Genomic DNA, 115343 nt, shown 5'->3' with positions numbered 1-115343 from the left:
ATCATTGTTGCGATCAACAAAGATGAAGAAGCGCCAATCTTCCAGGTTGCAGATTACGGCATCGTTGCGGATCTGTTTGATATCCTGCCAGAGCTTGAAAAAGCTTTGTAAGCTTTGAACAAACTTAATAAAATAGCCGGAAGATTAATTATCTTACGGCTATTTTTTTGTTCCATTGATTTATCTTGCAGCGCAGCATAAATATATATCCAGCAATTCACAGGATGGGAAAACTATGACAATCGAGATCAAAACAGTTGGCATTGTTGGTGCAGGGCAAATGGGCGGAGGCATAGCACATGTCTGCGCTACGTCAGGTTATGATGTACTAATTCATGATGTGGCAGCCGATCAGATTGATAAAGCACTCTCTAAAATCGCAAAAAATATGGATCGCCAAGTCTCATCCGGGAAATTAAGCGAAGCCGATAAAGCCAGTGCACTTGCACGTATCGGCCCTGCACCCATTGTCGAGAACTTAAAAGATTGCGACATGGTGATCGAGGCTGCCACTGAAAATGAGGATGTCAAACGTAAGATTTTTGAAGGGCTCTGTGCTATTTTAAAACCAGAGGCTATTCTGGCAAGCAACACATCCTCGCTACCCATCACACGTCTCGCTGCAACGACCGATCGCCCGGGACAATTTGTTGGTATTCATTTCATGAATCCTGTTCCGGTTATGGAACTTGTTGAGCTTATCCGTGGGATTGCAACTGAAGAAGACATATTCGAAACAGCAAAAGAATTTGCTATTTCACTCGGCAAAACCGTGACTCTATCGGAAGATTTTCCCGGCTTCATAGTCAATCGCATCCTACTTCCGATGATCAACGAAGCAATCTACACACTTTATGAAGGTGTAGGCTCTGTTGAGGCTATCGACACTGGCATGAAACTTGGTACACGCCACCCTATGGGACCACTCGAGCTAGCTGACTTTATTGGCCTTGATACTTGCCTGTATATCATGCAAGTTCTTTATCATGGTTTGTCAGATTCCAAATATCGCCCCTGCCCACTACTCGTCAAATATGTTGAAGCTGGATGGCTAGGCCGAAAAACAGGTCGTGGCTTTTATGATTATTCCGGAGAAACACCTGTCCCTACACGTTAAGACAACAGGCTATCACGGATCTTTTGAAGCAATAGCCGCATCAATATAATTCAGCGCATCATCGCCAGACCAATGCGCTGGACCATTCATAGAAGCGAGTATAAATCCATCTTCATCAAGAAGCATTGTGACGGGAAGTCCAAATGCAATTCCTTCTTTTTTTAGATTATTGAAAATACCCATGCTAGCATCTTGGTAGAGTGGCAAATTATCAACGCCAATTTCGTTCAAGAAACCTTCGGGTTTTTCACGTCCACCGCGATCAATATTGATTGTTAAAACGTCAAAATCTTCGCCTGATTTTTGTGCCTGCAAATCGGATATAGCTGGCATTTCTTCCCGGCACGGCGCACACCACGTAGCCCAAAGATTAACCAGCAGCACCTTTCCCTTAAAGTCCCCAATTGTCTTTATAGACCCGTCCGGCGCGATAAATTGATGGTCTGGAACCTGGCGGGGTTCGTCAACTGCAAGCATTGCAGCAACATCACCTTGTGCAGATGCCTCGATGATAATTGCCCGCTTTTTGGTAGTTTCTGAGGCAACAGGCCGATTAGTTTCAATTGTTTGATTGCCATACACCCCATTCATCACGTATATCCCTGCCGCGACGACACAAATTCCAAGCCCGATAAAAATTCGCGTAATTGGTTTCGTTCTTGTCGTCGAATTATTTTGCTCTGTCATCTTTTACTCCGGGGTCTTCTGATATGTCCGAAAATGAAAATAACAAATCTTCGAACAAAATGTGGGGTGGCCGTTTTGGCTCCGGTCCTGACGCTATCATGGAAGAAATTAATGCATCTATTGATTTCGACAAAAAACTTTATGCGCAAGACATTGAAGGCTCAATGGCTCACGCACAAATGCTTGCCGATAATGGCATAATTTCGGCAGAAGATCGCGAAAAAATTGCTCACGGTCTGAACACAATATTGTCAGAAATTGAAGATGACACTTTTCAATATTCCCGCGCTTTGGAAGATATCCACATGAATGTGGAAGCTCGATTGCGTGATCTTATTGGTCCTGCAGCTGGCAGATTACACACGGCTCGTTCGCGCAATGACCAAGTTGCGCTTGATTTTCGCATGTGGGTTCGTGCCGAGCTTACCAAAAACGTCACCCATCTGGAGAAGTTAATTTCTGCATTTGTCGGGCTCGCGGAAGAACATGTCGATACGGTTATGCCAGGTTTCACGCACTTACAGACCGCACAACCAGTCACATTTGGTCATCACTGTATGGCATATGTAGAAATGTTTGCACGTGACCGAACACGCATGCTCGATTGTATTGACCGACTTAATGAATGCCCGCTTGGTGCGGCGGCTCTTGCAGGCACAGGATTTGACACAAACCGCCATCAAGTTGCGGAAACGCTAGGTTTTAGAGAGCCAACACGCAATTCGTTAGATAGTGTATCAGATCGAGATTTCGCATTGGAATTTTTGTCGAACGCTTCGATCTGCGCCACACACATGTCGCGGTTTGCCGAGGAATTGGTTATCTGGTCAACACCACAATTTAACTTTGTTCGCATGTCTGACAGCTTCTCAACCGGTTCATCCATCATGCCGCAAAAGAAAAACCCGGATGCGGCAGAACTTGTTCGTGCAAAAACAGGTCGCATTAATGGTGCTAATATTTCGTTGCTGACGGTTATGAAAGGGCTACCCCTTGCCTACTCCAAAGATATGCAAGAAGATAAAGAACCCGTCTTTGATGCAGCTGAAAGTTTAGAACTCGCGATTTTAGCTTTAACAGGCATGGTATCCGATATGCATATAAATAAAGATGCTATGCGTGCCGCCGCGGGTTCTGGTTTTTCGACAGCTACCGATCTTGCCGATTGGCTTGTACGTGAGGCAGGCCTTCCCTTCCGCGACGCACACCATGTCACAGGCGCAGCCGTTGCAATGGCTGAAGAGCGAAATATCGAGCTTCATGAATTGTCTCTTGAAGACTTGCAGGGCCTGAATGCCTCTATCACCAAAGAAATATTCTCGGTACTCACTGTCGATGCTTCCGTAAACTCACGCAAAAGCTATGGCGGCACAGCACCAGAGCAAGTTCGTAAACAGATTGCTCACTGGCAAAAACATAATTGGGTTTAAATTAATTTTCATAAACAGGGTGCACGGACAGAACTTTTTTCGCTAGAAGAGATGTTCATACATCGTTTAAAGGAACTGACGCATGTCGCGTATAACTTTATTTGTCATTGCATTGACTTCTCTCATGGCTCTTTCTGCATGCGGACAAAAAAGCCCTTTGGTTGCACCAGGTGATCTGGATGCGAAAAAGACCACGCCAGTTCCTGTAGAGACAAAAACCAAAAGTTCCGGTTTTTTACTTGATTAATAACCGCTACACCAACGACTGAGTGAATGCATAAATGAACCATTTTGATTATAAAGATGGCATCTTGCATGCCGAAAATGTTGCTATTCCTGAAATCGCAGCAAAAGTTGGCACGCCATTTTACTGCTATTCAACAGCAACATTTGAACGCCATTACAAAATCTACGCTGAAGCTTTTTCCGACCTAGATTCTCTCGTTTGCTACGCCATGAAAGCGAACTCAAATCAGGCTGTTCTCGCGACACTGGCAAAACTTGGCTCTGGCGTTGACATTGTATCAGGTGGAGAGTTAGCACGCGCGCTAGCAGCAGGTATCGATGCTCAAAAAATAGTTTTCTCAGGCGTTGGTAAAACAGCGCATGAAATGGACGCAGCATTAGAAGCAGGTATTTTGTGTTTCAATGTAGAATCCGAGCCAGAACTTGAACTGCTAAACAACCGTGCGCTTAAAATGGGTAAAAAAGCGCCTGTCTCTTTTCGTATAAATCCGGATGTTGATGCAAAAACACACGCAAAAATCTCGACTGGTAAGGCTGAAAACAAATTCGGCATTTCTTATAAAAGAGCCAAAGAAGTCTATGCACGCGCCTGTGACTTAGAAGGTATCAATGCGCATGGCATTGACATGCATATTGGCAGCCAGATCACAGATCTTCAACCATTCGATGACGCCTTTGCGTTGCTTGTAGAACTTGTCGAGGAATTACGCAGTGAAGGTCATACCGTTAGCCATGTCGACATTGGCGGGGGCCTTGGCATTCCCTATAAAAACGACAATTCTCCTCCGCCGGACCCGAGTGCCTATGCCCGAGTTGCAGAAGATCGCTTAAAAGGATTGGATTGTAAAGTTTTGATGGAACCGGGCCGTTTGATTGCAGGAAATGCTGGCATTCTTGTCACAGAAGTAATCTATGTAAAAGATGGCGGCGAGAAAAATTTCGTAATCGTTGATGGCGCGATGAACGATCTTATCCGACCCACGCTTTATGATGCTTGGCATGAAATTATGCCTGTTGAAATATCTGCAGCAAATGCCCCTGCAATCACCGCCGACATTGTTGGTCCGGTTTGTGAAACGGGTGATTACTTGGCGCAAGATCGCCAGATGTCAGAACCTGAACCTGGCGATCTATTGGCCGTCTCAAGTGCAGGCGCTTATGGCGCTGTCCAGTCAGGGACATATAATTCGCGACCTTTAATCCCAGAAGTTCTAGTAAATGACGATAAGTTTCATGTCGTCCGCGAACGCATTGGTATTGACCAACTCATAGAGATGGACTCCCTCCCAGACTGGTTAAAATAGTCGGACACCAAATGGAAGTTCAAACAAATATTGTTGCATTTCTAGCTCTAACATTTGCTATCTCAATCTGCGGCTTCATTTGTATTGCAAAAATTCCCGGTGCCCATTCGCCAGACAACCCTAAAGCCATTCCATTTTGGCTTATAACCGTTTGGGGGCCATCGCTCGCAGCCATTCTCCTATCCTATCAAGATGGGAGGTTGGTAGAATTATTGGCACGTATCTTCCAAATTTCAACTATACCAGATCAAGTTTGGCTACTCGTCATAGCGCCTATTTTATTGTTGCTCATTCTTTCCCGATTTACAAAAGGTGACAGGGAGCCTCTCAGAATAAAAGTAGTATTTATATCAATAGCGTTCAATCTTATTCTCGGCCCCCTAGGGGAGGAATTGGGCTGGCGCGGCTTTATGCAGGAAGATCTAAACACGCAACTCGGATGGTTAGAAACAAGCATTTTTATCGGTTTCATCTGGTACATCTGGCATCTTCCATTATGGACAATTCAATCACCGCAATCAGAAATATCCATTTACCTGTTTGGCTTTCACTGCTTGGCTTACTCCATTATCATCGGAGCGGCCTATACCCTTTCTGGCGGATCAATATTACCAGCAATATTGATCCATTTAACACTAAATCTTGCTTCAAACTGGGCCCTCTTTGTGGGGCTTCCAAAGCCGAATGATTGGTTTCGGGTCAGCATAATTCCCTATTTTGTTCTTGCAGTTATATCAAGTTGGCTTGTTTATTCTAAAACAGGGGAAATTGGCCTCAGCCTGCTAGAGTAAATTGTGACATCAACACAGATTGTTGAAAATAATCCGTCTCGTTTTTGCTATATTGACGTGTTAAGCTCCTGCCAACACAAAGATTCTTGAAGGCTGGTTATGGATAAGGACCAAGGGCGCGCTAAACAATCTATATTGAAACACCGCTCTCTAAGCCGTGTAACTATATTTGCCGAGCGCTTGTGGTCCGTTTTGCTATTCCCATTGTGTATAATGGGATTGTTCATTGCCATTTCCTGGTTCGGCTTTTTTCGATCAATACCATTCTGGGCAAACATCGCCATTCTTGTGGTTTTCGCAATAAGTCTAATCTATGCACTTCTCCCCTTTACAAAGCTTAGACTGCCAACAATCGCAGAAGCAGATCAGCGTCTGGAAGAGGACAACCAAATTCCTCATCAAGGGCTAGCTGTTCATAACCAAGAGCTTAGCCAAGATGATCACGGCTCCTTGGTACTTTGGAAAGAGCATCAAAGACGGATGCTAAAGAAACTTGAAAATCTGCGTCAGGGATCACTACGAACAAACACCGATAGTCGTGATCCTTATGGATTTCGTGCACTTGTCTTGCTGCTTCTCGCAACGGGTTTTTCCTATTCATTTTCTGGTCAATCCGGTACCGTTTTAGATGCATTTTCAAAACCGAAAAATCTTGTAAACCAAGCCGATCTCGTTCGTGTTGATGCATGGATAAAACCGCCGTCTTACGTTAATCAAGCGCCTATATTTTTAAAAAACCTTCCCAGCGATCAGCCCATTGCCATTCCTGAGAATAGTCAAATTGTTGTTCGATTGGCTGGTGCTATTGAAGATATAAAAACACCAGAATTTATTCTTAAAGGTGGTTCAAAACTAGCATTCAACGAAAGTTTGGATAGGCAAAACCCAAATGCACGTTCTTATATATTTACCCCGGTAAATGATGGAGAATTAAGAATATCCAATGCTCAAAAATGGCAGCTAAATCTAGTCCGAGATACGCCCCCAAATATCGCATTTTCCAGATTTCCAGAAAAAGCTCTCAATGGAGCTCTCGAACTGTCATATTTTGCAACCGATGATCATGGTGTTGCATCTGCAAAAGCCATTATTGAGCCACTTTATCCAGCGGACGATCATGCATTACCGCTCTATGATTCACCTGAATTTGATCTACAATTACCTCGCCGCAACAGTGATGATGGTCTGGCTTCAACAAGCTATGACCTCACCGACCACCCGCTTGCAGGCGAGGAAGCAATCATTACACTTATTGTAACCGACCATACGGGGCAGGAAAGTCGAGCAGAGGGTGTAGAGGTTATATTGCCAGAACGGCAATTTGTAAGCCCGCTTGCAAAATCAATGCTCGAACAACGCAAAGTCCTTGCATTTGATGCTTATGAACTACCGCGAGCAATCGTATTAAATGACGCTCTAACTGCACTACCCGAGGAAACAATCCCGAATATACGCGATTATCTACTCATAAAATCAGCTCGAGAAGGCATGAGTCTTGCTTATAGTGATGAAGACTTACTCCGCTGGGTTGATGATTTATGGAGCATTGCGCTTCTGTTGGAGGATGGAGATTTATCACTGGCCGAACAAAGACTTAAAAATGCTCAAAAGGCGCTGTCAGAAGCACTTGAACAAGGTGCAAGTGAAGAAGAAATAGCACAATTGATGGATGAACTTCGTGAAGCAATGGATGACTATCTACAGCAACTGGCGCAAAGTGATAACGTAAACCCACCGCAGCAAAACCAACAACAAAATGCACTCGAGTTAGAAGCGCAGGATTTGACCGACATGCTGGACCAGATTGAAGAAATGGCAAAATCTGGAAATCGTGAGCAAGCACAACGTATGCTTAATGACCTGCAAAACATGATGAATAATATGCAAGCAAACCGCCAACAACAGCCGCAATCTGGCGAACAAAGCCAAACAGAACAGCAGTTAAACGAACTGGGAGAGATTTTACGCGAGCAACAACGTTTGCTCGACCAAACATACCAGCAACAGCAACAGACCGAAAACCAGCAAGGACAGGAAAACACAACCCCATCTCCGGAAGGAGGTGAACGACAAGAACTTTCAGAACAAGAGTTGGCAGATGCATTGCAAAAGTTGGAAGAACAACAGCAAGCTTTACAAGAGCGGCTCCAACAACTGCAAAAACAGATGGAAGAACAAGGTCTTGACCCAGCAGAAGGATTAGGTGAAGCGGCAGATGCAATGGGTAATGCAGCTGGCGAATTAAATAACGGACAAACCGGGCAAGCTGGCGAAGAGCAAGGACGGGCTATCCAAGCACTGCGCGAAGGGGCACAGCAAATGCTTGACCAGTTACAACAACAGATGCAAGCTCAACAAGGCCAAGGTCAGGGCCAGCAGGGCAATCAACCACAGGGCAGACAAGGAAACGGCCAAGGTCGTGATCCATTAGGGCGCAGAAGTGGTGGAGACCGAGAAGGAATTTACGGTCGAAATCCAAACGGTAACTTTGATGATGCTGCCAACGTGCAACGCGCACGAGAAATCCTAGAGATCATACGCAAAAGGCTGGGTGAGAACTTCAGATTAGAATTTGAGAAAAACTATCTGGAGCGTCTTTTAAAAACGCCCCAATAATCTCACGCAGCCAGAGCTTGTGCTACAGCCTGACGAATATCAGGCAATGAAAAAGGTTTAGGCACAACATCGACAATAATCTGCGCAAGATTATCAGCACGTTCACGTTGTTCTGCAAATCCCGTCATCAACAAAATTTTTGTATCAGGATACTTTTCAGCTGTCGCTTCTGCGAGAGCAATTCCATCCATCGCTGGCATTCTGATATCAGACAAAAGAAGATCAAACTTATCCTGAGCTAGCTTTTCCAATCCATCACAACCATCTTCTGCTTCTGTCGTCTCATGCCCATCCATGCGCAAGGCACGTGCAACGAACGAGCGAAGTGCAGTTTCATCTTCTGTGATCAATATCTTAGCCATGTACTCATCCCTATTGTTGCATCTTGATAATGCCAAATCGATTTTATTCGATTTTTTCAATTGAGATTATTTAAGCATGAAATTCTTTGCAGGCTGTAAATGGGCTTGGTAAACAAGATGTCAATTTTGATTTTATTGATCTTCAGCATCACCCTTGACGATACCGACATATGGTAACTCTCTAAATGCATAGGCCACATCCATACCATACCCAACGACAAAATAATCGGGGCAGATAAAACCAACATAATCAGCAGTCAGTTCGCCTTTTCGCTTTGATTCTTTATCCAGCAAAACTGCAAGACCCACATCTTTTGCGCCACGTTCGAACATTAGATCACGAGCAAAACGCAATGTATTACCTGATTCCAAAATATCATCAATGATCAGAACATCTCGTCCGGTTACATCACTATCAATGTCTTTAATAATCTTAACTTGCTTACCTTCGGTTCCCGTTCCATAGCTTGAAAGTGTTATAAACTCTACTTCAGGGGCTAAACCAGCGCGATAAAGTGCGCGTACAAGATCAGCTGCAAAAATGAAAGATCCTTTTAAAATAGCAACGACCAGGAGGTCATTTTTAGGGTTTTTTGCAATAGCTGCCGCTATCAGATCGATTTTCTCTTGGATTTCTGTATCAGAGAACAATACGTCTATATTTTTACCGCGAACAACTTCCATAACACCAATAAATCTCTCAAATGACACCGCAAAATAGCGGTTTAAATTCAATTTGGATTAACATAGATGATGGAGCCTGCGCTCAAGCCTCGGTCAATCCGTACAACATGACCTTCATTAGCAGCTTTATTTGGTTTTGGCTTGTCAAAAATACCGGATTCAATTGGATTTTCAGTCAATTTCTTTGTTTTAGAAAAGACCCCTTCTGAACCAATACTGCCGGTAAGAACAGTATTATCAATCGTTGATGTCAAATTATCAACCTGACTGGAAACAAACCAAAGCATCGGAAATAATAATGCTGTAATAATGGAACAAATTGCGAGTGTTAAAATTATCTGACTTAGAACTGGCTTTCCAACTTTTTTATCATGTATTTTAGAGAAAACAGATAAACGCTGACCCGGATTATTTTGGCTTGGATCATTTTGGTTTGAAATCAACTGTTCACGAATTTTAGATATATGAACTGCCCTGGGTTGATTTCCAGCAGAAGGTGTGCCCGGCGCGCGCTCACCCATCTCTATCGTTTCAAAAATGGCATCTTCAATATCGCGCTCAAAAGAATTCAATTTTTTACTTTCTACGTCGCGACAAGAAGCGTTGATTAAAGAGATATCTTGTCTTGCAACCAAAGGCATTTGCTGCTCACTTACCATCAAGGTGTTTGCTTGGGCTTATTCTTTACGAAAAGTAAACAAAAATGGTTAACAGACTGGTAATTCTTTACATGGTGCACGAATATGCTTATCTGCAAACTATTGGCGGAATTTATGTTTAGCCCTATATAAATAAAGATAGCGAGTATTAATCTTTAAATGCTCAGTCTTTGAGGAATTGTCTGAATTGATCAAACTCGAAAATGTAGGTGTGAGGTATGGAATGGGACCTGAGATCTTACGAGATCTGACTTTCGATATTCCAAAAAAATCTTTTCACTTTTTAACTGGACCTTCGGGAGCTGGCAAAACAACATTGCTCCGACTTTTATTCATGTCACTTCATCCCACTCGCGGCAATATATCCATGTTTGGGCGCAGCATTTCAGATATCCCACGCGATGAGTTACCTCTGCTTCGGCGAAGAATTGGCATTGTATTTCAAGATTTTCGTCTCCTCAATCACTTAACCACTTATGAAAATGTTGCACTTCCATTGCGTGTTCGCGGCAAAGAAGAAGCAACATACCGAGCCGATGTTGTTGAACTACTTGAATGGGTAGGTCTTGGCGAGCGAATGCATGCTAGCCCACAGATTTTGTCTGGTGGTGAAAAACAACGCGTTGCTATTGCACGGGCACTTATCGATAGGCCGGAAATTTTGCTTGCGGATGAACCAACAGGCAATGTGGATCCACCAATGGCGCTAAGGTTACTTTCACTTTTTAAAGAGTTGAACCGTTTAGGAACAGCGGTAATGATCGCGACCCATGATTTTTCTCTTATGGATCAGATCAATGCGCGGCGAATGATTCTATCTGAGGGGCAAATCGACATTTATGATAGATAAGGCCAAGAAAAAAGTTGTAAAAGTCGGGCAAGCCGCAAAGCTAAAATTCGGCGCTCCGGCTCCTATTGTTCCACCCGCCAATCTGTCCAGCAAAGCATTGATGGTCGTCGTTGTCATAATGTCCTTCCTTGCCTGTCTCACTCTTGGTTTTGTAACGCTTATTCAAGATGCTTCTAAAACATGGCAAACCCAAATATCTGGAGAAATCACCATTCAGATAAAACCCATTGACGGACAAAATATGGAAAGTGCATTGTCCAATGCGAGAGAGATTGCGCTTACTTACGATGGTACCATAGATGCATCAATCATCGATAAAGAAACAACATCTAGATTGTTGGAACCATGGCTTGGCGAAGGTTTTAATCTAGAAGAATTACCGGTCCCGCGCCTTGTTGTCATTACAATTGAAAAAGATGCGCCACCGGATTTTCAAGCGATGAGCAGAGAACTTTCAGATAAAATCTCAGGCGCATATCTCGATGATCATCGCACATGGGCTGGCCGCTTGGTCAGCATGGCACAAAATACTGTGTTCATTGGCATGGGGCTTCTCAGCCTTGTTTTAATCGCAACGACTTTAACCGTCGTTTTTGCAACGCGTGGAGCCATGTCGGTTAATCATGAAATCATTGAAGTTTTGCATTTCGTGGGTGCTGAATCCTCGTTTATCGCTGGTGAATTTCAACGCCACTTCCTGCTCACGGGCCTTTATGGCGGTACAATCGGCGGGGCACTTGCCGCATTTGCATTCTTTATCACCGATTACTTGCAAGAACGAACAATGGCTACCGCTCTTGGTGACCAGGCAAATGCTCTCTTTGGCAGTTTTCAAATGGGGCCATCGGGCTATCTTGGCATCGTAATAATTGTCATCACAGTTGCTGCCCTTACAGCACTCACCACGCGTCTAACGGTTATCCGGACGATTCGTGAAATTGATCTTGTTCGCTCAGATCCTTCTCAATCCAATCAAGTTTAAATCCCGCGAGAAGTTTGACGATTGTCAATACCTAAAAAATGCCCTGCTTACTTCATAAAAAGGACTGGTCTTAGCCATATTTCAGTAGTAAAAGCGATGCATGACTGCGGAAGAAAAACCTAGCGCAACAGAAAATGCTGAACTTGATCACGACCCGATTCCTGAGAAGGAAAATTCGGAAGAATATCCGTTGCGGAAGAAGAACAAATTAAACTGGTTTTTCACTCCATTGGCGCTTATTGGCATTTTGTTCATTGCGATAACCATTAGTGCTTTTGTTCGCTTCGCAGAAGATGTTTCTTCATTAAGGCCAGCTGAAGATTTGGATCAAGCCGATGCAATTGTTGTTCTAACGGGTGGAACCAAACGCATTACTCAGGCTGTTAAACTCTTAGAACAAGGCGTTGGTAAAATGTTGTTTATTTCGGGCGTGAACCCGGACATTTCTGACCAAACGTTACAACGCGTATCTGGCGCATCTCAGGAAACATTTGATTGTTGCATCATGCTTGGCCGAAATGCCAAAAACACCATCGGTAACGGCAAAGAAATCACCAAATGGGCAAATAAAAACGACTACAAAAAACTCGTTGTCGTTACGAGCAATTATCATATGATCCGCAGCCTTTACGAGCTGAAGGCGGTTGATAAAAACACGACCTTCCTCCCCTACCCTGTCGCTACAACCGATCTGAAAGATACCAGCTGGATCAGCGATTCTGATGTCATCAGAGCACTCATCAATGAGTTTGCGAAGTTGAACTACGCCTACTTTCGGGATTTTTTGAATATGAAGATAGCTAACAACTCGCCATCCTAGCTTTCATGTTTCAAGCATTCACCTGAAACACCCAAAATTTCGAACATATTCCATTTCTCTTTTACGCCGATGGTTAATGAGGCATTAACCCGCGCACGCTAAAATTGGATCTAATTATATCGAATTCACGCTTTATTTTGAAGCAAACACATATTTGGATCTGCTTAAGCTCATGCGAACAACTGCACATTCCCCTCAACACCGGAACTATGAACAAAGATTGATGCCTGCCCTTTTAATGCGTCAGCTTCAAATTATCTGTGCCTGTTTAATCTTTCTAGGGTTGATCTTTGCAACGTTCTCATTGGCGACGTGGAATGTAGCTGACCCCAGCTTTTCTCATAAAACATCCGCAATCATTACAAACGCTCTTGGTTTTTCTGGTGCAGCATTTTCTGATCTTATGTTGCAGTTTTTCGGGCTGGCATCAGTGATCGCACTGACCCCTGCTCTGGCGTGGGGCATTTCTCTTCTTCGCGGCAAATTGTTTGACCGCCGAAATTCAAGGCTAAGCGCTTGGTTCTTTGGCTCACTTCTTATGTCTGCAGTAATGGGCCTTGTGCCCAGCCCTGAAACATGGCCATTACCCACTGGTCTTGGTGGTGTCATCGGAGATATGCTTTTAAAACTGCCAGCGACAATCATTGGCGATTATCCAACTGGTATATTGGCTTTCGCGCTTGGTGCATTAATTTTTCCACCTGCTTTGTGGCTATTACTCAAAGGTTCTGGTCTTGTTCAACGACCAGCAACAGTTTTAGATGATATCGAAGAAGAAACCGCACCTTGGCATGACGATGAAATTGAAGAAGAAGAGGGAAGAAGTTCTCTTATCCTCGGCATTCTCACGCATATGTTCTTAACATTTAAGGCAAGGGCACGTCGCCTTTTCAACTTTAACATTCAAAGAGATGCAGATGAATGGGAATATGACGCACCGTCGGACATGCAAGATGTTCATGATGGGTCTGCTTCATTTCGCCAAGAACCTGATTTTACAACCCATACAGCACAAGAACCAAATTTTGATGATCAATATTTCCAATGCGAGATGGACTCTCAGGATAATGCTCATTACCCCTATGAAGAGGAAACTGACTTTGTTCAGGCTCCACAACCAACAGCTCGCGTAGCACAACCAGCACCACGCCCGAAACAGGGCAAGCGGATCGTGCAAGAAGCCCAAGCATCGTTGCTTTCATCATCAGATTTTGAACTCCCTTCTATTCATCTTCTGGCAGAACCAAAGAATGTGGTTCGCGATGCAACGCTATCAGCAGAAGCACTGGAACAAAACGCACGAATGCTTGAAGGTGTTTTAGAAGATTTCGGCGTTAAAGGTGAAATCATCCATGTTCGCCCCGGTCCCGTTGTTACGCTTTATGAATTGGAACCTGCACCTGGAATTAAATCTTCGCGTGTCATTGGTCTTGCCGATGACATTGCCCGGTCTATGAGTGCCATTGCAGCCCGTGTTGCAGTTGTTCCTGGTCGCAATGCAATCGGCATTGAGTTACCAAATCAATCACGCGAAACTGTCTATTTTCGCGAAATGATTGCAAGCAGAGATTTTGAAGCCAATAAAGGCAAACTACCTTTATCATTGGGTAAAACTATTGGTGGTGAACCTGTTTTCTCTGATTTGGCCAAGATGCCTCACGTCCTTGTGGCAGGGACAACAGGTTCTGGTAAATCCGTTGCAATCAACACAATGATTCTGTCGATCCTTTACCGCTTTAATCCATCGCAATGCCGCTTGATCATGATCGATCCGAAGATGCTTGAACTATCCGTCTATGACGGCATACCACATCTTCTTACACCTGTTGTCACCGATCCTAAAAAGGCAGTTGTTGCGCTTAAATGGACCGTTCGGGAAATGGAAGATCGCTATAAGAAAATGTCAAAACTTGGCGTGCGAAATATCGATGGCTTTAATCAGCGTGCTGAAGAAGCAAGACGCAAAGGTGAAGCGATAACGCGCACTGTTCAAACCGGTTTCGACAAAGAAACAGGTGAAGCTATCTACGAGACGGAAGAATTTGATCTAGAACCATTACCATATATCGTTGTGATCATTGATGAGATGGCCGACCTCATGATGGTGGCTGGCAAGGATATTGAAGGTGCTGTTCAACGTCTTGCGCAAATGGCGCGTGCTGCAGGTATTCATGTAATCATGGCAACCCAAAGACCGTCAGTTGATGTTATCACTGGCACAATTAAAGCCAACTTCCCAACACGTATATCATTTCAGGTCACGTCAAAAATTGATTCGCGCACAATTTTAGGTGAACAAGGTGCTGAACAACTTCTTGGTATGGGCGACATGCTCTTCATGGCAGGTGGTGGCCGTATACAACGGGTCCACGGCCCGTTCGTCTCTGATAATGAGGTCGAGGCCGTCGTTGATCATTTGAAACGACAAGGTGTCCCGCAATATCTTGATGCCATTACTGTTGACGAAGAAGAAGAAAGTGGAAGCGATGCTGGGGGCGGATCAGGAAATAGCAATCTGGCAAACTCTGATGATCCTTATGATCAGGCCGTTGCTGTTGTGCTTCGAGATGGTAAAGCCTCAACTTCTTATATCCAACGCCGTCTAGGTATTGGATATAACAGAGCAGCATCGTTGATTGAACGCATGGAAGAAGAAGGCGTTATTGGCCCAGCAAACCATGCAGGTAAACGCGAAATTCTTGTACCGACCGAGAAAGACATTCTCGCAGAATAACATAGCGGTTGATTCCATATCAGCCGTAATCATGCCGCAGTTTTCTAGTAGTTCGTATATCTGATGGGTAATTTAAAAAATTGGAATAAATGATGAAAATGACACAAATGAACTACAAAGCACTTTTTCCAAGAATAGCTGATCCCATCAAATTGGTAGCATACCTATTACTGGCCATTTCGCTCTCCAGCATAACTGCAAAGGCTGACGGAAAAATTGCACAAAATATCGCCAGTCACTTTGCATCGGTAAAGACGATGATGGGTGAATTTGTTCAGCTGAACCCAGATGGCAATCAAATAGCGGGTAAATTCTTTATATCAAGACCGGGGAAACTCCGTTTTAATTATGAAAAACCATCACCTGTGCGCGTAATATCGGACGGTCGAAATCTTGTTGTTGGCAACCAGAAGCTCAAAACATGGAGCCTATATCCGCTGCGCACAACACCACTAAAACTATTGCTTGCTAATAAGATTAATTTGAAATCCAAAGACATAAAGTCGGTAACTGAAACTGACAGTCTGGTCACAATCGTGATGGGCAATAAGACTATCTTTGGCAAATCAACAATTACAATGATGTTTGATCCTGCGTCTTATGAGTTACGTCAATGGACAATCAAAGATGTTCAAGGCAAAGAGACAACTGTCCTGATTTTTAATGTTGAAACCGGTGTTGATTTCGCAAAAAGCGTATTTCGTATCCCATATCACGAGATGAATAAGGATAATGAAGGTTAAACTTCATACTTCCACTTCAATAACGCTTTAAAATGATCTAAACCTGAAAACTAATAGAAATTTTCAGGAGTAGGTCATTGGCATTTTCGGTTGTAACATGGAATATTAATTCAGTTCGTCTTAGAATGCCAATCGTCGAGAAGTTTTTAGAAGAACATCAACCAGACGTTTTATGCCTACAAGAAATCAAATGTGAGAATGGCTCCTTCCCTTCAGCCGGATTTCGAAAACTTGGCTATCAACATTTCGCAATTCATGGTCAGAAGAGCTATCACGGAGTTGCGACAGTTTCTAAAACGCCGATCGCCGATATAACAAGATTAGATTTCGCCCAAAAAGGGGATGCTCGTCATGTCTCTGGTGTCGTTGATGCTGGCGATAAGAAAATTCGCATTCACAACTTCTATGTACCTGCTGGTGGCGACGAAGCTAATCGTAATACAAATCCAAAATTTGCACATAAATTGGACTTTCTTGCAGAAATGAAAGAAATGCATTCTGAGTCTGAAATGGACCAGGGTGTTTCATCAATTTTAGTTGGAGACCTTAACATAGCACCAGCTGAGACCGATGTTTGGTCGCACAAGCAACTATTGAAGGTTGTTAGTCACACACCAATCGAAGTTGAAACTCTCAATGACGTGCAGGAAAAAGGTGGGTGGCACGATCTCGTTCGCCAACATGTACCAATTGAAGAAAAGCTTTTCACCTGGTGGAGTTATCGCTCCAAAGATTGGGAGAAAGCAGATAAAGGTCGCCGTTTAGACCACATTTGGTCGTCTGCCGATCTAAAAGAGTCACTTTCTAAAATCGAAGTATTACGCCACGCGCGCGGTTGGGAAAAACCATCAGATCATGTACCAATGATTGCTCATTTAAAACTATAAGTCTCAGGCGAACTTATATTTAATTTTCTGAAGATTTGATGTCAGCTCTGTTATGTTTTGCTCAATACGTTTGCGCAAAACATCTGCCACCTCAGGGTATTCAGTCAAGAGTCGGTGGAATAGCACTCTGTCAAATCGCATTAAATGCGCATTTTCAGTCGCGGTAACAGTAAACTGGCGTTTTGAGGGGGAAATCAATGCTAACTCGCCAAGCAAGGCAGCACGTTCTGCAGTACCTACAATAGCCATTTCGCCATTCTTATTTGGCGCAGACAACTCAAGGTTACCCGACAGCACAACATATGCGCCGCTGGCTGAATCTCCAAATTTATAAAGGGATTGACCTTCATAAATGTTTCGGTGAGTAGCACCAAAAGCAAGTAGCCGAAGCGCTTCACCAGGTATTTCTGAAAATAGAGGTGTTTGGTGCAATACCTCAAGATCATCTGTCAGTGCCATAATAAACCCTCAGCGAAACCTATCCTTTATTTACGGAACAAGTTTATAACCACCGCTTTCGGTCACAAGAATTTCAGCGCTAGACGGATCTTTTTCAATTTTCTGTCTCAAGCGATAAACATGAGTCTCCAGTGTATGCGTTGTTACACCGGAATTATATCCCCAAACCTTTTCCAAGATATCATTGCGCGGCACAACTTTTTGCTCTGCACGATAAAGAAAACGAATGATTGAAGCCTCTTTCTCTGTCAGGCGAATTTTGTTCTCTTCCTCATCAATCAATAACTTCTGACTTGGCTTGAACGTGTAAGGACCAACGACAAATGTGGCATCTTCACTTTGTTCATGTTGGCGCAGTTGCGCACGGATACGCGCAAGCAGCACAGCAAAACGAAAAGGTTTTGGTACATAATCATTCGCACCAGCTTCAAGCCCAAGAATGGTATCAGAATCTGTATCATGGCCAGTCAGCATAATGATTGGTGATTTAAAGCCGCCCTTGCGAAGAAGTTTCACAGCCTCACGGCCATCCATATCAGGAAGCCCGACATCCATAATCAAAAGGTCGAGATGATTATCCCGAGCCGTTTTTACACCTTTTGTTGCTGTGCTTTCCTGCAATATGAAAAACTCTTCATAAAGAGAAAGTTGCTCGATGAGCGTCTCACGCAAATCATCATCATCGTCAACAAGCAAAATAGTACGGGCTGTCATTTGTCGTTCCTTTTAAAGTCACCATGAGTAAACTTAGTTTAGTTCTTCAAGATTCGCAAAGATATTACACAGGTCTTCAACTGTAATTTCTAAAACATAACAATGACGTGGTCACTATGGTTGAAAAATGGCTTTTTAATTGCGAAATTCAATATTCCAAACATTTATTAGAAAAATATGAAGCCAACATCCAATAAACTAAGATCAAATAATAGTGTAGATCATGTCATCATTCGAGCAAAACCGGGTGATCCGACTAGGTGTTTGATTAGATTTGGACATACAACAATACAAGGTTGCTTGGGTCGCAATGGGCGAACAATCTTCAAGCGCGAGGGTGACGGCAAAACCCCTATTGCTAATATGCGAGTGCTGTATGGGTACCTAAAACCGAGCATTAAAAACTCAACACGACACCAAATAATCATGTCGCAAACCAACCAAAGCCTAGGCTGGTGCGATGAGCCCACACATCCAAGTTACAACAGGTCTGTGAAGCGGCCATTCTCGCACAGCTATGAAAAGATGCTTCGCGATGATATTCTTTATGATTTTATCATTGTGCTAGATTGGAACATCACGTGCCGCAAACGATATTGTGGCAGTGCGATTTTCTTCCATGTCGCCAAACAGGGATACCCTCCCACACAAGGTTGCATCGCAGTATCAAAGAGAGACATGAAGAAGATCATACCATTTATAACGAAGAAAACGCGTTTCAAAGTTCTCTAAACACCAAACCATCCGATAATACCGCCCATAACGACGACGACTACCAACCAGTGTATGCCATCAATAATGGTCAAATCCCAACCAAAATCCTGGTATCGGTTATTAATCGTCATGGTCGGCATGATAATTCCTAACCAGAGGAAAAAGCCAGATACGATGCCGTTATATAAAGTGACCTGCCCGTCGCCTAGATGTCCGATCACGCCAGCCATCATAATAGCTAAAACAATCTCGCAGACAAATGTAATAACCAAAAGACTGGGCTCCATTTTTGGTTCAGTACCTTCTGGTATCTTCACCGCCTTCATCCAGCGTTTTGCATTAACGCCATAATAGACTGAACCGACAGCAAATGCTGCAATGACAGCCACAATGACAGCAATGTAATTGATCCCACCAAATTGCATAGCAAATCTCCTCTCATCACATAACTAGAAGATCACTATAACAAATATGCCTAATTAAAATAAAGTACAGCTTGTATGAATCACTAATATTCGCAAAACCAAGTGAAAGCCTCCAACCTAGGTTGGAGGATTCTCAAGATTACCCATGCGACAAACCTCAAAATACTCTTCGTCTGTCATTGGTTGAACGGACAAGCGCATGGATGTTACCAGCGGCATATTCGCCAGTTTTGGATTAGCTTTCACATCTTTAAGGGTCACATGTGTTGGCATATCGCAGACTGCCTTTATGTCCACACATTCCCACCGCTCATCATCAGTTGTCGAATCCGGATGACAAAGCGCGCATACTTCAATCACACCAACGACGGCCAAACCTTCATTTGAGTGATAGAAGAAACCTTTATCACCCAATTTCATAGCTCGCATATTATTACGAGCCTGATAATTGCGGATACCATCCCATTCTTCCCCAGCATCGCCCTTGGCTTTTTGCTGATCCCAAGACCATTTAAATGGTTCCGATTTAAATAACCAATATGCCAAATTAAGCCCCAATCTCAGATGAAGGTTCATGAAACACCCAAGTATAAGGTTTTATATCAACCTCTGCAAAAAGACCAACTTTTGCATACGGATCTTCTTTTGCAATTTGTTCTGCCTCAGTCTTATCTTCGACATTTAGAATAATGAGACTGCCACAAGGTTTGTCATTTTCATCCAATAAAGGGCCGGCGATTTTCAATATACCTTTTGCATCCAAATCTTTCAGAAAGGCAAGGTGATCCTCTCGTGTGTCCAAACGCGTTTGTAAGGCGCCGGCGTTATCTTTACACATTAAAGCAACATACATTTACAACATCTCCATCAATGTTCATTTTCACTACGTAACGGCCTTTCTAAGAGTTGCGAGATCGCATCCCGCACCTCCAACTTACCATTAATAATATCAGCAACTGATTTTGTGAGTGGCAACGCTATATTGTTGCTTTGTGCAATATCAGCCGCGGCAAGAGCTGCATTTGCACCCTCTACAAGCGGCTTACCCTCACCCACCAAATCGCTTGGTTTTGCGCCCTGACCAATGGCAATGCCAAAACGATAATTTCGGGATTGCTCACTGCTGGCAGTTAAAACCAGATCACCCAGCGCCGCAAGGCCGGAAGACGTTTCAGGATTTCCACCCATAAAAACGATGTAGCGCGATAGCTCCACCAATCCTCTGGCGATCACAGAGGCTCGAGCGCTATCACCAAGGTTTGCACCAACAACGATGCCAGCCGCTATTGCAAGAACATTTTTAAGCGCACCACCTGTTTGCACACCGATCGGATCGCTACTGGCATATAGACGGAAATTTTTACGTGAGATGCTTTGCGATAAATCTTCTGCAAATTTAATCTCATCAGCTGCAAGCGTCATTGCTGTCGGCAAGCCTTTTGCAATATCTGCAGCAAAACCAGGACCTGAAAGAATTGCAAGTCGTTGGCTTTTCAAAACTTTACTCACACTTTCACTCACCAACCCACCGTTCTTCGGATCAAACCCTTTGGAGCAAATGATAAAACTCGCACCTTTCTTCAGATAGGGTTGCGTAAGAATGGCAAATTCTTGCTGAGCCTTGCTTGGCACAACGGATAAAACAATATCAGCAGTCTTCAAAACGTCATAATCTGCGGTTATCTCAAGCAAGGGAGGCAACATAATACCAGGCAACCGCGCTGCATTCACACGCTTTTTTTGAATATCTGTAGCCTGCGTTTCGCCGCGCACAAGCAAACTGATATTTGCTTGATCATCTGATGCGAGGACAGACGCCAGAGCTGTACCGAAAGCGCCACCGCCGGCGACCACTATGTTTGTCTTTTTGCTCATGCTTTTGCGCCACGCCGACCAGAACCAATTTTCGTTACCGCATTTTCGTCCAACGGCCAACGTGAACGAGGGGCAACATGCATAGGATCACCCTCCAATCCAAGTGCCATTCGCTCCGCTCCGGCCCACGCAATCATACTTGCATTATCAGTACATAAATGATGCGGAGGCGCAACAAAACCCAATTTATACTCAGCACAAAGCCCATTTAATAACATTCGAATTTTCTTATTCGCCGCAACACCGCCTGCGACCACAAAGGATGGGTTCATTGGCAAATCTTCAAGTGCGTTAAACCGCTCAAGACCGCGCGACAATCGTTCCTTTAGCGTTTTCACAACAGCCTTTTCAAAACTCGCACATAAATCGCTCACGGTTTGATCAGATAGTGGTTGCTCGGCAATGGCTGTCTGGCGAATAGCTGTTTTGAGGCCAGAGAATGAAAAATCACAATTCTTCTGTCCACGCAAAGGCATGGGTAGTGCGAAACGGTCCTCATCACCCTGCATTGCAGCTTTCTCCACCGCCGGACCGCCCGGATATGACAATCCTAGCAATTTGGCTGTTTTATCAAAACACTCACCCAATGCATCATCAATAGTTGTTCCCCACCGCTCATATGAACCAACACCTTTGACCAAGATCAGCTGGGTATGTCCACCGGACACCAGAAGCATTAGATAAGGGAATTGCAGACCATCGGTTAACCGCGCTGTAAGTGCATGACCTTCTAGGTGGTTAATTGCATAAAGCGGCTTACCGGTCACCATGGCCAATGCTTTACCACTCATCAAACCAACCATAAGGCCACCAATAAGCCCCGGGCCTGATGTAGCTGCAATGGCATCAATATCTTCTAGTGTACAATCAGCATCGCTCAACGCTTTTTCAATCAATGTATCGAGCTTCTCAACATGCGCGCGTGCTGCAAGCTCCGGCACAACACCACCATAAGCTTCATGCACATCAAACTGAGAATAGACGATATCGCTATTAATCACACCCGAGCCATCACCACGGCGCGTTACCACAGCAGCAGCGGTTTCATCGCAACTGGTCTCAATTCCCAAAACTTTTATGACTTGCGTCACCATAGACGGTTTCCAAAAAAATAAGTTTGGCGTAAAGCATTAATAGAGCCCAGTTAGCAACGGACACCAAATGATGCAAACAAAACCTTACAAAATTGGCACACGTGGCGGAGCTTTGGCACTTATTCAAGCTGAAGATGTTCGAAAAAAGCTTATGTTGGCACATGATCTACCAGAAAGCGCATTTGAGATAGTTATCCTGTCTACCAAAGCTGACCGTATGACAAATCAACCACTTTCCGAAATTGGTGGCAAAGGTTTATTCACATTAGAACTTGAGGAAAAGCTTATTGATGGCTCTCTGGATTTTGCAGTTCATTGCGTAAAAGATATGGCCACCAAACTACCAGAAGGGCTTTATCTATCTGCATATCTAGAGCGCGAAGATCCCAGAGATGTGCTCATTGGTGGCGCTGCAAATACAATTTCAGAACTACCCGAAAATGCGCTGATCGGAACTTCGTCGCTTAGAAGGCAAGCACTTATTCGCCGGATACGTCCCGACCTCAGAGTTACACTTTTTCGCGGGCTTGTTGGAACCCGATTACAAAAGCTTGCCGATGGTGAAGTCGATGCCACATTACTCGCTCTTGCAGGGTTAAAACGCCTTAAAATAGAAGATAAAGCCACAGAGATCTTGGAAATCGATACGTTCCTTCCAGCACCCGGCCAAGGCGCAATATGCATAGAAAGCAAAATAGGCAATTCCCATATCGACGAATTGATTGCTCCTTTAAACGATCCAACAACAGAAACCTGTATACTTTGTGAGCGCGCATTCTTACGCGCCTTGGACGGATCATGCCGCACACCAATTGCTGGTCACGCACAACTCATAGATCAAAAGATCCATTTTTCAGGTAAGATTTTAAACGACGATGGAAGCCTGGTTTATGAAACTCAAGTAACAGGTAACGCCAATGATGCTGATACAATCGGCAAAGATGCAGGCGAAACACTTCGCGCGCAGGCTGGCGACGACTTTTTTAAAGATTGGACATGAGGGAATAATGAGGGTTCTTATCACACGACCAGAACCATCTGCATCGGTAACAGCCAGTAAGCTACTCAAGATTGGCCACACACCTATAACATTCCCTATGTCGAGACGAGAATGTGTGGAAATTTCCACACAAACCAACTTGCATTCTGCAAGTGCTTTTATCTTTACAAGTGCAAACGCGGTACATTGCTTTAAAAACACTCCAATTTCAAATCCTGAACTTCTTAGTAAACTCACCTATGTCGTAGGTGACAAAACCAAAGGTGAAGCATTAAAGCTTGGGTTTAACAACATTCAAACAGGCACAGGAAATGGTCAGGCTTTAGCAGAACTCATCGTCCGAGATTTCAATGATAGACAGATTGCACCAGCTGCGGATACGCCTCTCATATATCTAACAGCGGAAAATCGTACATCAGACCTTGAAGAAACACTTGCAAAAAACAAGTTGCCAGTTACACCAATTATTATCTACGAAATGATAACTCATTTCTCGCAAGCACAGTTCATTAGTGTTCTTAAAAACAACGCGATCGACATCGTATTATTCTACTCTCAAAGCGCAGTGCGTCGATTCTTCGCAGCAATCAATAATAATGATCCGAATTTGTTTACATCCTTGCGTTATGGGTGTTTAAGCAAGGAAATCGCATCTGCAATACCTGATGAGTTTTCTAACCAGATTGACATTGCAATTGAACCTAAAGAACATCATCTTTTAGCCTGTATTGGCAATTAGTTTAAAATTAAATATCCTTTCTGCACCACAGCAACCCGGGATAGAAAAGAGACACCGCATATGGCACGCACACCTCGACATTCTAAACCAAAATCAGAATCGATTACGATTGATCTTGATGAAAAGGACGTCAAACCCATTGCCGATAATATTGAAAATGAAGGGGAAGACCAAGAGGATGCAATAACTCCCGATGAAAACGCCGCAGAGGACAACTCGAAAGAGGCTGCCGGTGAAGAACAAGAACAACCTTCAACACCGGAACAAAGTAAGACTTCAGGCTCGACATTTTCTGCCGGTATTTTAGGCGCTGTTCTTGCTCTTGTTGGTGCTGCTGGCTTGCAATGGAGTGGATTTTTGCCGGGAGCCGACAATGGTCAACAAAATACAGTTGCAACACTTGAACAAAAAGTAGCTACTCTTGAAGAAAACCTTGGGCAGGCTAACAATCAAATTGCCGAACGTTTAACGATTCAGCCAACAGGTGATTTCAGCAGCTTAACAGCACGTGTAGATGCGCTTGAAAAACTTCTTCAAAACGACAATGCAAGTTCTCTTGAAGCTCTAAATGAAATCAAAATTCAAATTGATCAACTTACATCGAAGATCATTAATGTTGAAACGTCTGTGGCAAATGCAGGTACTGAAATTGGAGATCTTTCGCTGCCAGATAATCTAACTGCAGAGATCAACAAACTAACAACCTCGAACGTTGAACAAGCCGAGAAAATTGCAGACCTTCAAGCACAGATCGTCTCGCTGGCTCAATCGACATCACAAGACAGCCAAACATCACAAATCATCACTGACTTGCAAAAACGGCTCGCAGAAGCAGAAACTGCCATTGCTGAACCTCGCAACGATATTTCAATAGCACGTTCATTAGCGGCCACAGCTGTGAAAAGCGCCATTAATCGTGGTGGGTCTTTTGTTGCTGAGCTAGAAGCTTTTAGTCAAATAGACCCTGAACATTCTGCAATCGCAGAATTAAAACCACTTTCGGAACAAGGTGTTTTAAAACGTGTCGACCTTGTTGCAAGTTTTAGTGCTATTGCCAATCAAATTATTGCAGCAGATAGCGATGTTGAAGCTGATACAGGTATCATGTCACGTCTAATGAACAGCGCAGCATCAATGGTCAAAATTCGTAAAGTTGGCGAGATTGAGGGCGACACAGCTGAAGCCATTGTTGCACGTATTGAAACCCGCTTGAACGACGGTAAACTAACCGATGCAGCGCGCGAGTGGGATAAACTTTCAGACAAAGCAAAGATTGCTTCTGAAGGGTTTCAAACTCAATTAAACGCTCGAATATTGGCAGAAAATTTATCAGATAAGCTAATGCAGGCCGACCCTGCAAATGCAGGTTAATGCAAGCGCAAGTATGAGTATTTAGAATGATCAAAGGCCTAATTTTTATCGCACTTATTTTGGTTCTCGGCACCGGGTTTGCTTGGTTAGCCGACCGCCCCGGTGAGTTACTTATCAACTGGCAAGGTCAGCAAATTGAGTTATCGCTTATGACAGCCGTCAGCGCAATTGCCGCACTTGTCGTCACAATTATGTTCATCTGGTGGATCATTCGTCTTGTTCTGTCATCACCACAAATTATGTCTCGATATTTCAAATCTCGTCGCAAAGATCGCGGTTATAAAGCGCTGTCGCAAGGCTTAATTGCCGCAGGCGCGGGGGATGCAACATTAGCTAAAAAACTGACCAATCAAAGCAAAGGTTTGCTCGATGCGGGCGATGAACCGCTCATCAAATTACTTGCAGTACAAACAGCGATGATCGATGGTCGTGATGAAGATGCACGCAAAACACTACAAGAAATGTCTGAAACGCCTGAAACTGCTGTTCTGGGCCTGAGAGGACTTTATCTTGAAGCTAAACGCCTTGGCGCAAATGAAGCTGCCAGCCAATATGCAACAAAAGCTGCGGATCAAGCACCTCATCTTGAATGGGCTGGTAATGCTGCTATCGAGGTAAATGCCCAAGAAGGTAATTGGGATGATGCGATCCGCCGTTTAGAAAAACAACGGACAGCGAACGCAGTTTCTCCAGACCTTTTCAAGCGAAAAAAAGCTGTACTGCTTGCAGGTCGCGCAATGGACCGAGCGGATGGGGAACTATCTGACATTGCTAAAGATGCACAAAACGCCCTCACCTTAGCCCCAGACCTAATTCCGGCGGCGGTTATTGCAGCGAAGGCCTATTTCCAGATGGGTCAACTGCGAAAAGGCTCCAAAATTTTGGAGAAAATATGGAAGCAGCAACCCCATCCGCAAGTATCTGAAGCTTACGTGTCTGCCCGAGTTGGAGACACGTCCGGAGATCGCTTAAAACGAGCGTTGAAGCTTGAGTCTATTCGCAGTCATCATGCCGAATCACTCCTTGTCGTTGCTAAGATGGCGATGGAAGCGCATGATCTGAAGCTCGCACGTGAAAGGGCTGAATCTGCTGCAAAAATGGAACCGCGAAAAAGTATGTATTTGCTACTTGCTGATATCGAAGAAGCTGATACAGGCGACCAAGGCCGTGTTCGTCACTGGCTTGCAAATGCAGTCCGCGCATCACGAGATCCGCAATGGACCGCTGATGGCTATGTCAGCGAAGAATGGGCACCTTTCTCACCTGTTACCGGCAAACTTGATGCATTTGAGTGGAAAGTACCACTAACAGCACTCGCGGGCGCTGTTGAAGAAGGAGAAATAGCAGAAGATAATTTCGCTCAAGCTATGGCAGATCTCCCTGCAATATCCGCTCCTGTATTTGCTGCAGCGAGTGTGATCAATGAAGCAGAACCAGAAGCGGAAATTAATATCAAAGCAGAAACAATAGAACCCGAGATAAAAACAGAGACATCGCAGGATGAGGAAGTTGCACACGAAAACGCCTCAAAAGAAGTAGAAACTACTGATATTAATGATGAGAATCAGCAAGCGAATGTTGATGAAGTTCTCGAGAAAAATACAGAAGACGCTCCCGAAGAAGAGGTATTAAGGAAGGCTGTTGACGACCCTGGTGTGGTCGAAAATACTGAAAACAATAATAAATCTGGCGGCTTCCGGTTGTTTTAATGATGCATCCCACCCTATATCTAATGAGAATAGGGTCGGAGTATTGAATGCTGATTGATAAATTACGAGACTTTATAAGCTCGTTGACTGATGACAGTGAACAGTTTCAAGGTGCGAATAAAGATGATCCACAAGTTGCAGCAGCAGCCCTCTTTTATCGCGTTATTGAAGCCGACGGTGTTATCAGTGAAAGCGAACAAGTAAAACTTAAAGAGCTGTTAGCAATCGAATTTGATATCAGTATGGACGAAGCCATTTTGCTTTACCATGCGGGTGAAGCAGCCGACCAAGCATCTGTTGACTTTTATACGTTTACCCGCGTTTTGAAAAAACACCTAACAACAGAGCAAAAAATCTGCCTCGTCGAAATTCTCTGGGAGCTTGCTTATGCGGATGGCGAGCGGCATGAACTTGAAGATCATGTGATATGGCGGATTTCCGATCTGATGGGCATATCGGGTCGTGAACGTGTTTTAGCCCGTCAACGTGTTGAGGAAGAATTACGCCGTTCATGATAGATAGAGTAAGCTCGAATTCAAATAAAATTCTCATAGTGCTTCATCAAGAAAATTCGACGCCTGGCCGCGTTGGGAAATTACTGGAGGCAATGGGCTATGAACTTGATATGAGGCGTCCTCGCTTTGACGATCCTCTGCCTAAGAGCCTGGATGACCACGCAGGCGCGGTCGTTTTTGGTGGCCCCATGAGCGCAAATGATAATGATGATTTCGTTACGCGCGAAATTAACTGGCTCAATGTCCCACTTAAGGAAAACAAACCATTTCTCGGCATATGTCTCGGTGCACAGATGCTTGTAAAACACTTGGGCAAGCAAGTTTACAGTCATCCAGAAGGCCTGATTGAGGCAGGTTGGTATCCACTACAATCCACCTCAGAGGGCGACAAGCTACTAAAATGGCCAAAGATGGCCTATCAATTTCACCGTGAGGGGTTTGAGCTACCTGATGGAGCCACCCTGCTTGCAAAATCCCCAAGTTACCCAAATCAGGCATTTCGCTATGGCGAGAAAGCGTGGGCAGTTCAATTTCATGCGGAGCTTACGCAAGTCATGATGCAGCGCTGGATAGTCGGCGGTGCAGAACGCTTCACGATGCCTGGTGCGCAGGTAGGTTCACAACACCTAAAAGGAAGGCTTCTTTACGATACAGCTCTTCTTGCTTGGCTCAAAGATTTTTTGAACCTGGTATTTGGCCCAGCACCAAGAAATCTTAATGCCGAACCATATCAACGATAATTTTCTTCAATATAAGACTTTACGAGTGATTGAAAATCTTCGGCGATGTTAGCCCCACGCAAAGTTGCAGATTTTTGACCATCAATAAACACGGGCGCTGCAGGAGTCTCACCAGTACCGGGAAGAGAAATTCCAATATTGGCGTGTTTTGATTCGCCTGGCCCATTTACAATGCAACCCATAACCGCAACTTTGAGATTTTCAACACCTGGATATTGTTCACGCCAAACAGGCATATTTTCACGTAAATCAGATTCAATTTTTTGTGCCAGTTCCTGAAAAACTGTTGATGTTGTACGCCCACACCCCGGACATGCAGCAACAACAGGAATGAATTGGCGAAAGCCCATGACTTGCAAAAGCTCTTGCGCAACCTGCACTTCTTTTGTGCGATCACCATTCGGTTCTGGCGTTAAGGAAATACGCACAGTATCACCAATACCCTGCTGCAAAACAATGGCAAGTGCGGCTGATGAGGCAACGATGCCCTTAGACCCCATTCCCGCTTCTGTAAGACCCAAATGAAGTGCATAATCACCACGTTCCGCCAATTGAGTGTATACGGAAATCAAATCTTGCACTTGAGATACTTTCGCAGATAAAATAATCTTATCTCTCCCAAGCCCAATACTTTCGGCAAGTTCGGCAGATAGTAATGCCGACTGAATAATTGCCTCGTGCATGACTTGGGTTGCACTCATTGGTGAACCATTCTCGGCGTTCTGATCCATCAAATTTGTTAAGAGAGTTTGATCAAGCGAACCCCAGTTTACACCGATCCGAACAGGTTTATTATGCGTAATCGCTGTTTCAATGATCTGACCGAACTGCTTATCTTTCTTATTCTTAAATCCGACATTGCCCGGATTAATTCGATATTTGGCAAGTGCTTCTGCACAGGCGGGGTGATCCGCCAAAAGCTTATGACCAATATAATGAAAATCTCCGACAAGCGGCACATCTAAGCCAAGGCGTTCAAGACGTTCACGAATCTTGGGAACAGCTGCGGCACTTTCATCACGATCAACTGTGATCCGTACAATTTCAGACCCTGCTTTTGACAATGCAGCGACTTGAGCTACCGTAGCATCAATATCCGCAGTATCCGTATTTGTCATAGATTGCACGACAATCGGCGCCTGCCCACCAACGATAACTCCACCAACATTTACTCCTTGAGTTAAACGTCGTGATTTTGGGGCATACATATTTAAATTGCTCATAGAAAAGATCTTACTGCTATTTTTAAAAACCTAATGGCAGAAACCATATTTAAGTTGGGTAATCAATGCGTCATTGTCAACCAGCAGAATTCTAACACGCCACTTAAAATATTTTGCTACTTTGTACCCTCATCAGCATAGCGCACAGGATACATAGCAAAGAAAATGATAAAGAGACATAGCGGCATTAGGGCGAAGATGAAGGTATAGCTATAAGCCTGTGCGACAAAGCCAAACAAAGGCGGGGCAAGCAGAAATCCTGAATATCCGACAGATGTAACCATCGAAACAGAAACGCCGCTAGGAATTCCAGGCAAATTGCCAGCCGCGGAAACAGCGATTGGAAACAAGTTTGAAATTCCGATACCTGTTATGAAAAACCCCAAAATCGTTAGGGTTGGTTGAGATGACAATGTCACGATGGTGAAGCCGGTTATTGAAAACACAAGACACACGCGAAGTGTATTCACTGCACCATATTTCTGTCGGAAGTAATCACCTGTGAAGCGCACAAATGCCATAGATAATGAGAAAGCGGCAAAACCGTAACCGGCAGTTGTTAATTCAAATCCGCGCTCTTCGTGCAACAAAAGCCCACTCCAATCGATAACAACGCCTTCCGGCACAATGGCAAGCAAACAAATAATTCCAAGCATGTAGGGTAATATTGATCGTGGGAATCGTATTTTCAAACCAGCACTCACCTGCTCTTCCGATGGCGGCTCATTCTCCATTTTACGAAGTGCATAGCTCATCAAAAGAAGAAATATCACCATCCAAAATAGCGCATGGCCGGTTTCACCAAGTAGAAACAATGTTTTCCCACCGAACAGCGCACCGACAAGTCCTCCAACACTCCAAAACCCATGACAAGAAGACATGATGGCACGTTTTGTCTGCCGCTCGACTTCGATCACATTTGAATTCATAGCAACATCCATGCCGGCCCAAAACATGCCGAAAAAAGTCAAAACAATGACAGCGCCAACCATATCTGGTGCCAACGTGACTAAAACCAAACCAGGCGCACAAAGCAGGCTGTTAAAAATAATTGGCAACCTTGTTCCGTATCGCGCAATCAAAGCTCCGCCAATAGGCATTGCGACCAACGCCCCTAACCCCAAAGCCAGGATCACCAGCCCGAGTTCGCTTTCGCTTAGTAAAAGACGCGCCTTAAAAACTGGAATCATTGGTGTCCAAACACCAATGAACAAACCGTTCCCGAAGAACAACATAGAAACGGCGATGCGGGCGATTGGAAACTTAGAAGAAATAAATGCCATATTGACAGTTCCGGTTCATGGGGAACACCAGATCTAGGTCATTTAGGCGGAACTAGCAATCCTTTTTAAATCGTTTGAATCTATCCAATTATCTAGCATTTCAAATAAAGTTTCAGATGAAAGTGGCTTGGTCAAAACATCATTCATACCTGCTTCAAGGCATTCTTCTTTATCCTTGATCTGTGCATGTGCGGTCACCCCAATTATCGGGGTTCGACCGATCTTGTGCTCGATTTCCAGAGCACGAATACGTCTCGTGGCTTCACGACCATTCATCTCAGGCATAGAAACATCCATAAGGATTATGCGCGGATGACATGCCTCCCATTCAGACACACCCAATTTTCCATTCGCAACTATCTTAAAACTATAGTCTGTCATCTCCAGATATTGCGAAATAACAAGTTGATTGACCTCATTATCTTCACAAACAAGAATATCCAACTCCTGCGTTTCTTCTACCGCAAGCAATTGAGAAGCCGCTGGGGTTTGTTCAGTTGAAACACGACTATTTGCAACGGAAGATGCTTCATATTGAGCAACCGGTTCGGCAAGTGCATGTGCAGCTGACCTCAGATTCTTCACCTGAGAACCAGTCAAAATTTGATCGATAACAACTCTTAAATCTACCCCGCGTACTGGCTTGGATAAATGCCCATCAAGTTGATATTGCTTCAATGAATTAATTAACTCTGAATGATCCACGGAAGATAGAAGGAGAACTTTTGTATTTGCAATAGCCTCGGTTTCCCTGATCGCTTTTAGAACTTCAGCACCAGTCATATCGGGCATCTGAAAATCAAGAACGACAATGTCGACTTTGATACCATGATGGTTTTGGGCAGCATTCAGAAATTCCAGCGCGACAGGCCCACTTTCAACCGCAACACATTCGTAGCCCCAAGCACTTAGTTGCTCCACCAGGATCGCTCTATTAACTTCATTATCATCCACAACAAGTGCACGTATTCGCGTGTTAGGATCAACTTCAACAAGCTCTTCAAAAGATTCACCATTCTCGATTGGCAGATCAAGTGTGAAATTGAATTTTGAACCGACACCCAATTCACTACTTACCGCAATTTTTCCACCCATCATTTCAACAAGTCGAGCGGAAATAGCTAACCCCAATCCGGTTCCTTCAAAACGCCGGGTGTTAGAGCTATCAACTTGACTAAATTTATCAAATATCTTCCCAATTTTGCCCTCCGAAATGCCTATTCCTGTATCTTCGATTTCAAATTGTAATCGTGCGTGGTCCAGCTTATCACATTCAAGGCTCGAGACATTAATAAGAACATGGCCTCTTTCTGTAAACTTGATGGCATTTCCCAAAATGTTGATAATGATTTGACGAAGCCTCACCCCATCGACAGACACACTTTTTGGCATATCCGGCTGAATACGCATGACAAGTTCAACATCTTTTTCATTGGCTTTTATTGCCAATAACGTCGAGATCTCACCAACCAATTCGCCCACATCGCACACTTCATCTTGAAGTTGCAGTTGTTGAGCATCTATCTTTGAAAAATCGAGAATGTCATTGATAATACCTAAAAGTGCATTGCTCGATTTCATTATCACATTTGAAAAAGTTCTTTGTCGATCATCGAGATCAGTTTTATTAAGTAATTCCGCCATCCCCAACACGCCATTCATGGGTGTACGGATCTCGTGGCTCATTGTAGCTAAAAATTCAGACTTAGCGCGGTCAGCTTCTTTTGCATTTTCCAATGCAACATCAGCTTCATGTCTTTTGATCTCAAAGCCTTGTAGCAATCGACGAAAAATAACATCAACTGGTAGAAAGATCAGAACAGCAATGCACAATAGCACGGCTAAGGTCATTATGATAAAATCTAAATGCTTTTTAGTGGTCCAATCACCTAGAAACTCATGTCTCTTCAAAATCACGCTACGGATTAGTGATCGTGATTTCAGAGCCATAACTTTATAGTTAAATACAAGACTCTTAACTTGTTTGGGCAAAGCGTCGCCCATTAAATCTCCGGTTAACTGATCCGGTCTAAAAAACTGAGAATAGCGATAGATAGAGTGTTTAACCTGCTGAAGCGATTTATCGTCAAATCGCAGTGAACCGGTTACGGCCGCCTGATGATTATAGATATTTTCAAATATTTTTGTCTGCTCGAAACCCTGAGAAACCTTTGCAATCAGTGTATTTACACTGACGCTGATATGCTTTTCATGGGCGATTTTTTCATCATCAGTTGGTTTATCTTTACTCAGCAGTTCTTGCAATCGTATTGCTGAATTATTGACCGCTTCTGCGATCAATTCCAGCTTCTGAAACTCTTCTGTAAATTCGACCAGTTCATGTGCTTTCATGTCGTGTAACGAGTTGGCCTGATAGTTTTGAAAACAAATAATTGCTATACCAACGAGGCTGACAGTGTAAGCTAAACGCAAAAACCAAATAGTTTTACGACTCGTAAGAGACATGTTTGCACGCATTCGCATAATACCCACTCTTCTAATTCAGATTAATATGAACAGAATTGGTTAATAAACGAATGAAAAAATACCCATAAAGCAATAGTAATGAATTAGTGCCTTGTGGGCGGTTTTGACAAAGTAAAACTGTAGTTATTCAATAACAGAAAGAATAATGAAGATTTATACTTTAAAATCCATCAAAAGATCTTTCGCATCGATTTGATCACCAACTTTGATAAGAACTTCGTTAAGAACACCATCTTTTTCAGCATGAATAGCCGTTTCCATTTTCATTGCCTCAATGGATAAAAGCACATCACCGGCTTTGATTTTCTGGCCCGAAGAAACAGCAACTGTGGATACAACACCTGGCATAGGCGCACCAACATGGTTGTCGTTGCCAAGTTCTGCTTTTGGTCGAACAGCAGATCCAGCTGCACCATGTGCTCTATCTGGAACCTTAATTCGGCGCGGTTGACCATTAAACTCGAAAAATACTGTGACCATACCCTTTTCATCGGTATCGCTCATAGCAAGATTTTGGACAACAAGTGTCTTACCTTTTTCGATCTCAATAAATGCTTCTTCTCCGACCGGAAGACCATAGAAATAACTCGGTGTAGACAATGAACTCACCGGACCATAAGTTTCGCTAATCTGTGCAAAATCAGTGAACACTTTTGGATACATTAAGTAAGATGAGAACTCGTTCTCAGAAACTTCACGTTCAAGCGTAGTTTCAATATCATTACGTTCTTGAGCAAGATCAGCATGGTCCAACAAGGAACCAGGACGAACCGTATAAGCCTCTTCACCTTTTAGCACTTTGTCCTGCAACGCCTTTGGCCAGCCCTTAGGCGGCTGCCCCAAATCACCACGCATCATTGAAACAACACTCTCGGGGAAGGCAACATCTTTCTCTGGGTCTTCAACATCTGCGACGCTCAAATCTTGGCTCACCATCATCAAAGCCATATCCCCAACAACCTTCGAAGACGGCGTTACTTTCACGATATCACCAAACATCTGATTGGCGTCCGAGTAGGTTTGTGCAACTTCGTGCCAACGTGTTTCTAAACCTAGCGAACGAGCTTGTTCCTTCAAGTTCGTGAATTGACCACCTGGCATTTCGTGAAGATAAACTTCGGATGCTGGGCTTTGGCTAATGGATTCAAAAGCTGCATACTGGTCACGCACAGATTCCCAATAGAATGAAATCCGACGTATCCATTCTGTGTCCAATTCAGGGTCACGCTCTGAACCTTTAAGCGCTTCAACAATAGACCCTAAGCATGGTTGAGATGTATTACCAGAAAACGCGTCCATTGCCGCGTCCACCGCATCAACACCTGCATCAACAGCTGCCAAAACCGTCGCCGCAGTAATACCTGACGTATCGTGCGTATGAAAATGAATAGGCAGATCCGTCACATCACGGATTGCGCCAAACAACTGCGTTGCTGCAGCTGGCTTTAGCAAACCAGCCATGTCTTTCAGAGCAATAATATGGGCACCCGCTTTATCAAGATCTTTAGCAAGATCCGCATAATATTGAAGATCATATTTCGGACGAGCCGAATTCATAATATCGCCAGTATAGCAAATTGTAGCTTCGCAAAGTTTGTTTTCTTCACGAACTGCGTCCATTGACACACGCATATTCTCAACCCAGTTTAGGCAGTCGAACACGCGGAACAAATCGATACCACCTTCAGCGGCTTGCTTAACAAAGTGCTTCACAACATTATCTGGATAGTTCTTATAACCCACACCATTTGCACCACGCAAAAGCATCTGTAGAAGAATGTTTGGTGCAGCCTCTCTCACTTTAGAAAGACGCTCCCAAGGATCTTCCGTAAGAAAGCGCATAGATACATCAAATGTTGCGCCGCCCCAACATTCAAGTGAGAAGAGATTTGGCAATGCGCGAGCATAAGTGCCAGCAATATTGGCAATATCATATGTCCGCATACGTGTAGCCAACAACGACTGATGACCATCACGCATCGTCGTATCTGTAATCAGCGTGCGCTTTTGAACACGCATCCATTTTGCGAATTTATCCGGACCATATTCATCCAAAATTTGCTTTGTGCCATCAGGAATATCACCAGTGACATACGGCACTTTTGGAGCCGGCGCATCTTCTGACGGGCGAGGTCTACCTTTAACTTCTGGATGGCCATTAACGGTAACATCGGCCAAGTAAGTCAATAATTTTGTCGCACGGTCAGCACGTTTAACTTGCTCGAACAATTCTGGTGTCGAATCGATAAATTTTGTTGTGTAAGTATTATTCTTAAATTCCTCATGGCCAATAATCGCCTCAAGGAATGTCAAGTTGGTTGAAACACCACGAATACGAAACTCACGTAGCGCACGGTCCATCCGCTGGATCGCTTCTTCAGGCGTCGGTGCCCATGCTGTCACTTTTTCCAGAAGCGGATCATAATAACGGGTGATAACTGCACCTGAATAAGCTGTACCGCCATCAAGGCGAATACCAAAACCTGTCGCACCACGGTAGGCCGTTATGCGACCATAGTCTGGAATAAAGTTCTGCTCAGGATCCTCTGTCGTAATCCGGCATTGAAGCGCATGACCATTAAGTCGGATATCCTCTTGTGCAGGAACACCAGATTCTTCCGTGCCAATGGCAGCGCCTTCCAGAATGCGGATCTGTGCTTTAACTATATCAATCCCCGTAACTTCTTCAGTCACAGTATGCTCGACCTGAATACGCGGATTCACTTCAATGAAATAGAAGTCTCCACTATCCATGTCCATAAGATATTCAACAGTACCAGCGCCGATGTAATTTGTATCAGATGCGAGTTTTTTTGAATAACTTGCAAGTTCTTGCCGTTGCTCTTCTGTTAGATACGGCGCAGGAGCACGTTCGACAACTTTCTGATTACGACGTTGAACAGAACAATCGCGCTCAAACAAATGAACTACATTACCGTGTGTATCACCCAAAACTTGGCTTTCAACATGACGCGCACGCTCAACCAGCTTCTCAAGGTAAATTTCACCCTTGCCGAATGCAGCAATCGCTTCGCGACGTGCTTCGGTTGATTCTCTTTCAAGCTCATCCTCTGAGCGGATCACACGCATACCACGGCCACCCCCGCCCCATGAGGCTTTTAGCATCAACGGGTAGCCAATCTCAGCGGCCATTTTTTTAACGGCTTCAATATCATCTTCTGGCAATGGATCAGTTGCAGGCACAACAGGCACACCAACTTCAAGCGCCAAATTACGTGCCGCTACTTTATTACCCAAACGACGCATAGTCTCGCCGCGTGGTCCAATGAAGATTATACCCGCTTCATCGCATGCATCCACAAATTCTGGACTTTCAGACAAAAGGCCATAGCCGGGGTGAATAGCGTCCGCCCCAGAAAGTTTAGCAACACGAATAATTTCCTCGATGGAAAGATAACTTTCGATAGGGCCCATATCTTTTTTAAGGTGATCACCACGGCCAACTTGATAGGATTCATCGGCCTTAAAGCGATGAAGCGCAAGTTTGTCTTCCTCGGCCCAAATGGCAACTGTTTTAATACCAAGTTCATTTGCTGCACGAAAAACACGAATGGCAATTTCAGACCTATTCGCTACTAGAATTTTTGAGATTTTCAAGAATATATCCCCATCAAGAATTATGCGTCTATTTTTTTCGGCACTGCCGAAACTGGAAGTTATGGGCATGTCTTAGCGCCTCAGATGCTGCAATGCAACTAAGCGAAACGGTTCAAATCGATTGAAACAGTATTAGTTAACTACCTGTTGGGAAGATTAAATTACAGAGCCTTATGCCGCTCTACGAGGTCTTGTACGACCACCTTGCCCGCCGCCGCCAGATTTACCCGATTTCGGTCCATTTGAAGATCTACGTGGACCACCTGATTTCGCCGACTTATCCGCTGACTCACCTTGCGGCTTTTTACCATTGCGAGAATGTTTCTTAAAGCTAAAGGCCTTTGTCTTATTTTTTGACGGTCCAGCTCCACCTGTTTTACCGCCACGGCCACCAGGCTTTTTCCTTGCGGGACGCTTCATATCTGTATCTGGGTTCAACAGCTTACAGATCGCAAACCACTTTTCATCATCATCAGGAGAGATAAAGCAAAGGGCTTCACCGTTAGCCCCTGCACGCGCTGTTCGTCCCAAGCGATGGATGTAATCTTCTGGAGATTGCGGAAGGTCAAAGTTAATAACGTGCTCAATGTGAGGAATATCCAAACCACGAGCAGCAATATCCGTTGCAATTAAAATCCGTGTTTTTTGCGCTCGGAAATCTTTGATCACACGCTCACGTTTATTATGACGAAGATCGCCATGAATAGCATCAGAGTCATGACCTTCTTTACGGAGACGCTTTGCCATCTTATCGGCATTGAACTTGCTTTTAACAAACACAATGATTGAACCGTTACGCTTGTTTAGTTCATCAACGAGCCGTGGATATTTTTCGTTGCGCGTAATATTCGCAGTTTCTTGCTTGATGTTCTTCGCAATTTCATTGGCTGAACCAATGGCTACGCGTTCTGGATTATTCAAATAAGCTTTCGATAGCTTCATAATATTTGCAGGTAGCGTGGCTGAAAACAGCATTGTCTGGCGTTTATACGGCATTTTACCGACGATTTTTTCAATCTGGCTAGCAAAGCCCATATCAAGCATACGGTCAGTCTCGTCTAACACAAGGTAAGATGTACGATCTAGCTTCAATGTTCCCCGTGAAAGATGATCGTTAATACGGCCAGGCGTACCGATAATAATACGCGGTCCGCGGCGCAAAAAGTTAAGCTGCTTTGGCATTGGTTCACCACCAATAAGAAGCGCTGCCAAAATCTTGGAGTTTTTGCTCACAAAAGTCGAAATTGCTTTATGCACCTGTGCAGCAAGTTCACGAGTAGGTGTAATAACAACAGCCATGTCATCTGGATTTGCCAACAATTTAGCAACCAACGGCACACCAAATGCAGCCGTTTTACCAGTTCCTGTCTGTGCTGAACCCAGTATATCACGGCCTTCAAGCGCAAATGGAATGGCTTTTAGCTGTACGGGAGTTGGGTTCTTCAAACCAGCGTGGTCTAAACAATGTATAATAGCTTCGGGGAGGTCAAAATCTTTAAAAGTCGTCATGTCGAATCCTTAGGCGAATGAGGAATCATCCGCGTATGTTAATGCGCTTAGCAATTGCGCTGTATGTTCAGACATGATGGATCATGAGATCAAAAAAGGCCTGAGCTTTGGGCAAGCCCGCCAAGCTCTTATGCTTATGGGCCTTTAAGAGTTGCAACACTCTTCTGCCGCTGCAATTACATGTTGATCTTAATAATAGCAAGCATAATTGTGCATAGCAGCATTGTAGCGAAGATTTTGGTTAATCTCTAACGCAGCCACGAAGCAGAGTTAGTGCCACATTTTTAGTACAACTTTATATACCCAAATTTCTTGACTTTATTGGTTTTCTGGCGTAGTTCAGCCAACAGACGGCGCAATATATTTTGTGCCGTTTATCTTTGTCCAACAAGATATTTAGATATCAGGATCAGGATTTGAGCCGGTAATCGTAGTAAAAACAATCGATTATCATTTATGAAGACTGAAAAAGACGGTCATCTGTCAGACTCAAATGTGAGTTTTGCAGATAGAACTGGACTGAACACTCGAAGGAAAAAAAATGTTCGCAGTCATTAAAACTGGTGGTAAGCAATATCGCGTTACCGCAGGAGACGTTCTCAAGGTAGAGAAAGTTGCTGGCGAAGCTGGTGACATTGTAGAATTCACAGAAGTTATGATGGTCGGTGAAGGCGCATCTGCTACAATCGGTAAGCCACTTGTTGAAGGTGCACTTGTAACTGCTGAAGTCGTTGATCAGGGCCGTGGCCGTAAGATCATCGCTTTCAAAAAGCGTCGTCGTCAAAACTCAAAACGTACTATTGGTCATCGTCAGCATTTCACAACAGTGTCTATTGCTGAAATCTTGACTGGTGGCGCGAAACCTTCAAAGAAAGCTGCTGCAAAGCCAGCTGCTAAGAAGGAAACAGCACCAAAGGCTGCAGCTAAAGAAGCAGCGCCTAATGCTGAGAAAAAGACACCTGCTAAAAAGGCAGAAGCTAAATCCGACGAAGTTGCACCATTATTTGCAGCTCCTGAAGGTCCAGCTGATGATCTTAAAAAGATTTCTGGTGTTGGCCCAGTGCTTGAGAAAAAACTTAATGCACTTGGTGTGATGACATTTGCGCAAGTTGCTGCTATGTCAAAAGACGACATTCAGAAACTTGATGATGCATTATCATTCAAAGGCCGCATCGAGCGCGATGACTGGTTAAGTCAAGCTGCCGAATTGGCAAAAGCGTAATTTAGGACTGTAGGAGAAGAAAAAATGGCACATAAAAAAGCTGGTGGCTCATCCCGTAACGGTCGCGACTCTGAATCAAAACGCCTAGGCGTTAAAAAATTCGGTGGCGAAAACGTCATCTCAGGTAATATCATCCTTCGCCAACGTGGCACAAAATGGCATCCTGGTACAGGCGTTGGTCTTGGCCGCGATCATACTATTTTTGCTACGACAGAAGGTAATGTAGAATTTCGTAAGAAGGCCAACGGACGCACGTATGTGTCTGTGATGCCACTCGCGGAAGCAGCGGAATAACCGGAAACGCTCTAAATCATCCGGTGTCTCATCGACCCGGCTGATTCTAAAAAGCCAAATGTTTCAAAAGGGAAGATGAGAGATCATCTTCCCTTTTTTTATTTTCAAGCAGGAGTTTTTTGAAAATGCAATGCCTATCAGATGAACAGTTAAGTGATGAACAAGAAGAACGGATAAGCCAAAGTGACGGACTCAGTATTGAGAAAATTGTGAACGTTACAAAAATTGAAACTCGTCGCCTCACTTTGCGCAAACCGCAGTGTGATGACATAGACGCAATTTCCGATTTGGCAAACAACACTGCGGTCGCCAATATGCTCTCGCGAATGCCTCATCCATATGGAAAGCAAGATGCTGCTGACTTTGTTAACAAGGTCAACAAACTTGCTTCGGGCAATTGCGTCTATGCCATCACACTCACCATGACCGGTGAGATTATTGGATGTTGCGGCATAGAGAAAAAAGACGGGCGCGAGCAAAAGGAAATTGGTTATTGGCTTGGTCAACAATACTGGGGCAACGGATATGCAACCGAAGCTGCCCATGCACTGGTTGATATGGCTTTTGAAGATGAAGAAATAGAAGACCTCGTGGGACATTGCCGAATTGGCAATTACGCATCACGTCGAATATTGCAAAAAAGCGGCTTTCAATTTCTCTCAACAGGCATCGGTTATTGCCTTGCGCAAAACTCCCAAATGCCAATTGAAATTTACCGCCTTGAGCGTGCGATTTGGGCCTCTTTAAGAAACTGGCCCACAACATTTGAACAAGAAACTGAATGAAAGGAGGTTAGACATGTTGGATATAATTAGAAACCATCAGGAACGGGTTGCATTGCAACCTATAGATCACCACCACATTGAAGCGATGACATCGCATTTGGGAAGCGCTGAAGTTTTGGACCGTATGTTGTTCAAACCTCAACCCTTCTCCATTGGCGACGCACAAAGTTTTGTTCTTCGAGCAAAGGCAGCCAACCCACTGGACATGCGTGTAAATGCTATCATCAACAAGGAAACGGATGAATTTCTTGGATTGATCAGCATATCAGTCAAAGATAATCACATCATCCCGTCCTTTGGATATTGGATTGGAGAGAAACATTGGAGCCAAGGTTTTGCCACCGAAGCTGTTGGTGTCTTGATTCGGGATATCTTGCCCGATTTTCGGTTTGCTATGTTGCGTGCTGGATGTGAGTTAGATAATATTGCATCCCAACGCGTACTTGAGAAAAACGGATTTCGGCCTCAGGAAACAGCTCCGTTATCGTTCGATAATGGTCGTGAAACAATCGTGAGATGGTACCAACTTAATCTGGAACCCTATCACGGCTTTGCCCCAATAAACGAAAACCAATTAGAAACTCGGGCAATTTACGCCTAAATGTTTTGCCTTTTGATGCAAGCAATTGTATCGAAGGGCAATTGAAACCAAATTCGACAGCTAAGTTGTTGAAATAAGTAGACGGACCTCAACATCATGAAATTTCTCGATCAGGCGAAAGTCTATATTAAATCGGGTGCAGGTGGCGCAGGTTGCGTATCATTTCACCGCGAAAAATATGTCGAATTTGGTGGTCCAGACGGCGGAGATGGCGGCAATGGTGGCAGTGTACTTATTGAGGCCGTGAATGGCCTCAATACACTTATCGATTATCGATATCAACAACATTACAAAGCAAAAACAGGCGTTCATGGCATGGGCAAAAACCGCACCGGCGCCCGTGGTGAAGATGTGGTACTTAAAGTTCCAGCTGGAACTCAAGTTTTTGAGGAAGATAACGAAACCCTTATTTGCGATCTCACAGAAGAAGGTCAACAATTTCGTCTGGCTAAAGGCGGCAATGGCGGCTTTGGCAATGCGCATTTCAAATCTTCAACCAACCAAGCGCCACGCAATGCAAACCCTGGGCAACCCGCAGAGGAAAAAACAATTTGGCTACGTCTTAAACTGATCGCTGATTGCGGGTTGGTTGGACTTCCCAATGCGGGAAAATCTACATTCTTATCGAGCGTCACGCGCGCGCGCCCAAAAATTGCTGGGTATCCATTTACAACGCTCCACCCTAATTTGGGTGTTGCGACTTCTGATGGCTATGAATTTGTACTCGCTGATATTCCCGGCCTCATAGAAGGCGCCCATGAAGGTGCTGGTATCGGTGATCGCTTTTTGGGCCATGTCGAACGCACAGGTGTATTGTTGCATCTTGTTTCAGCCCAAGAAGAAGATGTTGCGGAAGCCTACAAAATTGTGCGCCACGAACTGGAAGCCTATGGCAAAGGCATCGTTGACAAACTTGAAATTGTCGCACTGTCTCAAATTGATATTTTGGATGACGAAACCAAAGCTGAAAAATTAGCAGCACTTGCCGAAGCCTCCGGTAAAGAAGTGCGTGAAATATCAGCAATTGTTGGAACCGGCATGACCGATATTTTACGCGAGTTACGCAAAATTATTGATACCTCGATAGAGCCAGAGGACGCCGGTTAATGGCCACCTCCCGCAAAGAAACTGCAAAACACAAGCGCGTCGTGATTAAGATTGGGTCAGCGCTTTTGGTTGATCGCAAGGATGGATTAAAAGCTGAATGGCTAACATCCCTTTGTGAGGATATTGCAAGATTGCGGGAGCAAAATATCGACGTTCTAGTGGTATCATCCGGCGCGATAGCCATGGGGCGATCCGTACTATCTATTACGGAGAAACGCTTAAAACTTGAAGAAAGTCAGGCTTGTGCCGCTATTGGACAAATTGCACTTGCGCGTGCATGGAGTGAAAAACTTTCAACGCATGACATCGTTGCCGGACAGCTACTGCTTACACTTTATGACACTGAAGAACGCCGCCGATACTTAAATGCCCGAGCAACAACCACTGAACTTTTGAACATGAATTGCGTACCAATTATCAACGAGAATGACACGGTTGCAACGTCAGAGATTCGTTACGGAGATAACGACCGATTGGCCGCGCGTGTTGCTACTATGATTGGCGCGGATTTACTTATTCTACTATCCGATGTTGATGGGCTTTACACAGCATCACCAAGTGAAGACAGGAACGCGGATTTTCTCGACACAATTGATGCGATTACGCCGGAAATTGAAGCAATGGCTGGTGATGCCGGATCTGAACTTTCGCGCGGGGGCATGCGCACAAAAATCGATGCAGCAAAGATTGCGACCAATGCAGGCTGCGCTATGATCATCGCATCCGGACAAAGACAGAACCCAATTACGGCAATTGATAATGGTGCAAGATCAAGCTGGTTTTCACCGGCAGGAACACCTCGTGCAGCACGTGCGACATGGATTGCAGGGCAGCTTGAACCAGCAGGTGCAATTACCATTGATGATGGCGCGGTGGATGCGCTAAAAAGAGGCCGAAGTTTGCTGCCAGCTGGTATAAAGTCGGTTTCTGGCACTTTCGGTCGTGGTGACAATGTCTCCGTTATCGACATGAATGGAAATGAAATCGCGCGGGGTCTAGCAGCCTATGATGCTGTTGAGGCCAAAGAAATTGCGGGTTTCAAAACCACTCAAATTGAAGATAAATTGGGTTATTCAGGTCGAAGTGCGATGATCCACCGAGACGACCTCGTCATGATGCAAGCCAAAGAGAATAAAGCGGGTTAAAATGGCAGATAAACAAAATTCCTACACAAGCGTTGAACAAATCATGGCTCAGATTGGTGAGCAGGCAACCGCTTCAAAGGCTGCGCTTGCTATTGCATCTCCTGAACGTAAACATGCAGCATTAATAGGCATGGCAGAAGATATTGAGCGGAACGTAAATGAGATTTTGGCGGCCAACGCAATTGACATGGAAAATGGCGAAAAGTCAGGTTTAAGCCCATCATTTCTTGATCGCTTAAAACTTGACGGTCAACGCATCCGCGCAATGGCAAATGGCATAAGAGCAATTGCGGAACTAAAAGACCCTATTGGCGATGTGATCACCGCTTGGGATCGCCCTAATGGCCTTCAGATCGAACGTGTTCGCACACCACTCGGAACCATTGGTGTCATATATGAAAGTCGTCCAAATGTAACAGCTGACGCTGGCGCATTATGCTTAAAAGCAGGTAATGCCGTTATCCTGCGCGGAGGTTCAGATTCATTTAATTCATCAAATGCAATTCATGCCTGCCTGGTTACTGGTTTAAATGCTGCCAACCTGCCTGAACACGCCATTCAGATCGTACCAACGTCCGACAGAACAGCTGTTGGCGAGATGCTTAAAGGCTTGGATGGGGCAATTGATGTGATCGTTCCTCGCGGTGGCAAAGGGCTGGTAGGGCGCGTACAATCAGATGCACGTGTACCCGTATTTGCGCATCTTGAAGGCCTGTGCCACATCTATGTCGATAAATCTGCAGATGCAGACATGGCAAAAGATATCGTGGTAAATGCAAAAATGCGACGCACTGGTATTTGTGGGTCCGCAGAAACGCTACTCATCGATAAAAATGCTGATCAAAACATCGCCGCAAACCTTATCACCTCCCTGCAGCGCGCGGGATGTGAAGTAAGAGGTTCTGAAGACATTGCCAAAACATTTGCTAATGTGATACTCGCCAAGGAGGATGACTGGTCAACAGAATATCTCGACGCAATTATCTCTGCCAAATTCGTTGATGGAATTACTGGTGCAATCGAACACATCCAGCACTATTCTTCTGGACATACTGAAGCAGTAATCTGTGAGGATACCTCTGTAACAGAGCGTTTTTTCAACGAAATTGATTCCGCTATTCTTTTGCACAACGCATCGACACAATTTGCCGACGGTGGAGAATTTGGCATGGGTGCAGAGATTGGTATCGCCACCGGAAAAATGCATGCACGTGGACCCGTTGGAGTTGAACAATTAACATCTTTTAAATATCGCGTTCGCGGCAACGGTCAAACCAGACCAAACTAATCAGGGAAGCGATTGACCAAAAAAGCCAACAAACCGGACTACCTAAAAATGCCTTTTGTGACAAAAGGTATGCGCGTCGGTTTGTTTGGCGGTTCATTTAACCCACCTCATGACGGTCACGTACTTGTCGCCGAAATGGCATTAAAGCGTCTGAAATTGGATCAAGTTTGGTGGATGGTAACGCCGGGCAACCCGCTCAAAAGTCACAAAGAACTTTTGCCACTTAACGAGCGCATCAAACAAAGCCGGGAAATTTGCAGAGATCCTAAAATTAAAGTCACGGGATTTGAGGCGACATACAAACTGTCCTACACAGCCGAAACACTTGACTTAATATCTCGCAAAAATCGAGGTGTGAATTTCGTCTGGCTTATGGGTGCTGATAATTTAGCGAGTTTCCATACATGGCAAGACTGGCGCGGCATCGCAGAAACCTTCCCCATTGCAGTCATTGATCGTCCAGGCTCAACCTTATCCTATCTATCATCCAAAATGGCAAAAACATACGCTCATGCAAGACTGGATGAAACTGATGCAAGCGCATTGGCTAACCTCAAACCGCCCGCGTGGACATTCCTGCACGGGCCAAGGTCATCACTATCATCGACAGCCTTACGCAATGCATCCAAGACAACATGATGACACTGTTCATACCCCCATGTAGAATTGACTTGCTTCATAAGTATCTTGCAGACTATTCTAGCACCATGATTGGTTCTTATCCCATCATAGGTATATATTTGAGCATGTTCCACAACGAAAGGAAATCAAGCTGAGAACAGCACACGAAAAGGGAGCAAAAGACGAAAAGCTCTCAAAAGGGAAGAAATCAGGCGATGATGCCGTGAAAGACGCCCTAAAAATCGCTTTAGAATGTCTTGAAGAGGCTAAAGCAGAAGATACAATTACAATTGATATCGGCGGAAAATCATCAATAGGCGACTATATGATTGTTACGTCCGGACGTTCAAACAGACATGTTTCTGCAATTTGTGATCAACTTATCACTGATATGAAGAATGCTGGGCTCGGGAGTGCACGCACCGAAGGCCTTTCAAAAGGTGACTGGGTACTGATCGATTTTGGCGACATTATCATTCACGTTTTCAGACCAGAAATTAGAGAGTTCTACAACATTGAAAAAATGTGGTTGGCTCCAGAAACTGACGAAAAAACAAAACACTGATGAATTGGATTGCTTTTAAATGAGCAATCCTTTGGTTTTCTAACCGGTGACAGACTATAATTTCAACACAGCCAGCTAACATGATCGGTTGGGTCTATCACACATCCTCATCTTAAATTCAGCGGTCGTAACTATGCGCATCTCACTCCACACAGTTGGTAAGCTAAAATCTGGCCCTGAAAGCGAACTAACGAAACGGTATTTGGATCGCTTCAAGAAATCTGGTGCAGGTATTGGACTTGAACTCGCGAAGGTCCTTGAGATTAGTGAAAGCCGTGCAGGGAACGCAAAAGAACGCAAAGCTGACGAAGCTGCGCAACTTGCAAAAGCCTTACCGAACAATTGCAAACTTATCTTACTCGACGAAGGTGGAGATAACATCACATCTGAGGCATTCTCCTCGATGCTAGCGAATTTACGCGATAATGGTGAGCGCGATGTTGTGTTTGCCATTGGAGGCGCGGATGGCCACGACTATACAAGCAAAGAAATGGCCTTTAGATCACTCTCTTTCGGCAAAATGACATGGCCACATCAAATGGCCAGATTTATGCTCGCAGAACAACTTTATCGATCTGTCACGATTTTATCTGGCCATCCATACCACCGATCATAGATCAAATTATGGGTCCAGAAAGGCAGAAGTTGCGCCCTATTCCAAACACATAATTGTGAGATAGATTTGGTTGAGAATTCTAGTCTATCGGCTGCAAATCAGCTAAGAAGGTGACATGCAAAAGAATATTCAGTTCAAAACCATAAGCCTGCACGCGATTTTAGCTGCGGGATTTATGGTATTTTGTTTTGCATATTTCGACGCCGTCGCACAAGAAACCACAGACAGACTTGAGAAAGCACGCGATCAAACAAGCACTGAACTTGAGGAACTGCAAATTCAACGTGAAGCTAGTGCAAAAGCCCTGGAGCGCCTGAAAACTAAAATCGCAACACTCAAAAAAGATCAGGATCTTCTGCAAGTATCACTTAAGGAAGCTGAACAAAAACAAACAAGCTTGAACGCCCGCGCACAAGATAGTCAGGAACGCTTGGCTAAACTCGAAACAGATGAAACCGCTATAAAACTTTCTCTTAGGGATCGAAATGACATCTTGTCCGAAGTGCTGGCAGCTTTGCAGCGATTAGGTAGCAATCCGCCCCCTGCACTTCTTGTCAAACCTGAGGATGCATTATCGTCAGTTCGAAGCGCTATATTGCTGGGCGCTGTCGTACCAGAGATTAGATCAGAAACAGAAAGACTATTAACAGACCTTCAAAAACTGGCTGAAATTCGAGTAAGCATTGATGGTGAGCGGATTGAACTGGCGGAAGCACTCGAACAAAGTATCGAAGAAGAAAAGAAACTGACACGTCTTATTCAAGAAAAAGCCGCTCTGAATGTTGCGAGCCTTCAGCAACTGGAAAAAGAAAAAGTACGTGTTGATGAACTCAAATCCAAATCCAAGGATCTGGAGTTACTTGTAGCTTCAATCGATGAAGAGGTTCTTTCCATCCGCAAAAATGCCGAAGAAGCACGTATTGCTGAAATTGCGAGACAAAAACGTGTCGCTGAAAACCTGGAAAAAGCACGTGACCTTGCACGAGAAAATACGAAAGATGACAAACAGTTAGCTCCCTCATATGCGTTCTCTGAATTACGCGACACTGTTCCATTTCCAGTAGATGGGATACTTGCCGCAAGTTTTGGAGACGATGATGGAACAGGTGAACCCCTTCAAGGCATTGCACTAGCAGCATCAGAAGAAGCCGAAGTGAAAGCCCCTATTGACGGCTGGGTCGTCTATTCAGGCCCATTCCGCAGTTACGGAAAAATGCTGATTATAAATGCAGGTGAAGGCTATCATTTAGTTATGAGTGGATTGGGCAACTTGAATGTTTCCCAAGGCCAATTCATTGTCAAAGGGGAGCCCATCGCAACCATGGGGCCTCGAAAACAACAAGACAACAAGACATTTGCACTAGCGTCAGGCAAGCCTACGCTTTACATTGAATTGAGGAAAGATCAAAAGACCATTGATTCTGCTCCATGGTGGGCTGACATCACGTCTGGAAGGGTAAGTAATGATACGTAAAATATCGCTTCTCGCTGTTGGCATATTTATGGGAGCCGCAGCAACTAGTTTTATCAAAACAGAAGGCCTGTCTGCAGAAGCGGCAAGTTCTGATACATATCGACAAATATCAATTTTTGGGTCGGTATTTGAGCGCATCCGTGCTGAATATGTCACGCCGCCAGATGAGAAAAAATTAGTACAGAGCGCCATAAGCGGCATGCTGTCTTCACTTGATCCGCATTCCAGTTATCTTGATCAAGAAGCCGCGAATGATATGCGCACACAAACACGTGGCGAATTTGGTGGTCTCGGCATTGAAGTAACAATGGAAGATGATGTGGTCAAAGTCATTACGCCAATCGACGATACGCCAGCTTCAAAAGCAGGTGTTTTGGCAGGTGATTTAATCGTGGAGATCGATGGTGAGGCAGTTCGCGGTCTTTCTCTTGGTGACGCAGTTGATCGCATGCGCGGGCCTGTTAATACGCCAATTCTCCTAACGGTTATCCGCCAAGGCGCCGATAAACCATTAGAGATCGAAGTTGTTCGCGATATCATTGCTATTCGTGCTGTTCGCTCTCGTGCAGAAAACGATGTTGGCTATCTTCGTGTTATTTCCTTCACAGAGAAAACATTCAGTGACCTCGATAAAGCTATTTCAAAACTGACCGAGGAAATTGGTGAAGATAAACTCAAAGGGTTTGTCCTGGATTTAAGGCTTAATCCGGGTGGTCTTCTTGATCAGGCAATAAGCGTTTCAGATGCATTTTTAGATCGTGGTGAAATTGTATCAACACGTGGGCGCGATCCTGAAACTGAACGCCGTTTCAATGCACGCCCAGGTGATCTATCAGGCGGCAAACCGCTCATTGTTATGATTAATGGTGGTTCTGCATCCGCATCTGAAATCGTAGCTGGCGCACTTCAAGACCACAAGCGCGCAACAATCTTGGGAACACGATCTTTCGGTAAAGGTTCAGTTCAAACCATTATACCCATGAATGAATTTGGTTCACTAAGGTTGACGACAGCTCTTTATTACACACCATCAGGTGCATCGATTCAGGGTAAGGGTATTTTGCCTGATATCAAAGTCGACCAGCCAATTCCTGAAGAATTACAGGGACGCGTTCGCGAGACTGGCGAATCCGAACTTCGCGGCCATATTGAAGGCAATCAGGAAGATGAAGAGGGTTCAGGCTCAATCGCATATGTACCACCGGATCCAAAAGATGATGAGCAGCTTAATTATGCATTGCAACTATTGCGCGGCGAAATCGATAACGATGCTTTTCCTCCTATGAAGGATCAGGCTAGCAACAACTAGGCGGGCCGAAACTTTATGCAGTCAGATCTTCACCGTCCTCTAGGCCAGGACAAAAAGAAGAAGAAGGCGAAAACAAATGTTACACCTGCCAGCCTAAAACCATGGCTGGCAGGTTTTGCTATTCTTGCTCTCATTATAGGATCGGCATACACTTCATTTATCAACCCTCCTCTTAAATCTGCCACTCCTGAAAAACCTGAAGCAACCGCTTCAACTGAGGGCGAACCAACCTCTCAAAGCGACAATATTGAAGCGAAGCAAAGCTTAGACACCCCAAACTCTGGAAACAATAGTTTTGCATCTCAATCAGGAACATCAGGCGGCAACATAGAAACATTCACGACTGACGAAGGTCTAAAAGTTACGAAAATTACACCTCGCCCGCGGATCGGTGATGACGCAGTATTTCTTGACGCCCCTAATAAAGGACAAAACCTCCGAATTGCTCACCTTCCGGACCCAGAGATCATAGAAGATACATCTTTAGGACGCCTGCCAATTTATAGCAATGAAGGGAAACGTGCATTTGATGTGTATGCGCGACCGTGGTCGGGTGCACGCGGCACACGTATTGCTATTGTTGTTGGTGGATTAGGACTAAGTCAAACAGGCTCTAATTTTGCGATAGAGACGTTACCGGAAGAGATAACACTCGCATTTGCGGCGAGTGGCAATAGCTTACACCGCTGGATGCAAGACGCACGCAGAAATGGCCATGAGATATTACTTCAAGTTCCTTTTGAACCATTTGATTATCCAAACAACGATCCGGGCCGCGGCACGCTTCTGGTCGATAAAGACCCCAAAGCCAACTTGAAATTGCTCCATGAAGCAATGGGCAGCATAACCAACTATACAGGTATCAGCAACTTCATGGGTGCTCGATTTTTATCTGATCCAGAAGCCCTTGAACCCATAATGCGAGATTTGGCCAGAAGAGGTGTCATGTTCTTCGATGATGGTACATCGTCACGATCACTCACGGAAACATTTTCCAACGCATTGGGGATTCCCTTTGCAGCAAGTGACATGGTTTTGGATACCAAACTTGAGGTTGGAACAATTTTGAAAAAACTTGACGACCTCGAACGCGTCGCACAGCGTAATGGTTCAGCCATTGGAATCGCATCTGCATTTCCAGAAAGTGTTGAAGCCATCGCATCTTGGTCCAATGAAGCCAAGGCGCGCGGAATAGAAATAGTTGGAATTTCTGCACTGGCAGATGATCCGGAACGGAGATAGTATGAGCAAGAAGGTCAAAGCTGAAGATCTACCTTACCGGCCATGTGTTGGTATTATGGTACTTAATAAGGAAGATCAGGTTTGGACTGGTTTGCGCATTAATGAACCACCCGATTCCGAATACCACAATTCTCCATACCGATGGCAGATGCCGCAAGGTGGAATTGATAAGGGAGAAGACCCGCAAAAAGCTTCCTTACGCGAACTTTATGAAGAAACAGGCATGAAGACAGTCTCGCTATTGGCAGAAACGAACGACTGGCTAACTTATGACCTACCGGATGAACTTATCGGGATAGGTCTTAAAGGGAAATGGCGCGGCCAAAAGCAAAAATGGTTTGCTTATCGCTTTGAAGGCAATGAATCTGAAATCCAAGTAAACCCACCTGTTACCGGTGAGAAGGCCGAATTTGAAGAATGGGCGTGGAAACCCATGCATAAACTCCCTGATCTAATTGTGCCATTCAAGCGCGAGCTCTATAAAAAGATAGTGGATGAATTTTCTAATTTGATGGGGAAACGATGAAAACATTCGGTGGTGAAAATACAGATTTTGATGAGGTGATCAGCCGAATTGGAACTCATTCAGAGAAATGGGATTCAATGGAAACAGTCTTTGGCGTATCTCCTCACGCAGGCATTGCCATGTGGGTGGCAGATATGGATTTCCGCCCGCCAAAGTGCGTGTCTGACGCGGTCAAGAACATGCAAGAACACGGTATTTTTGGCTACTTTGGCGATGATTCCGACTATAAAGCGGCCATCAAATGGTGGATGAAGGAAGTACATGGTTGGGATATTGAACCAAACTGGGTGTTTACAACGCATGGGCTTGTAAACGGCACATCTATCTGCGTCGACACTTTCACAGAAGTAGGTGATGCCGTCGTTCTTTTCACACCAGTTTATCATGCATTTGCTCGCGTAATTGAAGCAGCAGATAGAAGCGTAACCGAATGTCCATTAGTCATTGAAAATGGCCGCTATGTTTTTGATTTTGAAGCTTATGAAAAACTTCTCACCGGAAAAGAAACAATGCTTATCCTTTGCTCCCCGCATAATCCGGGGGGCACTGTTTGGATGCGGCAGGAGCTGGAAGCTTTAGCAGAGTTTGCGAAGAAGCACGATCTCATAATTGTCTCTGATGAAATACATCACGACTTAATAATGCCTGGGCAAATGCACATACCGATGGGCAACATTAAGAAGGACATTACTGATCGTCTGGTGATGATGACCGCACCGACGAAAACTTTTAATATCGCTGGATGCCATACAGGTAATGTCATTATTGAAGATCCAAAATTGCGTTCCAAATTTGGGAAACGCATGAAAGCTTTAGGCATATCTGGGAACGCATTTGGTATGATGATGACCGAGGCTGCCTATTCCCCGGAGGGAGCATATTGGGTTACATCACTCATGAAGTATATTGACGAGAACGCCCGCGTTTTTGACGAAGCTATTATGGATATTGATGGCGCTGTATCTATGGGTTTGCAATCTACATATCTTGCATGGGTGGATTTTTCCGGAACCGGATTGGCTCCAGAGGACGTTATCGAACGCGTTCAAGAAGGTGCGGAAATAGCTGCAAGCCATGGCGCTACTTTTGGCACCGGTGGCGAAACCTATCTGCGCTTTAATATCGGCATGCCGCGTGTTCAGTTGGTGGATGCGATCACACGCCTTAAGAAGGCATTTGCTTAGTAAACAATATAAAACCACCCAGTATAAAACTGGGTGGTTCCAAATAAGTCAAAACAAATTTTGTATTTTAGACGGCAGCTTTTAGCTCTTCTAATTGAGAAGCAAAAGCACTCAAGCGTGTCTTATCAGCATCGCCGACAGCAGCTTCTGCGGCGTCATTCGCGGCCTTGATACGTGTATCCAACTCACCATCTTCTAGTGCATCAACAGCAACAGCCGATTCTGCGAGCAATGTGCAACCAGCTGGTACGATATCAGCAAAGCCGCCAAACACGACATATTTGCTCGTGCCTTCAGCGCCTTCAACAGTAACGATACCCGGCTTAACTGTGCTCATTGTTGGAGCATGGTTTGCCATTACAGTCATTTCACCTTCTGAACCAGGCAACACGACCGACGTTACTTCTGCAGATAGCAAAAGTTTTTCAGGAGAAACGAGTTCAAATGTAAATGTGTCAGCCATGACGTAACGTCCAGTTTAGAACAGATGTAAAATCAAACAGTAGAGTTATGTGCGAGCTCAAAAATGAACCCGCACATATGCAATTTATTAGGCAGCTTCAGCAGCTAGTTTCTTAGCTTTTTCAATTGCCATGTCGATGCCACCAACCATGTAGAAAGCCGATTCTGGAAGGTGATCATAATCACCAGCAACCAAGCCTTTAAATGAGTTGATTGTATCTTCAAGATCAACCAATTGACCAGGAGCACCAGTAAACACTTCCGCCACAAAGAATGGCTGTGACAAGAAGCGCTCAACCTTACGAGCACGTGCCACTGTAACTTTATCTTCTTCAGACAATTCATCCATACCCAAGATGGCGATGATATCTTGAAGAGATTTATAGCGCTGTAGGATTTCTTGAACAGAACGAGCAACCTCATAATGCTCATCACCAACAATTTGCGGATCAAGCATACGAGAGTTTGAATCCAGCGGATCCACAGCTGGGTAAATACCTTTTTCAGAAATCGCACGGTTCAACACTGTTTGCGCATCCAAGTGAGCAAATGTTGACGCAGGCGCCGGATCGGTCAAATCATCGGCAGGCACATAAACGGCTTGCACAGATGTAATCGAACCTTTTGTTGTTGTCGTAATACGCTCCTGCATGGAACCCATATCTGTTGACAATGTTGGCTGATAACCCACAGCTGATGGGATACGACCCAACAGCGCCGACATTTCAGAACCAGCTTGTGTAAAGCGGAAAATATTATCAACGAAGAACAACACGTCCTGACCTTCATCACGGAACTGTTCCGCAATTGTTAGACCAGTAAGAGCAACACGAGCACGCGCTCCTGGAGGTTCATTCATTTGACCAAACACGAGAGAACATTTAGAACCTTCGCCGCCGCCTTCTACGTTCACGCCTGATTCAATCATCTCGTGGTAAAGATCGTTACCCTCACGAGTACGCTCACCCACACCAGCAAACACAGAATAACCACCGTGTGCTTTCGCAATGTTGTTGATCAATTCCTGAATAAGAACTGTCTTACCAACACCAGCACCGCCAAAGAGGCCAATTTTACCACCACGCGCATATGGCGCTAGCAAATCAACAACTTTAATACCAGTTACCAGAATTTCAGCTTCAGTAGACTGCTCTGAGAAATCAGGAGCATCTTGGTGAATTCCGCGACGCGCTTTTGTCTTAACAGGACCAGCATCATCAACAGGCTCGCCAATCACGTTCAAGATACGACCTAGTGTTTCATCACCAACCGGAACCATGATGGCTTCACCAGTATCAGTAACTTCCTGACCACGAACAAGACCTTCAGTCGAGTCCATCGCAATCGTACGAACTGTATTTTCGCCCAAATGCTGCGCTACTTCAAGAACAAGGCGGTTACCCACATTTGTTGTCTCAAGAGCATTCAGGATTTTTGGAAGGTGACCTTCAAAGGAAACGTCAACCACCGCGCCAATAACCTGTGTTACTTTACCAACTGCTGCACCAGCTGCTGCTGATTTAGTTGCCGCAGCTTTCTTAGCTGGAGCACGTTTCGCAGGCGCTTTTTTAGCTGGCGCTTTTTTTGCTGCGGTCGTCTTAGTCGTCGCTGCTTTTGCCATAGTTATAAACCTCTTCGTCTCGACTTAGAGTGCTTCCGCACCCGAGATAATCTCAATCAATTCTTTTGTAATTTGTGCTTGACGCTGGCGGTTGTAGCTCATTGTCAATTTATCGATCATATCGCCAGCATTACGTGTTGCATTATCCATCGCGCTCATTTTAGCGCCCATTTCACCAGCAACATTCTCCAGCAATGCACGCAAGATCTGTACTTTGATATTGCGTGGAATGATATCTTCTAGGATTGCACCAGCATCAGGCTCATATTCGTAAGCCGCATCGGAGCCGTTTGCTGCATCATCACCTTCGGTTGCCTCAAGTTTAGCAGGGATAAGCTGCTGAGCAGTGGGAACCTGTGAAATTACAGATTTAAACTCTGAATAGAAGAGTGTGCAAACATCAAATTCATTGGCATCGAATAAAGTAGATACCCGATTTGCAATATCTTCAGCATTGACAAAACCAATGTTCTTAACTTCACGTAGATCAACGCGATCAATAATTTGACTCGCAAAATCACGCTTCAGTTGATCAAAGCCTTTTTTACCAACGCAAAGAATTTTAACATCTTTACCTTCGCTTTGCAGCTTTTGAGCATGCAAACGGGCATGACGTGCAATTTGCGTATTAAAGCCACCGCAAAGACCACGTTCTGCTGTACAAACAACGAGCAGATGCGTGTCATCTTTGCCAGTGCCAGTCATCAAACGCGGCGCATCATCACCACCAACAGCGCCGGAAATATTTGCCATAACAGATGCCATGCGCTCTGAATAAGGGCGCGCAGCTTCAGCAGCTTCTTGTGCACGACGCAGTTTAGCAGCCGCAACCATTTGCATGGCCTTGGTGATTTTCTGCGTCGCCTTTACTGAGGCAATCCGGTTTTTCAGATCCTTTAAAGAAGGCATCCGTTCCGTCCTTAGTTGAGCCTAATTAGGCAAAAGTTTTCGCAAATGAATCAAGCGCAGCTTTAAGCTTTTCCTTGATTTCATCAGTTACAGCCTTCTTCTCAGCAATTGCTGCAAGAATGTCTTTACCTTCACCACGCATGTAGGAAAGCAAACCTTGTTCGAATGGGCCAACTTGCTTTACATCCAATTCATCAAGATAGCCATTCACACCAGCAAAGATAACTGCAACTTGCTCTTCTGTTTTCAATGGTGAGAACTGTGGCTGCTTTAGCAACTCAGTCAAACGCGCACCACGATTAAGAAGACGCTGAGTAGAAGCATCCAAATCAGAACCGAACTGGGCAAACGCTGCCATCTCACGATACTGAGCAAGCTCACCTTTAATAGAACCAGCAACCTGTTTCATCGCTTTAATTTGAGCTGATGATCCCACACGAGACACTGACAGACCAACGTTCACCGCAGGGCGGATACCTTGGTAAAACAGTTCAGTTTCCAAGAAAATCTGACCATCCGTAATAGAGATCACGTTTGTTGGAATATAAGCTGACACGTCATTAGCCTGAGTTTCAATAATAGGCAAAGCTGTTAGTGAGCCAGAACCATTATCTTCGTTCAATTTAGCTGAACGTTCAAGAAGACGGGAGTGAAGATAGAAAACATCACCAGGATAAGCTTCACGGCCCGGAGGACGACGAAGCAGAAGTGACATTTGACGATAAGCAACAGCTTGTTTTGACAGATCATCGTAGCCGATCAGAGCATGCTGACCATTGTCACGGAAATATTCACCCATTGTACAAGCAGCAAATGGAGCCAAGAACTGCATAGGAGCAGGATCAGAAGCAGTCGCAGCAATCACGATTGAATATTCAAGCGCACCACGATCTTCAAGAACTTTAACGAACTGAGCAACAGTTGAACGCTTTTGACCAACAGCAACATATACACAATAAAGCTTATCAGCTTCATTATCCGCATCATGTGCAGGCTTCTGGTTCAGGAACGTATCCAAAAGGATCGCTGTTTTACCAGTTTGACGGTCACCAATAACCAATTCACGCTGACCACGACCAACAGGGATCAAAGCATCAATCGCTTTAAGACCAGTTGCCATTGGCTCATGCACGGATTTACGAGGCATAATACCAGGCGCTTTAACATCCACACGGGCACGTTTCTTCGCTTTAATTGGGCCTTTGCCATCAATTGGGTTACCAAGCGCATCAACAACACGACCGAGCAATTCAGGACCAACTGGAACATCCACGATGGCTCCTGTACGTTTAACAACGTCGCCTTCTTTAATGTCACGGTCGGAACCGAAGATAACAACACCGACATTGTCGGCTTCCAGGTTAAGCGCCATGCCGCGAATTCCACCAGGGAATTCGACCATTTCACCAGCCTGTACGTTATCAAGGCCATATACGCGAGCGATACCATCACCCACGGACAACACTTGACCGACTTCTGAGACTTCTGCCTCATCGCCGAAATTTTTAATTTGATCTTTTAGGATTGCGGAAATTTCCGCGGCACGAATGTCCATCAGCCAACCTCTTTCAATGAGAGCTTAAGGGTGGAAAGTTTAGTACGTAAAGACGTATCGATTTGGCGAGATCCAATCTTTACAATCAAACCACCCAATAAAGAAGGATCAACCGTTAGATTGATCGCAACTGTCTTGCCAGTAACGCTTTTAAGCGTCGCCTGCAATTCTTTGGTTTGCGCAGCACTCAGACTATGAGCGGATTTAACATCAGCAGTTACTTCGCCGCGATGACGAGCAACAAGCTCACGAAAGCCAGCAATAACTGCAGGCAGTGTGAATAGGCGCTGATTTTGCGCAACAACTTTGAGGAAATTTCCAGTCAAACTGGAAACCTTTGCCTTAGTCACTAAAGCAGAAATTGCTTTAAGTTGATCTTCGGCAGAAAAAACAGGACTAGCGATCAATCGGGTTAGATCTTCGCTTCCCTTAATCATGGCATCAAAGCTGGAAAGCTCTTTACCTACTTTGTCGATGGACTTTGCTTCAAGAGCAAGATCAAACAATGACGAAGCATATCGTTCTGCAACACCGGAAATGAGATTGGAACTGTCAGCCACGGGCAATTTTCTCTGTTCTGGTCAAGCAACTACCAAATTGGGAGGACCCAAAGTATCGCTACTTAAATTATTACGATTTATTTCTAGAAACTTACGACCGAAGCCACAATATTTCCTTATTTCGCGGTTCACTAGCATAGGAAATTCTGACAGGCAACACACCTTAGACAGCAAAATTGCGACAAAATAGGCATTATCAACAAGTTGAAAATTTGAAATCCTTATAAGTTGCTGATTTTAAATTACATTTTCAAAAATAACCAAATGCATATAATGTTGGTAAAATGCCTAGTGCAGCTTCAATCGGCCAAGAAATCCAATTGTACTTGGTATTTCCTTTATCCAGCACCATGGAGACAATGCGTCCGAAAGCCGTAAACAGCCAGCTTACGCCCAATGTGAGGTATAAAAGCGGTTGTGCTAGCAAAATGCAGCTGAACCCAACTCCAAAATAGAAACCAGCCATCGTAGCGCGTGATTCTGAAACCGCAGATGGCACATCCGGGAATGTTTGAAGTCTGAGAATACGAAGTGAAAGCCGCGGCATAAAGAAAAGCAGAACGGCAAAGAGGATGGTCACCACTGCACTCGCAAAGGCAGCCCACTCACCAGGGCTCGTCGGGAAATAAAAATCAATCATATCTTCTTGTCTCAGGTTTATCAGTTATAATCACTACGTTTTAGTCTAACTAATAGATTTATCCTTGCGTTCCAAGTGTCATTTAAACTTGCGTTCAGCCAAGGCATCTGCCGAAATAACTCAAAACCTCAAAGAAAACTTTGCGGATCAATGTCGATTTGAACTTTCAATGAACCGCGTTCTTTCGGTCCTTTATCTATCATCGCTCGAATGAAGCCCTGTAGGTCGGCGCCGCGCGGCCCATGAATGAGGAGCCGCATGCGATAACGACCGCGCACGAGTGCCAACGGTGCATCTGCAGGACCTAAAATTGAGAACGGACTTTGATTAGGTGCTCCTTGCCGCAAACCTTTCCCATGTTGCTCCGCATCACTACGTTGACTGGCAGAAATAATAATAGATGCCAAACGACCAAATGGCGGCAGTTTCGCGCGGTCGCGTTCCAAAGTTTCCCGCTCATAAAACATATCCGCTTCGCCCGACACCAAAGCCTGCATAACAGGATGCTCCGGCTGATAAGTCTGAATGAGCCCCTGGCTTTTACGCCCCGTCCGTCCAGCACGGCCAGTAACTTGAGATAGCAATTGATAGGTTCTCTCAGCGGCCCGCGGATCACCATTTGATAATCCAAGATCAGCGTCTACCACACCAACGAATGTCATCAGCGGGAAATTATGCCCTTTTGCCACCAATTGAGTGCCAACGATAATGTCTGCTTCCCCATTTGCAATCGCATCCAATTCAAGACGCAATCGCTTAGAGCCTCCAGCCATATCTGAGGACAAAACGATTGTCCGCGCATCCGGAAAGTGCTGATCAAGCTCTTCGGCTATTCTCTCAACGCCGGGACCACAAGCCACCAGATGATCCAGTGTTCCACATTCAGGGCATGATTCATGCACAGGCTCATGGTGCCCGCAATGATGGCATTGAATTTGTTGTCTAAAACGATGTTCAACAAGCCAAGTCGAACAATTTGGACATTGAAAACGGTGACCGCACACGCGACATAATGTAAGCGGTGCGTACCCCCGACGGTTCAGAAATAGAAGCGCCTGCTCCTTTTTCTCAAGCGCCTTGCGAACACCATCAAGCGTTATAGGTGATAAAAATCCACCCCGCTTTGGCGGGTTCTTGCGCAAATCCACCATTGATAAATCCGGCAATGCAGCATCAGAATAGCGTTTCGATAAAACAACACGCTTATATCTATCCTGCTCTGCATTTACATGGCTTTCCAAAGAAGGTGTTGCTGAGGCTAAAATAATGGGAATATCCGCCAATTGCGCCCTCACTACCGCCATATCCCGCGCATGATAAAAAACCCTGTCTTGCTGCTTATAAGCAGGATCATGTTCTTCATCGACAATGATCAAGCCAAGATTATCAAACGGAAGAAACAATGCGCTGCGGGCACCCGCCACAACACGAACCTGCCCTTCAATAACCTGACGCCAGACACGCTCTCGCATCCGAGGTGCAATATCAGAGTGCCATTCTCCTGGAGGTGCGCCAAACCGATTCTCAAATCTTTTAAGGAAAGAAGAAGTAAGCGAAATTTCAGGCAAAAGGATAAGAGCCTGCTTCCCCTTTTCAAGCACATCTGAAATTGCCTCAAAATAAACTTCTGTTTTACCGGAGCCTGTCACGCCATCCAGAAGTATCGGTTGAAATGTGCCGGATTCTACATGTTCGACAAGCTCATCCGCACCTCGTATTTGTGCATCTGTTAAATCAGCTGTTCCATAGCTTGGGTCAGGTTTGGCCACAACAGGCGGCGCGGGTAGCATAACCGTTTCAAATACACCCTGTTTTGTTAAACCATCAATCACGCTTGGCGTAACCCCAGCGACATGGGCAAGTCCGGATTTACTCCACGCCATGCCATCTTCTGCAAATTCTAAAACACGACGACGAGCATCCGTTAAACGTTCGGGTGTTTGGCCTGTGTACTGCAAGGCTGCAATCATCGGTTCGGGATCAAGCGCAGCGGGTGCCCGCAATGCCATTTTTGCAACATACCCTGGAGGCGAGAGTGTATAATTGCTCACCCAGTCAACGAACCGCCGCATCGCTTTGTCGATAGGTGGGCAGTCAAAAACCTCGCTAATAGATTTAACTTTTTTTGCATCAATATTATCGCAGTCACCGTCCCAAACGATGCCGATAACCTGTCGAGGCCCAAGCGGAACTTTGACAATTGATCCCGGCTCAACCACTTGGTCTTCGGGAACTGCGTAGGTAAACGGACGATCCACAGGCATTGGCACCAAAACTGGAACCAATTGCGGCAAAGCATTTTTAAAAAGTTCATTTTGCGAATCAGTATTCATATATTACGTGACCTTGCCGCCAGTTTGGTTTAAAGGAAAGCACAGACTATTGAAAAGATGGTTTTTCACAACCCATAGACATTCGGAGTAATAAAATGAAGTTTTTTGTCGATACAGCCGTTGTAGACGAGATCAAAGAATTAAACGATCTTGGTCTGGTTGATGGCGTGACAACAAACCCGTCACTCATCCTTAAATCTGGCCGTGACATCATCGAAGTCACAAAAGAAATTTGTTCACTTGTCGATGGCCCGGTCTCTGCTGAAGTTGCAGCTACTGATTATGAAACAATCATGAAAGAAGCAGCAATCATTGCAAAGATCGCAGATAATATTTGCATCAAATTGCCACTCACACTTGATGGTTTGAAAGCTTGTAAAGCACTGACAAGCGATGGACATAAAACAAATGTGACATTGTGCTTCTCTGCCAATCAGGCATTACTTGCTGCAAAGGCTGGCGCAACATACATTTCACCATTTATCGGTCGCCTGGATGACATGGCAATCGACGGCTTGGATCTCATAGCTGAAATCCGCCAGATTTATGACAATTATGATTATGATACGCAAATTCTTGCAGCATCAATCCGTACAGTAAACCATGTCAAAGAAGCGGCCCTTATTGGTGCTGATGTTTCAACTGTTCCACCAAGCACACTCAAAGCTTTGGTCAAGCACCCGTTGACTGACAAAGGTTTGGAAGCATTTTTGGCAGACTGGGCAAAGACTGGTCAAACAATCGGCTAATACTGATAGCTAAATAGATCGCGATCTAAAAATAAAACCGACGGGTATTTCCATATCCGTCGGTTTTTATTATCTGATTTTTGAAATTACTTAACTTAATAAGCAGCTCGATCTATTAATCAAAATTTCGATTGAGATCGAAGTTCAAGTCGGCATCATCAGCCAGACCATAGACAGTATGATTCTCTAGCGATTTTGTTCCAAGATTAACATCATCTCCCAATTCATCGGGCGAAATCATCTTGCCAATCTTAAAATGGAACGGCTTTTTCTTTTTGTTCAAAAGCTCATGAAATACTGTAATATCGCGCAACTCTGCAGAATATTTTGAAAGCCAGTAAAACAAGCCGGAATTTCGAGCACTCAGATGCACAGGCAAAATGGGCAAATTATATTTGCGCGCGATACTGTAAACGGAGGGCTTCCACTCACGTTCTGTCAATTTACCTTCATGCCAATGAGCAATCCGGCCAGATGGATAAAGCACCGCAGCTTTTTCTGATTTGACTGTCTGCGATGTTAATTGAAGCGTTTCACGCGCCTTCAAACGGCTTTTATAATCTTCGCGCCATTCAACCGGAATAATCATCTCGACAAGACGTGGGTTAACGCGCAGCGCATCCCGATTTGCAAAAAACATCATATCGGGACGTACATCCTTCAATAAGTCAAACATTGCAATACCATCTGCAATGCCTGTTGGGTGATTGCAAGCAAGCAAAAAGCCACCATCTGTTGGAATACGCGATTTTTGTTCGACGGTAACTTCCAGTTTCAGGGTTTCACTCACAAATTCAAATGCGTCAAAGCCAGATAGCGGAGCAGTTGCATCCGCAAAACGAACGGCTTCGCGATAATGAAACACCGTATGAAAAATAGGACGTACAACTGGCCATAAAGGATGGCTCATAATACTCTTACCGCGATCAGCAATCAGCTCATCAACGACATGGCCAGGTCGACCATATGTCAAAAGCTGAAAAGCCTCTGTAAAGCCGTCCATAACAGAAATTTCATTACGTTTAAGCATGTCTCACCACTATCCATGAGAGTTGTAGCAGCCCTCATATCTGTATCGCAGGAAATTGTGATAACTCTATGACGACCAAATAGTCTTTTTTCAAACTATTCCCTCATGTTTACGCTCAGATAACATATCTTAGATAGACTTTGAAAGACCAGTTATGAAATAAAGTAAATACCCATGAGTTCGCCACTTCTTATAACAGCTAGCCGGGATCTTCTCGCCCTAAAAGACGAATGGTTGAAAAACCTTGAAGTTGAACGACGTCTATCCGACAAAACAAGCGAATCCTATGAGCGTGATCTACGCCAGTTTTTCCATTTTATGACTGATTACCTTGCGACCCCTCCGAAAATAAGTGACATGAAAAATGTGCGCCCCAGTGATTTACGTGCATTTCTAGCATCGCGACGCAGAGACGGTGCTGGTGCAAGAACTCTTGGTCGCGGCCTTTCAGGTGTACGCTCCTTCCTTAGATTTCTGGAAAAGCGGGGCCTTGCAAATGCCAGCGGTGCGCGCGCCGTTCGCACACCAAAACAGCCCAAATCACTACCTAAACCCCTTGCCGCAAGTGATGCGCTTCGCGTAACAAATCAAGATTTGCAAATGGTGGATGAACCTTGGATTGCGGCGCGCAATACAGCTGTCATGGTTCTACTCTATGGCTGCGGCTTGCGCATATCAGAAGCGCTGGGGCTGAAAACAAATCAGATTGGAACCAAAACCGACATACTTTTGATCAACGGCAAGGGCGGCAAAGAACGCGTTGTGCCTCTGTTGCCGATAGCCAATGAGGCCATAGAACATTATATAAATCTATGCCCCCATCAATTGGCTGATGGCTTGCTTTTTCGCGGTGCACGGGGCGGAAAACTCCACGCGGCCATCATTCAACGCGATATGAAACGCCTGCGTTCGGCGCTTGATTTACCCGATACGGCGACACCACATGCGTTGCGCCATTCCTTTGCGACGCATTTACTCGCTGGCGGCGGTGATTTACGCACGATACAAGAACTTTTGGGCCATGCCAGCCTCTCAACAACCCAAATTTATACAGCCGTTGATACGGACAGACTTTTGGACATCTATCAAAAAGCCCACCCAAGGGCTTAATTCATACACACATTCGACCCCTTTAAGGATGTAGAAACCATAATAGGCGTGCTTTACACACATTAACTTCTTATCGGGATTTCCAACCTAATATTGAGCTACATATTTATTAACAAGGCCTAAATCCGTGATTATTACACAAAACAAACGCCAGCTTATAGTGAGTCATCTAGACCTAATTATAGGATTTGGTTTTCATTTATTTCTTATTTTAAGCTTTGTAATCGTGTTCTCATTGGCAGCCTCTAACGCAGACGCGCAAACACAAACATCGACCAACACATGCAGCGGACGTAACTTCATTAATGAATTGAGTGCTGAAAAACTTAGTGAAGCAAAGACAGAAGCCTCACTTATTCCAAATGGTTCGGGACTTTTTTGGAAAGTTGAGAAATCAGGTGTAGAACCTTCTTACCTTTACGGTACGATGCATGTTACTGATCCGCGCGTTTTAAATCTGTCCGCTTCTGTCAGAAATACGATTGATGAATCAAATACAGTTGTCATTGAAACACTCGATCTGCTTGATCCCAAAAAAGCGCAAGCCGCCGTTCTAATGAACCCGAACTTGACGATGTTCACGGATGGTTCAACATTGACCAGCAGCATGAGTGAGGACGATGCAGCATATATTGAAGCCGAACTTAAGGCTCGCGGCATTGCCATCAGTCTCGTCAATCAATTTAAACCATGGATGATCATGAGTTTAGTTGCTTCATCAGATTGCGAAACGGCGCGCAAAGCTGAAGGTGTTCAAATTCTTGATTTTTTGATTATCGAACAGGCTAAATCCGCCAACAAAGAAATCAAGGGACTAGAGAGCATAACCGAACAGCTTTCCGCGATGGCATCTCTGCCAATTGACTTTCAAGTACGTGGCCTCCTGGAAACACTTCGTTTGGGCGACCTCAATAAAGATATGATGGAAACAATGATCAGCCTTTATGTTGACCAAGAAATCGGATTGATTAAACCTGCAATCAAGGTAATCGCAACCGAACTTGGTCAGGAAGATATCGATGACGAGAGTTTTGGGGATTTTGAAGCAAAAATCATCACTGAGCGAAATCATCTCATGGCGGAGCGTTCCGAACCAATTTTGCAGGAAGGGAATGCATTTATCGCGGTTGGCGCACTACATCTTCCTGGCGAAGAAGGCCTTATCGAATTGCTGCGCGAGCGCGGCTATACCATCACTCGCGCAAACTAATCCTGATCTAACTCGGCAACTGACTCGTTAGAACATATTTAAAAACATCAACAACCTGACTTGCGCTTTCGCAAACCGCTAGCGCTGCAGCATCCACTTCTTTAAGCGCATGTTGGTGATCATCTGAATGAATTACGATGATTGATTTGCCAAGAGCCGCGGCATAGCCTGCATCAAATGCGGCATTCCATTGCTTATATTTCTCACCAAATCGAACCACAACGACATCAGCATCTTCAATGCCTTTGCGTGTGCGAATGGCGTTCATCTTAGCACCCTTATTATCGTGCCAAAATTTCTTGTCTTCAGCGCCCAAGATCGCAACGCCGCAATCATCCGATGCACCATGATCTGTAACTGGCGCTGAAAAACTCACATCAAGCTTTTCTGCTTCGCAACCTTGCATAATGTTTTCACGCCAATTCGTGTGAATTTCACCAGATAGATAAATATTCAACTTCATTTTGCACCTACATATGAATTGGTTTTGCAAATGTTGCTAAAGCCGCCTCTTTAACAGCTTCCGACATTGTTGGGTGAGCATGGCATGTACGGCCAAGATCTTCCGATGAACCACCAAACTCCATCAACACCGCAGCTTCATGGATCATTTCGCCAGCACCAAATCCGACGATATGAACGCCAAGTACTCGATCGGTTGTTTTATCAGCAAGAACTTTTACAAAACCATCTGATGCAAGCATCGCGCGCGCGCGTCCATTTGCGGAGAATGGAAATTTACCAGATTTATACGCAACACCTGCCGCTTTTAACTCATCTTCAGTTTTGCCCACCGAAGCAACTTCAGGGTTAGTATAAACAACACCTGGGATCACATCATAATTCACATGTCCTGCCTGACCGCTTAGAATTTCAGCAACCGCAACACCTTCATCCTCTGCTTTATGTGCAAGCATAGCGCCGCGTACAACATCGCCAATGGCATATATGCCTTTAACGTTAGATTGGAAATGATCATCAATTTCGACGCGACCTCGGTCATCAAGTTTTACACCAGAAGCTTCAAGTCCGAGCGCATCGGTGTATGGTTTGCGGCCGGTTGCTACAAGCACGATATCTGCTTCGATAGCTTGCGCATCGCCACCTTTAACAGGTTCAAATGTCACTTGCCCGCCTGCACCGCCTTTTGCTACGGCAGTGACCTTTTGACCAAGTTCAAACTTGATACCCTGCTTTTCCAGCATCTTTTTGAACTGTTTAGACACTTCGCCATCCATGCCACCCAGGATTACGTCAAGATATTCTACAACAGTAACTTCAGCACCAAGTCGAGCCCAGACAGAGCCCAGTTCAAGCCCAATCACACCGCCACCAACAACAACCATTTTATTTGGCACTTTTTCAAGTTCCAATGCCCCAGTTGAAGAGACAATGACCTTCTCATCAATGTCAACATCAACACCGGGAATACCAGCAACATCAGAACCAGTTGCGATCACGATGTTTTTTGTCTCAAGTTCAGAAATTGTACCGTCATCAGCTGCGACAGTCACCTTACCCGCGCCTGCTATTGCTCCAGTGCCATGATGGACATCAATCTTGTTTTTCTTCATTAAGAATGCAATGCCATCAACATTAGATTTAATCACACCTTCTTTGTGTGCCATCATGTTTGGCAAGTTCAATTTCTGATCACCAAGGTCGATACCCAGTTCTTTAAAGTCATGACCAGCTTGATGATACATTTCAGAAGCATGTAACAATGCCTTTGACGGAATACAGCCAATATTCAAACATGTCCCGCCTAGCGTTGCACGTTTTTCGACAACGGCAGTTTTCAATCCCAATTGCGCTGCTTTAACGGCACAAACATAACCGCCAGGACCGGTTCCGATAACGATAAGATCATATGAAGACATGGGTTTATTTCCTTTTCTGAAGGTCAAATTCGTTAAAAACTATGGCAATACGGAACGGCCACCTGAAACGTCGATTATGGCGCCTGTGGAATAAGATGAATCATCGGACAAAAGCCACATAACAGCTTTAGCAACTTCTATAGCCTGGCCCGGACGTTTCATCGGAACAACATGTTTCAATTCTTGTGCACGATCAGGCTCACCGCCGGATGCATGAATATCAGTGTCAATAATCCCTGGGCGAACGGCATTTACACGAATGTTTTCTTCAGCAACTTCGCGCGCCAACCCGACTGTCATTGTATCTATAGCGCCTTTTGCCGCTGCATAATCAACATATTGTCCCGCTGCTCCCAGTTTTGCGGCCGCTGAAGTAATATTAACAATGCAACCACCATTCCCACCGTAGCGCCTCGACATAACTTTGACCGCTTCACGCGCACATAAAAATGCACCAGTGATATTTATCGCAAACATACGGTTAAAACGATCAAGCGTCATCTCGTCAAGACGCGCAGCTTTATCAACAACTCCCGCATTATTGACAAGACCGGCAATCTCACCTTTAGATTTAGCAAATTCGAAAATCTTAAATACATTACTCTCAAACTGAACATCGCCCTGCACGACAAAGGCTTTACCACCAGTGGCTTCAATTTCAGAAACGATTTGATTGGCTGCCTTTTCATTGCCAACATAATTGACAATCACTGTGTAGCCTGCCGCGCCAGAAAGTTTTGCAACTTCTGCTCCAATTCCGCGACTTCCACCTGTGACAATAACAACTTTATCAGTCACAATATTGTTCCTATCCTCTGGATGACGCAGCAACACCAATTGCTAGCATAACCAATGTTGCACCTGTAACCCGATTAAACCACTTGCCAATCCGATAAAAAAGTCCTCTTACACTTGGCGTTGTGAAGAATATCGACACCAAGACAAACCAGATAAAGAGCAGAACACTCATCATCACGACATAAAAAGATTTATAAGCAAGTGCCGTTTCTGCGCTCACAAGTGATGAAAACAGAGCTAAGAAAAACAAAACTGCTTTCGGATTTAAAAGATTCGTCAAGAACCCCAAAACAAACGCATTGATTACGCTTGGTTCAACTTTCACTTTTTCCATTTTGAAATCTGGCTTGACCGGCGCCGGCGCTCTAAACACAGATATACCCATCCATAAAAGATAAACCACACCAATGATTTTGATAATCGAAAAGAGGAATAGCGACTTGCTGATAACCAATCCGATACCCAAAAGCGTGTAGGTTCCATGCACCAATATTGCCGTGGCAACGCCAGCACTTGTGAAAACTGCTGTCTTACGTCCATGTAAAATTGACTGGCGTAAAACCATGGCAAAATCGGCACCCGGGACAACAGCGCTTAATCCAAATGCCGTCATCAGTGCCAAAAATTCTAACCACGGAAATATATCAGCCATCTAGCTAATTCCCTGTAAATTCATCATAAGCTTCAAGCGCTTTTGCGCCATAAGTCAGTCCCGGTCCAGATGCCATATAACCAATCATAGCAAGTCCCTCGCAAAACTCTTCTCGAGTGGCACCTAGGCGAACAAGCGAGCGCGTATGAAAAGCAACGCAACTTTCACATTGTGTTGAAATTGACATCGCAAGAGCTATAAATTCTTTGGTCTTTTCATCCATCGCGCCAGGCTTTTTAGCAGCCTTACCCATTGCTTCAAACGCGCCATATGCATCGGGCATTTCAGCCTTTAACTTTTCCAACCGTTTGATGTTCGCACTCATAACTTCTTTCCAAGACATCAACTTACTCCGCAATCTTTAAAGTCAAAAACCTCAAAAGGGTCATTGATAGTTTCAATTTCTTCCCACACCGGATCAGACATAACCGATCGTGTAAAATCAGGAAGTAATATTTGCGTGACCGCGACTTCATCCGCAAGTGGTAAGAGGCCAATATTTCCATCGGAAAAACGGCCATAAGGCACGCCTTTCCAAACAGTACACGCTTCCAACTCTTCACCCGTTACGTCGCCATCTGGACACTTGTTCATAACAATTGAAATTGGGCGTAAAGGCTCACCCTCAACAACTACAAACCCGCCAAGTTGGGTGTCGGCACCTTCCAGCCCTATTGTAAACTGATGCATAACCTGCACATTTTCACCAAAAGACGAGAACGAAAGTAGAAGACCCGATTCAGGGTCCACATAACGTGCAGAACCCTGTTTGCATTCGGCAGCACAAACATTTCCAGCAACGACAGAAAATGCCGCTAACAGCGACATCTTCTTTATCCAATTAAATTGCCGGATCATATCAAACCTATAGATTTAGAGATCAAGAACAAGACGCTCTGGGTCTTCAAGGCTCTCTTTCACGCGGACCAAAAATGTCACAGCTTCTTTACCATCGACAACACGGTGATCGTACGACAATGCCAAATACATCATTGGACGAATGACAACTTGTCCACCAATAGCAACGGGACGTTCCTGAATTTTATGCATACCCAAAATACCAGATTGTGGTGCATTCAAAATTGGAGAGGACATCAGCGAGCCATAGACACCGCCATTTGAAATGGTGAATGTACCGCCTTGCATGTCGGCCATCCCCAACTGCCCATCGCGCGCCGCTCTGCCAAGACGACCGATTTCTTGTTCCACACCCGCAATTGACATCGCATCAGCATCGCGAACAACAGGAACAACCAGACCTTTATCTGTACCGACAGCTACACCGATATGGCAAAAGTTTTTATAAACAAGATCAGTTCCATCAATCTCGGCATTAACGGCTGGAATTTCCTGCAAAGCATGGCAAACTGCCTTGGTGAAAAAACCCATGAAACCGAGTTTCACACCATGTTTTTTCTCAAACAGTTCTTTATATTTCTTACGCATTTCCATAACGGCCGTCATGTCGACTTCGTTATAGGTTGTCAGCATAGCCGCTGTATTTTGCGCATCCTTCAATCGCTTTGAAATTGTTTGACGTAGACGCGTCATTTTCACACGTTCTTCACGTGGCGCATCGGCCTCTGTTGTTGGTGCACGAGGAGCGGCAATAGGAGCGGCTGGCGCGGCGACGTCTTTTGAAAGCGCATCGATGACGTCACCTTTCAGAACCTGACCCCGTTTACCAGATCCCTCAACTTGATCAGCAGTAACATTATTTTCTGCCATCATTTTTTGCGCCGATGGTGCAGCTGGCATGGCTGGAGCAGCTGTCGGAGTTGTGGCAGCTGGTGCAGGTGTTGGTGATGGAGAAGCGGCGGCAGGCTCTACACTAGCGGCAGGTGCGGCGCTAGCCCCCTCACCTTCAGCAATCTGAGCGAGAAGCGCGTTGACTTCAACTGTGTCCCCTTCATTGGCAATGATTTCTGCCAAAACGCCAGATGTTGGCGCTGGCACTTCAATCGTTACCTTGTCTGTTTCAAGCTCTACAATCGGTTCATCGACATTAATGGCATCGCCCACTTTTTTATACCATGTGCCAATAGTGGCCTCAGAAACAGATTCGCCTAATGTGGGGACACGAACTTCAGTAGCCATAATGTTTTCTTTCGTTTGTTCTAATATCGTTAAATTCAAATTCTACTAATTACACAATTAATTACCGAGCGCGTCTTCAAGGAATGCCTCAAGTTGCGCTAAATGCTGTGACATCAAACCAGTTGCTGTAGATGCCGCTGCTGCGCGACCTGTGTAACGAACACGTTGGTACTTGGCATTGATATGTGCAAGAACCCATTCCAAATATGGATCAATGAACGACCATGCACCCATGTTTTTCGGCTCTTCTTGACACCAAACCATCTCCGCATTCTGAAAGCGAGATAGTTCATTAATCAAAGCTTTTGCAGGGAATGGATAAAGCTGCTCAAGACGCAAGAGATATATATCATCAATGCCACGCTTTTCACGCTCTTCATAAAGGTCATAATAAACCTTACCAGAACACATCACGACGCGGCGAATATCCTTGTCTTTCTGTAACTGAATTGGTGAATCCTTGAGCATTTCTGCATCATCCCAAAGAAGACGGTGGAATGTGCTCTCACCCGTAAGTTCGGAAAAGCTTGAAACAGCTCGTTTATGACGAAGCAGAGATTTCGGCGTCATCACAATAAGCGGTTTGCGGAAATCACGGTTTAACTGGCGACGCAAAATATGGAAATAGTTTGCTGGTGTGGTCACATTTGCAACCTGCATATTATCTTCCGCACAAAGCTGCAAGAAACGTTCAAGACGAGCCGATGAATGCTCCGGACCTTGACCTTCATAACCATGCGGCAATAGGCAAACCAAGCCCGACATGCGCAACCATTTGCGCTCCCCAGATGAGATAAACTGATCAAACAGAACCTGCGCACCATTTGCAAAATCACCAAATTGTGCTTCCCAAAGTGTTAATGCATTTGGTTGTGCGAGCGAATAGCCATATTCAAAACCAAGCACAGCCTCTTCAGACAGCATAGAGTTAATCACTTCATACTCGCCTTGTTTGGGCGCAACATGTGCTAAGGGAATATAACGGTCTTCGGTTTCTTGATCATAAAGAACTGAGTGGCGCTGCGAGAACGTACCACGTTCACAATCTTGGCCAGATAGACGTACACGAGAACCATCGTTACAAATTGAACCAAACGCAAGCGCCTCACCCATTGCCCAATCAAGACCTTCACCGGTTTCAATCATTTTGGCTCGGTTTTTCATAAAACGTTCGATCGTTCTGTGCGCTTTAAACCCCTCAGGGATTGTTGAAAGCTTCTGGCCAATTTCACGAAGCGTCTTTGTCGGCACTGCGGTTTTACCACGACGTTGCTCATCAGCATTATTTGCAGTGTTTAAACCCGCCCATTGACCATCAAGCCAGTCGGCCTTGTTTGGTTTATAAGCCTGTCCAGCTTCAAATTCTTTCTCAAGATTTGCACGCCAATCAGCTTTCATGCCATCAAATTCAGCCTGTGAGATCACATTCTCTTTAACGAGACGCTCACCGTAAATATCAACGGTTGTTTTATGAGCTCGGATAACTTTGTACATCTTCGGCTGAGTGAAAGCAGGCTCATCACCCTCATTATGGCCGTAGCGGCGATAACAGAACATATCGATTACCACAGGCTTGTGGAACTTCATTCGATATTCAGTTGCAACTTTTGCTGCATAGACCACGGCTTCTGGATCATCACCATTCACATGAAAAATAGGCGCTTCAATCATCTTGGCCACATCAGATGGATAAGGGGAAGAACGAGAAAAAGCAGGGTTAGTTGTAAAGCCAATTTGGTTATTGATGATAAAGTGAACAGTACCTGCAACGCGATGTCCACGCAGACCAGACAGACCTAATATTTCAGCAATCACACCTTGGCCGGCAAATGCAGCATCACCATGCAACAAAAGTGGCATAACTTGGGCACGTTCAGAAAGCGGTACTATATCACCTTCGATCTTACCGATGATATCTTGTTTTGCCCGCGCTTTACCCATGACCACAGGATTGACAATTTCAAGGTGAGACGGGTTTGCTGTTAGCGACAGATGAACTTTATTGCCATCAAATTCGCGATCAGAAGATGCGCCCAAGTGATACTTTACATCACCCGAACCTTCGACTTCATCCGGTGTAAATGAACCACCTTTAAATTCATGAAAAATCGCTCTGTGAGGCTTGGCCATCACTTGAGATAGAACATTCAAACGGCCACGGTGAGCCATTCCGAATACAATTTCCTTAAGTCCAAGATTGCCACCGCGTTTGATAATCTGTTCAAGCGCAGGAATAAGCGATTCACCGCCATCAAGGCCAAAGCGCTTTGTGCCCTTATATTTAACATCGATAAACTTCTCAAATCCCTCGGACTCAATCAGTTTTTGCAAAATCGCTTTCTTACCATTTTCCGAAAACTCAATCGCTTTATCAGGTCCCTCAATGCGCTGCTGCAACCATGATTTTTCTTCCGGGTTGGATATATGCATAAATTCCACACCCATTGTTGAACAATAGGTGCGTTGAAGGATATCAACCATTTCAGGGATAGTTGCGTATTCTAGACCAAGCACATGATCGATAAAAATCTTGCGCTCATTATCTTCTTCCGTGAAACCGTAAGCAGATGGCAGCAATTCGTCATAAGCTTCTTTTTTCTTGGCGATGCCGAGAGGATCTAGTTCGGCATGCAAGTGACCACGCATGCGATAGGCACGGATCATCATAATGGCGCGAACACTATCGCGCGCAGCTTGTTGAATTTGAGATTGATCAGCGGGCTGACCTTTTTCAACTGCTTTTTCTGTTAATTTAGTTTCGACGTGCTTTTCAACAGTACCCCAATCTCCATCAAGCGCAGAAACAAGCTCGCCGTTTGGTTGCTGTGGCCAATGAGGTTTTTCCCAAGATGCACCCAGCGCAGATTTTACGACACTTTCCGGATCATCACCTAACTCCGCAAAGAAACTTGCCCATTCTTTGGGGATAGAACCTGGATCATCAATAAATCGCGCATACATATCTTCAATATAGGCACCATTTGTACCATCCAGAAATGAAGTTTGTTGGAAGAATTCGTTGGCTTCTTGGCGTGCCATCATCAAAAAACGAGTATCCTCGTCCCCTATATTTTGCCGAACATTCGGCTGTTCTTCTTATAGCTGGATTTGGTCTATCCCTACCGCTTCCAACATGCGCAAAATCAGCCGGCCTTTAAACTAAAAGCCGGCTGCAATATCTAACCGTTCAACACTTTAACAAGTGTTTTCCCGAGCTGTGCCGGCGATGGTGAAACTGTAATACCCGCAGCTTCCATAGCAGCAATTTTATCATCAGCGCCGCCTTTACCACCAGAAATCACAGCACCAGCGTGGCCCATCGTTCGGCCTGGAGGTGCTGTACGACCAGCAATAAAGCCAACCATTGGTTTTTTACGACCAAGTTTAGCTTGCTCGATCAACCATTCAGACGCTTCTTCCTCAGCAGAACCACCGATCTCGCCGATCATAATGATGCTTTCCGTTTCCGGATCATCAAGATAAAGATCAAGCATATCGATAAATTCAGTGCCTTTAACCGGATCACCACCGATGCCAACAGCCGAACTTTGACCAAGGCCTTCATTCGTTGTTTGGAACACTGCTTCATAAGTCAGCGTGCCAGAGCGCGATAGAATACCAACAGAACCTTTTTTGAAGATATTACCCGGCATAATACCAATTTTACATTCATCAGGTGTCATAACGCCAGGACAGTTTGGTCCGATCAGACGTGAATCTGATTTGTCCAAACGGGCCTTCACCTTCACCATGTCAGAAACTGGAATGCCTTCTGTAATGCAGATGATCAATGGAATTTCAGCATCAATAGCTTCGATGATTGCAGCGCCTGCACCTGCAGGCGGCACATAAACAACAGAAGCATTTGCGCCCGTTGCGGCTTTACCTTCGGCAACACTTGCGAAGATCGGAAGCTTTTCGCCACCTTTACCTTCCCATGTTTGCCCGCCTTTTTTCGGATGAATACCACCAACCATTTGCGTGCCATGATAAGCAAGCGCCTGTTCAGTGTGGAATGTACCAGTTTTACCAGTTAAGCCCTGAACGAGAACTTTGGTGTCTTTATTAATGAGAATAGACATCGATTATCCCTTCACCGCTTTGACAATTTTCTGAGCTGCATCATCCAAATCATCCGCTGCGATCACATCGACATCAGATTCATTGATAATTTTCTTACCAGCTTCAACATTGGTCCCTTCAAGACGCACAACTAGTGGCACTTTGAGACCGACTTCTTTAACAGCAGTCACAACACCTTCCGCGATAACATCACATTTCATGATACCACCGAAAATATTGACCAAAATGCCCTTAACATTCGGATCAGATGTAATGATTTTAAATGCAGCGGTTACTTTTTCAGTGGTCGCACCGCCACCAACATCGAGGAAGTTGGCAGGTTCTGCACCATAAAGCTTGATAATATCCATGGTTGCCATGGCAAGACCAGCGCCATTGACCATACAGCCAATGTCACCATCAAGAGCCACATAGGCAAGATCATATTTAGATGCTTCAATTTCTTTAGCATCTTCTTCGGTTAGATCACGCAATTCCTGAATGTCTTCGTGGCGGAAAACTGCATTTCCATCGAAAGACACTTTTGCATCAAGAACACGTAAATGGCCGTCTTTCATAACAATCAAAGGATTGATCTCCAACAGAGCCATGTCTTTTTCAACAAAAGCGTTGTAAAGGATTGGGAAAAGATCAGATCCGTCCTTTGCCGCATCACCATCAAGCTCTAGAGCTGAATTGATTTTTGCAATGTCGCCAGCAGTCACACCATTGTCAGGATCAATCGCGACTGTGATGATCTTTTCAGGTGTTTCTTCCGCTACGGCTTCAATGTCCATACCGCCTTCAGTGGAAACCACAAAAGCGACTTGGCCAACAGTACGATCAACCAAAAGCGAGCAATAAAGCTCGCGATCAATATCAGCGCCATCTTCAAGATAAAGGCGATTGACTTGTTTACCAGCAGGGCCAGTTTGTTTTGTTACAAGCGTGTTGCCGAGCATTTCAGCAACGTGTGATTTCACTTCGTCAGGATTGAAAGCCAGACGAACACCGCCAGCGGCGTCCGCGCCAAGCTCTTTAAACTTACCTTTCCCGCGACCACCAGCATGTATTTGGCTTTTAACCACATAAAGCGGTCCTGGTAGTGCTTCGATTGCCGCATCCACATCATCAGCGGATAAAATCGGCACGCCCTGCGCCACCGGTGCACCAAATGACTTTAGTAAAGCCTTGGCTTGATATTCATGAATATTCATAAATTTCTATTTCCTGTCTTGGACATTATTTAAGGTTGGGAGCAATTCCAGCACATGTGTCACAAAGGCCGACAACTGCTGAAACAGATGCATCAAATGCGTCTTGCTCTGATTTATTCAAATCGATCTCAATCACACGTTCAACGCCATTTGCGCCAATCACTGTTGGTACGCCGACATACAAATCTTTAACGCCATACTGACCGGAAAGATGTGCAGCACATGGAATAATGCGCTTTTGATCTTTCAAATATGCTTCAGCCATTTTAATGCCAGATGCAGCTGGCGCATAATAAGCTGAACCTGTCTTCAACAAGCCAACAATTTCTGCACCGCCATCACGTGTGCGCTGAATGATTTCTTCCAAACGCTCTTTTGTTGTCCAACCCATTGAAACCAGATCAGTAAGTGGAATGCCGCCAACTGTGGAATAACGCGCCAATGGCACCATTGTGTCACCATGACCACCAAGCACAAATGCTGTTACATCTTTAACCGAGACATCAAACTCATCGGCAAGGAAGTGTTGGAAGCGTGCTGAATCCAAAACGCCTGCCATACCAACAACTTTATTTTTAGGAAGACCTGAGAATTTTTGCAAAGCCCAAACCATCGCATCAAGCGGGTTTGTAATACAGATTACAAATGCGTCTGGTGCATATTTTGCAATGCCTGCGCCAACCTGTTCCATAACCTTCAGATTAATACCAAGCAGGTCATCGCGGCTCATACCTGGCTTACGTGCGACGCCGGCAGTTACAATACAAACATCTGCACCTGCAATATCTTCATAATCATTTGCGCCCTTAAGCGCACTGTCAAATCCGTCTACTGGAGATGATTCTGCGATATCCAGTGACTTACCTTGTGGGATGCCTTCTGCGATATCAAAAAGGACAACATCGCCCAATTCTTTCATTGCTGCCAAATGCGCTAAAGTTCCACCGATCATACCTGAACCGATGAGTGCAATTTTATTCCGTGCCATAGAGCTCGTCTCCAATATTTACTTGAACTGTTCAGACAGAGTTGCTGAATTTCCCAAAAGAGATAGAATCCAATTTTCAAAAATGCAAACCCATTTTTGAAGTTCAATGATTTCAATCGTTTAAATTATTTTATTCTTACGTAAAGGTAAAATTTTTCCTCAATAAATTTCTTTTATGCATTGTTATTCTTTTGATTCTAGATAGTCCACACTCTGCATCTCAAACAAACGTGAAGCTGTTCTTGCAAACTCAAATGCCTCGGTTCCATTTGTGTCTGAATAAAGCCCATCCGCCAGCGCATCGGCGGAAATGAAGAGTCGAATTTTTTTATCATAAAGCGTATCTATGAGCGTGATAAACCGTTTTGCTTCATTGCGTTTTTCATTTCCAAGTTGAGGTACATCATCCAAAACAATTGTATGAAACTCCTCGGCAATCGCTATGTAGTCAGAGGCTCCTAATGGCTTCCCACAAAGATCATCAAATGAAAAACGCGCGCACCCTCCCCCAGATATTGGTATGGGAATTTGACGCCCTTTCACCTCGACTGTAACATTCTCTATAATCTGCTTACCCGCAGTGATCTGTTGCCATGCCTCATCCATAAGCCTAGCTGCATCATCCCCAAGCGGAGAGATATAGACTGGCAACTGATTAGTTTTCTCCATTCTATAATCTGTCGGCGAATCCAAGCTCAACACTTCAACATACTTATTAAGGATATCAATGAAAGGTAGAAATAAGGAACGGTTTAAACCATCCTTGTAGAGATTGTCTGGCGCTACATTTGAAGTCGCAATCAACACGCACCCCTTTGCAAATAGCTGTTCGAATAATCGAGACAGAATCATTGCATCGGCAATATCGGTCACTGAAAACTCATCAAAGCATAGAACCCAAGCTTCCTCATAGAGCGCTGTGGCAACAGGAAGGACTGGATCCTTCTCTTTGGTTTCACCTGCCTTGAACTTTTCTCTATGCGCATGAATACGGTTATGCACATCCGCCATAAAATCATTAAAGTGAACACGACGTTTGTGCTTTGCGGGAACAAGTGCAAAGAACATGTCCATCAGCATGGTTTTACCACGTCCAACCGAGCCGTGAATATAAAGGCCTTTTACAGCTTCTTCCGGCTTATACTTCTTAGCAAATAGCCAACCCAATGCGCTTGATTTGGAAGCCATACGCTTGGTACTGATATAATACAGTACTTTATCAAGATATTGAATGATGAGATCTTGTTTTGGATCAGATGTAACATCGCCAGCTCGAATACGAAGCTCATACTCGCTTTTGACAGTCGACATCTGAGATTGAGGCATGGAGCGTTACCCGAACCAGCTACCGATAACAGCCCTATCGCCCCATATTGATGGCTTGGCCACCTGTCGTGGAACCATCAAAGCGCTCGGATGCTGTTTTATAAAGACGAGCAACATTTGAGCCAGAACTATCAGCAAGAACAACCTGTTTGCCCTCAACATTCCAAGCTGAAACAAGTGCAAGACCTGCAGAACACCCGCGAGATGCAGCGCGGAAACCGCCGGTCCATTTTGTGAGCGATAAGAAGACATCACAAGACTGACCACCGGATGCAAGTGTCCAGCGACCGATCAATTCTTCTTTTGTAAGAGGTTGGGCATTTGTCGCAACCTGATCTAGATTAGCTGCTGGTGCATTCGGTGCATCAGGAAATTGGCCTTGCGCAGTTGCATCGGGCAATTGACCTGCTTCTACACCGCCAACTGGCGCCGGGTTAAGTGGAGCTGGTTGCGCTAGTGGCTGCGCCTGAGGTTGCAAACCACCAAAACTTGTTCTTTGGCACCCTTGAAGTGCGGCAAGTGCTGCAATGACTGTTACCATATATGTCAAGCGCATGTTCAAACTCCTCGAAGACGGACGCCACTAACCAGAGTAAGAACTACCCAAGCCATTTTCGAGTTATAGAACACGAATATGGTTAAAAATATACAAAAATTCGACGTGAATAAGGCAAAAATCAATCAGAGTAATCGGTTACACTCTGCGTTCAACCATCATCTTCTTAATTTCAGCAATTGCTTTTGCTGGATTAAGTCCCTTTGGACATGTCTGCGCACAGTTCATAATTGTATGGCAACGATACAAGCGGAATGGGTCTTCTAAGTTATCCAACCGCTCTCCAGTTGCTTCATCGCGACTATCAATCAACCAACGATAGGCTTGCAAAAGAACAGCCGGCCCAAGATAACGATCACCGTTCCACCAATAGCTTGGGCATGATGTTGAACAACACGCACACAAGATACATTCATAAAGTCCATCCAATTTTGCGCGATCTTCGTGGCTTTGTTTCCACTCTTTAGCAGGTGTTGGCGTTACTGTTTGCAACCAAGGTTCTATGGAACGATGTTGCGCGTAAAAATTAGTCAGATCCGGCACCAAATCTTTAACCACGGGCAAATGTGGTAATGGATAAATCTTGACCGTCCCATCGACTTCACTCATACCCTTCGTGCAAGCTAGAGAGTTGGTGCCGTCAATATTCATGGCACACGAACCACAAATTCCCTCACGACAAGAACGGCGCAGTGTGAGCGTTGGGTCGACTTTGTTCTTAATCCACAAAAGTCCATCAAGAACCATTGGTCCGCAATCATCGACATCAACATAAAATGTATCAACAGTTGGGTTTGCATCATCGTCAGGGCTCCAACGATAAATCTGATATTCGCGTACATTCTGCGCGCCATCAGGCTTCGGCCAGGTCTTGCCTTTTTCAACCGTTGAATTTTTAGGAAGTGTAAGTTCAACCATTTTATAAATCCTTCTGAAGCGAAGCAGAAAAACGCTCACCGGTGGTGATTGTTAGGTCGCCTTTATAGATACGTTTAAAAGTCTGATCCCGTTCAAAATATCCGATAGGGTTTCCAGATGCATTAAGAAGCGCAATATTTTCGCCAATAAGGCGCCAACCGCCAATATGTCTCATTCCATTCGAGCAATCATTTGAAAGTTTAACAGACAACCAATCCGGCTTCAGTAAAGCTGAGCTTAGAAACAAAATACATTCTCGACCACCCAAATCACGTAACCAATAATTGCCTTGAAATTCCCAAGCAGGTCCACGATCCACAATTTTGACGTCTTCAGTCACAGTTTTAGTCACAACGGCAGGCTCATCGCCAATTTTTGTTTTACGCCATTCCCATGTTTTGGTCGGAACTTCTTTATAACGTCCATCATCTTCAGCACCCGATTGGCAAGCAGAAACTGATAAACCAATCACTGTCAAAACGAAAACGCTGGTAAAAAGCCCTTTGAAAGAAGACATTAGCGCCGCTCCTTTCGGATAACCAGTTTAAGACCAGACCAAATCTCATTTACGGCGCAGACTTTTACATCCACCAAATCCAATTCAAGCGCTTTGTTACGAATTGTGTCCTCAGTTACATCAGTCTCAACTTTAGAGGCTTTCTTCGGCCAAGACACCCAAATCATACCATCGCGTTTTATCGCTGATTGTAAAGTTTCGAGCAAAGTCTCTATTTCAAGCGCGCTTTTGGTAAAAGCATGTATGACATCAAATTTCTTTGAAATTCCGATAAGCTCTTTCCATTCAGAAAATCTTTCAGATACTTCAAACTTCATTGCCGATGTAAGTGACGCTAGATCATCAGGCAGCACAACAAAACCAACAGACATGCCATCCTTGAGACCCATTTTGGCCTCAAGTGGTTTGCCTGAATATCCTGAAGCTGCAATCGTCATTTTACTTAGTAAACCCGCGCTTTTGGAGCGATCTTCCCAAGATCGATACCTTCTGCAATGAGATCTAAATGCACGGGGCGATAATCAAGCGTTACTTTGCCATCATCAGCAACCCAAGCTAGCGTATGTTTGCGCCAGTTCTCATCATCACGCCCGGCAAACTTGCCCTCGGTGTAATCTTCACGCGCATGCGCCCCACGACTTTCTTTACGGGCTTCCGCGCCATAAACCGTCGTGATAGCATTTGGCATCAAGTTAGTGAGCTCTAATGTTTCTACAAGATCAGAATTCCAAACCATCGAGCGGTCTGTAACCTTGATGTCTTTCATCTCACCCCAGATTTCAGTGATGCGCTTGCAACCTGACTCGAGAGATTCTTGGGTTCTGAACACCGCGGCATCTTCCTGCATAGCACGCTGCATTTTTTCCCGAAGATCTGCAGTTGGCGTGGAACCACTTGAATGACGAATGCCATCAAAACGTTCCATGATTTTATCACATGCAGCTGTGTTAAGAGTTGGAATTGGCCCGTCCTTATCAACAACTTCCGCAGCGCGAATGGCTGCAGCCCGACCAAACACCACCAAATCAATCAATGAGTTTGAGCCCAAACGGTTAGCACCATGAACAGATGCACAACCAGCCTCACCTACGGCCATGAGGCCTGGTGTAACTGCATCAGGTCCACCAAGTTTCGGGTCAATCACCTCACCCCACAGATTGGTTGGAATACCGCCCATATTATAGTGCACGGTTGGCAATACTGGAATTGGCGCTTGAGTGACATCAACATCAGCAAAAATCTTGGCTGATTCTGAAATTCCAGGTAAGCGTTCTCCCAAAATCGCGGGATCAAGGTGATCAAGGTGAAGGAAAATGTGATCTTTATCTTTACCCACACCACGGCCTTCGCGAATCTCCATTGTCATACAACGAGAGACAACATCACGAGAAGCAAGATCTTTTGCTGATGGTGCATAACGCTCCATAAAGCGCTCGCCTTCAGAGTTGACAAGATAACCGCCCTCACCGCGTGCACCTTCGGTGATCAATGTACCGGAACCGTAAATACCTGTCGGGTGGAACTGAACAAATTCCATATCCTGCAGCGGAAGGCCAGCACGAGCCACCATGCCGCCGCCGTCACCTGTACATGTATGCGCTGACGTTGCAGAGAAATAAGCACGACCATACCCACCTGTTGCAAGTACAACCATTTTGGCTGAGAATCGGTGAATCTTACCGTCATCCAAATTCCAAGCGACAACGCCTGTGCAGCGACCATCATCTTCCATGATGAGATCAAGTGCAAAATATTCAATAAAGAATTCCGCATTATTCCTAAGAGATTGACCGTAAAGCGTGTGCAAAATGGCATGACCAGTTCGGTCGGCCGCGGCACATGTACGCTGTACCGGCGGGCCTTCGCCATAGTTTTGCATATGACCGCCAAATGGTCGTTGATAAATCTTACCTTCCTCATTACGAGAAAATGGCACACCATAATGCTCAAGCTCATAAACCGCTTTTGGCGCTTCCATCGCAAGATATTGCATGGCATCAACATCACCGAGCCAATCAGAGCCCTTAACCGTGTCATACATATGCCATTGCCAGCTGTCTGGCGTCATATTATTTAAGCTTGCCGCAATACCGCCTTGGGCAGCAACAGTGTGAGAGCGTGTTGGAAACACTTTCGAAATACAAGCTGTTTTAAAGCCCTGCTCCGCCATACCTAGCGTCGCTCGCAAGCCAGCACCGCCAGCGCCAACTACAATCACATCGTAAGCGTGATCAACATATTCATAAGCGCCGTTTACATTTTGCTGCGCATCCGTTGAAGCTGCCATTTAGATTAGCCCCCGAAACCAAGTTTTAAAATTGCAAATAGTGACAAGGCACCGATGAGAATAGAGAAAAATGTATTCAATAATAATAGAACAACTTTTGCGCCCTCGCCGTGCACATAATCCTCAATGATAACCTGCATACCAAGTTTCATATGAATAATGCCGGAAATAACAACCAAACCAAAAAGAACCGTAACGATCGGGTTCGACAATACCGCAATAACTTGCGCATAAGAAGCGCCATTATACATGATCAAAAAAACAACAAAGAAAATCAACAACGGCACATTGGCAATTGCAGTTAAACGCTGACGCCAAAAGTGATCCGTTCCTTCTTTTGCTGAACCCAGCCCGCGAACTTTACTTAGAGGTGTTTTATAATCCATGACTTATCCTCCCATCCGAACTGAGTAACCAATAATCCAAATGAGGACGGTTAGAACAATTGAGCCCGCAAGCGTTGCCCATGCCATTTTGGTGGTGATATCTTTATCAAAGCCTTTGCCTAAATCCCATATGAAATGGCGAATACCACCGAGCATATGATGAACAAGTGCCCATGTGTAACCAAACAAAACAAGGCGACCAAACAACGAGCTAAATATGTCATTGACGAAGTCGAAATAGACTTCACCCGAAGCAGCGGCGATCAACCACCAAGCAACAAGGATCGTGCCAAAATAAAGAGCAGCGCCGGTAATCCGGTGCACAATTGACATAACCATAGTTGGAATAGGTTTATAGATGGACAAATGCGGTGACAACGGCCTTGTCCGAGGTGCATTGCTCATATTAAGAGGCCCCCTGCAGTGATTTTGAAGCCAGATTATTCCCCCGAGAAACCTCTCGATACGTCACGACACGCAAAAAGAAACAGTCCAACCTTGTGAAACTAGTATGCATCATTAAGGGCCTCTTTAGCAGTTCGAATCGCCTTCGCAAAGAGTCCGAGTTAAATAAAATCGGTTTACATCATCACTAAACATGAAATAGATGATTCTTCACAAGGCCAAACAAGAACTTACATATTAAAATTATTTCAAAGCTGACTAACAATCAACAAGCCCTATATCGACCCCGCTTCAACCATATAATTACTGGCTGTGCACATGGCTGCATCATCAGACGCCAAGAAAACGACCATGCGTGCAACGTAAACAGGCTCGATAAGATCGGGCAGACACTGGCGTTTTCGATGGGCTTCAAGCGTTTCCGGTGTAGCCCAAAGCTCCTTTTGCCTGTCAGTCATAATCCAGCCCGGAACGACTGCATTGACCCTGATACGATGCTCTCCAAGGTCGCGTGCCATTGTGCGCGTAAGTCCATGAATAGCGGCTTTGGATGTGGTATATGCCGGAAACCCTCCGCCAGCTTCCCACCATGAATTTGACCCCATATTGATGATCGATCCACCGCCCATTTCAATCATGGCTGGTGCAACTGCTTGAATAGCAAAAAACTGATGCCGCATATTTGTGGCTACTCGTTCATCAAAATATTCAGGCGTAACATCTTCCCAATTATGACGATCATCTCGCGCTGCATTATTAACCAGCACACTTGCAGGGCCGATTTCATCGGCTAACTTGGCTACCGCAGATTTAAGCTGATCGATATCGCGCAGATCACACTCAGCACATGCAATCTCAGCATCAAACTCATTGGCTAGTTTTCGCGCACCCTCAATATCCATATCAATGATGCCAATTTTAGATTTTTGTTGCGCAAAAGCCTTAACCATTTCAGCGCCAATACCAGATGCACCACCGGTAATAATAACAGTTTTGCCCGCAAGGCTTGGATAGACCGCAAATTGATTTGTCATGAGATTCCTGCCTGAAACAGTGAGAGTTACGTGCGCTAAAATCGTCAGACTGCATAGGCTTGTCAAGCATCCCTCGTATTTTGTGATGAGTGACTATTGACATTGTATCAAATGATACATAATTGTCTCATTATGAAAATAAAACTTACCTCGCGTGCGGCAATATTAGAAGCCGCCTTTCAAATTTTTAATGAAAAACCAACAGCATCTCTTGGTGAAGTTGCCAACTACGCTGGTGTCGGTCGTGCGACGTTACACAGGCATTTCAGTTCCCGCGAAGATTTGATGATTGCACTTGCCAACTCTGCATTTGACGAACTCAACGCCGCTGTTGATGGGGCGACAACGCACGCCCAAACACATACCGAAGGGTTAAAACTAGCGCTAGAAGCCATTATCCCGCTGGCTAATCGGCAATGGTTTCTCGCCCATGAAGCGGTGGAAAGCGACCCAAATATAGCCAAACGCTATGTTGCGGATAAACAGGAGCTCTTTCAGGAAATTGAGCAAGCAAAGTTGGAGGGCACATTTTCGAGTGATGTGCCAACAAAATGGATAGCGGAAACCTATGAAAATCTCATCTACAGCGCCTGGGTTCTGGTCAAAGATCAAGATGCAACACCTAGACAAGCAGCCAATCTTGTCTGGCGCACGATAACAACTGGATTAAAACCATGAACATCGAAACAATCGAAAAATTAGGAACAGAGATCGACGACGTATTTTTTATTATAGGTGCGATCATTCTGCTTATTGAAATTGCGGAAGCTTGGTTTAAAGGTTCCCTAAAGAGCAAAAACATTCTTGAAATGCTTGCCAGTGCATCGACACAGATCCCGTATCTTTTTGTCGAAATTTTTATCATGACCGGTGCTTATGGCCTCTATTATATTTTGGCAGAAAACGTAATCCCATGGGAGTTGCCGTTTAATTGGTGGGTCGCAATATTAGCGATCATCGCAGCTGATTTTACCTATTACTGGGAGCATCGTATCTCACATCAGGTTCGCATATTATGGACACAACATGCGGTCCACCATTCGTCACGCGAGTTTAATATAATTACTGGTGTTCGTTTTGGTCCGTTTGAAGGCGTCTGGTCAATGGTGGTGCATATTCCAATGATTGCAGTTGGTTTTCCACCTGATCTGGTTTTCTTTGGAATATTAACAGTTCTTGCCTACCAAACGTGGATCCACACAGAAACAATCGGTAAGCTTGGCCCACTTGAATGGATATTAAATACGCCATCCCACCATCGCGTACACCATGGCTCTGATCGTAAATATCTTGACAAAAACTATGGCGGAATTTCAATCATATGGGACCGGCTATTCGGCTCGTTTCAAGTTGAAGAGGAGACACCCAAATATGGCCTTATGCGCGACTTCGATAGTCGCAACCCAGTCAAGGTCTGGTTTTCAGAAATTCCTGGACTTTGGCAGGATTTAAGAAAGGCAAAAACTAGCAAGGAGGTTTTCATGCGACTCTTTGCACCCCCCGGCTGGAGACCCAAATAGCAAACCTGTAATTAGTTTGATAAGGTTTCCAGATAAAGACTAACGGCACTTTGCACATGGCGAAAACGATCACCACCCAGGTGCTTTCCACCATACCAGCGGGTCACAACGATAATTTGATTTCGAACATCTGCTCGCTCCAGCATACGCAAAATAACCATACCAGCACCACTTTCGCCATCATCGTTTTTCATCTCACCATCATCACACAAAAGCCCCCATGTATTGTGGGTAGCCTTTGCGAATTTCTTTTTCCGCTTTAACTCCTTTATGAAAGCTTTTGCTTCATCCGCTGAGTGACACGGACCACCTGAAACAGAATATTTTGATCCGCGATCAGTTATTATGTTATCTAGGATGAGCATGAACGAGGATTAACTGTAATCATTAATAGGATCAAGCTTTTGGCATGATCATTTTCCCTTAATCACGGCTCTATGCCTACAATTCACCAGAGCAACAGCCGTCAGATTAAATCAATTGGCCGGGAAGCAAGAGTAATTGATTTTCAAGAAACGGGTTGTCCTTATCTGCCTTTCCTCATAAGTGTTGATCACAACTAAATTCACTAAAGGGCCTATCCTATGCAGCTGGACACGTATCTCTTATTCTTTGTGACCACACTCGTCATCTGTTTTACACCCGGTGCCGCAGCAATCACAGTTGCATCCCAAGGTGCAACAAATGGTGGTCGCAGAGCTTTATTTGGTGCTGCAGGCGTGGTTTGGGGCAATGTGATTTATTTCATTTTATCTGCAACAGGTATCGCATCACTTATTATTGCTTCGCATACACTCTTCTCGATCATAAAATGGGTAGGTGTTGCATATCTCATATTCCTCGGCGGCTATGCGATTTTCTCAAAATCAGGTGCAATTAAGGTCGGTGCCGATAAAATAAAGTCACGCTATCGCGCAATGTTCATCAAAGGCTTCGTAATAGAACTGGCAAACCCAAAGGCACTTCTGTATTTTGCGGCCGTCTTACCGCAATTTCTCGACACATCGTCACCTATTGCAATTCAATTTTTGATCATGGGCGTAACAACCTTTTTTCTCGATTGCCTTGCCTATGGTTCTTATGCATTTCTTGGAGATCGCTTAACACGTGGCGGCATGAAGGAATGGGTTGTAAATGCTGTAAATAAAACTGCAGGCACAGCATTGATATTTGCTGGCATTAAAATGGCAAGCGTGAGTGCAAATAACTAAAATTCAAAAAGCCGCATGTCGTATCTAACATGCGGCCCAAACCAATTGGTTTAATTCATATTCAAAATGTTAGCGATTAGCCAAGATTTCTGAACTCTGTTGGAGACAATTTTCCGTTTCCGTCTGCATCAGCAGCATGGAACTGGATAGCAGAGATGCCTGCACGGTTTGCTTCGTGGATGCTCACAAGACCATCACCAGCTTGAGATGCATATACACCGTTTGCATCGCCACGTGTATCATCAACAGATGTGAAGTTAAGGGCAGATGCGCCAGTTAGAGCCATTGCAGATAGTGCGATTGTTGTAAGTACGATTTTCATAATATTTTCCATTCATTTGTTTGTGGAACGTTGTGGCGTTCCTGTTGGTTTAAATGTGAGACATTGTGGTGTCTCGGGTTTAAGTTTGAGATGTTGTGGCATCTCGGTGGTTTACATTTAAGACATTGTGGCGTCTCAGTTAGTAACTTGTTTGAAGCGCCCCAATTAATCCGTTTGGTTAATCTATTTGCCTAACCCGTTTGGATGTTGTTGGCTGCGTTTCGATGAGTTGAATATAGGCCTCAAAAATGCGTTTTCAAACTAAACTCATCACACATAAATGTGAGTGCGGGTGCGCGTGTTTGTCACTTGAATCTGCAAAGGTGACTGAAAGAGGTCAGTTTTATTAATAAATGCAAGCAACTAGCTTTTTGTGCATTGTTAATATTTCTTCACAAAGCGGTCACAAATGCCCTGAAAAAAATGTAATTTTCATGTTTTTTGGGGTGTTTTTTCTCAAAATGAATCTTGTTTTGTGAACGGCTGAGAGTAACCGAGAGCGATAAGGCGATTTGTTTTTTAAAAATCCGCACTTTTATTACAAATCAATCTAAGTCTGAAGCATGATCTTTCTCACTCAGATAAGATGATTTGAGATTTCACAGATGCAATTCGAACATCATTTAGAAGAAAGTCACTAAACTCAGACAATTTCCTGGTGTCGGGTAATGCCACCTCAATCAAACAATCCAGCTCACCAGATAACGAGACAACCCGTTTGACCCCATCCAACGTGCCAAGCCAGTTCAAAATGGGTTCACACGGGCGTTGTGAGAAGCAGATAAAAACAATGGCTTTGATTTTTCCATTATGTTCCTGGTCTATTTCAACCGTATAACCTTTAATTATACCGCGCTCTTCCATACGTCGAATGCGATCTTGCACCGCTGTGCGCGACAGAGCAATTTCTTTGCCAATTGTGGTTGCAGGCATTCGCGCATTGATGGTCAATTGCCTCAGAATTTTTCTATCTGTTTGATCCAAAGCAGCTCCATTCAAATACGGCATTTCGCAGCCAACATACGTCACGTCGCAAGATGATCTTCTTGCGGGTGTCAGCTACTTTATAGATGCAAGTCAAAGGAGCAAGCATGCATATTATTAATCCGAGGTCATTTACAGGAAACTCAGCATGGGATGCGCTGGATATTGAGCAATTCGAGAATGCAACCGTTCGTCTTCACTGGACGGATCAACCATACAAATGGCATATCAATGACGGACCAGAAGTTTTTGCTGTTATGGATGGCACCGTGGATATGCATGTCAAGCAAGATGGCAAAGAGAATGTTTTTCGTTTATATATTGGCGACATCTTTCACGCCCAAAGCGGTGATGAACACGTCGCCCATCCTGTCGGCCCTGCCCGTGTGCTGGTAATCGAGAAAGCTGGCAGCATCTGAAAATATGTTGAGATTTTTCAAACAAAAAAGCCGCATGTCGTATCTGACATGCGGCCCAAACCAATTGGTTTAATTCATATTCAAAATGTTAGCGATTAGCCAAGATTTCTGAACTCAGTTGGAGACAATTTACCGTCGTTGTTTGCATCAGCAGCCTGGAACTGGATGGCAGAGATGCCTGCACGGTTTGCTTCATGGATGCTCACAAGACCATCACCAGCTTGAGATGCATATACACCGTTTGCATCGCCACGTGTATCATCAACAGATGTGAAGTTAAGGGCAGATGCACCAGTTAGAGCCATTGCAGATAGTGCGATTGTTGTAAGTACGATTTTCATAATATTTTCCATTCATTTGTTTGTGGAACGTTGTGGCGTTCCTGTTGGTTTAAATGTGAGACATTGTGGTGTCTCGGGTTAGTATCTTGTTTGAAGCGCCCCGTTTAATCCGTTTGGATGTTGTTGGCTGCGTTTCGATGAGTTGAATATAGGATTGGAAAATGAGAAAATAAATTAAACTCGGCGCACATAAATGTGAGAGCCAGTGTGTGGCTCAAGCTCTTGAATATCAGACCTCGCAAAACAAACAGATAATTTCGTAATAAATTCAAATAAATAGCATTTCGACAGACCAATCAAGTAAACACGAGCCTCGTGAGAAACCACACAAAACCTGTTCAAACTTTTTGTTTTTCCTGCAAAAATCTCAATAAATTCACCCTCCACAAACCAACCTTTGTGAGCGGATGAGAGCAACCGTGACGGAAATGGGGAGAGTTGCAGTGAGAAAAATGGGTTTATTAATGACTATAACTTCTCGAAAGAATGGCTTTCAGACCAAGTAAAATGAAAACCGATTCCTCAATCCAAATCATCGAAAACAAAATAATTGAAGCATCACACTTGACCTAGAGTAACTCCAGCCTGCTATCACCCAGTCTCGATCACCGAGACAAACAGGAGTCTTTTGGCATGTTTATCAAAGAAGCTGCGACAAAGAGCGGGTTAAGCATCGACACTATTCGCTATTATGAAAAAGAGGGAATGTTACCGGTAATTGATCGCAATTCGTCTGGCATTCGGATTTTCACACCAGCCAATATCGAATGGCTCAACATCCTGTATTGGCTTCGGAAAACAGGTATGTCGATGAAGGTCATGAAGCGTTATGCAATTATTGTTCATGAGGGTGACCACACGATACCTGAACGCATGAGTATTTTGCTCGAACACCAGAAGCTGGTCGAAGAACGACGCAAAGAACTCGACGCCTGTTCCGACCTTTTGGCGCACAAGGTGCATTGCTACAAATCATATAAGAAGGATTAAGCCATGAATGGCATGAATATAGAACTTTGGAACGGACAATCCGCACCGCGCATGGGCATTGGCACTTGGGTGATGGGCGGACAGCAATATTGGAATGGCATGTCTGTGGGTTGGGATAATGTGGATGATGAACAATCTCTAGCAACATTGCGTACCAGCTTTGATTTGGGCGTACGCATCATCGATACCGCCGCACAATATGGGGCAGGTCATTCAGAACGCATCATCGGCAAGGCCATTAAACACTCGCAAATTCCACGTGAGGAATTCATCGTTTGCACAAAAGCTGGGTTTGCCTGCGACCCTGACACGGGAGACGTACTGGGTGAGGTTGATAGCAAAGAAGACATCACCAAAAACATTGATGAGAGCTTGCAGCGCCTTGGCGTTGAATATCTGGATCTCGTTAAATACCACATAAACTGGCACCCTATTGATCAATCATATGAAGTGTTTGAAGCTTTTGAAGAGGCGCGCCTTGCCGGAAAGATAAAAGCCTTTGGCTGGAGTACTGATGATCCTGAACGAGCAAGCGTATTTGCTGATAAATATGACGGGTTTGTTGCCGTTCAACACAATCTCAATCTGGTCACCCCTGCAAATAACATTTTAAACTTGATTGAAGAACGCAAACTCTATTCCTTTAACCGGCAACCGTTGGCGATGGGGTTACTCACAGGCAAATATCAAGGCGTCGAAAAAGCTGCCGAAGGTGATGACATAAGATCTGCGGGTGCTGAATGGATGCGCTATTTCAACAAAGGCGGAACGCCCAATGCTGATTTCTTGCAGAAAATCGAAACTGCACGTGGAATTCTTACAGGCGATGGCCGGTCTTTAGCACAAGGTTCTCTAGGCTACTGTTTAGCGAAAAGTCCACGCACCATTCCAATTCCGGGTTGCCGAACGGCTAAACAGGCACGAGATAATTTTGCGGTCATTGAAAAAGGCCCCCTCACCCAAAATGCTGTGAGTGAACTGGAAAATCTATTTGCATAAAAAAATCCCTGCTTTTGGGGATAAGCAGGGTCAAGTTTGGAGGTACAATCGTTTGTAAAAGTTAAGCTTCAGCCGCTTTAAAACTAAGAGCAGCACCATTTAAACAATGACGCAAACCTGTTGGCTCTGGGCCATCTTCAAATATGTGACCGAAGTGACCACCGCAACGACGGCAATGAACTTCTGTGCGGGTACTAAAAAAGGACTTATCCTCTTTCGTGCGGACGGCATCTTCGATCTCTTGATAGAAGCTCGGCCAGCCAGTACCACTGTCAAACTTGGTTGCAGAGTCATAAGCGGGTAAATCACAACCAGCGCAATGGAACACGCCAACACGTTTCTCATCATTAAGCGCACTTGTAAACGCACGTTCTGTATCTTCATGCCGCAATACTTTATATTGCATGTCTGTCAAAATCTGCTGCCATTCAGCATCAGCCTTTACAACTTCATAGGTCATGTCTTTTGCTTCCGGTGGGAATTTATATGTTTTGGCAATTGATGAACGACCGCCTGCTAATAATGCAGCAGCGCCCATTGCAGTGGTGATACCCAAAAATTTACGACGGTTCATAATTGTCTCCTTTTTTGCCCGTTTTGAGCTTGTGACAATCTTATAACGCATAAAATCCGGAAATGGTTTCACTTCCAATAACAGTTTTGTGTGTCTTGCGTGAGAGGTGAGTAAGGCTGTTCAGCGCACCATTGCGTATGCCAGCGCAATCACGCCACCTGCGCAATGGCCTGCTGCAAAAACCCTTTACAATCTTTATTGACAATATCATCAACACTGCGCAGCTTGATGTGTCGTCTAAATTTTCCTGAACCTTCAAGCTGGTTCTGCGGATCAAGCAGAGACGCGCCTTCGCTAAATTCGAGCGAGATATGGGCTTTATATGCAAAGTAACCGCTAACCTGTGTTTTAGGATCACCAGCGATCACTTCAATCATCGTGCCGCCATACTTGGGCACCGAGCTATATTCAGGGCAAATCTCAAGTAGTATCTCCACGAGATTATCAATGATTTGTGTTTTGGTTGCCTCATCCATTCACTTGCTCCCATTTATTGTCACATTGTCTTGGCAATACACTCCCAGCAAATCCACGAAGTGCAACTTAGCCGAAGGATATCAGCTGATCCGGGTGAGCTCATTTAGCTTAAAATCTGCAACAGCACCTTCCGTCGCAGATTTATATGCCGCCAAATGCGGTGTATCCATATGTTTTAACCATAGATCACGTGTTTCCCAAATCTCATAAAAAACGAAATAGGCTGGATTTTCATTATCTCGATGAAAATCATACCGAATGCAGCCTTCATCCTTTAGCGATGGCTCAACTAGTTTTTCCAGAGCATTACGAACGAGTTCTTCCTTGCCTTCTGCTGCTGTAATCTGAGCTAAAATAACGAGTGTCATAAGATTTTCCTTGGAATCAATATTACGAATGATAAACTTACGCGAACAGAATTCCATAAAACAAGCACAATAACCTGCCACGTGATTTTGCTGTTTTAAAAACCGTTGCTGACATAATCTGGCAACTTCGCCGACTATCATGTCCGCAATCAACAATTTTGAGACGTGAGAAACAGATGCCTAAAAAAATAGCGATTATATTGACTGCTGGATATGCTGACTGGGAATGCGCCTTCATAAATGGCATTGGGAGCGCTTATTTCGGATTTGAGACTGTAAATGTGTCCCCTGACGGTCAAGAAATCGTATCTCAAGGTGGGCTTCGAACAATTCCCGATGATAGTATGGCGCATATTAAGCCTAACGATTTTGACATGTTGATTTTGTGTGGCAGTGCGATTTGGGAGACCGCAGAGGCGCCAGACGTCAAGAAATTGGCACTAAATTTTCTAAATGAAAACAAGTATGTTGCCGCCATTTGCGGCGGAACACTTGCGTTAGCAGATGCTGGAATTTTGGACAATAGGCGCCATACCAGCAATGCCTTGGAGTTCCTCACCGGGAAATCCGAAACCTACAATGGAAGTTCATATTATGTGGAGGGTGCCGCCGCGATATCTGATGATAATGTTATAACGGCTGCAGGTAGCTCGCCAGTTCAATTTTCCGCAGCTGTTTTTCGCGCTGTTGGCGTTGAGGAAAAAACCATTTCAGAATTTTTGGCAATGCTGGCAAGTGAGCATTCCAAAGATATTCAGATGTAGCGGAAACCATTTTCACTGCGTTGGAAGCCACAACAACCTACGCAGTGAGAATTGAATCTGAGTTCCGGAAAACCCAATAGTTATTATAAATGCTGCTTGCGATATTCCACAACGGGCAGGCCGCCAATCCCCCAATCATCCAGTGGAACCTCATCAATAACAACAAAGGTTGTTGCCGGATTTTTATTCAAAACACGTTCCAGCAAATCAGATACGCCTTTGATTAGTTCAGCCTTTTGTTCGGCTGTTGGGCCAGTCCCGTTTGGACCACCTTCTTTGGTAACTTTAATATTCACATAGGGCATTCATGCCTCCTGCGTTTTGGGAATATAGGTGAAGATTTTTGTCATGATCCGCCAACCGTGATGATCATGCGTCAAGGTTAGAAAATCGAGATATTCGCGATCCATCATTGTCATGGATGCTCTGACAAAGGCCATTTTTGTGCCGCCGAACTCGATCGAGAAAATCCGATCATGTCGGACCTCCGCCCTATCCGCAGGCGGTGTTCTACGATCCACCATGTCAAAATATTCATCGCGGGATTTGTTCATATAATCGCCGTCAATCATGTTCACATATCGCAAGTCCGGATGAAAAACCTTAGCCAGTTGCTTGGTGTCAGCATGATAAAGCCCATCGAAATATCCATTCATAATCTCAATGACTTGAGTGTATGCCTGTTGATCAGCCATTAGATCAGGCCCTCCGCCTTCATTGCACTTTGTGTTGTTGGGCGGTTTGCAACACGCTCTACAAATGCAGCAACATTGGGCCATTTTTTCAGATCTATTCCGACAAAACTCGACCAATTGCTAACGGCAAACATATATGCGTCAGCAACCGAGAAATTATCACCTAGCAAATATGCTCTACCATCTGCGAAAACCGTATTGAGGTAATCAAACTTGCTGGCAACATTTGCACCCGCTTTAACCTTGTCATCGTCAGAAGCAACACTGGAAAAGAACGGATTAAACGCTTTATGCAGTTCAGAGCTTGTGTAATTAAGATGCTCATGCAGCCGAGCGCGCTCGATCGTTCCGCTCACTGGTGCCAGATCACTTTGCGGATATTGATCGGCAATATATTGCAGAATGGAAGCACCCTCGGTGAGAACTTCACCAGAATCCAACTCCAGTGCCGGCACATATCCTTTAGGGTTGATTTTATTATAATCCTGCCCTGATTTTGTCAGTCCTGCATCCGTATCAACCTCGATCAACTCAAATGCTGCACCGACTTCCAACAAAGCAATATGGCTTGCCAACGGGCAAGCTCCGGGTTTGTAATATAGTTTCATCTAACATTCCTTTCTCATCTATCTGGTTCGATGTATGAGAAAGGCTAACAATGATCACGCTTAATTAATAACATTGTTTTTTCATAATAATGATCTAAATTTTAGATCAAGATGCACGTAATCAAGGGAATTCACAATAAAGCTTGATAGCTGAGTTAAAACCCGGGCCTGAACAATCAAACCCGAGTTTTCTATTTCTATAGTTAGTATTTTTCTGGATTTCCGGGAACAATTTTCGTTACTGTGCCTGCGGGCTTCCCGTCTGGGCCTATATAGGTAAATTTGCCAGGCTCATATGCTATCTTCCAATCTCCTGCGGGGCCACCTGCCCACTTTACATGGTAGCTATCCTCATGAATGGTCAACTCGCCCTTCATCGCTGGCACGCCCGGCAAGGTCATGTACGCAATGGTCTCGGTTGGATAAAATATCGTTGCATCCACATCTTTGCCTACATCCACATAATGAGTAGAGCCAATCATGAAGACCGCTAATATTTTGCTCGTTAATATTGTCATCATTTTACCTTTCAGGTTGTTGGAGATGAATTAATTACAAGATGATTTTGTAATGTTGTCGCCATGCAGAATGGTGATCAAAGTCAATCGAATTGGACCATGCAAGCATGAGATAGCAAGGCGAGCCTGGAGATAAATCAAGATCAGGTCGGTCAGAAATTTCATGGGGAAATGAAAACTCCAGGCATGAAATTCCATCTAAAAACTCACTGTTGACGAATTTCACCGTCCTCTTGCCACCCAGACTTTCGATGCTTTGATGCCCGCCTGTACCCGCCTCATGTTCCTCGATATGAATAGCGGGCGTTGAAACTGTCGCCATTACAAAGCGTGTATTTTTAAGGCTGTTCTGGGCGTTAAATCCAACAGCGATCCACCCACGCGTCGGCGCTGTTAGCTTTCCCACAATACGGTTTTGATGATGATGCCAATGGAACGTAACACCAGAATCTTCTAGTTTCTGATCATCTAATATTGGCAATGCCATGGCCGAATTTCGTATCGGCCATGCAAACGAACCTGTGGCTAAAGTAGCAAGTGTTAAAAACTTTCGCTTGTTCATCTCAAATCCTTGCGCTAAAAATAGTCAAGCAAATTGACTAATATAGATTAGCGAGATTTTGTCAAGCTACTTGACTAAAAATAATAATGACGGATAAAACCACCTACCCTGAAGTAATCGAGCACATTGGAATAAAGCTTTGGCGTGCAAATCAAGATTGGAAAGAACGATTTACGACTGCAATGGTTGATCGTGGCTTTCATTGGTATGCAGAAGCGCGGGGAAGCCTGTTTCAATATATGGGGCCAAACGGCATTGCGCAGATTCAGCTGGCTGAGAAGGCGAAAATATCAAAACAGGCTGTGCAGCAGCATTTGGATGATTTGGAAGCGGACGGTGTAATAGAGCGCGTAGCTGACCCGAACGATGCGCGCAAAAAGCATATCAAACTCACAAATCAAGGCGTCGAAGCCGTGCGAGTTGCCAACGAAATAAAGCTCGCGATAGAAGAAGACTATGCCACTCTTATCGGACGTAAAGCACTGTCAGATTTATCTGCATCACTTGATCGCATCATAAGCCAAAAACATACCACGGTTAAGCGTTGATAGAAAATGAGGCGACTATTTAAATTCTTGCAAACGGCAGCATTTGCAAATCGCACCTTCCGCGATACGATACGTGCGAAATCCCATTTTTTCGTAGTAAGCTTGACCTTCTACATTCGTCGAACCAATGAATGCTTCTATATTCTCTAGACCCGCGTCATATGCGGCTTTTTTTGTGACATCAAACAGCGATGATCCGACACCGCGACGGCCAGCTAACGGAGATACATGAGTACCAATGATTCCCCATCCCACGGGCGTCTCAAACCGATTTCTATCAAGCGCCCACATGAGTGATTGAAAGCCTAGTAGCGTGCCGTCATCATCTATTGCGACTGAGCATAGAATACGGTCAGGATCCTCGATATAATTTCGCATTATAAATGCCTCATCTGCGGGAGATGTCCGTTTCCCCGAGGCAACAAGCTGTTTAAGCATAAAACTCATTTGGGGTGCGTCCGTGGGAACAGCTGTACGGATTTCCATGCATTACTCCTCTAGGTTGGTTACATGTCTAGTATTGCATGGCGGTTCGGCCTGCAAGCTCCTACATTTTAACGATAGTGATTTCCTGCGTACGAAGATTTTCGAACCATGTCTGCTTCCCTTCAATTTACGACCTACGCACGCCCTGCTAATTGCACTATATTGCACAAGTGTATCATATCGATTCGAGTGAAATTATGACGTATGAACAATTGGTTGTTTTGCATGCTATTGTGACCGAAGGCACGTTTCGGGGGGCTGCGGAAAAGTTAAACAAGTCGCAATCTGCGGTCAGTCATATGCTTAAGAAGCTTGAGACAGAGATTGATATTGTCTTGTTATCTCGTGAAGAATACAGACCCACCCTAACCCCCGCAGGCGACGTATTTTATCGTCAGGCCATGCGGGTAATGCAGCAGATGCAGCAGCTTGGCAGCATTGCTAAAAACCTAAGCTCAACACAGGAGGCAGAAGTCTTTTTGGCGGTCACAGCAACTTATCCCCTTAAAGATCTTCTCAAAATCATTGGTGAAGTAACGGCTGAATATCCTGCGACCCATATCAAATTGTCGGGCGAAGCGATGGGTGGTTCTGTAGAGAGGTTAATGAACGATCAGGCGGACATAATCATTGCGTCAATGGATGGTGTTCCGGCAGATCAAGTGGAAGCCATCCCCTTTGCGCAAGTCACTATTATGCCTGTTGCACACCCCGATTTTGAACCCGCGCAAAGCTCTCACCTTAAAACCAATAGCGAGATGCAAAGCTATACGCAAATCATTGTCGCCGATAGCAGCAGCGGCGCGTTTTCACAAAGCAGAGACTTGCTGCCCGGCGGCCTGCGCTGGACTGTGTCTGACTTTATGGCAAAGAAAGAAATCTTGCTTGCTAATATGGGTTGGGGCGGAATTCCAACACACATGATCGAAGATGAGTTGGCAAGCGGTGAACTGGTGCCGCTAAATGTGGAAGGTTATCAACCCCGACAATCACACCTTTTCCAAATTCGCAAACGGGACAAGGATATCGGCATTGTTGCGCAGAACATCTGGGAAAAGTTGCAAGAGTGCCACTGAGTTAAATCTACGGCTAAAACCGCTCTCCCAACAGGCGGTAACACCAGAAGGGTTCTTCTGTCTCAATCAATTGGTTTAGTTTTGCAGGCGAAAACCCAGTGGCGCGACGCACCGCCCTACCCATATGAGACTGATCGGAGAACCCTGCCTCAACCGCGATATCTGCCAGACTATTTTCAGGCGAGATAACTGTTAACTTGTGAAGGTTTTCAATCGCGGAATAAAAGTTCAGCGATTGTTTTGTCTGCCCGCTCATACGTTTTATTTGCCGTTCAATTGTTCGGATACTGCGCCCGGCGGCAGACACTAAAGATAATCTGCCAAGATGATATCGAGACCAATCTGCGAGGCGATCTGATCCGGCCCAATGTGGGCTGCCGGAAACGTTGCGTGCCTTGTTCCAATGAGGAGAAAAACTTTGCCCAAATTCGGCCCAGCATCGATCAGGGTTTAGACAGGCGTGAAAACAAGATAGCGCAGATGCTAAATCCGCCGGCACAATATCTGCCTCTAAATCATAGCCCAGCTTCTGCCACGCATCGGGGTAAAACGCCAATGTGAGAGCTGTTACCGGCGCTGGGCTCCAGCTGATAATGGGTTGACTGCATGGCAGTGTTATCGATTGAGGCGCTATCGGTATCGCCTGTTTTGCATCATCAAGACTATCAGCTTTTCCGACAAGCCGGATTTCACCATCAATCACATATGTGACGGATATCAACGGGGAAGCTGGAAAATAGTTAAAGCGATCCATATCGCTTAAAGAGGCATTTCGGGTATCTCTAAAAATTCCGGCTGCGATGCAACCTGCCAGTTGTTTTGGCGGATATAATAATAATGATTTTGTGTCTTTACTGAGCATCTGTCCATCTTAGTGTGTCGCAATCATTCTATATTGATGAGGGTGATTGAACTAGTCATTGCCATATTGAATTTAATAACGAGAATTTTATGGCAAAACTTAAATTTTCCGGCTCTCTAAGGCACCGTATTTCAAGTTTTATATCTTTAAACGGTGCGCTCCTCTCCACTTATATCGCACGAGCGCTGGGACAAAAGATGGAACCGAGCTGGGAGGCGGATATGGAAATTGGTATCCGCTTCTGGCGAAAGCAATTTACCAAGGCAATGGCTGAACCTGACATGGCGCGTGGCCGCGCGATCTTTGATAGTTTGGCAACCGAAACCGATGATATTTATGATGTAACGGTGACGAACAGCTCTGAACCAAACGGCGTCTGGTACACGCCTGAACACATCCATAGCGATGCCACACTTTTGTATCTACATGGCGGCGGGTACACCTTTAACGGGCCTGTAAGTTCGCGCTTTGCATCTATGTTGGCCCACCACAGCAAAGCACGTCTTTTTATGCCCCGTTACCGTTTAACCCCGGAGCACCCACATCCAGCGCAAATCGAAGATGCGCTCGCAGCGTGGACATATCTAACCAGCCAGATATCAGCAGATAAACTTGTAATCATTGGCGATAGTGCCGGTGGTCATTTATCGCTCATGCTTTTGCAAAAATTGAAATCAGAACAGCTACCCCAACCCGCGCTCTGCATCGGCCTATGTCCGTGGACCGACATTGGTGCCCGCGGTGATAGCTTGTTTGAGAACGACAGGTTCGATCTTGTTCAGGGCTGGATGGCGTTGAAATTCGGACAATGGCTGGATCCTGAAAAAATATATGGGCGCAAAAAATTATCCCCAATTGAGCACAATTATGCGGGCCTTGCACCGCTATATCTTCAGACAGGTGGACGCGAAATTTTACATGATATGATTTGTGACTTTGCCAAGATCCAAGAAGAAAACGGTGCCCAAATCATGCTTGATGCGTGGCCGGATATGCCACATAATTTTCAGGCTTATGATAGTATGAGGCAATCTTCCACGGATGCATTATCGCGCATTCGGCAAATCATTGCCGCCAGCGTCGACAAATATGACAGTTTCGAAAAATCAACGGCAACAAGAACTGTATCAAATGAATTTGATTTTCTAGCGAAAGGAAAATGATATGGATATCGGACGTATTTCAGAAAAAGTAATGGGCATGGATGATACGACGTGGGAACGGCATTCCAACCCTATCAGCGGCTGGACCCGCGTGACGATATTGCCACTGTTGGCATTTGCAATATGGAGCCGCGTTTGGCTAGGCTGGCATGCATTATGGATTGTTGGTCTGATCCTAGTTTGGACGTGGCTGAACCCGCGCCTGTTCGGACCGCCCGCAACCAATGATGCGTGGATGACACAGGGCATTTTGGGTGAACGTATCTGGCTGGCAAAGACCACGCACCCCATTCCTGATCACCATGCAAGAGTGTCCCGCTGGCTCAATATTGCTGCCGGGATATCTGTTCTTATTCTCGCCAAAGGTCTTTTAAGCCTGGACCTTGGGTTTACGATTGCAGGGCTTATCGGTGCCATGGGCGCAAAACTCTGGTTTTTAGACCGGATGGTTTGGCTCAGGCACGATATGGAACCTACCGCTTCTCCTGAATAGATTCCAGATACACAATCACATCGGCAATCTGTAACTCAGTCATTGTAAAGGCCGGCATATCAGGATGGCCAGTTTCAATACCCTCGGCAAATGCTTCCTGTAAGGCATCAATGGGGTAGTATTTGGATAAATATCTGAACTCCAGAGCTTCTGGATGCTTGTTTTTATCCGTTAGCCCGATAGCATGACATTTTGCGCAATTGGCTTCTAAAATACGCTTACCATGTGCACGTGGCTGCACCCATGCAATCCATGACGCAATGTCGCGTGCTTGTTTTCGCGTGAGTGCAAATGTTGGCATAATATTATGCTTTGGCAGTTTGCGATTATATAAATCATCTTCCAATGTGGAGACATCTCGGTGAATTGTCATTCGCCAAAAAGGCACCGCCTGCACTTCAGGACTAATGCCATCAAGCTCTACAGCATGACATCGTGCGCAGTTGGCCTTAACAAGTGCCCGACCATGAGAAACATCGGCCAGCGCACTGTCAATTTGCTGCGCCGCAGCTTGTGGCACCGCGCCAAATGCGGTGCCTGCTATTAAAGTTAAAATCGTCAAAAATTTAGAGCGCATCAAACGTCCTTTCTCTGATTTTGTAACTAAGTAAACATGCCTTACTTATGACCGATGAGCACCGGAACTTTTCGTTGCTGAAGCATGGATTCAGTTGTTCCACCGAAAATCTGTTGCTTGAGCTTCATATGCCCATAACCACCCATCACAATCAGATCAGCGCCCTTTTCAGCTGCTCTTTTCATGATGCAGGTCGCGATTTCTTCACCGCCACTTGGATATTGCTCGACATTGACTTTGCATCCGCGGCGACTTAGCCAGCTTGCCAGATCAGCGCCGGGTTCCTCCCCGTCCACGCCCTCGTTTCTGACAGGGTCAAAAACAGCGACCGTAACTTCATCGGTCAAACTCAGCAATGGGAGCGCATTATGAACAGCAACGGCGGCATGTTTGCTCGAATCCCATGCAATGAATGCATGTGACGGCTTGGTGGCAGCCAGATGACTGTTGGCCCCCTTTATCAAGCCGATGGGTGAATCAAATATGGCGCTTGAGATGATCGCATCTTCCACGTCACTGGTTATGCCATTGCCATCTAACAAGACGACAAGATCAGAAACATTGGCATGGCGCGCAACAACGGCCTTCATAAATGCCATTTCGCAATATTCTGTCAGAACATCTGCTGAAATACCTGCTGCTTGCACGAGTTTTTCAATTTCATTTACACGAGCATCCAATGCCTGGCTTCGCTCATTGACCTCTTTTGTCCATTGATCAACACTTGCATAACCGCCATAGGCAATCCCGTATCCATAAGAATAAATTGCAGGAGCAGCTGAAACCACAACGATGGATAGATGCGCATCTTTGCTTTGCGCCATCTCGATGGCATTTGTAACAGCCTTGTCTGAACCGGATATACCAAAAAATGTTAGGATCGTTTCTTTGCTCATTGTCTAGTCTCCTTTGCAACTGATGGCTCAAGGATAGAACAGTTCTCATGATCACTCTTTGCGTTAGATCAATTCGCGCCAGCCAAATTAAATGTACCATGAAGCGCATAGGCCAAAATAAGAAGGGGATTATTATGCCAATAAAATATAAAAAGATTTTGGAAGACCGGAAGGCTGAACTGGAAACTAACCTTACGCATATTGAAGAGGCTTTAAGCGAGCATCATGAAGTTGGCTTTAGTGATAGTGCTATTGAACATGAAGATGATGAGGTGCTGGAAGCCCAAGGCATTAGCGGCCAAAATGAGATTATTGCCATTAATGCTGCGCTTGCAAGAATTGAAGATGGAAGTTTTGGCATATGTCTGTCTTGTGAAGAACCAATTTCAGAACAAAGATTGGATATCGTTCCCACTGCTGTTAAATGTAAAAACTGTATGAGGTAATAACTACACGCAAAGAAGCCGCAAATGAATGAGTTACTAACACCTAATCAAATGGCCATGGCGGATAATTTAGCCATTCAAAACGGCATCCCCGGCATTGAGCTTATGCAAAATGCCGGAGACGTACTTTACGATGCATTTTGCAGCCACTTTCATGATGCACAAAATATTTTGATTGTGTGCGGTATTGGCAATAATGGTGGTGACGGATTTGTGCTGGCCGAACAAATCGTTAAATCTGGCATCAAAGTTAGTATTTATATTGCTGGCGAAATATCGCAAATATCGGGTGATGCGCGCCTTGCATTTGACCAAATTCCCAGCTCTGTTTTACAAGTTGAAAACCCGCAATGGGATCAGTATGACCTGATTGTAGACGGGATGTTTGGCGCTGGATTAACAAGAGATATTACCGGCCCATATGCAAATGTTATTGCATCGATCAATGCATCTGGTGCTGCAATTATGGCCATTGATTTACCCAGCGGTATCAATGGAGAAACCGGGCAAATCGCAGGATGTGCGGTTGAAGCCGATTTAACCGTTACATTTTTTAGAAAAAAGCCGGGTCATATCCTATTTCCAGGACAAGAGCATTGCGGAAAAGTTGTTGTTGGTCAGATTGGAATACTTGAAAATGTTTTGGAAAACATAGCGCCAAGCACATTTCATAATAGCCCCAAACTCTGGGAGGATATGCTGCCCTCTCCTAAAAAAATGGGACACAAACATAATCGCGGGCATACGCTGGCTTTTTCCGGTTCTATTGAAAAATCCGGTGCCATAAGACTGGCAGCAAAAGCGGCCCTGCGCATGGGATCAGGCCTTGTTACCATTGCAGCAACATCGGCTACGCTGCCAGCACATGCGGCAAGATCCGATGTGTTAATGCTTACTCCACTGGATACGAATTTACACCTGGCAGATTTGGTTGGTAATCCAAAAATGAACATATATTGCATTGGTCCGGGCCTGCCACCTGACAAGGATACGCGCGAACTTGTTTTGGCTATTCTTGACCACGGACCAACTGTGGTTCTAGATGCTGGTGCGCTTTCTGCGTTTTCTAACGCGCAACAAGTTTTGCATGATACTATTAATATGCGAGTCAACAATACGGTACTTACACCCCATGAGGCTGAGTTTGATCGCATTTTCCCATCCCTAATAACAGCTAGCAGCAAGATTGAGAAAGCGCGACTTGCCGCGCGGATGGTAGATGCAACGATTATTTTAAAAGGCCCTGACACAATTATCGCAGAACCTGATGGACGCGTCGCGATATCGGATAATGGCTCACCCTGGCTAGCAACTGCCGGCAGCGGCGATGTGTTAACGGGTGCTATATCTGGCTTACTTGCCCAAGGAATGCCTGCATTTGAGGCCGCTTGTGCAGCTGTTTGGTTTCACGGACAAGCGAGCCAAAATGTTGGCGCTGGCTTAATCGCAAGTGACCTTGATCAAGGTTTAAAAACTGCCTTATTTGATTATCATCGCCTCGCTGCTGGTCTTTAAGCTGCAAATAGAGCGCCAACAAAATAAGCAAGACCTGCGGCCACCCCGCCGATAAGCAATGTTTCAAAGCCAGACCATAGCCAATGTTGCAATGACCAGCGGCTTTTAAGTGCGCCAATGCCAAAAAACGTAGCGCCTGTTGCCACTATTGCTGCAACAAAAGGGCTGCCAAGCCCAATAATGTATGACGCCAGCGGGATAAGCCCACAAACAACAAAGGCGAAAAATGTGATAATGGCTGCTCTAAGCGGTTCCGGCTTTTCAGGCAATATGCCATATTCCTCGATCATCATCAGGTCAATCCAGCGTTCATGATTGCTCGTAATGGCGTCAACCGCGCCTTCCAAAACATCGCCTTTCAACCCTTTGAGCTTTAGAATCTGGCGAATTTCTTCGCGTTCCCCGTCGGGATAAAGTTTGATATGGCGTTTCTCAATCTGGCGGAGCCGATGCATATCATCCAGCTCGGTTTTTGTACCGCTATAATTGCTTGCAGCCATGGAAAACCCGTCAGCAAGAACATTTGCAATACCCAAAGCAATGATGATTGTGGATGATAGATTTGCACCTTCAACACCTGCTACGATAGCAAATGTTGTGATTGTGCCATCAATGCTTCCATAAACGAAGTCCCGTAGGTCCGTGCGGTTTGATTTATCAAGTATGCGAGACTTTATCTCATCAACGCTATGTCCATGTTCCATGCTTCAACCCTATCCCATTCAATGGAAGCTTAGCAAATGTGGCTGCGATGCCCATTGAGTTAGATCAAGTTCTAATGAGTGCATTTTTTGTACCCCAACATTTGCTTGTGCGCACGCGCAATGTTGCTACAAATATATGAGATTTTACGAAAGGAGAATATGGATGGAAACTGGATCAATTTTGCTGTTCGTCGGAATAATTGTAGGTTCATGCATCATTGGCGGTGCAATACATTCTGGATTAATCCAAATCGCAAACGCGATGAAGCAGTCGTCAAAAACGACGTAATTTGGTGAACAAACCTATCAACCTGAAAATTGGGAATGGAACCGATCTACAGTGATGTAAAGTTACCTTAGATTGATCTTCTATTCCGAATATAGCTTGGCAAGTTTTGCTTCATCCTGCGCAGCTTCCTGTAAAAGCCAATTACGAAACAACTCAATTTTGGGAAGATTAGCTGTTGCTGGTGGGCATACAATCCAATAGGCGGACTCAACTTTCAATGCTAATTTTGATGGACGAACAAGTTGTCCTGAAATCAGATCACGTGTGGCAAGACCACCCCGTGCCAAGGCAATGCCCTGCCCCTCAACCGCCGCATCTATGATCATGCTGACCTGATCGAACACCGGACCATGAGAAACATCGACGTCTTCAATCCTCGCAATATTTAACCACCTTAGCCAATCCTTACGATCTTCAAAATGAAGTAACTTCTGGTGTTTGAGATTGTTAATGTCATTCAAAGAGTGTTCACCGCTCATATATTTGGGGCTACAGATCGGAAACACGCCTCCTGTGTAGAGCTTGGTCAAATGCAAATTTGATTTGTAACCTAATTCAGCTTCAACACCATATCTTACAGCCAGATCTACATCTACCTGCGCAAAATCAATATGATGTTCTGATGCACTTATGCGTAGGTCAATTTGCGGAAAAAGTTCAGCAAAGCGCCCTAGGCGATGAACCAACCATTTGGATGCGAAGTTTGGTGGCATACTCACCGTCAACACACCGGAACTTTGGCGCTTAATCAGAGTGTTTGTTCCTGTCGCGATACGGTCCAGCGCATCTCTCACAACAATCAGATAATCACGCGCCACATTGGTTAAAACCAACTGTTGCGGTCGTCGATGAAACAGTTTCAGACCCAGCTCCGTTTCCAACGCTTTGACCTGGTGGCTAATGGCTCCCTGAGTGACAAAAAGCTCTTCTGCCGCCTTTGTAAAGCTCTCGTGCCGCGCTGCTGCTTCGAAGGCAACCAGCGCGTTCATTGAGGGTAATTTTCTGGACATAAAACACCAAGCGCATGAGAAATTCTAATGCACTATAGAGAAATGATGCTTTGCGAACAAGTTTATAATTAGGCATTTTGAATATCAAATAATCATAATTGAGAAAGATGTTGAAATGAAATACAGAACAAGTTCTCACTATAATATCTTATTTTTAAACGATTTTTTACTCAAAATTCGAGTTATCTTGAACATGTTCGAATTACGAGGGAAAGCCAAACGTGAGCGCGATGGAATTGCAGAACTAAATGCTTACCAACTGAAAGATATTGGAATTTCTCATGATAACGCCGCTCACAAACTAGATAGATCCCGCATAGAAATGCCTTTCAGGATGGACCTTTAGTAGAAAATGGAAATGAGTATTAAGCCCCACCACCAAAAGCCAAAAGCGGAGAGCAACTCTCCGCTTTTGGTTGTTCATATTGTATAATTTGGCAGCAAATTACGGCTTGGCAACGTGCCAGACACCGCCCACGCCATCACCAGTTACGTCACCTTTAGCGCTATCGCCAACCCATGTATAAAGTGGCTGACCATCATGTGCCCACATGAACGTGCCGTCTTTACGTTTAACCACGGTGAAATCGCCCTCATCTTTTGATGACGCTTCTGCAGGCATTGGTGGCCAATTGGTTGCGCAACTATCGTAGCAGTTGGATTTGCCCGCTTCATCTTTATCAAATGTGTAAAGCGTTAGACCTTCCGCATTGGTTAGAACTGTGCCAACTGATGTCTCAGCTTTTTTGATTTCACTTGCTAAGTGGTGACCTGCAAATGAAATGTTGCTTGAAAGGATGAGCACAGATGCGCCCAGTGCTGCAAGTGTACCGATTTTAAGTGCTTTGTTTGTCATCATATTTCTCCAATTTAGGTGCCAGCATTTGCCAGCCACAAAACAGTTACGCACCGGGTCTTTGTTTTATTCAAAATTATTTTCATTTTTTTGGAGACATGAAAATCACCACCGAAATCAGATATTCCGGTGGTGATATTTTTCCTGAAAACTGACACATCAAACCCGATAAAATATAATGGCTTGAAGGTCAGATATTTCACCTTATTGATTATCAAGCTGCCCGTGCACAGATGTCGTTCCGAGCCGGGTAATCCTGTAAGGTCTGCCGTTGACAGACTTAATCATGCGTCGTTTTTTGAGTCGCATAAATACTGGCAATGTGCAATCGCTCAGCACATAGCCTTCTCTGGTGTAACAAGTGATTTCAGTGATTTTGCCGCTTTTATTGCGCACATATTCAATGGCCCCACCCTGGGCCAAAACGTGTAGAACACGTTGCTCATATTTTGAAATATTCAATGGAATTCTCGAATTTTATGTAGAACATAAGGAACGTGCCAAACACCCCATTTATTTTGGGCATTCGGTTCAGTTCACATTACAATGTCCCTAAACGCCGGAACTGGCGTTAGCGCACATTCTCATTTGAGTGGTACATAAAAACTCCGTAGCCTGAGAAGAGCCTCAGGTGCAGGTAAAATATCTGTATAGCTTTAAATTTGCAAGACAGAAACTCACAGTATTTTCATTTCAATAGGCATCATTAATTTCATTGCCAATCATGGTTTGCGTATGCTCTGCACCTTGTTGCAGGCGGGAAAAACTGCCTAAAGTAATAAGCATAATAATTGCTATGATGCTTGCAGCTGCGAACACATTTACAAATACACTGGGGAACGAACGCTTTTCCATCATGAACTCCTTTAACTCTATCATGATGGTTAAACATGGAATTGGTTTGTGCCCTTTGTGGAGAGAATGTGGATTAAACATTAAAATCAGATACAATTTAAGAGTGATCGATTCGTAACGAAACTGAGTTTTAAAATCATCTTTCTGTTTGCTTAGTCTTATAAGCACAATACTCAAATGCGTTTTTACTATTTGCCAAGAGGCGTTTATCTCACATTTTCAAATTTCATGGGACTTAAAGGGGATAATCATGAAAAATAAACTTGCAGCGGAATTATTTGGAACATTTTGGCTGGTCTTTGGCGGCTGTGGTAGTGCCGTACTTGCCGCTGGGGTTGCTGATGTTGGCATTGGCTTTATGGGCGTTTCACTTGCGTTTGGCCTTACAGTTTTAACAATGGCATATGCAGTGGGTGGCATTTCGGGTGGTCATTTCAATCCCGCCGTATCACTGGGCCTTGCAGTTGCTGGTAAATTTGAGTGGAAGGATTTTGTTCCCTACACAATTGCGCAACTGGCTGGCGGTGCGCTTGGCGCACTGGTGCTATATCTTATTGTAACTGGTCAGTCAGACTTTACAGGTGTTGGCGGCTTTGCATCCAATGGCTATGGAGAATTATCACCGGGTGGATTTAACATGATGTCTGCACTGATCGCAGAGATTGTGCTTACAGCTATTTTCCTGATTATCATTTTGGGTGCGACATCCAAAAGCGCTCCGGCAGGCTTTGCACCCATTGCCATTGGTCTGGGCCTAACCCTCATTCACCTGATTTCAATTCCGGTGACAAATACATCAGTAAACCCTGCCCGCTCGACAGCGGTGGCACTATTTGCTGAAACGGGTGCAATGGGTCAATTGTGGTTGTTCTGGGTGGCACCACTTGTGGGCGCAGCCATTGGTGCGATTATTTGGAAGGCGCTTTTGAACAACAATTAGACAATGTAGCCGCCGACAACATTGTTGGCGGCTTGTTCTATTTTAAATCCAGATCCGAACGTTCATATTCATGTCGTCCACTATCTGATGGCAGACTTGTTTTAAGTGCCCAATATTTGCGAACATCACTCATTCCCATGTCAGGATTATCAGCCAGAAAATCTCGAGTATACGAGTTGAATTGGTTATGATCCTCTATTTTGGATTTGAAATCAGGATCACTCATTCGTGTTTTCATGGCCTGATACTCATTAACGGCGTCACCTAATGTCCGGCCAATATTGGATTTCATCCACGCCATGAACTCGATGTTAAATTTGAAACTGGCACCAACATGTTCCTTAAAAAACCGACGCACATTCTGTGTGTTCTTGTAACTATCGGTAATTTGTGTTTCTGCGGTTAGAACCTCACTATGCCAATCAAACTTGGACCTTTTACTTTCGGGCTTTGAAGCAAATTTCTGCTCTTTCTCGCCTGTGTCGAGATAATGTGAAATACGCCCTAAAATCTCAAATTTGCCACAGCTTGTTTTAACGCCAAGGATGCGTGCATAACCAATAAGGTCGGACTTAAGCCAATACCAGCGGCGTAGTTCATCTCCAGATTTAATTGAGGTAATTTCAGGTCGTTCTGTTTCTTTGTTATCCATCATATGCATATCCTACACCATAAACAGAGCGAATAATTTCGCCATCTTGCGAATGTGGTTTTAATTTCTGGCGAATATTTTTTATGTGGCTATCAACTGTGCGGTCAAACACCATCGCATCATCTGGAAATGCAAGTTCTAACAATTGCGCGCGTGAGAATACACGGCCCGGGCGCTTGTAAAGAATGGAGAGAAGCTGAAACTCGCGCCGCGTAAAATCAAGCAGCTGATTATCAAATGACACGCTCCAATTTTCTTCATTCAGTTGCAAACCGCCCTCTTCTGAAACGCTTTCATCCACGTCATTGCTTCGTGATGTGCGCCGTAAGATGGCTTTAACGCGTGCAACGACTTCGCGTGGCGACCATGGTTTGCAAATATAATCATCCGCACCAAGTTCAAGCCCCAATAGGCGGTCTATCTCTTCAACCCGTGCAGTTTCCAAAATGATTGGCACATCGCTTTTATCACGCACTTTGCGGCAGATGGAAAGACCATCCTCACCCGGCAGCATAACATCCAAAATCACCAGATCAGGTGCTTCTTCCAAAATGCGTTTGACCGCATTATGGCCATCGAGCAGGATTGTTGCACGCATATCGTTTTGCGCAAGATAGTCTTTCAACACCTCAGCCAGAGCTTCTTCATCCTCCACAATCATGATGTGCTTTGTCATATCGGTCTCACTGTTTATTGTGCAATTTTTCATCTTTGCGGATGAGTGGAATTTGGAAAACCATCGCCATACCGCCCAAAGGCGAATATTCAGCTTTTAGATTACCATGATGCGATTTTGCAATAAGCTGACAGATCGATAGCCCCAAACCGGACCCTCCGACTTTGTTGCCCGAACGCGTGCGCGATTGATCAGCGCGGTAGAAGCGGTCAAACAGTTTGTCCATCGCTTCTTGTGGCGGAGGTGAGTTTGAATCTTCCACGATGATCACGCCATGGTCATCATTTTTAACTGTCGATAATTTAATCACACCAGGTGCTGCCGTATAGCGCATGGCATTGGTCAGAACATTATCAATGAGCTGGCCAATGCGCATGGTGTCACAATCTGCGACCAGATCGTTCGCAAAATCGGTTTCCAATGTCAGTCCTTTTTCTTCAATCATGCCACGCACTTTATTGGCAGATTCAAGTGCCAGCGAAGAAAGATCAGTTTTCTCCCAATCTTGAACCAAATAACCTTCTCTTGCATGGGATAGTTGACTGATATCTTTCACAAGTGCCGATAACCGCGTGACCGAAAGATGCAGGGTTGCCAACGTTTTTTGATCTGCATTTCGCACACCATCCTGTAACGCTTCTATCTCGGCTCGCAACACGGCCAGCGGGGTTTGCAACTCGTGACTGGTATCAGACATCCATCTGCGTTCCGATACTTCCTGCGCTGCCAATTGCTCCGCCAATAGATTGAACTGCTCCACCAGATTGCCAAATTCATCCTCGCTGGCTTTCTCAAGCCGCAAGTCATATTCGCCCAATGCCAGGCGCTTGGTGCCTGATACCAGACGGTCTACTGGCCGTGTAAACTGACGTGATAACCAATAAGCCGCACCAGCGGACAATAACAAGGCAACAAAAAGCGTCAGGATAAGGAACTTAATTTGGTCTAATAGAAAAAGGTTTGATGGATTACCCGCAATCCGCGTTGGCTTTGCAAGGGCCAGATAGCCTATGAGCTGCGCATTGCCATTTGAATCGACCCCCATAATCCTGCGTTGTGAGGCATGAGCGGGATTAAATGTTGCACCCACGACTAAATCACCTTGCGGGTTCAACAGCGCCAACCGCGAGTTTAACTGCAATGGATCGGCTGGTGGACGTCGTTTGCCAGTATTATTTTGACTATTTTCATTAAGTGCTTTCGGACGTGGCCTTGCTGGTGGGTCATTGCGCGGAGCTTCACTACGAACCAACCTGTTAAACGCCCGCCTATTGTCCTTAAGATCCGGCCATGCAGGATTAGCGGCGTCATGACGCTCAACCAGCTTGTCAATCACCGGACCAAAGCGATCAAACTCGGCTTGCAGCACATAATTTTCAAATCCGGACCGCATAGAAAGCGTCAGCAAAAACGCCACAAACGCAATCACCACAATGACAATTGTCATCATGGCGAAAAACAGTTTCTTACCTATTGATAATTTTTTCCACATCTTGAAGGTGTTCTATACCAGTTCAGGCTTTTTCCAAATTACATCGAAATTGTGATCGATAAATGTGAAGCAAGAATGAAGCAAATAACTTTGTTTTACCGGTAATACCGCGTGCATCTTACGTCCTTTTACACATTCGCTCCACATTTCCTGCAAACTCCCATCATGCTCACCTGCCAAATTGAATGCCAACAACAAAGCAGGATTACCCCTGATTAGGTTTTGTTGGAAACAGTCAAAGGAGCAATATCATGAAGAAAAACACAAAAGTCGCATTGCTTGCATGTTCCGCACTCGCAGTTGGCGCATTAACTGCCAAAGCAATCAGCGCCACCAATCAAGTCAAAATCACAACCAGCAATGGTCAGCGCTGCATTCAATCCAATGGCATCCCCGATCATTCGATCGGTCAGTTCCCCAATAAAGGCAATCCAAATTTTATCTCCACGCAAAATACCAAACTGTGCGTGACAATGACACCAAGTAAAGGTTCACAGGCCAAAGATTTACGCGGTTCAACAGGCTTTACGCTCAACGGTGTTACAATTCGCCCCGGAACCGCAGATTGGTATGACGCATCGTCACCGCGTGGACATAGCCGTGATCGCTCATCAGGCTGGAACCTGGATGGCATGGGGCCCGGCAACACGCTTGGCTTAGACCAAAACAATGCCCATGTAGATAATAGAGGTCTTTATCACTATCACGGCCCATCAAAATCCATCATGAATGCCGCGCAAGGCACTCTGATCGGCTATGCCGCCGATGGACATGGCATTCACTATGTGGGTTCAAATCAAACATCAAGCTGGCAATTGAAAAAAGGCACCCGCCCTTCTGCACCCGGTGGTGCCTATGATGGCACCTATAATCAGGACTTTGAATATGTAGCAGGCTCTGGGTCACTGGATGAGTGCAACGGCGCGACAGTCAATGGCGAGTATAAATACTTTGCCACCGACACATACCCTTACTTCCCGCGCTGCGCATTTGGCACGGTTTCGTCAGATTTTTCTGGCCCACGCGGTGTCGCCGGTAGTCAACAAGGAAATCAACAAAGAAATCAAATTAACAGGCAACAAGGAGGTCAACGAGGCGGCGGCGATCAAAGTGCTACATTGGAAAACGGCAACGAACGGCAAGGAAAAGGTAATTTTCTGCAACGTTTGTTTGGCAAGCAACAAGGCCAAAATGCGCGAAGCAGGCAGCAAGGTAACCGCCGTTTTGCTCAAAGCAACAATGGCGGCAGGCGCGGGCCACCGCAGCAGGCAATATCAGCTTGCGCATCTGCATCTATTGGCAACAGTTGCTCGTTTCAAACCCCGCGCGGAAATTTAAGCGGCCAATGCGTTCTAACACCCGACCAGCAAAAGGCCTGTCGGCCCAACCGCTAAACTTTGAGCGCGACGCAAATTGGCTTGGACCGCCATTTAATCGAACCGCTATTCGATTATTCATCCAAGCCCTTCAAGGTGCTGGCTAGGCTTTATGGCATTCAGCTCTAGCCAGCACCCAAAATAGAACCACCCGAATTGGCCGGCAGTTTAATGTGATTGTTTATAACCGGCCAAGGAGTGTCTGAGTACAAGCCACGCCCCCGTGCTTTAGTGCTTAGACACTCCACCCTCACCTGACTTAAATTCTTTACCATCTTGTAATTCCCAGCTTGCAACTTACATAAGAATATGATCAGAATAGGTTATTAAGGAGATTGAGTATGGCTCGTTTAAACCAACAAAAAACTGCAAAAGCTAAAGCAATAGCTGCGAAGGAAAATTCGCAAGCAGTAACGATGCATGCTCTTCTTATCACCACTACAGTTTTGGGCGGCTTGTTGCTCGCATCTAAACTATTCAGCTAACGGCAGCTTATACCAGCCACCATATAGTGGCTGATGACCTTTCCTAAATTATAGAGAATTATTAGCATTAACGTTTGATGCATTTAAAGAACATCTGAACTGATAATACGGCTAGCCTCACAAAAGCTTGAGGCAAGCAGCAACTCTTATAATTTCCTCGCTCGGAACCTGATTCCGTGGCTGGATTTTTTGTGAGAGTGACCTTGATATGATCTCGAGCCTTGAGAGTTATAATTTTTATACGCGAGATAAGATTGCAACATATAATCGCGTTGCCGGTGACAGCATTATTTCGCGAGAAGCGGCCTACTATAAAGAAAACATTAAGTCCGTTAACACCGTCCAAGAGTTTATGGATAATGATAGGCTCTATAATTATGCGATGAAGGCCTATGGCCTTGAAGAAATGACCTATGCGAAAGGCCTAATCAAAAAGGTTCTTGAAAGTAACCTCACCGATGCCGATAGCTTTGCAAATCGCCTTAATGATGTACGCTATAAGGAGCTTGCGGCAGCGTTCGATTTTGGCCTGACATCGCAAACAAAAACTGTTCAGACAACAGAACAACGCGATGATCTCATTGGGATCTACACCGCGTCAATCGAGAATGTGAACAATGACATTCAAGAAGAGCATCGCTACTATAGTGCAGTGATGTCGCAAATTACTAATGTTGATCAAATTTTCCAGTACCCGCGTGTAAGAGACTACATCTTCGAAGGTTACGGTATCGATCCATCTAGTTTTGATTATGAAACGACGAAAAATGTCTTAACAAGTGATCCGGCGGATACTGAGAGTTATGTCTACAAAGAGTTCATCGAAAAATCAACAGGATGGAATAGCGCGCTAACGGACAGTTACGCCGAACGTTCCGCATTGATCGCCAAACTTAACGCAGACAAACAGACAAATTCGGTTGACCCTGCGGATGTTGCACGATTAGGCGTAGTCAATAATGATATAACTAAATACAATCTTTATATTGATAAAGCCGACAAATATATCGACATGTCTAAGCAATTCAATTTTCAAGACGATGGCACCTTACCATCAGGTGGCACGCCGCAAGATGAGACACAGCTAAAAGCGGTGCGCGAAAAATATGTCTTGGCGCAACCAAGACTGACATATTCTACCGCCCTTATCAATAAAACCTACTACGAAGATAAGATAACAACAATTGATGATCTCAATGATCTGATATTCGATCGGCGCTTAAAAACCATGGTGCTAACCTCGTTTGATATTACCCTGCAATATAATGATACCGATTTACGTGCCGCCTTCGCACAATATGCCACAGACCCAGCAGGAACAGATTTCCTTGCTCAGCCGGAGAAAATCCAAAATCTCGTTAAATCATTTAATTTTGATGTGGCAGGTGATGTTATTGCTGGCAAGACTGCGCAAGATGCCGCCGACATAGAAACAACCATGAATGGTTATCTTCAGAGATATGATGATGCTGATGAAGCAAAAGATGAAGCCTTGATTGCTGAATTTAAACGCAACATGCCACTGGCAGCTGATCTGGATGATTTTCTATCTGATCTTCAAGCGGCCAAACGCGTGAGAGGTTTTGCGCTTACAGCATTTGGTATCGGTGAAAATGAGTTAACTCGAAGAGAGTTGAAAGCAATTTTCACCAGTGATCTGGGCGATCCCAAAAGTTTTGTAAACAAATCAGGTGATGATCGATTTAGGCAATTGGCTAAGGCATTCAATTTTGATGCAAAAGGAAATATTACAACGCCAAGATCAGCCCAATCCGAAAATGAGTTAACGCGCATAACCAAAGCTTATTATGTAGAACTAACGCGCTTTGACAGCACAAAATCGACTAAAGAAAAGGCGAATGAAGACGTAAAATACTATCGTGCAGAAATTGCCAAAATCGATACGATAGATGATCTTGTAAAAAATCAAAAACTAATTGATTTCCTTGCCAAATCCGAACGCCTAGAAACAGATGAGTTAAAGCCTGAATTCCTCAAAAAACTTTTGATGTCTGACCAGAATGACCCAAAGAGTTTTCTTAATCAACAAACAGACGTTCGTTACAAAAAGATCTTTGGCTCTTTTAACTTCAATGAAAATGGTTCAGTCGCTTCTGCCAAAACAAACGGTGCCCAAAATAACCGCGGTTTAGCCGAGACGCAGAATTTTTACATCACCCAGTCGATTGAAGAAGAAGCCGGAGTGGATAGCGTTGGCGCGCGTTTAGCACTTTATTTTGAACGTAAAGCACCATCAATTTCATCACTTCTTGAAATTCTTGCTGATAAAGCCCTCGGTGATTTTATGCGGACAGCACTTTCAATTCCGGCAGAAACGGCATCCGGTAGTCTTGATTCACAAAAAGCCTTGATGGAGCGATATATCAAGGCTGAAGACCTTCAAAAACCAGAGAAGATAAGAGAACTCGTCACTAAATTTTTAGCGCTACATGACATTGAAAATGGCAGTTATGACCCTGTCGTGCAGGCTTTTAGCGGCACAACATCATTTAGCGCAGAAGCCCTTGCAAGCTTTGCTCAATATCGCGCCCGCTAGCTAGGCTCAGGACCCATTAATTATCTTGCAAAGTTACATCAGCTCTGATTCATTTTATTGACTAAGATGGAGTTTATAATGAGCAATCTTTACTGGTTAACTGAGGTTCAAATGCTGCGGCTACGGCCTTATTTTCCGAAGAGCCGCGGTCGGCCTCGTGTTGATAACCTTCGCGTTCTTAGCGGAATAATATTCATTAATCGCAATGGGTTAAGATGGTGTGATGCACCTTCTGAATATGGCCTGCCAAGACTTTGTACAACCGTTGGAAGCGTTGGAGCGATTTAGGCATATTCACTCAAATCATGAATGGCCTTGCTGCCGAAGTACCCGATACCATAACTATTTCAATAGATGCGACTTATTTGA

The 115343-nt window shown here is 44.7% G+C and carries 123 protein-coding genes and 2 pseudogenes (1 of these 125 running past the window's edge); 57 read left to right on the top strand and 68 right to left on the bottom strand.

The annotated features are described in order from the left end of the window. Positions 1–111, top strand: partial view of an electron transfer flavoprotein subunit alpha/FixB family protein gene (locus tag AB2J24_RS09150; protein ID WP_367385255.1) — the end only. 819 nt of this gene lie to the left of the window's left edge; 111 of the gene's 930 nt are visible here — the last part of the coding sequence; its start codon lies beyond the left edge, outside the window; the stop codon is at positions 109–111. 130 nt (positions 112–241) lie between these two features. Next, on the top strand, positions 242–1117 hold the full coding sequence (locus AB2J24_RS09145) for a 3-hydroxybutyryl-CoA dehydrogenase (protein WP_367385378.1): 876 nt from the start codon (positions 242–244) through the stop codon (positions 1115–1117). A gap of 12 nt (positions 1118–1129) precedes the next feature. On the opposite strand, the gene tlpA is transcribed toward AB2J24_RS09145, so the two are convergent. Next, positions 1130–1804, bottom strand: a complete 675-nt coding sequence (tlpA, locus tag AB2J24_RS09140) for a thiol:disulfide interchange protein TlpA (RefSeq protein ID WP_367385254.1) — start codon at positions 1802–1804, stop codon at positions 1130–1132. A 23-nt stretch (positions 1805–1827) separates the two neighbouring features. Here tlpA and argH point away from each other — a divergent pair, with 23 nt between their 5' ends. The 5 genes from argH to AB2J24_RS09115 all read left to right on the top strand — a co-directional run bounded on the left by argH (position 1828) and on the right by AB2J24_RS09115 (position 8191). Beyond that, a complete protein-coding gene (argH, locus tag AB2J24_RS09135) occupies positions 1828–3234 on the top strand; it encodes an argininosuccinate lyase (RefSeq protein WP_367385253.1) in 1407 nt (468 codons plus the stop codon). An 82-nt stretch (positions 3235–3316) separates the two neighbouring features. After that, positions 3317–3481 carry an LPS translocon maturation chaperone LptM gene (gene lptM / locus AB2J24_RS09130; protein ID WP_367385252.1) on the top strand — a complete coding sequence of 55 codons (165 nt, stop codon included), beginning with the start codon at positions 3317–3319 and terminating at the stop codon, positions 3479–3481. Positions 3482–3515: 34 nt separating this feature from the next. Then, positions 3516–4784 carry a diaminopimelate decarboxylase gene (gene lysA / locus AB2J24_RS09125; RefSeq protein ID WP_367385251.1) on the top strand — a complete coding sequence of 423 codons (1269 nt, stop codon included), beginning with the start codon at positions 3516–3518 and terminating at the stop codon, positions 4782–4784. An 11-nt stretch (positions 4785–4795) separates the two neighbouring features. Further along, positions 4796–5575, top strand: coding sequence for a CPBP family intramembrane glutamic endopeptidase (locus AB2J24_RS09120; protein ID WP_367385250.1), 780 nt, complete (start codon positions 4796–4798; stop codon positions 5573–5575). 99 nt (positions 5576–5674) lie between these two features. Further along, a complete protein-coding gene (locus AB2J24_RS09115; RefSeq protein WP_367385249.1) occupies positions 5675–8191 on the top strand; it encodes a TIGR02302 family protein in 2517 nt (838 codons plus the stop codon). Positions 8192–8193: 2 nt separating this feature from the next. On the opposite strand, the gene AB2J24_RS09110 is transcribed toward AB2J24_RS09115, so the two are convergent. The 3 genes from AB2J24_RS09110 to AB2J24_RS09100 form a co-directional block, all read right to left on the bottom strand. Next, positions 8194–8553 carry a response regulator gene (locus tag AB2J24_RS09110; protein WP_162653176.1) on the bottom strand — a complete coding sequence of 120 codons (360 nt, stop codon included), beginning with the start codon at positions 8551–8553 and terminating at the stop codon, positions 8194–8196. Between the two features lie 132 nt (positions 8554–8685). After that, positions 8686–9237 (bottom strand): hypoxanthine phosphoribosyltransferase, encoded by a 552-nt coding sequence (gene hpt, locus AB2J24_RS09105; RefSeq protein WP_367385377.1) that lies wholly within the window; start codon positions 9235–9237, stop codon positions 8686–8688. Between the two features lie 47 nt (positions 9238–9284). Then, positions 9285–9809 (bottom strand): hypothetical protein, encoded by a 525-nt coding sequence (locus tag AB2J24_RS09100; RefSeq protein WP_367385248.1) that lies wholly within the window; start codon positions 9807–9809, stop codon positions 9285–9287. Between the two features lie 274 nt (positions 9810–10083). Between AB2J24_RS09100 and ftsE the strand changes: the two genes are divergently transcribed. The 6 genes from ftsE to xth all read left to right on the top strand — a co-directional run bounded on the left by ftsE (position 10084) and on the right by xth (position 16912). Then, entirely contained in the window at positions 10084–10746 is a 663-nt protein-coding gene (gene ftsE, locus AB2J24_RS09095) for a cell division ATP-binding protein FtsE (protein ID WP_367385247.1), read from the top strand. A gap of 100 nt (positions 10747–10846) precedes the next feature. Beyond that, positions 10847–11728, top strand: coding sequence for a cell division protein FtsX (locus tag AB2J24_RS09090; RefSeq protein WP_162653677.1), 882 nt, complete (start codon positions 10847–10849; stop codon positions 11726–11728). A gap of 100 nt (positions 11729–11828) precedes the next feature. Further along, positions 11829–12548 carry a YdcF family protein gene (locus tag AB2J24_RS09085; protein WP_367385246.1) on the top strand — a complete coding sequence of 240 codons (720 nt, stop codon included), beginning with the start codon at positions 11829–11831 and terminating at the stop codon, positions 12546–12548. 223 nt (positions 12549–12771) lie between these two features. Next, positions 12772–15282 carry a DNA translocase FtsK gene (locus tag AB2J24_RS09080; RefSeq protein ID WP_367385245.1) on the top strand — a complete coding sequence of 837 codons (2511 nt, stop codon included), beginning with the start codon at positions 12772–12774 and terminating at the stop codon, positions 15280–15282. A 92-nt stretch (positions 15283–15374) separates the two neighbouring features. After that, positions 15375–16025 (top strand): outer-membrane lipoprotein carrier protein LolA, encoded by a 651-nt coding sequence (locus AB2J24_RS09075; protein ID WP_244627884.1) that lies wholly within the window; start codon positions 15375–15377, stop codon positions 16023–16025. A 77-nt stretch (positions 16026–16102) separates the two neighbouring features. Further along, the gene (gene xth / locus AB2J24_RS09070; protein ID WP_162653182.1) at positions 16103–16912 is read left to right on the top strand and encodes an exodeoxyribonuclease III; all 810 of its coding nucleotides are present in this window, start codon (positions 16103–16105) and stop codon (positions 16910–16912) included. A 3-nt stretch (positions 16913–16915) separates the two neighbouring features. Here the strand turns inward: xth and AB2J24_RS09065 are convergent, their stop codons facing one another. Next, positions 16916–17371, bottom strand: a complete 456-nt coding sequence (locus AB2J24_RS09065; RefSeq protein ID WP_367385244.1) for a cyclic nucleotide-binding domain-containing protein — start codon at positions 17369–17371, stop codon at positions 16916–16918. A 30-nt stretch (positions 17372–17401) separates the two neighbouring features. Then, positions 17402–18085, bottom strand: a complete 684-nt coding sequence (locus tag AB2J24_RS09060; protein ID WP_162653184.1) for a response regulator transcription factor — start codon at positions 18083–18085, stop codon at positions 17402–17404. A gap of 177 nt (positions 18086–18262) precedes the next feature. Here AB2J24_RS09060 and AB2J24_RS09055 point away from each other — a divergent pair, with 177 nt between their 5' ends. Beyond that, a complete protein-coding gene (locus AB2J24_RS09055; protein WP_367385243.1) occupies positions 18263–18817 on the top strand; it encodes a L,D-transpeptidase family protein in 555 nt (184 codons plus the stop codon). On the opposite strand, the gene AB2J24_RS09050 is transcribed toward AB2J24_RS09055, so the two are convergent. From AB2J24_RS09050 to tsaD, 5 genes are all read right to left on the bottom strand, one after another. Further along, entirely contained in the window at positions 18814–19224 is a 411-nt protein-coding gene (locus AB2J24_RS09050) for a DUF1761 domain-containing protein (RefSeq protein ID WP_367385242.1), read from the bottom strand. The genes AB2J24_RS09055 and AB2J24_RS09050 overlap by 4 nt on opposite strands. Positions 19225–19341: 117 nt before the next feature. Further along, positions 19342–19770, bottom strand: a complete 429-nt coding sequence (locus tag AB2J24_RS09045) for an EVE domain-containing protein (protein ID WP_162653678.1) — start codon at positions 19768–19770, stop codon at positions 19342–19344. A 1-nt stretch (position 19771) separates the two neighbouring features. Next, the gene (locus tag AB2J24_RS09040) at positions 19772–20077 is read right to left on the bottom strand and encodes a YciI family protein (protein WP_162653187.1); all 306 of its coding nucleotides are present in this window, start codon (positions 20075–20077) and stop codon (positions 19772–19774) included. A gap of 14 nt (positions 20078–20091) precedes the next feature. Beyond that, the gene (locus AB2J24_RS09035; protein WP_367385241.1) at positions 20092–21099 is read right to left on the bottom strand and encodes an NAD(P)H-dependent glycerol-3-phosphate dehydrogenase; all 1008 of its coding nucleotides are present in this window, start codon (positions 21097–21099) and stop codon (positions 20092–20094) included. Beyond that, positions 21096–22193: a tRNA (adenosine(37)-N6)-threonylcarbamoyltransferase complex transferase subunit TsaD gene (gene tsaD / locus AB2J24_RS09030; RefSeq protein WP_420883637.1), complete on the bottom strand. Its 1098-nt coding sequence runs from the start codon at positions 22191–22193 to the stop codon at positions 21096–21098. Before tsaD ends, AB2J24_RS09035 begins: the two co-directional genes overlap by 4 nt. A 70-nt stretch (positions 22194–22263) precedes the next feature. Here tsaD and hemC point away from each other — a divergent pair, with 70 nt between their 5' ends. Genes hemC through AB2J24_RS09000 form a run of 6 tightly spaced genes read left to right on the top strand, consistent with a single transcriptional unit; the run spans position 22264 to position 28267 of the window. Continuing rightward, a complete protein-coding gene (gene hemC, locus AB2J24_RS09025) occupies positions 22264–23193 on the top strand; it encodes a hydroxymethylbilane synthase (protein WP_367385376.1) in 930 nt (309 codons plus the stop codon). Between the two features lie 7 nt (positions 23194–23200). After that, on the top strand, positions 23201–23932 hold the full coding sequence (locus tag AB2J24_RS09020) for a uroporphyrinogen-III synthase (protein ID WP_367385240.1): 732 nt from the start codon (positions 23201–23203) through the stop codon (positions 23930–23932). A gap of 60 nt (positions 23933–23992) precedes the next feature. Next, complete coding sequence (locus AB2J24_RS09015) at positions 23993–25303, top strand: COG4223 family protein (protein ID WP_367385239.1); 1311 nt, start codon at positions 23993–23995, stop codon at positions 25301–25303. Positions 25304–25329: 26 nt separating this feature from the next. After that, entirely contained in the window at positions 25330–27012 is a 1683-nt protein-coding gene (locus tag AB2J24_RS09010) for a heme biosynthesis protein HemY (protein ID WP_367385238.1), read from the top strand. Positions 27013–27059: 47 nt separating this feature from the next. After that, complete coding sequence (locus tag AB2J24_RS09005; RefSeq protein WP_367385237.1) at positions 27060–27527, top strand: TerB family tellurite resistance protein; 468 nt, start codon at positions 27060–27062, stop codon at positions 27525–27527. After that, entirely contained in the window at positions 27524–28267 is a 744-nt protein-coding gene (locus AB2J24_RS09000; protein WP_367385236.1) for a glutamine amidotransferase, read from the top strand. Before AB2J24_RS09005 ends, AB2J24_RS09000 begins: the two co-directional genes overlap by 4 nt. Here AB2J24_RS09000 and ispG read toward each other — a convergent pair. From ispG to AB2J24_RS08975, 5 genes are all read right to left on the bottom strand, one after another. Further along, positions 28258–29490, bottom strand: coding sequence for a flavodoxin-dependent (E)-4-hydroxy-3-methylbut-2-enyl-diphosphate synthase (ispG, locus tag AB2J24_RS08995; protein WP_367385235.1), 1233 nt, complete (start codon positions 29488–29490; stop codon positions 28258–28260). The genes AB2J24_RS09000 and ispG overlap by 10 nt on opposite strands. A gap of 116 nt (positions 29491–29606) precedes the next feature. Further along, positions 29607–30773, bottom strand: coding sequence for an MFS transporter (locus tag AB2J24_RS08990; RefSeq protein WP_367385234.1), 1167 nt, complete (start codon positions 30771–30773; stop codon positions 29607–29609). Positions 30774–30815: 42 nt separating this feature from the next. Continuing rightward, positions 30816–33257, bottom strand: coding sequence for a response regulator (locus AB2J24_RS08985; RefSeq protein ID WP_367385233.1), 2442 nt, complete (start codon positions 33255–33257; stop codon positions 30816–30818). A 156-nt stretch (positions 33258–33413) separates the two neighbouring features. Beyond that, a complete protein-coding gene (pyc, locus tag AB2J24_RS08980; protein WP_367385232.1) occupies positions 33414–36878 on the bottom strand; it encodes a pyruvate carboxylase in 3465 nt (1154 codons plus the stop codon). 171 nt (positions 36879–37049) lie between these two features. Then, entirely contained in the window at positions 37050–38387 is a 1338-nt protein-coding gene (locus AB2J24_RS08975; RefSeq protein ID WP_367385231.1) for a DEAD/DEAH box helicase, read from the bottom strand. Positions 38388–38928: 541 nt separating this feature from the next. Here AB2J24_RS08975 and AB2J24_RS08970 point away from each other — a divergent pair. The 15 genes and pseudogenes from AB2J24_RS08970 (at position 38929) to AB2J24_RS08900 (ending at position 52366) form a co-directional block, all read left to right on the top strand. Further along, positions 38929–39609, top strand: coding sequence for a 50S ribosomal protein L21 (locus AB2J24_RS08970; protein ID WP_367385230.1), 681 nt, complete (start codon positions 38929–38931; stop codon positions 39607–39609). Positions 39610–39633: 24 nt separating this feature from the next. Then, a complete protein-coding gene (gene rpmA, locus AB2J24_RS08965; RefSeq protein WP_162653198.1) occupies positions 39634–39903 on the top strand; it encodes a 50S ribosomal protein L27 in 270 nt (89 codons plus the stop codon). A gap of 125 nt (positions 39904–40028) precedes the next feature. Then, positions 40029–40688 carry a GNAT family N-acetyltransferase gene (locus AB2J24_RS08960; protein WP_367385229.1) on the top strand — a complete coding sequence of 220 codons (660 nt, stop codon included), beginning with the start codon at positions 40029–40031 and terminating at the stop codon, positions 40686–40688. A 13-nt stretch (positions 40689–40701) separates the two neighbouring features. Further along, entirely contained in the window at positions 40702–41289 is a 588-nt protein-coding gene (locus AB2J24_RS08955; protein ID WP_367385228.1) for a GNAT family N-acetyltransferase, read from the top strand. A gap of 96 nt (positions 41290–41385) precedes the next feature. Beyond that, positions 41386–42363, top strand: a pseudogene (gene obgE, locus AB2J24_RS08950) (GTPase ObgE); the annotation flags it as partial. A 32-nt stretch (positions 42364–42395) separates the two neighbouring features. After that, positions 42396–43541, top strand: coding sequence for a glutamate 5-kinase (gene proB / locus AB2J24_RS08945; RefSeq protein ID WP_367385226.1), 1146 nt, complete (start codon positions 42396–42398; stop codon positions 43539–43541). Between the two features lies 1 nt (position 43542). Then, entirely contained in the window at positions 43543–44829 is a 1287-nt protein-coding gene (locus tag AB2J24_RS08940; RefSeq protein WP_367385225.1) for a glutamate-5-semialdehyde dehydrogenase, read from the top strand. A gap of 48 nt (positions 44830–44877) precedes the next feature. After that, complete coding sequence (locus AB2J24_RS08935; protein ID WP_367385375.1) at positions 44878–45468, top strand: nicotinate-nucleotide adenylyltransferase; 591 nt, start codon at positions 44878–44880, stop codon at positions 45466–45468. Between the two features lie 97 nt (positions 45469–45565). Then, positions 45566–46015, top strand: coding sequence for a ribosome silencing factor (gene rsfS / locus AB2J24_RS08930; protein WP_420883639.1), 450 nt, complete (start codon positions 45566–45568; stop codon positions 46013–46015). A gap of 133 nt (positions 46016–46148) precedes the next feature. Beyond that, a complete protein-coding gene (gene rlmH, locus AB2J24_RS08925; RefSeq protein ID WP_162653204.1) occupies positions 46149–46631 on the top strand; it encodes a 23S rRNA (pseudouridine(1915)-N(3))-methyltransferase RlmH in 483 nt (160 codons plus the stop codon). A gap of 115 nt (positions 46632–46746) precedes the next feature. Then, on the top strand, positions 46747–48105 hold the full coding sequence (locus AB2J24_RS08920; protein WP_367385224.1) for a murein hydrolase activator EnvC family protein: 1359 nt from the start codon (positions 46747–46749) through the stop codon (positions 48103–48105). Further along, a complete protein-coding gene (locus AB2J24_RS08915; protein WP_367385223.1) occupies positions 48095–49414 on the top strand; it encodes a S41 family peptidase in 1320 nt (439 codons plus the stop codon). Before AB2J24_RS08920 ends, AB2J24_RS08915 begins: the two co-directional genes overlap by 11 nt. A 15-nt stretch (positions 49415–49429) precedes the next feature. Further along, entirely contained in the window at positions 49430–50656 is a 1227-nt protein-coding gene (locus AB2J24_RS08910) for a divergent polysaccharide deacetylase family protein (RefSeq protein WP_367385222.1), read from the top strand. A gap of 1 nt (position 50657) precedes the next feature. After that, a complete protein-coding gene (locus AB2J24_RS08905; protein ID WP_367385221.1) occupies positions 50658–51182 on the top strand; it encodes an RNA pyrophosphohydrolase in 525 nt (174 codons plus the stop codon). Next, complete coding sequence (locus AB2J24_RS08900; RefSeq protein ID WP_367385220.1) at positions 51179–52366, top strand: MalY/PatB family protein; 1188 nt, start codon at positions 51179–51181, stop codon at positions 52364–52366. Before AB2J24_RS08905 ends, AB2J24_RS08900 begins: the two co-directional genes overlap by 4 nt. Positions 52367–52433: 67 nt before the next feature. On the opposite strand, the gene AB2J24_RS08895 is transcribed toward AB2J24_RS08900, so the two are convergent. The 7 genes from AB2J24_RS08895 to AB2J24_RS08865 form a co-directional block, all read right to left on the bottom strand. Continuing rightward, positions 52434–52829 (bottom strand): F0F1 ATP synthase subunit epsilon, encoded by a 396-nt coding sequence (locus AB2J24_RS08895; protein WP_162653210.1) that lies wholly within the window; start codon positions 52827–52829, stop codon positions 52434–52436. A gap of 87 nt (positions 52830–52916) precedes the next feature. Continuing rightward, complete coding sequence (gene atpD, locus AB2J24_RS08890; RefSeq protein WP_162653211.1) at positions 52917–54449, bottom strand: F0F1 ATP synthase subunit beta; 1533 nt, start codon at positions 54447–54449, stop codon at positions 52917–52919. 24 nt (positions 54450–54473) lie between these two features. After that, on the bottom strand, positions 54474–55358 hold the full coding sequence (locus AB2J24_RS08885; protein ID WP_367385219.1) for a F0F1 ATP synthase subunit gamma: 885 nt from the start codon (positions 55356–55358) through the stop codon (positions 54474–54476). Positions 55359–55383: 25 nt separating this feature from the next. Then, positions 55384–56913, bottom strand: coding sequence for a F0F1 ATP synthase subunit alpha (atpA, locus tag AB2J24_RS08880; protein WP_162653213.1), 1530 nt, complete (start codon positions 56911–56913; stop codon positions 55384–55386). After that, entirely contained in the window at positions 56913–57473 is a 561-nt protein-coding gene (locus AB2J24_RS08875) for a F0F1 ATP synthase subunit delta (protein ID WP_174244227.1), read from the bottom strand. The genes atpA and AB2J24_RS08875 overlap by 1 nt, the downstream gene beginning before the upstream one ends. A gap of 250 nt (positions 57474–57723) precedes the next feature. Further along, the gene (locus tag AB2J24_RS08870) at positions 57724–58113 is read right to left on the bottom strand and encodes a DUF4345 family protein (protein ID WP_420883636.1); all 390 of its coding nucleotides are present in this window, start codon (positions 58111–58113) and stop codon (positions 57724–57726) included. A 128-nt stretch (positions 58114–58241) separates the two neighbouring features. Next, complete coding sequence (locus AB2J24_RS08865; RefSeq protein ID WP_367385218.1) at positions 58242–60446, bottom strand: primosomal protein N'; 2205 nt, start codon at positions 60444–60446, stop codon at positions 58242–58244. Positions 60447–60541: 95 nt separating this feature from the next. Here AB2J24_RS08865 and fsa point away from each other — a divergent pair, with 95 nt between their 5' ends. Continuing rightward, the gene (gene fsa / locus AB2J24_RS08860) at positions 60542–61195 is read left to right on the top strand and encodes a fructose-6-phosphate aldolase (RefSeq protein WP_367385217.1); all 654 of its coding nucleotides are present in this window, start codon (positions 60542–60544) and stop codon (positions 61193–61195) included. A 115-nt stretch (positions 61196–61310) separates the two neighbouring features. Here fsa and AB2J24_RS08855 read toward each other — a convergent pair whose 3' ends face one another. Next, positions 61311–62225, bottom strand: a complete 915-nt coding sequence (locus AB2J24_RS08855) for a GNAT family N-acetyltransferase (protein WP_367385216.1) — start codon at positions 62223–62225, stop codon at positions 61311–61313. Positions 62226–62393: 168 nt separating this feature from the next. Between AB2J24_RS08855 and AB2J24_RS08850 the strand changes: the two genes are divergently transcribed. Beyond that, positions 62394–63335, top strand: a complete 942-nt coding sequence (locus AB2J24_RS08850) for a tyrosine recombinase XerC (RefSeq protein ID WP_367385374.1) — start codon at positions 62394–62396, stop codon at positions 63333–63335. A gap of 127 nt (positions 63336–63462) precedes the next feature. After that, complete coding sequence (locus tag AB2J24_RS08845) at positions 63463–64545, top strand: TraB/GumN family protein (RefSeq protein WP_367385215.1); 1083 nt, start codon at positions 63463–63465, stop codon at positions 64543–64545. Positions 64546–64552: 7 nt separating this feature from the next. On the opposite strand, the gene AB2J24_RS08840 is transcribed toward AB2J24_RS08845, so the two are convergent. The 20 genes from AB2J24_RS08840 to AB2J24_RS08745 all read right to left on the bottom strand — a co-directional run bounded on the left by AB2J24_RS08840 (position 64553) and on the right by AB2J24_RS08745 (position 83668). Next, complete coding sequence (locus AB2J24_RS08840) at positions 64553–65008, bottom strand: YtoQ family protein (protein ID WP_367385214.1); 456 nt, start codon at positions 65006–65008, stop codon at positions 64553–64555. 7 nt (positions 65009–65015) lie between these two features. Then, the gene (gene lpdA, locus AB2J24_RS08835; RefSeq protein WP_367385213.1) at positions 65016–66425 is read right to left on the bottom strand and encodes a dihydrolipoyl dehydrogenase; all 1410 of its coding nucleotides are present in this window, start codon (positions 66423–66425) and stop codon (positions 65016–65018) included. Between the two features lie 39 nt (positions 66426–66464). Continuing rightward, complete coding sequence (locus AB2J24_RS08830) at positions 66465–67223, bottom strand: SDR family oxidoreductase (RefSeq protein ID WP_162653222.1); 759 nt, start codon at positions 67221–67223, stop codon at positions 66465–66467. Positions 67224–67233: 10 nt separating this feature from the next. Beyond that, positions 67234–67875 carry a LysE family transporter gene (locus AB2J24_RS08825; RefSeq protein WP_420883635.1) on the bottom strand — a complete coding sequence of 214 codons (642 nt, stop codon included), beginning with the start codon at positions 67873–67875 and terminating at the stop codon, positions 67234–67236. A 4-nt stretch (positions 67876–67879) separates the two neighbouring features. After that, positions 67880–68218, bottom strand: a complete 339-nt coding sequence (locus tag AB2J24_RS08820) for a carboxymuconolactone decarboxylase family protein (protein ID WP_162653223.1) — start codon at positions 68216–68218, stop codon at positions 67880–67882. Beyond that, complete coding sequence (locus tag AB2J24_RS08815; protein WP_162653224.1) at positions 68218–68703, bottom strand: hypothetical protein; 486 nt, start codon at positions 68701–68703, stop codon at positions 68218–68220. The genes AB2J24_RS08820 and AB2J24_RS08815 overlap by 1 nt, the downstream gene beginning before the upstream one ends. A gap of 45 nt (positions 68704–68748) precedes the next feature. Then, entirely contained in the window at positions 68749–69972 is a 1224-nt protein-coding gene (gene odhB / locus AB2J24_RS08810; RefSeq protein ID WP_367385212.1) for a 2-oxoglutarate dehydrogenase complex dihydrolipoyllysine-residue succinyltransferase, read from the bottom strand. A 57-nt stretch (positions 69973–70029) separates the two neighbouring features. Beyond that, positions 70030–73011: a 2-oxoglutarate dehydrogenase E1 component gene (locus tag AB2J24_RS08805; protein WP_367385373.1), complete on the bottom strand. Its 2982-nt coding sequence runs from the start codon at positions 73009–73011 to the stop codon at positions 70030–70032. Positions 73012–73151: 140 nt separating this feature from the next. Then, a complete protein-coding gene (gene sucD / locus AB2J24_RS08800; RefSeq protein ID WP_162653226.1) occupies positions 73152–74054 on the bottom strand; it encodes a succinate--CoA ligase subunit alpha in 903 nt (300 codons plus the stop codon). 3 nt (positions 74055–74057) lie between these two features. After that, a complete protein-coding gene (sucC, locus tag AB2J24_RS08795; protein ID WP_162653227.1) occupies positions 74058–75251 on the bottom strand; it encodes an ADP-forming succinate--CoA ligase subunit beta in 1194 nt (397 codons plus the stop codon). 25 nt (positions 75252–75276) lie between these two features. After that, a complete protein-coding gene (gene mdh / locus AB2J24_RS08790; protein WP_162653228.1) occupies positions 75277–76239 on the bottom strand; it encodes a malate dehydrogenase in 963 nt (320 codons plus the stop codon). A gap of 183 nt (positions 76240–76422) precedes the next feature. After that, the gene (gene zapE, locus AB2J24_RS08785) at positions 76423–77565 is read right to left on the bottom strand and encodes a cell division protein ZapE (protein WP_367385211.1); all 1143 of its coding nucleotides are present in this window, start codon (positions 77563–77565) and stop codon (positions 76423–76425) included. Positions 77566–77599: 34 nt separating this feature from the next. Beyond that, on the bottom strand, positions 77600–78121 hold the full coding sequence (locus AB2J24_RS08780) for a protease inhibitor Inh/omp19 family protein (RefSeq protein ID WP_162653230.1): 522 nt from the start codon (positions 78119–78121) through the stop codon (positions 77600–77602). A gap of 138 nt (positions 78122–78259) precedes the next feature. Then, positions 78260–79039 carry a succinate dehydrogenase iron-sulfur subunit gene (locus AB2J24_RS08775; protein ID WP_162653231.1) on the bottom strand — a complete coding sequence of 260 codons (780 nt, stop codon included), beginning with the start codon at positions 79037–79039 and terminating at the stop codon, positions 78260–78262. Position 79040: 1 nt separating this feature from the next. Beyond that, positions 79041–79556, bottom strand: a complete 516-nt coding sequence (locus tag AB2J24_RS08770; RefSeq protein ID WP_162653232.1) for an AprI/Inh family metalloprotease inhibitor — start codon at positions 79554–79556, stop codon at positions 79041–79043. Continuing rightward, complete coding sequence (locus tag AB2J24_RS08765; RefSeq protein ID WP_367385210.1) at positions 79556–79993, bottom strand: DUF3052 domain-containing protein; 438 nt, start codon at positions 79991–79993, stop codon at positions 79556–79558. Before AB2J24_RS08765 ends, AB2J24_RS08770 begins: the two co-directional genes overlap by 1 nt. A 5-nt stretch (positions 79994–79998) precedes the next feature. Beyond that, on the bottom strand, positions 79999–81843 hold the full coding sequence (sdhA, locus tag AB2J24_RS08760; protein WP_367385209.1) for a succinate dehydrogenase flavoprotein subunit: 1845 nt from the start codon (positions 81841–81843) through the stop codon (positions 79999–80001). A gap of 5 nt (positions 81844–81848) precedes the next feature. Beyond that, positions 81849–82229: a succinate dehydrogenase, hydrophobic membrane anchor protein gene (gene sdhD, locus AB2J24_RS08755; protein WP_367385208.1), complete on the bottom strand. Its 381-nt coding sequence runs from the start codon at positions 82227–82229 to the stop codon at positions 81849–81851. Positions 82230–82232: 3 nt separating this feature from the next. Then, positions 82233–82634 carry a succinate dehydrogenase, cytochrome b556 subunit gene (gene sdhC, locus AB2J24_RS08750; RefSeq protein WP_367385207.1) on the bottom strand — a complete coding sequence of 134 codons (402 nt, stop codon included), beginning with the start codon at positions 82632–82634 and terminating at the stop codon, positions 82233–82235. 275 nt (positions 82635–82909) lie between these two features. Further along, positions 82910–83668, bottom strand: coding sequence for an SDR family NAD(P)-dependent oxidoreductase (locus AB2J24_RS08745; RefSeq protein WP_367385206.1), 759 nt, complete (start codon positions 83666–83668; stop codon positions 82910–82912). Positions 83669–83800: 132 nt separating this feature from the next. On the opposite strand from AB2J24_RS08745, the gene AB2J24_RS08740 reads away from it, so the two are divergent. After that, the gene (locus tag AB2J24_RS08740) at positions 83801–84346 is read left to right on the top strand and encodes a TetR/AcrR family transcriptional regulator (RefSeq protein ID WP_367385205.1); all 546 of its coding nucleotides are present in this window, start codon (positions 83801–83803) and stop codon (positions 84344–84346) included. Further along, positions 84343–85188, top strand: a complete 846-nt coding sequence (locus AB2J24_RS08735; protein ID WP_367385204.1) for a sterol desaturase family protein — start codon at positions 84343–84345, stop codon at positions 85186–85188. The genes AB2J24_RS08740 and AB2J24_RS08735 overlap by 4 nt, the downstream gene beginning before the upstream one ends. An 11-nt stretch (positions 85189–85199) precedes the next feature. On the opposite strand, the gene AB2J24_RS08730 is transcribed toward AB2J24_RS08735, so the two are convergent. Then, on the bottom strand, positions 85200–85553 hold the full coding sequence (locus AB2J24_RS08730) for a YigZ family protein (RefSeq protein ID WP_162653240.1): 354 nt from the start codon (positions 85551–85553) through the stop codon (positions 85200–85202). Between the two features lie 219 nt (positions 85554–85772). On the opposite strand from AB2J24_RS08730, the gene AB2J24_RS08725 reads away from it, so the two are divergent. Beyond that, on the top strand, positions 85773–86399 hold the full coding sequence (locus AB2J24_RS08725; protein ID WP_367385203.1) for a LysE family translocator: 627 nt from the start codon (positions 85773–85775) through the stop codon (positions 86397–86399). A 76-nt stretch (positions 86400–86475) separates the two neighbouring features. Here the strand turns inward: AB2J24_RS08725 and AB2J24_RS08720 are convergent, their stop codons facing one another. Continuing rightward, on the bottom strand, positions 86476–86721 hold the full coding sequence (locus tag AB2J24_RS08720; RefSeq protein ID WP_162651397.1) for an EF-hand domain-containing protein: 246 nt from the start codon (positions 86719–86721) through the stop codon (positions 86476–86478). Positions 86722–87294: 573 nt separating this feature from the next. Beyond that, positions 87295–87729, bottom strand: a complete 435-nt coding sequence (locus AB2J24_RS08715) for an Lrp/AsnC family transcriptional regulator (protein ID WP_367385202.1) — start codon at positions 87727–87729, stop codon at positions 87295–87297. Between the two features lie 83 nt (positions 87730–87812). Here AB2J24_RS08715 and AB2J24_RS08710 point away from each other — a divergent pair, with 83 nt between their 5' ends. Next, on the top strand, positions 87813–88124 hold the full coding sequence (locus tag AB2J24_RS08710; protein ID WP_367385201.1) for a cupin: 312 nt from the start codon (positions 87813–87815) through the stop codon (positions 88122–88124). A 95-nt stretch (positions 88125–88219) separates the two neighbouring features. On the opposite strand, the gene AB2J24_RS08705 is transcribed toward AB2J24_RS08710, so the two are convergent. Continuing rightward, a complete protein-coding gene (locus AB2J24_RS08705; RefSeq protein ID WP_162651394.1) occupies positions 88220–88465 on the bottom strand; it encodes an EF-hand domain-containing protein in 246 nt (81 codons plus the stop codon). Between the two features lie 633 nt (positions 88466–89098). On the opposite strand from AB2J24_RS08705, the gene AB2J24_RS08700 reads away from it, so the two are divergent. Next, positions 89099–89455 carry a MerR family transcriptional regulator gene (locus AB2J24_RS08700; protein ID WP_367385200.1) on the top strand — a complete coding sequence of 119 codons (357 nt, stop codon included), beginning with the start codon at positions 89099–89101 and terminating at the stop codon, positions 89453–89455. Positions 89456–89458: 3 nt separating this feature from the next. Next, positions 89459–90454, top strand: coding sequence for an aldo/keto reductase (locus AB2J24_RS08695; protein WP_367385199.1), 996 nt, complete (start codon positions 89459–89461; stop codon positions 90452–90454). 61 nt (positions 90455–90515) lie between these two features. Here AB2J24_RS08695 and msrB read toward each other — a convergent pair whose 3' ends face one another. The 3 genes from msrB to AB2J24_RS08680 all read right to left on the bottom strand — a co-directional run bounded on the left by msrB (position 90516) and on the right by AB2J24_RS08680 (position 91873). Next, complete coding sequence (gene msrB / locus AB2J24_RS08690) at positions 90516–91028, bottom strand: peptide-methionine (R)-S-oxide reductase MsrB (RefSeq protein WP_367385198.1); 513 nt, start codon at positions 91026–91028, stop codon at positions 90516–90518. Positions 91029–91177: 149 nt separating this feature from the next. Continuing rightward, positions 91178–91504 carry a DUF1801 domain-containing protein gene (locus AB2J24_RS08685; protein WP_367385197.1) on the bottom strand — a complete coding sequence of 109 codons (327 nt, stop codon included), beginning with the start codon at positions 91502–91504 and terminating at the stop codon, positions 91178–91180. A gap of 81 nt (positions 91505–91585) precedes the next feature. After that, a complete protein-coding gene (locus tag AB2J24_RS08680; RefSeq protein ID WP_162651402.1) occupies positions 91586–91873 on the bottom strand; it encodes a putative quinol monooxygenase in 288 nt (95 codons plus the stop codon). A 176-nt stretch (positions 91874–92049) separates the two neighbouring features. Between AB2J24_RS08680 and AB2J24_RS08675 the strand changes: the two genes are divergently transcribed. Continuing rightward, positions 92050–92637, top strand: a complete 588-nt coding sequence (locus AB2J24_RS08675) for a DJ-1/PfpI family protein (RefSeq protein WP_367385196.1) — start codon at positions 92050–92052, stop codon at positions 92635–92637. Between the two features lie 83 nt (positions 92638–92720). Here the strand turns inward: AB2J24_RS08675 and AB2J24_RS08670 are convergent, their stop codons facing one another. From AB2J24_RS08670 to AB2J24_RS08650, 5 genes are all read right to left on the bottom strand, one after another. Next, positions 92721–92942: a tautomerase family protein gene (locus AB2J24_RS08670; protein ID WP_162651404.1), complete on the bottom strand. Its 222-nt coding sequence runs from the start codon at positions 92940–92942 to the stop codon at positions 92721–92723. Next, on the bottom strand, positions 92943–93332 hold the full coding sequence (locus AB2J24_RS08665; RefSeq protein ID WP_367385195.1) for a nuclear transport factor 2 family protein: 390 nt from the start codon (positions 93330–93332) through the stop codon (positions 92943–92945). Continuing rightward, positions 93332–93940 (bottom strand): glutathione transferase GstA, encoded by a 609-nt coding sequence (gene gstA / locus AB2J24_RS08660; protein ID WP_367385194.1) that lies wholly within the window; start codon positions 93938–93940, stop codon positions 93332–93334. Before gstA ends, AB2J24_RS08665 begins: the two co-directional genes overlap by 1 nt. 203 nt (positions 93941–94143) lie before the next feature. Continuing rightward, complete coding sequence (locus AB2J24_RS08655) at positions 94144–94461, bottom strand: hypothetical protein (RefSeq protein WP_162651407.1); 318 nt, start codon at positions 94459–94461, stop codon at positions 94144–94146. Positions 94462–94492: 31 nt separating this feature from the next. Continuing rightward, on the bottom strand, positions 94493–95020 hold the full coding sequence (locus AB2J24_RS08650; protein ID WP_367385193.1) for a DOMON domain-containing protein: 528 nt from the start codon (positions 95018–95020) through the stop codon (positions 94493–94495). Between the two features lie 86 nt (positions 95021–95106). Here AB2J24_RS08650 and AB2J24_RS08645 point away from each other — a divergent pair, with 86 nt between their 5' ends. Continuing rightward, a complete protein-coding gene (locus tag AB2J24_RS08645; protein ID WP_162651409.1) occupies positions 95107–95568 on the top strand; it encodes a MarR family winged helix-turn-helix transcriptional regulator in 462 nt (153 codons plus the stop codon). A gap of 15 nt (positions 95569–95583) precedes the next feature. Here AB2J24_RS08645 and AB2J24_RS08640 read toward each other — a convergent pair whose 3' ends face one another. Further along, positions 95584–96054: a GNAT family N-acetyltransferase gene (locus AB2J24_RS08640; RefSeq protein WP_367385192.1), complete on the bottom strand. Its 471-nt coding sequence runs from the start codon at positions 96052–96054 to the stop codon at positions 95584–95586. 197 nt (positions 96055–96251) lie between these two features. On the opposite strand from AB2J24_RS08640, the gene AB2J24_RS08635 reads away from it, so the two are divergent. After that, on the top strand, positions 96252–97130 hold the full coding sequence (locus AB2J24_RS08635) for a LysR family transcriptional regulator (protein ID WP_367385191.1): 879 nt from the start codon (positions 96252–96254) through the stop codon (positions 97128–97130). A gap of 13 nt (positions 97131–97143) precedes the next feature. Here the strand turns inward: AB2J24_RS08635 and AB2J24_RS08630 are convergent, their stop codons facing one another. After that, positions 97144–97992: a helix-turn-helix domain-containing protein gene (locus tag AB2J24_RS08630; RefSeq protein ID WP_367385190.1), complete on the bottom strand. Its 849-nt coding sequence runs from the start codon at positions 97990–97992 to the stop codon at positions 97144–97146. 89 nt (positions 97993–98081) lie between these two features. Here AB2J24_RS08630 and AB2J24_RS08625 point away from each other — a divergent pair, with 89 nt between their 5' ends. Both AB2J24_RS08625 and AB2J24_RS08620 read left to right on the top strand, forming a co-directional pair. Beyond that, complete coding sequence (locus AB2J24_RS08625; RefSeq protein ID WP_367385189.1) at positions 98082–99155, top strand: alpha/beta hydrolase; 1074 nt, start codon at positions 98082–98084, stop codon at positions 99153–99155. Position 99156: 1 nt separating this feature from the next. Continuing rightward, positions 99157–99648 carry a DUF6653 family protein gene (locus tag AB2J24_RS08620; RefSeq protein WP_367385188.1) on the top strand — a complete coding sequence of 164 codons (492 nt, stop codon included), beginning with the start codon at positions 99157–99159 and terminating at the stop codon, positions 99646–99648. Here the strand turns inward: AB2J24_RS08620 and AB2J24_RS08615 are convergent. Both AB2J24_RS08615 and AB2J24_RS08610 read right to left on the bottom strand, forming a co-directional pair. Then, on the bottom strand, positions 99629–100225 hold the full coding sequence (locus AB2J24_RS08615; protein ID WP_367385187.1) for a c-type cytochrome: 597 nt from the start codon (positions 100223–100225) through the stop codon (positions 99629–99631). The genes AB2J24_RS08620 and AB2J24_RS08615 overlap by 20 nt on opposite strands. Before the next feature lie 41 nt (positions 100226–100266). Beyond that, positions 100267–101121 (bottom strand): universal stress protein, encoded by an 855-nt coding sequence (locus AB2J24_RS08610; RefSeq protein WP_162651415.1) that lies wholly within the window; start codon positions 101119–101121, stop codon positions 100267–100269. 134 nt (positions 101122–101255) lie between these two features. Between AB2J24_RS08610 and AB2J24_RS08605 the strand changes: the two genes are divergently transcribed. Both AB2J24_RS08605 and AB2J24_RS08600 read left to right on the top strand, forming a co-directional pair. Further along, positions 101256–101567, top strand: coding sequence for a TraR/DksA family transcriptional regulator (locus AB2J24_RS08605; RefSeq protein WP_162651416.1), 312 nt, complete (start codon positions 101256–101258; stop codon positions 101565–101567). A gap of 24 nt (positions 101568–101591) precedes the next feature. Continuing rightward, entirely contained in the window at positions 101592–103082 is a 1491-nt protein-coding gene (locus AB2J24_RS08600; RefSeq protein ID WP_367385186.1) for an NAD(P)H-hydrate dehydratase, read from the top strand. Here the strand turns inward: AB2J24_RS08600 and AB2J24_RS08595 are convergent. Further along, positions 103079–103786: a VIT1/CCC1 transporter family protein gene (locus AB2J24_RS08595; protein ID WP_367385185.1), complete on the bottom strand. Its 708-nt coding sequence runs from the start codon at positions 103784–103786 to the stop codon at positions 103079–103081. The two genes, AB2J24_RS08600 and AB2J24_RS08595, sit on opposite strands and share 4 nt — an antisense overlap. Positions 103787–103949: 163 nt before the next feature. On the opposite strand from AB2J24_RS08595, the gene AB2J24_RS08590 reads away from it, so the two are divergent. After that, the gene (locus AB2J24_RS08590; protein ID WP_367385184.1) at positions 103950–104075 is read left to right on the top strand and encodes a hypothetical protein; all 126 of its coding nucleotides are present in this window, start codon (positions 103950–103952) and stop codon (positions 104073–104075) included. 80 nt (positions 104076–104155) lie between these two features. Here AB2J24_RS08590 and gcvA read toward each other — a convergent pair whose 3' ends face one another. The 4 genes from gcvA to AB2J24_RS08570 form a co-directional block, all read right to left on the bottom strand. Beyond that, positions 104156–105085, bottom strand: a complete 930-nt coding sequence (gene gcvA / locus AB2J24_RS08585) for a transcriptional regulator GcvA (protein ID WP_162651419.1) — start codon at positions 105083–105085, stop codon at positions 104156–104158. Positions 105086–105530: 445 nt separating this feature from the next. Next, entirely contained in the window at positions 105531–105944 is a 414-nt protein-coding gene (locus AB2J24_RS08580; RefSeq protein WP_367385183.1) for a hypothetical protein, read from the bottom strand. A gap of 201 nt (positions 105945–106145) precedes the next feature. Further along, positions 106146–106403, bottom strand: coding sequence for a YjhX family toxin (locus AB2J24_RS08575; RefSeq protein ID WP_367385182.1), 258 nt, complete (start codon positions 106401–106403; stop codon positions 106146–106148). A 231-nt stretch (positions 106404–106634) separates the two neighbouring features. Then, entirely contained in the window at positions 106635–106796 is a 162-nt protein-coding gene (locus AB2J24_RS08570) for a hypothetical protein (RefSeq protein ID WP_367385181.1), read from the bottom strand. Between the two features lie 250 nt (positions 106797–107046). On the opposite strand from AB2J24_RS08570, the gene aqpZ reads away from it, so the two are divergent. Beyond that, positions 107047–107736 carry an aquaporin Z gene (gene aqpZ / locus AB2J24_RS08565; protein WP_367385180.1) on the top strand — a complete coding sequence of 230 codons (690 nt, stop codon included), beginning with the start codon at positions 107047–107049 and terminating at the stop codon, positions 107734–107736. A 37-nt stretch (positions 107737–107773) separates the two neighbouring features. On the opposite strand, the gene AB2J24_RS08560 is transcribed toward aqpZ, so the two are convergent. Genes AB2J24_RS08560 through AB2J24_RS08550 form a run of 3 tightly spaced genes read right to left on the bottom strand, consistent with a single transcriptional unit; the run spans position 107774 to position 110556 of the window. Continuing rightward, positions 107774–108391 (bottom strand): DUF6434 domain-containing protein, encoded by a 618-nt coding sequence (locus tag AB2J24_RS08560; protein ID WP_367385179.1) that lies wholly within the window; start codon positions 108389–108391, stop codon positions 107774–107776. Beyond that, complete coding sequence (locus AB2J24_RS08555) at positions 108381–109064, bottom strand: response regulator (RefSeq protein ID WP_367385178.1); 684 nt, start codon at positions 109062–109064, stop codon at positions 108381–108383. The genes AB2J24_RS08560 and AB2J24_RS08555 overlap by 11 nt, the downstream gene beginning before the upstream one ends. A 7-nt stretch (positions 109065–109071) precedes the next feature. Beyond that, positions 109072–110556 carry an ATP-binding protein gene (locus AB2J24_RS08550; protein ID WP_367385177.1) on the bottom strand — a complete coding sequence of 495 codons (1485 nt, stop codon included), beginning with the start codon at positions 110554–110556 and terminating at the stop codon, positions 109072–109074. A gap of 251 nt (positions 110557–110807) precedes the next feature. Here AB2J24_RS08550 and AB2J24_RS08545 point away from each other — a divergent pair, with 251 nt between their 5' ends. From AB2J24_RS08545 to AB2J24_RS08530, 4 genes and pseudogenes are all read left to right on the top strand, one after another. After that, positions 110808–111950 (top strand): YHYH protein, encoded by a 1143-nt coding sequence (locus AB2J24_RS08545; RefSeq protein WP_367385176.1) that lies wholly within the window; start codon positions 110808–110810, stop codon positions 111948–111950. A 323-nt stretch (positions 111951–112273) separates the two neighbouring features. Further along, a complete protein-coding gene (locus AB2J24_RS08540; RefSeq protein WP_162651427.1) occupies positions 112274–112417 on the top strand; it encodes a hypothetical protein in 144 nt (47 codons plus the stop codon). A gap of 208 nt (positions 112418–112625) precedes the next feature. Then, positions 112626–114974, top strand: a complete 2349-nt coding sequence (locus tag AB2J24_RS08535) for a DUF1217 domain-containing protein (protein WP_367385175.1) — start codon at positions 112626–112628, stop codon at positions 114972–114974. A 78-nt stretch (positions 114975–115052) separates the two neighbouring features. Next, positions 115053–115343, top strand: a pseudogene (locus AB2J24_RS08530) (transposase); the annotation flags it as partial.

It is taken from the genome of Lentilitoribacter sp. EG35 (genome assembly GCF_040784015.1).
Lineage (GTDB): Bacteria > Pseudomonadota > Alphaproteobacteria > Rhizobiales > Rhizobiaceae > Lentilitoribacter.
The sequence above is the reverse complement of the archived record's forward strand: the minus strand, read 5'-3'. Positions and strand labels throughout refer to the sequence as shown.

Bases quoted from the DNA above. Each gene is read 5' to 3' on its own strand.
- tlpA (WP_367385254.1), bottom strand. From the start codon at position 1,804: ATGACAGAGCAAAATAATTCGACGACAAGAACGAAACCAATTACGCGA.
- argH (WP_367385253.1), top strand. From the start codon at position 1,828: ATGTCCGAAAATGAAAATAACAAATCTTCGAACAAAATGTGGGGTGGC.
- lptM (WP_367385252.1), top strand. From the start codon at position 3,317: ATGTCGCGTATAACTTTATTTGTCATTGCATTGACTTCTCTCATGGCT.
- lysA (WP_367385251.1), top strand. From the start codon at position 3,516: ATGAACCATTTTGATTATAAAGATGGCATCTTGCATGCCGAAAATGTT.
- AB2J24_RS09120 (WP_367385250.1), top strand. From the start codon at position 4,796: ATGGAAGTTCAAACAAATATTGTTGCATTTCTAGCTCTAACATTTGCT.
- AB2J24_RS09115 (WP_367385249.1), top strand. From the start codon at position 5,675: ATGGATAAGGACCAAGGGCGCGCTAAACAATCTATATTGAAACACCGC.
- AB2J24_RS09110 (WP_162653176.1), bottom strand. From the start codon at position 8,553: ATGGCTAAGATATTGATCACAGAAGATGAAACTGCACTTCGCTCGTTC.
- hpt (WP_367385377.1), bottom strand. From the start codon at position 9,237: ATGGAAGTTGTTCGCGGTAAAAATATAGACGTATTGTTCTCTGATACA.
- AB2J24_RS09090 (WP_162653677.1), top strand. From the start codon at position 10,847: ATGGTCGTCGTTGTCATAATGTCCTTCCTTGCCTGTCTCACTCTTGGT.
- AB2J24_RS09085 (WP_367385246.1), top strand. From the start codon at position 11,829: ATGACTGCGGAAGAAAAACCTAGCGCAACAGAAAATGCTGAACTTGAT.
- AB2J24_RS09080 (WP_367385245.1), top strand. From the start codon at position 12,772: ATGCCTGCCCTTTTAATGCGTCAGCTTCAAATTATCTGTGCCTGTTTA.
- AB2J24_RS09075 (WP_244627884.1), top strand. From the start codon at position 15,375: ATGAAAATGACACAAATGAACTACAAAGCACTTTTTCCAAGAATAGCT.
- AB2J24_RS09065 (WP_367385244.1), bottom strand. From the start codon at position 17,371: ATGGCACTGACAGATGATCTTGAGGTATTGCACCAAACACCTCTATTT.
- AB2J24_RS09060 (WP_162653184.1), bottom strand. From the start codon at position 18,085: ATGACAGCCCGTACTATTTTGCTTGTTGACGATGATGATGATTTGCGT.
- AB2J24_RS09055 (WP_367385243.1), top strand. From the start codon at position 18,263: ATGAAGCCAACATCCAATAAACTAAGATCAAATAATAGTGTAGATCAT.
- AB2J24_RS09050 (WP_367385242.1), bottom strand. From the start codon at position 19,224: ATGCAATTTGGTGGGATCAATTACATTGCTGTCATTGTGGCTGTCATT.
- AB2J24_RS09040 (WP_162653187.1), bottom strand. From the start codon at position 20,077: ATGTATGTTGCTTTAATGTGTAAAGATAACGCCGGCGCCTTACAAACG.
- AB2J24_RS09035 (WP_367385241.1), bottom strand. From the start codon at position 21,099: ATGAGCAAAAAGACAAACATAGTGGTCGCCGGCGGTGGCGCTTTCGGT.
- tsaD (WP_420883637.1), bottom strand. From the start codon at position 22,193: ATGGTGACGCAAGTCATAAAAGTTTTGGGAATTGAGACCAGTTGCGAT.
- hemC (WP_367385376.1), top strand. From the start codon at position 22,264: ATGCAAACAAAACCTTACAAAATTGGCACACGTGGCGGAGCTTTGGCA.
- AB2J24_RS09020 (WP_367385240.1), top strand. From the start codon at position 23,201: ATGAGGGTTCTTATCACACGACCAGAACCATCTGCATCGGTAACAGCC.
- AB2J24_RS09015 (WP_367385239.1), top strand. From the start codon at position 23,993: ATGGCACGCACACCTCGACATTCTAAACCAAAATCAGAATCGATTACG.
- AB2J24_RS09010 (WP_367385238.1), top strand. From the start codon at position 25,330: ATGATCAAAGGCCTAATTTTTATCGCACTTATTTTGGTTCTCGGCACC.
- AB2J24_RS09005 (WP_367385237.1), top strand. From the start codon at position 27,060: ATGCTGATTGATAAATTACGAGACTTTATAAGCTCGTTGACTGATGAC.
- AB2J24_RS09000 (WP_367385236.1), top strand. From the start codon at position 27,524: ATGATAGATAGAGTAAGCTCGAATTCAAATAAAATTCTCATAGTGCTT.
- ispG (WP_367385235.1), bottom strand. From the start codon at position 29,490: ATGAGCAATTTAAATATGTATGCCCCAAAATCACGACGTTTAACTCAA.
- AB2J24_RS08990 (WP_367385234.1), bottom strand. From the start codon at position 30,773: ATGGCATTTATTTCTTCTAAGTTTCCAATCGCCCGCATCGCCGTTTCT.
- AB2J24_RS08985 (WP_367385233.1), bottom strand. From the start codon at position 33,257: ATGCGAATGCGTGCAAACATGTCTCTTACGAGTCGTAAAACTATTTGG.
- AB2J24_RS08975 (WP_367385231.1), bottom strand. From the start codon at position 38,387: ATGACGACTTTTAAAGATTTTGACCTCCCCGAAGCTATTATACATTGT.
- AB2J24_RS08970 (WP_367385230.1), top strand. From the start codon at position 38,929: ATGTTCGCAGTCATTAAAACTGGTGGTAAGCAATATCGCGTTACCGCA.
- rpmA (WP_162653198.1), top strand. From the start codon at position 39,634: ATGGCACATAAAAAAGCTGGTGGCTCATCCCGTAACGGTCGCGACTCT.
- AB2J24_RS08960 (WP_367385229.1), top strand. From the start codon at position 40,029: ATGCAATGCCTATCAGATGAACAGTTAAGTGATGAACAAGAAGAACGG.
- AB2J24_RS08955 (WP_367385228.1), top strand. From the start codon at position 40,702: ATGTTGGATATAATTAGAAACCATCAGGAACGGGTTGCATTGCAACCT.
- proB (WP_367385226.1), top strand. From the start codon at position 42,396: ATGGCCACCTCCCGCAAAGAAACTGCAAAACACAAGCGCGTCGTGATT.
- AB2J24_RS08940 (WP_367385225.1), top strand. From the start codon at position 43,543: ATGGCAGATAAACAAAATTCCTACACAAGCGTTGAACAAATCATGGCT.
- AB2J24_RS08935 (WP_367385375.1), top strand. From the start codon at position 44,878: ATGCCTTTTGTGACAAAAGGTATGCGCGTCGGTTTGTTTGGCGGTTCA.
- rlmH (WP_162653204.1), top strand. From the start codon at position 46,149: ATGCGCATCTCACTCCACACAGTTGGTAAGCTAAAATCTGGCCCTGAA.
- AB2J24_RS08920 (WP_367385224.1), top strand. From the start codon at position 46,747: ATGCAAAAGAATATTCAGTTCAAAACCATAAGCCTGCACGCGATTTTA.
- AB2J24_RS08915 (WP_367385223.1), top strand. From the start codon at position 48,095: ATGATACGTAAAATATCGCTTCTCGCTGTTGGCATATTTATGGGAGCC.
- AB2J24_RS08910 (WP_367385222.1), top strand. From the start codon at position 49,430: ATGCAGTCAGATCTTCACCGTCCTCTAGGCCAGGACAAAAAGAAGAAG.
- AB2J24_RS08905 (WP_367385221.1), top strand. From the start codon at position 50,658: ATGAGCAAGAAGGTCAAAGCTGAAGATCTACCTTACCGGCCATGTGTT.
- AB2J24_RS08900 (WP_367385220.1), top strand. From the start codon at position 51,179: ATGAAAACATTCGGTGGTGAAAATACAGATTTTGATGAGGTGATCAGC.
- AB2J24_RS08895 (WP_162653210.1), bottom strand. From the start codon at position 52,829: ATGGCTGACACATTTACATTTGAACTCGTTTCTCCTGAAAAACTTTTG.
- atpD (WP_162653211.1), bottom strand. From the start codon at position 54,449: ATGGCAAAAGCAGCGACGACTAAGACGACCGCAGCAAAAAAAGCGCCA.
- AB2J24_RS08885 (WP_367385219.1), bottom strand. From the start codon at position 55,358: ATGCCTTCTTTAAAGGATCTGAAAAACCGGATTGCCTCAGTAAAGGCG.
- atpA (WP_162653213.1), bottom strand. From the start codon at position 56,913: ATGGACATTCGTGCCGCGGAAATTTCCGCAATCCTAAAAGATCAAATT.
- AB2J24_RS08870 (WP_420883636.1), bottom strand. From the start codon at position 58,113: ATGATTGATTTTTATTTCCCGACGAGCCCTGGTGAGTGGGCTGCCTTT.
- AB2J24_RS08865 (WP_367385218.1), bottom strand. From the start codon at position 60,446: ATGAATACTGATTCGCAAAATGAACTTTTTAAAAATGCTTTGCCGCAA.
- fsa (WP_367385217.1), top strand. From the start codon at position 60,542: ATGAAGTTTTTTGTCGATACAGCCGTTGTAGACGAGATCAAAGAATTA.
- AB2J24_RS08855 (WP_367385216.1), bottom strand. From the start codon at position 62,225: ATGCTTAAACGTAATGAAATTTCTGTTATGGACGGCTTTACAGAGGCT.
- AB2J24_RS08840 (WP_367385214.1), bottom strand. From the start codon at position 65,008: ATGAAGTTGAATATTTATCTATCTGGTGAAATTCACACGAATTGGCGT.
- lpdA (WP_367385213.1), bottom strand. From the start codon at position 66,425: ATGTCTTCATATGATCTTATCGTTATCGGAACCGGTCCTGGCGGTTAT.
- AB2J24_RS08825 (WP_420883635.1), bottom strand. From the start codon at position 67,875: ATGGCTGATATATTTCCGTGGTTAGAATTTTTGGCACTGATGACGGCA.
- AB2J24_RS08820 (WP_162653223.1), bottom strand. From the start codon at position 68,218: ATGTCTTGGAAAGAAGTTATGAGTGCGAACATCAAACGGTTGGAAAAG.
- AB2J24_RS08815 (WP_162653224.1), bottom strand. From the start codon at position 68,703: ATGTCGCTGTTAGCGGCATTTTCTGTCGTTGCTGGAAATGTTTGTGCT.
- odhB (WP_367385212.1), bottom strand. From the start codon at position 69,972: ATGGCTACTGAAGTTCGTGTCCCCACATTAGGCGAATCTGTTTCTGAG.
- AB2J24_RS08805 (WP_367385373.1), bottom strand. From the start codon at position 73,011: ATGGCACGCCAAGAAGCCAACGAATTCTTCCAACAAACTTCATTTCTG.
- sucD (WP_162653226.1), bottom strand. From the start codon at position 74,054: ATGTCTATTCTCATTAATAAAGACACCAAAGTTCTCGTTCAGGGCTTA.
- sucC (WP_162653227.1), bottom strand. From the start codon at position 75,251: ATGAATATTCATGAATATCAAGCCAAGGCTTTACTAAAGTCATTTGGT.
- mdh (WP_162653228.1), bottom strand. From the start codon at position 76,239: ATGGCACGGAATAAAATTGCACTCATCGGTTCAGGTATGATCGGTGGA.
- zapE (WP_367385211.1), bottom strand. From the start codon at position 77,565: ATGCCTCAATCTCAGATGTCGACTGTCAAAAGCGAGTATGAGCTTCGT.
- AB2J24_RS08780 (WP_162653230.1), bottom strand. From the start codon at position 78,121: ATGCGCTTGACATATATGGTAACAGTCATTGCAGCACTTGCCGCACTT.
- AB2J24_RS08775 (WP_162653231.1), bottom strand. From the start codon at position 79,039: ATGGTTGAACTTACACTTCCTAAAAATTCAACGGTTGAAAAAGGCAAG.
- AB2J24_RS08770 (WP_162653232.1), bottom strand. From the start codon at position 79,556: ATGTCTTCTTTCAAAGGGCTTTTTACCAGCGTTTTCGTTTTGACAGTG.
- AB2J24_RS08765 (WP_367385210.1), bottom strand. From the start codon at position 79,993: ATGACGATTGCAGCTTCAGGATATTCAGGCAAACCACTTGAGGCCAAA.
- sdhA (WP_367385209.1), bottom strand. From the start codon at position 81,843: ATGGCAGCTTCAACGGATGCGCAGCAAAATGTAAACGGCGCTTATGAA.
- sdhD (WP_367385208.1), bottom strand. From the start codon at position 82,229: ATGGATTATAAAACACCTCTAAGTAAAGTTCGCGGGCTGGGTTCAGCA.
- sdhC (WP_367385207.1), bottom strand. From the start codon at position 82,634: ATGAGCAATGCACCTCGGACAAGGCCGTTGTCACCGCATTTGTCCATC.
- AB2J24_RS08745 (WP_367385206.1), bottom strand. From the start codon at position 83,668: ATGACAAATCAATTTGCGGTCTATCCAAGCCTTGCGGGCAAAACTGTT.
- AB2J24_RS08740 (WP_367385205.1), top strand. From the start codon at position 83,801: ATGAAAATAAAACTTACCTCGCGTGCGGCAATATTAGAAGCCGCCTTT.
- AB2J24_RS08735 (WP_367385204.1), top strand. From the start codon at position 84,343: ATGAACATCGAAACAATCGAAAAATTAGGAACAGAGATCGACGACGTA.
- AB2J24_RS08730 (WP_162653240.1), bottom strand. From the start codon at position 85,553: ATGCTCATCCTAGATAACATAATAACTGATCGCGGATCAAAATATTCT.
- AB2J24_RS08725 (WP_367385203.1), top strand. From the start codon at position 85,773: ATGCAGCTGGACACGTATCTCTTATTCTTTGTGACCACACTCGTCATC.
- AB2J24_RS08720 (WP_162651397.1), bottom strand. From the start codon at position 86,721: ATGAAAATCGTACTTACAACAATCGCACTATCTGCAATGGCTCTAACT.
- AB2J24_RS08715 (WP_367385202.1), bottom strand. From the start codon at position 87,729: ATGCCGTATTTGAATGGAGCTGCTTTGGATCAAACAGATAGAAAAATT.
- AB2J24_RS08710 (WP_367385201.1), top strand. From the start codon at position 87,813: ATGCATATTATTAATCCGAGGTCATTTACAGGAAACTCAGCATGGGAT.
- AB2J24_RS08705 (WP_162651394.1), bottom strand. From the start codon at position 88,465: ATGAAAATCGTACTTACAACAATCGCACTATCTGCAATGGCTCTAACT.
- AB2J24_RS08700 (WP_367385200.1), top strand. From the start codon at position 89,099: ATGTTTATCAAAGAAGCTGCGACAAAGAGCGGGTTAAGCATCGACACT.
- AB2J24_RS08695 (WP_367385199.1), top strand. From the start codon at position 89,459: ATGAATGGCATGAATATAGAACTTTGGAACGGACAATCCGCACCGCGC.
- msrB (WP_367385198.1), bottom strand. From the start codon at position 91,028: ATGAACCGTCGTAAATTTTTGGGTATCACCACTGCAATGGGCGCTGCT.
- AB2J24_RS08685 (WP_367385197.1), bottom strand. From the start codon at position 91,504: ATGGATGAGGCAACCAAAACACAAATCATTGATAATCTCGTGGAGATA.
- AB2J24_RS08680 (WP_162651402.1), bottom strand. From the start codon at position 91,873: ATGACACTCGTTATTTTAGCTCAGATTACAGCAGCAGAAGGCAAGGAA.
- AB2J24_RS08675 (WP_367385196.1), top strand. From the start codon at position 92,050: ATGCCTAAAAAAATAGCGATTATATTGACTGCTGGATATGCTGACTGG.
- AB2J24_RS08670 (WP_162651404.1), bottom strand. From the start codon at position 92,942: ATGCCCTATGTGAATATTAAAGTTACCAAAGAAGGTGGTCCAAACGGG.
- AB2J24_RS08665 (WP_367385195.1), bottom strand. From the start codon at position 93,332: ATGGCTGATCAACAGGCATACACTCAAGTCATTGAGATTATGAATGGA.
- gstA (WP_367385194.1), bottom strand. From the start codon at position 93,940: ATGAAACTATATTACAAACCCGGAGCTTGCCCGTTGGCAAGCCATATT.
- AB2J24_RS08655 (WP_162651407.1), bottom strand. From the start codon at position 94,461: ATGATGACAATATTAACGAGCAAAATATTAGCGGTCTTCATGATTGGC.
- AB2J24_RS08650 (WP_367385193.1), bottom strand. From the start codon at position 95,020: ATGAACAAGCGAAAGTTTTTAACACTTGCTACTTTAGCCACAGGTTCG.
- AB2J24_RS08645 (WP_162651409.1), top strand. From the start codon at position 95,107: ATGACGGATAAAACCACCTACCCTGAAGTAATCGAGCACATTGGAATA.
- AB2J24_RS08640 (WP_367385192.1), bottom strand. From the start codon at position 96,054: ATGGAAATCCGTACAGCTGTTCCCACGGACGCACCCCAAATGAGTTTT.
- AB2J24_RS08635 (WP_367385191.1), top strand. From the start codon at position 96,252: ATGACGTATGAACAATTGGTTGTTTTGCATGCTATTGTGACCGAAGGC.
- AB2J24_RS08630 (WP_367385190.1), bottom strand. From the start codon at position 97,992: ATGCTCAGTAAAGACACAAAATCATTATTATTATATCCGCCAAAACAA.
- AB2J24_RS08625 (WP_367385189.1), top strand. From the start codon at position 98,082: ATGGCAAAACTTAAATTTTCCGGCTCTCTAAGGCACCGTATTTCAAGT.
- AB2J24_RS08620 (WP_367385188.1), top strand. From the start codon at position 99,157: ATGGATATCGGACGTATTTCAGAAAAAGTAATGGGCATGGATGATACG.
- AB2J24_RS08615 (WP_367385187.1), bottom strand. From the start codon at position 100,225: ATGCGCTCTAAATTTTTGACGATTTTAACTTTAATAGCAGGCACCGCA.
- AB2J24_RS08610 (WP_162651415.1), bottom strand. From the start codon at position 101,121: ATGAGCAAAGAAACGATCCTAACATTTTTTGGTATATCCGGTTCAGAC.
- AB2J24_RS08605 (WP_162651416.1), top strand. From the start codon at position 101,256: ATGCCAATAAAATATAAAAAGATTTTGGAAGACCGGAAGGCTGAACTG.
- AB2J24_RS08600 (WP_367385186.1), top strand. From the start codon at position 101,592: ATGAATGAGTTACTAACACCTAATCAAATGGCCATGGCGGATAATTTA.
- AB2J24_RS08595 (WP_367385185.1), bottom strand. From the start codon at position 103,786: ATGGAACATGGACATAGCGTTGATGAGATAAAGTCTCGCATACTTGAT.
- AB2J24_RS08590 (WP_367385184.1), top strand. From the start codon at position 103,950: ATGGAAACTGGATCAATTTTGCTGTTCGTCGGAATAATTGTAGGTTCA.
- gcvA (WP_162651419.1), bottom strand. From the start codon at position 105,085: ATGTCCAGAAAATTACCCTCAATGAACGCGCTGGTTGCCTTCGAAGCA.
- AB2J24_RS08580 (WP_367385183.1), bottom strand. From the start codon at position 105,944: ATGATGACAAACAAAGCACTTAAAATCGGTACACTTGCAGCACTGGGC.
- AB2J24_RS08570 (WP_367385181.1), bottom strand. From the start codon at position 106,796: ATGGAAAAGCGTTCGTTCCCCAGTGTATTTGTAAATGTGTTCGCAGCT.
- aqpZ (WP_367385180.1), top strand. From the start codon at position 107,047: ATGAAAAATAAACTTGCAGCGGAATTATTTGGAACATTTTGGCTGGTC.
- AB2J24_RS08560 (WP_367385179.1), bottom strand. From the start codon at position 108,391: ATGATGGATAACAAAGAAACAGAACGACCTGAAATTACCTCAATTAAA.
- AB2J24_RS08555 (WP_367385178.1), bottom strand. From the start codon at position 109,064: ATGACAAAGCACATCATGATTGTGGAGGATGAAGAAGCTCTGGCTGAG.
- AB2J24_RS08550 (WP_367385177.1), bottom strand. From the start codon at position 110,556: ATGTGGAAAAAATTATCAATAGGTAAGAAACTGTTTTTCGCCATGATG.
- AB2J24_RS08545 (WP_367385176.1), top strand. From the start codon at position 110,808: ATGAAGAAAAACACAAAAGTCGCATTGCTTGCATGTTCCGCACTCGCA.
- AB2J24_RS08540 (WP_162651427.1), top strand. From the start codon at position 112,274: ATGGCTCGTTTAAACCAACAAAAAACTGCAAAAGCTAAAGCAATAGCT.
- AB2J24_RS08535 (WP_367385175.1), top strand. From the start codon at position 112,626: ATGATCTCGAGCCTTGAGAGTTATAATTTTTATACGCGAGATAAGATT.